Origin of the sequence: Micromonospora sp. NPDC049274 (assembly GCF_040678875.1) — a bacterium.
Classification (GTDB): domain Bacteria; phylum Actinomycetota; class Actinomycetes; order Mycobacteriales; family Micromonosporaceae; genus Micromonospora.
Genome location: NZ_JBFAQS010000012.1, coordinates 46169 through 161511, shown reverse-complemented (window position 1 = coordinate 161511; position 115343 = coordinate 46169). Strand labels below are relative to the sequence as shown.

Here is a 115343-nt window from a genome sequence, read left to right as displayed (position 1 = left end):
CGTCGGGGAATCCGGATCGGCGGTCGAGGCTGCGCATCGCATACCGGCGCTGCGGCCGGACGTGGCGATCCTCGACGCCCGCCTGCCTGACGGCAACGGGATCGACGTCTGCCGGGACGTGCGCGCGATCGACCCCACCATTCACGGGCTGATCCTGACGTCGTACGACGATGACGAGGCGCTCTTCGCGGCCATCATGGCCGGGGCCGCCGGATACGTGTTGAAACAGATTCGTGGTATCGATCTGCTCGACGCGGTGCGCCGGGTCGCCGCCGGGCAGTCGCTGCTCGATCCGGCCGTCACCGCCAGAGTGCTGTCGCGCATCCGCGATGGTGTGGAGGCGCCCGATGAGCTCAAGTCGCTGACCGACCAGGAGCTGAAGATCCTTCGGCACATCGCGCAGGGCATGACGAACAAGGAGATCGCGCAGGAGATGTTCCTGGCCGACAAGACGGTGAAGAATTATGTCTCGAGCGTCCTGACGAAACTCGGCCTCGAGCGGCGCACCCAGGCGGCAGTCCTCGCCACCAACCTGATGCGGGGCAGCTCCCGCTGATCGGACGACACGTGGCAGGCCCCGCAGCGTGTACCTCTCGTCGTCGACCTGCTCTTCGATCCGCGCTGTGCTCGGCAGATGCGACAGCAGCGACAGCAGCGATATCTCCAGCGGTGCCAGGCCGGCCGGTAGCCATTTCGATACGGTGGCGCTAGTCATGGCAGTTCCTCTCGCGGCCGGCATTGCCGGCCTCGACCGGGCGTGAGTGGCCGTGTCTCCAGGATCGCGGAGGGCAGCAGGTGCCCGAAGTGCCGAAAGACCTGGTAGGACCGGGACTCCGGGAGGAGCTGGAGGAACTGGCGGAGCGGTCAGCTCTTGAGGGGCACGTCCCACACCAGCATGGCGCCATGGGGGTGAACGTCGGTGACGACGAAGGTGCCGCCGCGCTCCTCCGCGCGGCTGCGGAGATTGCCGAGCCCATTGCCGCCCGCCGCTGCGCCGATGCCGACGCCGTCATCGGCCACCCGCAAGATGAGTCGACCTGCGTCAACCGCGACAGCGATCGTGACAGTTGTCGCGCGCGCGTGTTGGACGATGTTCGACAGCGCTTCCCCCAGGACCGCGATCAGGTCGGCGCGCAGCGTATCTGGGACCGCGAGGTCAACAGCCCCGGTGATGGTCAGGTGCGGTCGGAAACCCAAGCTCTTCGTCGCCTCGTCGGCGGCCGCTGTCAGCGCGGCGCGCACCGATCCGAGGGCCGGCTTGTGCAGGCCGAAGATGGCGTTGCGAATGTCGCGGATGGTCGCGTCGAGTTCGTCGATGGACTGGTCCACGCGCTCCCGGACGTCTGTGGGTTCGGCTCGGCGCGTCAGCCCCTGCAGGCCGAGACCGGTGGCGAACAACCGCTGGATCACCACGTCGTGCAGGTCCCGTGCGATGCGCTCCCGATCGGCCAGCACCACCATCATCTCGCGTTCCTCCTGCGCCCGTGCCCGCTCGACGGCGAGGGCAGCCTGGGAGGCGAACGTGGTGATCATGTTGATGTCCGAATCACTGTCGAAGCCCACGCTGCTCGTCGGCAGGATCACCACGAGCACCCCCTGCACAGCTCCGGTCATCGCCAACGGCGCCAGCAGCGCCGGTCCTGTCGGCAACGAGGCGGGCCAGACCGCAGCGACGTCCAGATTGTCGATCAGGACATGGCCGCCAGCGGCAATGATCTGCTCGAACGGCGTACCGTCGAGCGGGATCGACGCCCGGTCCAGCGCCGCGTTCGGCGGCGCGGTGACCTCGACACGCAGCTCACCGGTCGTCTCGTTGTGCAGCAGGATCGCGACGAGCGCGGCATCGGCGACCTCGCGGGCGTGGTCCACCACCAGCCGCAGCACATCGCTGCGATCGACCTGGCCGACGAGGGTGTCGGTGATCTCCGCGGTCGCCTGGAGCCAGCGCTGGCGCCGGCCCGCCGCCGCGTAGAGCCGGGCGTTGTCGAGAGCGATCCCGGCGGCTGCGGCGAGGGCGATGACAATCTCCTCGTCGGCGTCGCTGAACTCGGCGGCACCGCGTTTCTCGGTCAGGTAGAGGTTGCCGTACAGCTGGTCGCGGATGCGCACCGGAACCCCGAGAAAGGAGCGCATCACCGGATGGCCGGGCGGGAAGCCCAGCGAACGGGGATGGCGGCTGATGTCCTGCAACCGGATCGGCATGGGCTCGTCGATGAGCAGACCCAGTACGCCACGGCCGGTGGGAAGGTCACCGATATGGTCTCGCTCGGTGACGGTCATTCCGTCGGTGATGAACTCGACGAGACTGCGGTCAGGTCCGATGACGCCCAGGGCACCGTAACGGGCGCCCGCCACCTGACAGGCCGCCACGACGATCCGCGACAGGGTGCTCCGCAGATCGAGATCGCTGCCGATGCCGACGACGGCCTGCAGCAGCGGCGACAACCGCTCCCGGCCCGCCATTCAAGCCACGGACCCGATGGAACTCCGGCGAGGTGCAGCGGCGATGCTTTGCGACCGGGCTACCGCGCCTTCGACGAACATCAATAACGCTAGATTCGGCACAATCAGGGCTTCGGGGGCGATTCGCGCCTGCTGATGGGGCCATCGGTGCGGTGCCGACGCTGCGGCCCCGTCCAGAACGGCGGCCTTCGCTGACCCGCCCCGTCCGCTCACCCTCCTCACATTAGCCCTGTCGACAGCCGGAACGGGTTTGGATCCGGTGGGCGGCGCCCGACGCGTCGGGCGCCGTCGGCGGCGGCATCGGCGGTCGGGCTGGTGTCGCCCCCGTTCGCGGACTGATCTATGCCGGCCCGTGCACGCCGTCAGCGTTGCACCATCGTCCGGCATCGATTCGGCCGGAGGTTCGGGCAGTTCGTCCGCCGGGCCCGGCAGAAGGAGGCCCGCGCCGTCGGGCACCGGTTCACGCGGGTCGAGGGGCGGATATTGTTCGGGGTCGAGATCCGGTCCAGCCAGCAGGCGAGTTTCCGTCGTATCCAGGACCGCCGCTCGTCGGGCCCGGAGCTGGGCGGCCCACCCCTCGCCTCAGGCGAGTGGGAGCACTGGTTCGTTGGCTGCCTGCCACCTCGGACAGTGCCCGTCGGCGGCGGCCAGAGCCCACTCGCCACGATGAGGGTGGCACGGGTCGCGCCATGAGGCCGACGCCGGTTCGGTCGCCGCTCCGGCTGTCGCGAAGCCAGGATGGCCCTCACAGATGTTCTGGTCGATTAGATCGACGGCCCGAAGATCTTGCGCCGTAGGGCGGGGATCAGCGCGCTAGCACGGAGAAGCACACGGAACGCGGTCCGGTTCGCTGGCGTGGCGAGAGCGGCGTTGGTGGCGTTTCGGGTGGAGAGGGCCAGGGCCTGGTTGGCGTAGTGCCGCATCGCGGTTTCGTAGACACCGATGCCGCTTACCGGGTCGATGCCGGCGTTGAGGGTTCGGCGGAGGTGGTCGGCATCGCGCAGGGCGGTGTTGGCGCCGATGCCTGCCATGGGTGTCATGTTGTGAATGGCGTCGCCGAGGAGTGTGACTCGCGAGGGTGCCCACGCGGGGAGCTGGGGCATGGTCCGTAGCGGCACTGTGGTGATGGTCGCGGCGTCCGTGGCGTCGACCAGGGTCCGTAGCGGTGCTGCCCAGTCGTGGACGCGCTCGGCGACGAGTCGCTTGAGCTGGATTCCGTCGAGGTCCTTCATTCCCTGCGGGTACGAGTTCTCCGATCCGGCCCAGGCCCAGACGACGTACTCGGCGGCGCCGTTGCTGACGTCGGTGTTGTCGGGATCGCCAGTGGGCCAGGTGGAGAGGAACATCCACCCGTTGCGGGCGGGGACGACGTTGTTGATGCCGCCATCGGTGAGGTCAGCCGGCAGGGCGGCGGCGACGGTGCCTGCCAGGGGGACGCGACCGGCGATGTTGATGATGCCGAGTTCCTGACGTTGCAGGCCAGGAAGACGCTGGTGGCGTACCCGGGAGTTGCTGCCGTCGGCGCCGACCAGGATGTCGCCGTCGGCGTGGGAGCCGTCGGCGAAGAACGCCCGGACGCCGTCGCTGCGCAGTTCGTAGTGGGTGAACTTCTTGCCCCAGTGCACGAGAGGTTCCGCGTCGTCGGTGCGGGTGTTGTGCAGGAGGGCTTCGTGGAGCTTGCCGCGGCTGATCGCGCGGCGTTTGGTGATCGGGTCGGTGGTGTCTTCGGGGAACCTCTTGTCGATGCTGGCCAGGACGCCGCTGCGGGGGTCGTGGAATCGGACGATCAGCGGTACGGGAGTCCCGGCCGCGTCGACCATCTTCCAGTTCTCAGCGGGGAGGCAGGCGTGCAGAGCGCGCAGGCCGTCGGCGTTGAGGTGGATCCCGTAGCTGGCCGGTTGCTGTGCACGGTGCGCCGACCGTTCGAAAACTCGGGCGTCGATTCCCGCGCTTCGTAGTCCGTGCAGGAGAGTCAGGCCGCCGAGGCCCGCGCCGATGATGAGAACGCGCATGAGGTGCTGCCTTTCGTGCCAGCGAGCTGGCGGTAGGTCCCGCCGGCCGACACCGGGCGCCCCGAGACGGTCGGTGAGCTGCCGGAGTATCAGGCCGGTGGGTTCACGGGGGCGACCATCGCGCGCAGGAGCCGCTGGAGTTGCTGGGCCTGTGCGGCAGTGAGGGGTGCCGTTGCGGCCGAGGCTGCGGGTTCGGCAGCCTGGTGCGCTTGGGCGAAGACCTCACGGCCGTGCTCGGTCAGGGTGACGGCCCGCAGCCGCCGATCGCCGGGTACCAGCTGGCGTGACGCGAGATCGAGTCGTTCGAGGTCGTCGACGATCCGGACGATCGAGGCTTTGTCGTGGTTTGTGTGCGCGACGAGGTCACGTTGGCTGAGCGGCCCCGAGGCGTGCAGCCGCATCATCACCATCAGGTGGCGCCGCTCGATGCCGAACGGCGCCAAAGCAGCGTCCATCGCCGCCGCTACGCGGTCGTGCGCTCGACGCAGCAGTAGCCCGATCGCAAAGGGCGACCCCTCCTCCGGGTTTTCCGGAGTGCCGGACGTAGCTGACTGGTCGGCGAAAACTGATTCATTAGGCACACCTGAACACTATCTCACGTGACACTGGTTTGCAAGAAACCGTTTCACGTGTAACTATTTTGGCCATGAGCAACCAACGAGCCACCCTCACGATCGGCGATCGAATGCCCGAGCACGACACCAGCCGCAACCTCGAACCACGACCCCGATCTGGCCCGCAGCAGGGCCGCCACCAGGGACCGGAGTCGGGGTGGGCGGCGATCAGGCAAACCTGGAGTGACCCTGAGCGCTGGGTCGGGATCCTCGTGGCCGCGGCCCCGGGCCTGGTGTTCGTGGCTGTGAACCTCGCGGCCTCCCTGTACCCGGCGATCACCGCCGCTGCCGTGACCGCTCTCGCCGGCCTGGGCTACCGGCTGGCGCGCCGACAGTCGCCGAGATCGGCACTGATCGGCATCCTGGCGGTGGCGGTGTGTGCGGTGGTCGCCGCGGTCACCGGCGAAGCGCGGGGCTTCTTCCTAGTCCCAACTCTGATCCCGTTCGCCGTGATCATGGCCTGCCTGGCCACCATCATCGCCCGCCGCCCGTTGACCGGACTGCTGCTCAACCGGGTCACCGGCGGCCCGCACGACTGGTACCGCAACGCCGCGCTGCGCCGCGTCCACCTGACCGCCACCAGTACGGCGATCGGTATCAACGTCATCAACGCCACCGTGCAGGTGATCTTCTACGACCGGGGCGACACCATCGTGCTCGCCGTCGCCCACGCGGCCACGGGACCGGTCTTCGCCACCCTCGTCGCGGTCACGATCGTCGCCGTCCGCAAGACCATGGCGGCTCAGCGATGACCGCCCCCACCGAGCGCCCGGCCGGTCGACCAGAGAATCCGGCAGCCGCGAGCGGCGAGCTGACCGTGACGAGCGTCTTCACCGTGACCGAACAACACCAGGACCAGCTGTACGCGCTGCTGACCGCCAACGGCCACGACGTCCTGGAGCGCACGCCCGGATTCCTCGGCTCGACACTGAGCCGATCCGACGACGGGCGACATGTCATCCACCACGCACGCTGGCGCGACGACGCCGCCCTGGCGGCAATGCTGGCCAGCCCTGGCGGCCGTTCCAGCATGGCGGCTTCTCGTCTGCTCGCCGACGTGCAGGTCATCCGTTCCCACCACACCCTGGCATTCGACGCATCGTGACGACCATGCGGACCACACCATCCCCGGAGTCCCACCTGCCTCCTCTAAACGGGCTCGCACCGGGCGGTCGCGTGCTCACGGCCAGCACGCCCTCTAACGTCCGTACGGCACCCGGGCCAGCTCGGTGGAACGCCGCCTAGCACGCGGAGTGCGGAAGATCCCGACACCACAAGGTGCTGTTTCCGGGAGCCGCTACAGCAGATCCAGCACCGTCTCCGTCCGTGTAGCCAGTACCAAATCCATGGCGCCTTCGACGCGGACACTGACCACTGCTACCGGGCGACTGCGCCAGCCGGACTACCCGCGTGGGCGTGCCTGCCAGCGGGTACTCGAACCAGCCCTCGACTGCATCGTCGCTGGTGCCATCGAGTGCGCCGATCAGTGCCGCCTCGTCCAGGTCGTCGTACGCATAACCGACCTAGGCACTGATCGGCCGAAGCAACCGAACGACGTGTTCCTCGGCAACCCATCCCTCGACCTGCGCCACGTCGTCGCGAACTGCCCTGTCCTCCGCGCCGACGGGCTGGGCGGGAGACGTCAGCGCGTCGTCGCGGGCACCGGCAGGTCGGGTAGCGGCGGGGCGTCCGCGAACTCGTCAGTCAGGCTGATCTGCCACCCTACGAGCGCCGGCGCCGCCAGCCGGCCGACGTTCCAGGCGGCGATGCCGACAGCGATGACGAGCGACACCGCTGCGGCGACCAGCAGCCACTGCCGCGGTGACAACCGGTGGCCCGAGCGCTCAGGGCGGTGCAGGTCGTCCGGACGCAACGCCCACAACGGGGGCCCGTTCAAAGCCACGACAGCACCTCCTGCGCAACGGCTGCGGCTGACTCGACCATTGCGGCGTCGGCGGTGTCGTACGCCTCGTAGGCGACGACCACCCCGTAGGTGCCGAGACACGTCGAGAAGTTGATGCGCCGTCCCGTCGCGGGGTCACCCGCCAAGAAGTAGACGGCGCTGTCCCCGAGCGCCAGAGGATGATTCCGTCCGTTGACGACCGTCTGCAATCCGTCCCGGTCCACGCAACGAGGGCCGCGGCCCTCGTGCCGCCCGAAACGCCCGAGTGACACCCACAGGTAGGTGGCTCTGATGTGCGTGCTCTTGACCAGACAGTAGTTCGAGCGCATGCCGGGGGCGTTCTGCTCTCCGACCTGTGGGGGACCGTGCGCGGGCACGAGGCGGTCGAACACCTCCGTCCGGACGAGCGGGCAGACCGCCGGAGGCGCAGGCGGGTCCACCGTCACGTTCCGCCAGCCCTGCCACGCGCCGACCGCCGCCGCGAACAGGACGCAGACGGCCAGAGCCACGACGCGTACCCACCGTCGCGACCGCATATCCGCAGTGTGACCGTGCCTGGCAAGCCTTGCAGGAGCATGACGACGCGGGGCGGCGTCATGCTGAAACGACTGACCGGTTCGACACTTGCCCCGGCGTTGACCAGCAAACCGGCGGTTTCCATCCGGCCGCTGCGGTTCATCGCTCGCCACTTTCAGCCACGTCGGAAAGCGCGCCGAGACGCAGCCGCGCTGCTACATGGTCGACGAACCAGGCGAAGAAGTTGCTGGTCGGGCCGGGGCGTGCGCGGACCGCGTTGCGCCAATCCGGCTGGTCGAGTACTGCGAGGTAATGCTGCACGATGCGGTCCCGCTGCTCGGCAGTGCAGCCGCACCGCTTCGGAGGCTTGGCCGTCAGATAGTTGGCGATGATCGCGGCATCGACGTATCGGTCCGCTGTCGGCGGCTGCTGGGCGAGGTGAGCAGCATGCGCGGCCAGCACGGCAGCTGCCGGCGGGTAGTGCTCGAGAGTCATGCCCATGCCATCGCAGTCGGCCATGATCCTCAGGAGCCGGCCGGTGTGATCGATCAGCTCCTCGTCGGCATCGGTGCTGGTGATCGCTTCGTGCAGGTGCGCTGTGGTGGCAACCTTGCCGGCGAAGTAGCCGTTGAGGTAGTCGCCGTCGCAGGCGTGGCGCAGTAACCATGCCCGGGAGTTGGAGGCGGCTTGTCGGCATAGCGCCTCGACGACGTAGACCCGGCCCCAGCCCGCGATGCGCTCGGCGAGCCATTGCAGCGCTTCGGCACCTCCACGGCGGCGCTGCAACGCCTCGGCGGCCAACGGCCCGAAATGGTCGGACAGCAGACCGATGGTTTGGATAAGCGGGATGTCCTCCTCGGCCCGATCGGCGGCCAGCAGCGCGAGCCCGACTGTGGCGGCATTGCGGTCGTTGCTGTGCCGCACCAACCACCGGCCGGTCTGCCGCATGCGCTGCCGATCCGCGCGCAGCGCCGCGGCAACGATGTGGTCGTTGCGGTGGATCGGGACGTAGACATCGCGGAAGGCGTCGACAAGTTCACTCGCCTGCGCGTCAGGCTCGTTGAAGTGCCTGTCGAGGATGACAGCGACATCGGCCCCGTAGAGTCGTCGATCCATCGCACGCTGGTATGACGGCCGCGAGCGGTGACGGTGATGGTCGGGATACGGTTCACCGTCGCGAGGCAGAGCACCGTCAGGATGTTGCTGATGGAGACGCAGAGCGTGCTCGAACAGGGCGATCTGGGGTCCGGGCAGTCCAGGCTCGGTCATCGCGCTCACCGGGGGACGGAGGACTCAATTCCTTCGATCATGGCCGCGATGATCCCACCTTCGCGAACCCTGCACCAAGCTGGCCCGCCTACTCGACTAGGACCGGACTGTATGGACTCAACCGGTGCGATCAGCACCGCCGACGCGCTCGGCCATCTCGTCGCTGAGCACGGTCAGCCAACCGTAGTTGCGCAGCACCTCGCCTGGACGCTTGCGGTAGTCCGCCGAGGAACTGCTGAGCGCAGCCTCCAGCGGCGTGTCAGTCAGCGAACCTCGTACTGCGACGGCGACCGCCACCGGGGCGGCCAGGTCCGCCGCATCGCGGACGGTCGCGAGGAGTGCTCGCGCGCCGCCGGGATCATTGGCCGCCGCGTCGTCGATGGTGCTGACGAGATCGATGTGGCCCTCGTCGCTGACCGCACTCACGAGGTAACTCGGTTGTTTCAAGCGTCCCTGCTCGTCCCTCGTACGCGCCTAGAAGGATGCCGCGTCCGCGATCTCGCCGAGGCGACGCAGCAATTTGTCCCAAGACCCCGGCGAATAGGTCTCTACCGGGGTCACTTACGCCCCCGCCAGCACGAAGGCGACGGCGTCAGCGCAGGTTGCAGCTGCTCCCTGAGCTTGTTGCGCATACAGGGGCCCCACCACTCGCGTCCCCACGCGAGAGGAGTTGATCTATCGTGGATCTCCACGAGAAGCGGTGTCCGAGGGGCGAACGACCCATCGCCCCACCGCCGTTGACGCTCAGCGCAACTCTGAAGCTCGCGCAAGCCTAACTGCGCTGGTGATCTCTTCAGTCGCGGCGAAGAGGTCACCAGCCTGAAGGGCCCGCTCCGGACGTTGCTCGATGCGACGGCAGGCACCCGGCTTCAGAAGGACCGACAATGAGGGCACCGGCCTCGGGCAGCTTGGTCAGCAAGCCGTCTCAACCAGAATCGCCCTCGACGCGGGTGGCACCATCGAAGAATGCCTACGCAGCTCCTCGAGCGCCGGTCTGCGCTGACCACGCTGCGGGCCGCCGTCGACGCCGCGCTGGGCGGCGCCGGGTCGGTGGCGCTGCTCACCGGTGAGGCGGGGATCGGCAAGACGAGCGTGGTGCGTCAACTGCTCGCCGAGGTCGATCCGGCGGTGCGGACACTCTCCGGCGGCTGCGACGATCTGATCGCCCCTGCTCCTCTGGCGCCGTTGCGCGAGGCGGTGGCGAATCACGGGGGCCCTCTGGCGGCCGCCCTGGCCGAGCCGCACCCACCGACCGCGCCGAGCGCCGTGGCCAGGGCGTACCCGTTGGTGGCTGTGCTGCCCGCGATGCTGGCCGAGCTGCGCGGCGCCCCCGCGACGCTCCTCGTGGTGGAGGACATCCACTGGGCGGATGAGGCGACCATCGACGTGTTGGTCTACACCTCCCGGCGCATAGGGCCGCTGCCGGCCGTCCTGCTGTTGACCATGCGGGACGACGTGGACGATGCGCACCCCGTGCACCGCCTGCTGGGATCGTTGACCGCGGCGCCGGTGGTCCGAGTCCCGCTGGCCCCGCTGTCCGCGGCCGCGGTGGCCCGAATGGCGGCCGGCACCGGCCACGACGGCGCGGCGCTGCACGCCCTGACCGGCGGCAACCCGTTCTTCGTCAGTGAGTCGTTGGCGTCCGACGGCTCGGCCGCCTCGGGGGCGGTGCGCGACGCGGTCCGCGCCCGGTGCCGCCGCCTCGCACCCGCCTGTCAGGAGGCGTTGGCGCAGCTCTGCGTGGTCCCGCGGGCGGTCGGGGTGGACCTGGCCGCCGTCCTGCTCGGGCCGCAGGCGTTGGCCGCGCTGGCCGAGGCGGAGCAGAACGGGGTGATCGAGGTACGGTCGGACGGTCTGGCCTTCCGACACGAGTTGGCCCGACGGGCGATCGAGGCCGACCTGCCTGAGCTGCGTCGACGGCTGCTGCACCGCCGGGTGCTGGCGGCGTTGCGGGCCGAGTCGTCGCCGGACCGGGGGCGCCTGGTGCACCACGCGGTCGCCGGGGACGATCCGGCGACAGTGGTCGCGGTCGGCCCGAGCGCGGCCCGAGCCGCGGCGGCGGCGGGCTCGCACCGGGAAGCACTGGTGCTCCTCGAGTCGGTGCTGCCCTACCGCGACCGGCTGGGTGGCGCGGAGAGCGCCGCACTGTTGGACGAGTACGGCTGGGAGCTCTACAACGCGCACCGGTTCCACGAGGCGGTGCGGGCCGGCGAGCAGGCCGCCCGGGAGTACGCCGCGCTCGGCGACGAGCCGGCCCGGGGGCGCTGCCTGATCCGCGTCTCCCGGCACCAGTTCATGGCCGGCGAGACCGACGCCGCTGAGCGGACCGCGGGTGAGGCCGTGCGGATCCTCGACAGGGGGGCCGACGACGCGGCGGCGGCGCACGCGCTCCTCTATCAGGGCGCGATCCTGGCGTTGACCGCCGACTTCGCGCGGGCGGTCACCGCCCTGGAGTCGGCGCGCAAGCGGGCCGGTCGGGCCGGGCGCACCGACCTGGACACGCTGTGCCTCAACTATCTCGGCATCGCCCGGATCGAGGTGGGTGACGCCGGTGGGCTGGCCATGCTGCGCCAGAGCGTGGACACGGCCCGCGAGGACGGCCTGCTGGAGTATGTCGCGCGCGGCTACACCAACCTCGGCGAGATGCTCTTCCGGATGGGTGCCCTGGTCGAGGCGGCCGGGTGCGTGCGCGCCGGGCTGGCCTTCGCCGAGGAGCACGGCTTCTGGTCGCACGCCTACAACCTGCGGGTGCACCAGCTGCTGGTCGAACTGCGTCGCGGCGGCTGGGACCGCGCCGAGCCCGGGCTGCGTGCGCTGGCGCAGCGCCAGACCGATCCGGACATGCTGTACGTCTACAGCGTCCCCTGGTACGCCCGGCTACGCGCCCGTCGGGGTGACCCGGCCGCCGCGCCGCTGCTGGCGCAGGCGTGGGATAGGGCTCGTCGCGGCCGGCTGTTGCTGGGCACGGCGTACGCCGGCCTCGCCTACCTGGAGTGGGCCTGGCTCACCAACGACAGTCGGCGCGCGGAGGAGGTCGCCGCCGAGCTGCTGCCCCGCCTCGCGCACCCGGGTGCCGCGCCGTTCCGGGCCGAGGCGGTGCGGTACCTGGCCCGCCTCAGCGTCATCGTCGACCCGGTCAGCAGCCCAGTGACCGATGCGGCGGGCGTGCAGGCGTCCGATCTGGTGGTGACCCGGGCCTATGCGGCAGGTGTCCGTGGTGACTGGGCCACCGCGGCGGAATTGTGGTCGAGCCATGGCGACCCGTACGAGCAGGCTCTGGAGCTGGCCGAATCCCCGGACGCAGACACGGTGGCCGGGGCTCTGCGGACGCTCGACGGGCTCGGCGCGGCGGCGGCGGCCGATCTGGTCCGGGGCCGGCTGCGTCATCGAGGTGCCCGGGTCCCGCGTGGGGCGCGCCGCGGCACCCGGGCCAACCCGGCCCACCTCACCGAGCGGCAACTGCTGGTGCTCAGCCAGCTCAGCGCTGGCCGGACCAACGCGGAGATCGCCGCCGACCTGGTGCTGTCGGTGCGTACCGTGGACCACCACGTCGCGGCGATCTTCGACAAGCTGGGGGTGCGTACCCGGCAGGAGGCCGCGGCGGCCGCCCGCGCTCGGGGCATCGGCCCGGCTAGCGCCACGCCCGAGGCGCCACATCGGCCGGCGTGAGCACCCGGCTCAGGGTGCCGGCGACGAAGTCACCGACGTAGGCCACGCCGGTGACCGGGTCGACGGCCACCGAGCACGGCGCGGTGCCCAGCTTGACCGCCACCCGCAGGGCCCGGGAGCGGCCGTCCACCATGAGCAGACCGGCTGAGGTCGCGACGTAGCCGATGCCGGTCCCCGGTCGGGTGGCCACCGCCCGCCCACCGCCGGGCACCGGCAGCACCGCGCCGGCCGGCACCGGTCGGGTCCCGCCGTCGGTGGGGAAATCGCCCTGGTCGAGCACCACGACCGAGGGGTGGGTGGTGTTGCCGCCGAGACAGGACACGAAGATCAATCCGGCCGGTACGTCGACCGCCACGTCGACCGGTTGCAGCAGCACATCCTCCAGGTCGATCGTGCCGGTGACCGCGTGCCGGCCGTCCGCGCGCCGGGTGATCACCGAGATGGCTGCCGTCTGCGGTACGCCGGCGCGGTAGGTCCGGGCAACGTAGACGCGTGCCGCGGCGCTGTCCACCGCGGCGGCGATGATCCCGGCGAAGCCGTCCTCGTCCCCCACCACGTCGAGGTCGCTGAGGTCGGTCGGGGCGAGCACCCGCACGTGCATGTCGACTCCCACTGGCGGCGCGCCGCCCTGGTGCACCACGTAGAGCCGCTGGGCGGCCGCGTCGAGCGCCACGTCGACCACGCCCAGCCCGATCGTCCTGCTGATCCCCGCTTGTGGCAGGCCTGCGGCCACCTCGAAGCGCTGCACGGAGAAGTCGTGGTGGCCACCGTTGACCACGAATCCGTGGTTGCCCTGCGGCTGCACGGTGAGCGCGCGCGGCCCGTGCCCCACGGTGGCCGTCCGCGCCTGGGTCAGGGCCAGGTCCCAACTGCTCAGGGTGCCGTCCTCGTCCGGCTGGTCGGAAGGTGAGTGGGTGGCGAAGACCCGTCCGCCGGCGCCGTCGCGGGACACCGCCACCGCCGCGACCGCGCCGGGACCACCCAGCGACACCGTCGTCACCAGCGGTACTGCCGGCACCGGTGGCGGTACGTGCACGATCGCCTCCCGCCGGACGCCGGCCAGGCTGGCCGAGATGTCGATCGGCTGCGGACCGGTGGGCGCCAGCACGTCGATCGAGAACTCAGCCGTGGAAGCTCCCGCGACGACGTCGACTCCACCGGGGACCTTGATCAGATCGGGCCGGCTGCTGTGCAGCGTGACCCGCTTGCCACCGGCCGGTGCCGGGCCGGTGAGCAGCACCCGGCCGGTGGCCTGGGCGCCGACGAAGAGCCCGGTGCGGGCATGCTCCACCCGTTTGAGCGACACCGAGTCGAAGGTCTCCATCGCCTCGTACTGAATGTTGACGTCGACCTGCTGCAAACCGGTGAACGGAACGGTCACCGAGTCGTAGGCAAGCGTCCAGCCGCCGGTGAGGCCACGCCCGTACAGACTGAACAGGTGCTCCTGACCGGCGACGGCTGCGGTGTCGCCGGTCCACACCTGGGTGGCCGGTTCGAAGCGCAGCACCAGCTCCTGGGTGGCCGGCGTACCGGTCAGGTCGTGTACGCCGAGATCGAGGTCGCGCTGTTGGGAGAAGCCCGCGTGCGTGATCGTCATCGGCAGGCTGTTGTCGTTGCCGGCCATCCCCCGCAGGTTGACGGTCACCCCCACCACCTTCAACTCGGCCAGCCCGGGCGGCAGCGTGGCCAGCGGCAGGTCGAACCACAGCGACTTGGCGTTGACGAACCGGTTGATCGCCGCGGTGTGCGTGTTGACGGAGAACGCGTTGTGGATCACCTGGGTGCCGTCCTGGACCACGAGTGACCGCCCCTTGGCCCGGTGCCTGTCGCGCTCGGCCACCGGGTCCCGGGTGAAGATGGCGTTCATCATCAGGTCGTAGGCGCCCACGGGGAAGTCGGGCGCGATCTTCTCGTCCAGGTCCAGATCCAGGTCCGGGTAGGCCAGCGCCGCGGTCTGTCCCGAGATGCTGCCGGGGTTGCCGCGGTCCAGGATGTAGAGCTTCAACGCCCGCTGGGCCCGTTGGCTCCAGTGGTCCAGTGCGTCGAAGAGGCAGACCAGGCCGCGCAGCAGTCGGGACACCTGCGACTTGGCCGGCCGGTCGTCGGTGTCCACCGAGTCCAGGTCCCTGATCGCCTCGCGGGCGCGCCGTTTGAGGTCGGCGACGGCAGCCGTCGTGCCGGCGATCTGCCGCAGCCGCAGTGTCGCCAGCCGCCAGCTGTGGCAGGCCTCGGTCATCTCGATCAGCAGGTTCCGCAGGGGTTCGTCACCCTGGGCGGCGCGCAGGTCGGCGGCGACCCGGCGCAGGTTCACGACCCGCCCGGAGCCGGGGGTGCCGAGCTGGGCCCACTGACCGTGCGCGGCCAGGCCCACACCGCCAGCGGCCAGCTGGATGGTGGGGGGCCGCGCGGCGAGGTAGGGGCCGCCGGCCGCGGTGGCGGCGTCGACAAGCAGGGTGGTGTCCGCCGGCAACAGCAGCCCCGCGGCGCCCTGCGGCTGGGTGGGATCGGGTGCGCCGAGCACCTGGGCGATCGTCGTGGCCAGGTCGGATCCGGAGACAGCGCCGGAGCCGTACGAGATCAGCGCCTCGGCGGCGGTCAGGTCGCCGAGCCGTTCCTGGACGCGCAGCACACTCTGGCCGATCAGCTGCCCGCAGGCCTGCTGGGCCTGCTCGGCGGCTGCCCGTCGGCGCCGGGCGCTCTCCCCGATGGTCTCCTCCAACGGCCCCTGGTCGCCCAGCAGAGCGGTCAACTGGGTGCGGATCGCCTCCCGGGCCCGCAGCAGCCGTTGCTGGTCGCCGGCGAGCAGCAGCGGGCCGTCGCCGGGCGCGAACAGCGCGGCCCGGAGGGTGTCCGCCGCCGCTCGCCACTGCCCGGCGTAGAAGTCGACCGCCGGCACCAGGTCCAGCTCCAGGTCGCGCTCCACGCCGATCTCGGTGCGGTGATCGGCCATGAGGGCACGCAGCTGTGGTGCCATGCTGCCCGGGCGAAGGTGCTCGGCGGCTGCGTACTCCCGTTCGGCCTCGGTCAGGTTGCCGGAGCGGAACTCGTACCACGCCTGTTTGCCGCGCTGTTCGGCCCAGCGGTCGCCACCACGGCCGGAGAGCAGCGGGCGTAGCTTCTCGTCGTACTGCGCGGGGGTGCGGGCCAGCACCTCGGCGGCGCGGGTGGCGCCCCCGCCACCCGGCTCCCCCAGCGGCCCCGGTTGCCCCTGGTTCTCCGGGTCGTTCGGAATACCTGGCCCACCCGGTCCACCCGCGCCGCCCGCACCACCGGGGCCGCCGACTCCGGTGAAGGTGTTGGTGCCGGAGGCCTCGACGAAGAAGACGTGCACCGGGCCTCCGGCTCCGCCGGGGCCGCCCGGACCACCACGCAGACCGGGATTTCCGCTGGTCGGCAGCGGGGGCGGTGGCGGCAGCGGCAGCGCGGTGGTCCGCGAGACGCCCGGGTCGTTTACCGGTGGGCCGGGCGCGCCTGTCACACCCGTGCCGCCCTGCTGCCCGGTGCTGGTGGCGGAGACGCCCGTCAGCCTGCGGGCATGGATCACCAACTGGCGGCCGGCGAGACCCTCCTCGCCCTGCGCCGCGGTGCCGGGTACCTCCATCGCCAGCGAGGGCTTACCGGCCGGGCCTTCGCCGACCACCTCGTCACCGACGACGAAGACGTCGCGGAAGCCGCGGATCACCGCGCCGAGCAGCACCACCCGGCGGCCGATGAAGACCAGCGCTCGACCACCGCTGGCGGGCGAGGGCGGCAGAGCGTCGACGAACGCCTGATCGATGCGGATCTCGTCGCGGATGTGCAGTCCGAAGACGTCCACTGTGCTCAGCTCTCCTCGGTCGCGGCGGTGGTGGCCGGCAGGTTGGGATCGATCACCGCGCGGTCGAAGACCTCGGTGTAGACCGTCCGCAGGGCTTCGCCCGGACCGGTGACCGCCCAGCCGCGCTGGCGCTCCTGCACCACGACCCGGCCGGCGCGCAACTCGCGCATGAGCTGATCCGGTGGCGCCTCGGTGGCCACCCACTCCAGGCGCATCGCGGCGATGCCACCGGCCGGTGCGGGCAGGGTGGTGACCCGCCAGCCGTCACCGGGTGTGCCGGTGGTGCCCTCCTGCGCCCGGACGCCGACATCGGAGCCGATGTCGGAGCTGGCCAGGAAGGGGTCCGGCATCCGGCGCTCGTGCCGCATGGTGAACTCGCTCGCGGCGGTGGGCTTGCCGAAGACGTTGACCCGTACTCCGGTGGTCCCGAACTTCTTCACCCTGATCTGCCGGTGCGGGGGCAGCTGGACCAGGTCGGTGGTGACCACCCGGGAAATCGCGCGGCCGGGCAGTGAGTGCGGCTGGAAGCGCACCAGTCCCAGCCGCAGGAACGGCCACACCGCGAGATCGACGTCCACGTCGATGTCGGCGAACCACAGGTCCCGCTCGGCGTCGAAGTGCACCGGGTGCCCTATGACGGTGACCTGCCGGGCGCCCGCGGCCGGGTCCAGCAGCGTGACGGTGCTCGTGACCTGACCCGGTGCGTCGAAGTCGTCGGCGACGAGGTGCTGCTGGTCGCCGAGGCCGATCTCCTCGATCGGGTCGCTCCCCCAGCGCGTGACCAGGCCGGACAGCGCCCGGCCCTCCTCGACGTCACCGTCGGCCGGGTTGGCGAAGAGCACCACGCCGAGCATTTCGCCCTCGCCGGTGCGGTTCCAGCGGCGGTTGAGCCACACCCGCACACCCATCGTCTCCCGGGTGCTGGTCCACTCGCCGAACTCCGTGCCCCTGGTGATGCGGAACGACGGCACCACCGAGTGCACGTCCGGTGGTGGCGGCACGGCCCGGTTCGGCACGTGCACCAGCATCGGGGCGCCCTCGCGCAGTTGACTCTGATCACCGTCCGGCACGGGAGGGAAGTACTCCCGGAACCGGGTGGACCCGACGGGTCGGTAGGTGACCGCCCGGTGCCGGGTGTCGCCGAAGAACTGCGACGCGGTCAGCGTCGCCGGTCCACCGGTGCGTTCCAGGTCGGTGGGGGCGAGCGTGGCGGTGCGCGACTGCGGCTCGACGCTGCCGGTGCCGGCGTCCACCGCCTCGAGCCAGGACGCCGCCAGGTGCACCCGGCCGGTGGTCGGCCGGTGCGCCTGCACCTGCGCGGTGACGGTGACGTGCCCGGTCGGGCCGGTCGCGGTGACCGTGGGCGGCCCGACCAGGGCCGGCGCCACCAGCGGTTTCTGCACCGCGTGCACCACGGTGACCGGTTGCCGGGAGGACAGGCCCAGCACCTGACCGTCGAGGACGTCCTGCGGGTCGGCGGCGCCGACGGCGAGGTGGTCCAGGCGGTCGGGGTGGAGCGTGCTGGACAGCTCGAAGGTCTGCTCCACGCCGGGGGGAACCTCGACGATCAGCACCGATCGGCCACCGGACTTCTTCACCGAGACCTGCACCAGGCTGGAGCCGGCCCCCACCGGACGGACCACCAGCTTCGCCGGCGGCAGATCCGGCCAGCTGCCCCCGTACCCCGTGGTCACCACGGGCGACGCACCCGGCACGCCTCCGATGGCCACGCCCGCGACGGCCGGGTCCGGCAGGTAGGGCAGCAGGGCGGCCGGAGCGTCGATCACCACGTAGGCGCCGTTGGGCAGCGCCCGACCGCGCGGCACCGGCAGAGTGCCCTTGACCGTCCTGGTCGGGTCGCTGGTGACCACCTGGAGGCCCGGTTGGGGCACCATCGCGCCGCCCGGGCCGGGCACCATCGGATCGAGGAACGAGCCCTCCTCCCGACGGGCGACGGCGAACATCCGCTCGCGGACCTCCGGGGTGGCCTGTGGTCCGAAGGCCGCGTCGAACATGGCGTGCCGCTCGGCCAGCATCTGCGGGCCGTCCGGTGCGGCGACGTGCCGCTCGCAGGTGCCCAGCAGGGTGCCGTCGCCGTCGCTGCGCACCACGAGCCGGAGCAGCGACTCGCCCTCGGTGAAGCGCCTGGTCGGCACCAGGGTGGGCGAGCCGGCCGCCTCGTGGCGGAGGTAGCGCACCGTGGGCAGCACCTGGGTGGGATCGCAGACGTCCGGGTCGATCGCGGTGCCGGCGATGTCCACCGCCCGGGCCCGGAGCTGGTAACCGCGTCCGTAGCGCAGCCGCGGTAGCGTGCCCGGCGCGGTGGTGACGTCCGCGCGCAGCGGATAGCCGGGCGCGAGGACGCTGTCGATCTCCTCCACCTCCGGGCTGCCGCGGCCGTCGCCGCCCACCTTCGGGCCCGGCTTGCCGACCGACAGGCCCCAGCCGTCCCACCCGGCGATCTCCTCACCGACGACGAGCCGGACGACGCCGAACTCGTCATCCTGCTGTGCGGCGACCACCGCCTCGGTGCGGCCCTCGTCGTCGGCGTCGATGGTCACCGCACCCACCGTGTAGCGCACCCGGCGGCGCATGAGCGACCGGAACGGCCCGCCGTCGGTGGCCACGTCCACCCGGTAGCCGGTGGTCACGTCGTCGGCGAACAGCACGGCGGGGGCCTGCGCGCCGGCCGAGGCGATCGCGTCGGTGCGGCTGGTGGCGTGGCTGACCACCGCCTCGGCACGGGCCTGCTGGCCGAGGGTCAAACCGACGTCGCGGCGCACCGGCAGTCGGGCCGGCAGCGGCTCACCGGAACGCGCCGACGCGGTCGACGCCGCCGCCAGCTGACCGCTCAGGCTGGCCACGTCCACACTTGTCAGCACGTAGGTGGCAGCCGGGTTACGCAGGTTGAGCACCCCGCCGACGATCTCGGCGCGGGCGTCCGGCTCGGTGGCCATGGTGAACCGTCGCGCGGTCGGGTCGCTGACCACCGCGCTGAAGGGCTGGGAGCGGGGCACCGGGCCGTTCAGCGGCTGGCCGGCCGCGTCCACCACCCGGACGGTGCGCGCGCCGTCGAACGGCGCCATCTCGAGATCAACGCGGAGACCCAGCGGTACGGAGAGCGCGGGGTGCGCCATCAGCAGGGTGCAGACCTGGTGGAAGTCCGCCTGGGTGACCGAGTTGACCCCGGTCAGCGGCCCACCGGCGGCCCGCCCGCCCGGCCCGGGTGCCCGGCGGGGACCGCCCGCGCGGCGTAGCCACCGGGCGTAGGCGGCGATCGGCAGCGCCATCGCCAGGTCCTCGTGGCCCTCCTGGCGCAGCCGCCGAACCGCGGTGGCCAGCGTCGCGTTCGACGTCGCCGCCGGGGCGAGCAGGGCGGCGCCGGCCTCCCGGCCCATCGCCCGCGCCACCCGGGGATCACTGTCCACGGTGGCCAGTGCGGCGATCGCCCGTCGGACGACGTGGTCGGCGCCCAGCGATTCGGTGGCGCTGGTGCCGTTGACGCTGGCGTACATCTGCTCCAGAGCCGTCGCGGTGGCCGCGAAGGCCGGTCCCGGTCGGGCGGCTCCCAACGCACGACGCCCACCAGCCTTGGTGAGCACCCTGGTGGCCGGGCCGAAGAGCGCCGTCCACAGCGGCGACGACGCCGGCTCACTGCGCCGGGTCAGTGGCTGCGGCTCACCGCCACCGGCGTCGGCCAGGAAGAGTGGCCCGAGGGCGTTGACCACCGCCGGCCAGTCCGCCAGCGGCGTACCGCCGATCGTGGTGATGCCCTGGCCGCGCGGGGCGGCGACCAGGCTGAGCTGCGCCTTGCCGTCGGCGAAGCCGGCCGGCAGAACGGTCCAGAGCACGCTGTACGTCATCGTCTACTCCTGTGCGAACGCGGCGCAGTAGGTGTCCCACGGGCGCGGCCCGGGCCGCCCGGTCGGCGCCATCAGCTGGGCGAAGGTCGGATCGGCGCTGGGGCCGGCGAAGCGGCGCTCCATCGGCACCACCACCGATTCGCTGAAGAACAGCACCTTGATCTCCACGGCGATCTCGGCGTAGCCGTACAGCTCGTTGGAGTCGAGGTCGTAGTCGAGGGTGAGCGTCAGGGTGATCGAGACGCTGATGATGCTCAGGACCTCGACCTCGCCGCGGATGCGGAAGTAGCCGCCGATCCGGGCGATGTCCTTACTGGCGTCGATGTCGAAGAGCACACCGCCCATCGCCTCCACCGACCCGCGCGCCACGAACAGGTCTACCGAGAGCGAGGCGCCGAACTCCAGGGCACCGACCAACTTGATCAAGCCGGTGGTGGCCACGCCGATGGCGAGGTGCCCACCCCCGCCGAGCGCGGCGATGGTCAGCCGGAACGGGTTGTCCGGGGTGGAAAAGCCAAGATCGAAGGAGAGCGGGTACGGGTCGCCGGTGAAGTTCAGTTCGGCGCCGGCGGAGATGGCGATGTTCTCCAGCGCGAAGACGCCTATCGCCAGCGACGGCACCGGAAAGCTGAAGCCGGACCGCACCCCGGTCGGGGTCACGGTCAGCGCCGGCGGGTCGGAGAAACCCTCCTGGTCGATCACCTCGGCCAGGGTGGCGATGAAGGCGAGCACCTGGCCGTAGCGCAGCGCGCCCAGCTTGATGTCGACGTCGGGCTTGCCGGCGTCCCTGCTGGTGAACCGGATACTCCTGATCGGCACGCTGAGCAGCGGCACGGTGTCGAAGGCCGGCGTCGTGGTGGAGTGGATCTGCAACTCCACCTGCTCGACCAGGCACTCGCTTGTGGACCGGGTCTCCAGCCGGGCGGTGTCCACCTCGGTGGTCTGGGTGATCCTCAGGAGGGCCTTGTTGGCGTCACCGGGGTTCTTCCGCAGCGGCCGTAACACCACGAAGCCCTGGTGGAAGCGGGCCTGCGGCTTGTCGCCGAAGAGCTTGGTGTCCCAGGTCATCACCTGCGAGGCGACGCCGTCGACCAGGTCGCTGACCATCTTGTAGGCCTTGCCCAGCTCCCGGACGATGCCCTCGTCGGTGGGCAGCAGATCCTTGATCCTGGCCAGACCCAGCAGCTTGTCGGCGTCCTTGAGGAACGACAGGTCCATCGCCCCGGCTGCCAGGGTGGTCAGGTCCGCGCCCGCCAGCGCCCCGAACTGCCGGGAGATCGCCGAGGTGCTCAGGGTGAGGGCGGCCAGCCCACCGGTGGCCTCCTGCGCCAGGCCGACCGCGGGCGATTCGCCGATCAGCTTCAGGAAGACCTGCCCCTGGGCGTTCGCCCCGTCGAAGAGCGCCTGGGTGTACGGCGCGGCGTACTGCAGCACCGCCTCCTTCGCCCCCGGCGCGTAGCGGTCCAGCGCGGCGATGCGCCCGACGATCTGTTGGGCGACCGGCAGCCCGGTGGCGGCATCCAGCGCCAGGTCGACCTTGCGGGTGAGCACCGTCGTGGCCTGCTCCGGGGTAGGCACTTCCAGGTCGGCCGCCGACCCGGTCGCCGACCGGGTCGCCGCCGACGCGGGCTCCGGCATCGGGGCGACGGCCATCGGCTGTCCGCCGGTCTGGATGGTCCGGAAGACGTTCTCGGGCACCTGCGCCCCGCCGCCGAGGGTGTTCCACAACGCCCGGGCCTGCGCATCGGAGGCGGTGCCGGGCACGAAGAGCAGCGGCAGCGCGAAGGGCACCGGGCTGCCCTCGTGGTCGTAGCCGACCAGCTGATAGGCGAACGGTGTGGCGGCGTCCAACCGCAGCACCCGCGAGCCGGTCATCCCACCGGGCGGCTGGACGGCTTCCAGCGGCGGGGTCACAGTGGTGACGACGTCGACGCGGGTGAACGGCCAGCGCCGATGGGCGTCGCCACCCACGTCGGCCACCGCCGTGGCGGGCGGCACGAACGGCATCTGCGGGTCGGTGACCAGGATGGTCGCCGCAGTGCGCAGCGCGGCGACCCGAGTGCTGCCGCTCTCGAAGCGCCGAACCGTCTCCTCGGTGAAGATCGCCCGGTGGCCGAACGGGTAGAGCCGGCCCACCACGACGATCCGTTGGGCCTGGTCGCGGCCCATCGACGTGTCGTGGCGCCACTGCGCGACAGTGGCGGCGATCTGCTCGGGCGTGGAGCCCGGCGGCGGGTCGGGCCAGTCACCACGCACGCGCAGCCAGCCGCCGAGGCTGCTCAGCGCGAGCCGCTGCACGGTGGCCGGCGCGATGGTGCGCGACTGTTCGGAGATCTCGACGCCCAGGTCGGCCCTGAGGGTGTTCTTGAGCCGCGCGTCGTTGACGTCGTCGGCCCACCCCGGCTGCGGCGCGCTGCTCTGCGGGGTGTGGGTGAAACGCGCGGCCAGCGGCACTTCGGCGCTGGCCGAGAAGTCCACCGAGGTGACCTCCAGCCGGGTGCTCCACAGGGCGGTGCGGCCGGCGTTCACCCGGGCCGCGGCGGCGTGCCGCAGCCGGACGTGGCCACCGGGCGACTGGAGGTTGAGCAGGTAGGGCAGGCGGAACTGCGACGCCTGCGGAAAGCCCGGCGGCGGGACAGCCACCAACGAGGCGTCGGCGGCGCGGGCGCTGGACGTACCGCCGGATCGTGGTGGGCTGACGGCGGCCCGGCGGGCCGCGCGGTCCTGGCGCCGGTCCGCCGCCGCGGCCGGGTCCGTCGGCCGGCCGACCTGCCCGGCCATCGCGGCCGCGACCAGGTGGTACGCCGAGGTGGCCGGCCGGGGTGGCCGGGCGTCGAGCGGGTCGACCGCGCCGCCCTGTTCACCGGGGACGATCTCCAGCCGGGAGATCGCGGCCAGGATGCCGGCGACGGACAGGTCGATCGGGCCGTCCGACGGGCGCACCACGAGCACCACGTCGCTGGGTGGCGTGAAGATGGGCTTGGTCTGCACCAGTCGCGGGCTGGCGCCCCGGGCGGCGTTCTCCAGGAGTTGCTGCGGGGGGAACTGCACCCACAGGTGCCCCTGGGCAGCGCCGACAACCAGCTTGAGGTCGTAACCGTTAGGTGCGCCGGGGCGCAGCTGCGGCTGCAGGTTGCTGACCGACACCTGCAACACGAGCTGGTCCTCGGCCCGGGTGAGGGCGAACGACGGCGAAAAGGCCATGCGTCCACCCTTGCCTCCACCGCCCGCGACGACATCGGTAGCCGCTGCCCATATCTCGTCGGATTGCTACCTACGTTGCGAGTGCCTTCCGCCAATCCGCTACGGCCACCGGGGTGGTCTCTTCGGCTGCGTGGGCGGGGCGCCCGGTCGCACCATTGGGGTGGCTCGGCGGGGGCAGCGGTTGGCGGCGTAGGCGCTTCAGTCGGATCCGGCCAGCGCCGTGCATGTGCGCGGTGGCCGGACTGACGCCGAAGGGGTCGGGCGAGCATCTGCGGACGAATTCGTCGCGAGGCGCTAACGGATGGTGAAGGTCAGCGGGTTCGAGATGCCGACGCCGCCGTGGGAATCGTGGACCCGCACGGTGAAGGTGGACGACGTGCCGGCCGACAGGGCCGTCTGGAACTGGTAGCGCTGTCCGCTGTTGGTCGGCGTCACGGCCAGCCGGGTTGCGCCGAGGTAAAGCTCCACCCGGCTGACGAGGTCCCCGGGGTCGGTGTCGGCGACGTCGGCGACCAGCGTGACGGTCGTCGGCTCGAGGAAGTAGGTCTGCCCGCCGGGGGTGCTCAACGCCACCGCCGGCGGGTGGTTGGTGCCGGTGGACGCCGGCGTCACCACCGTGACCAGCAACGGCGGCGCAGCGCCAGGCAGCGACTGGTCGGTGCCGGCCGAGACGGACAGCACGAAGGTGGTGCTGGTGCCGGGCTCGCCGATCGGTGGTGTCCACAGCGCCTCGTACCGGTCGCCGGTCGTCCTCACCCCCTGGGCCGCCGTGACGCCGTCCACCCGGAACGACACCGAGGTGATGCTGTGTCCGCCTCCCACGGTCGCGGTCGCCGCCAGCGGGACGGTTCCCGGCGTGGTGTACACCGCGCCGGCGGTCGGGCTGAGCCAGGTGACGATCGCCGGGTAGTCAGCGACCGGCGGTGTGGTCGTCCGGGTCGGCGTCACGCTGGGCAGGACGCCGCCGATGCACGTGACGCCGTTGAGCGTGAACGACGCCGGTATGGGGTTGCTGCCCGACCAGGCGCCAACGAACCCGATGTTCGCGGAGCCATTGGTGCCCAGGGTCGCGTTCCAGCCCAGATTGGTCGCGCTGACCTGCTGGCCCGCCTGGGCCCAGGTGGCGCTCCAGGTTTGCGTGAGCCGCTGGTCGACTGCAGGGAACGCGAACCGCAGCGTCCACCCGTTGACGAGGTCACCCAGGTTGGTGACCACGATGTCGGCGTGGAAGCCACCGGTCCACTGGCTGGTGACGACGTAGTTCACCCGACACCCGGCCGCCGCGTTCGCCGCACTGGCGTGTGAGATCGCGGCCATCATCGCGACCATGGCAACAACGATGGCGGCCACAGCAGTCAACGACTTCCGCATGGCACACCTCGCCGTAGATAGTTGGACGTCTATGAATATGTCGACTGTCCTGCTGCTCCGCCTCCCTGTCAAGGCACGCACGGCAGTCCTGCCGCCGGCAGGACAACGGACAGCCCGCCCATGGCTGATCGGTAGCGGCCACAGCGCCGAGCAGGCAGAAGAGCGGATAGCGCAGCTTCCCGCCTGGACCGCGACTGACCGCCAGGTCCTGGACGACTTCGCGTCAAAGAACGCAACGAAGTGGGCAGCCAAGTCCCGGAACAAACAACGCCCGACGAGGTCCTTCTCGACGTTGACGACGTCGCGCTCGGTCACACCGGTGTCATGCGCTGGAACCCGCGGGACAAGTGGGTCATCTCCAAAGGGATCACCCACCCACCGATCATCGATGAGACCACCTTCGAACAGGCGCAGACACTGCTCGCACGACACCGGTTGGGCCTGGACATCCCGCAAAGACAACACCGCGCCCGCAACCCGTACGTCTTCCGCGGCCTGATCTACTGCGCCGCCTGCAACCGGCGCATGCAGGGCCAGTACAACCACGGCGCCGCCTACTACCGCTGCCGCTTCCTCCCAGGAATACGCCCTCGCCAACGACCTCGACCATCCCCGCAACGTCTACCTCCGCGAGGAAACCCTCACCGACCCACTCAACACCTGGCTCGCCACCGCGTTCGACCCCGACCACATCGATAACACGGTCACCACGATGGGAGACGCCCACCTTGGCGACCACCCATCCCCCGCCATTACCGCCGCCCGCGCGACCATCACCGAGTGCGACGCGAAACCTCAGCGCTACCGGGCGGCTCTGGACGCGGGAGCCGATCCCTCGACCGTCAGCAAATGGATGGACCAGACACAAGCCGAACGGATTCGAGCAGAGAGCGAGCTGCACGGAGGGACCTCCGCCGCACCACGCCAGATGACCCAGGCAGAGATCACCACGCTGGTCCAAACCCTCGGGAACATCGTCACCGTGCTCCGCGATGCGGACCCTACGGACAAAGCCGAGGTCTGTCGTCAGCTCGGTCTGCGGCTGACGTACCACCCGTAAGCGCAAACGGTGCACGCTGAAACCGATCTCAGCGCGCACCGTGGGCCTATGGGTCGTGTCCGAGGGGCGACACGACCCATTGCCCCACCCCCGATGACGCTCAGCGCAACTCTGAAGCTCACGCAAGCCTAGCTGTGGTGGTGACCTCTTCGCGCACGCCGAGGAGGTCACCGAGCAGAGAGCCCTACTCCCCTCGGCCGTCGTTGCTCTCCATACTGCGACCATCTATAGCTGGCAGGGGTCGCGCATGTTCAGCGGCAGATCCGGACGCACCGGCGGCCACGTCGGGACGCTCAGCGTAGATTGGCCACGTGCTGGAGGCGTGGGGGCTGACCCTGACCACGGACATCGCGCGCCAAGTGAGGCAATGGCGGGCTGAAGGCTATACATGGCGGGCCATCGCTGCCTGCGCCGACGACGCGTGGGGCACCGACTCCCACGGCAACCAACTGTTCGGCGAAGACCTGTGCCTGGAGAGTGCGCGGCTGCTCGGCGAGAATCCGAACGCCGACCCCTGGAACTGATCGCCCGTCCGTCTTCGCGGCTTCTTCGCGGCGCGGCCTGACGGCAGCATGCGCCCTTGCGCCTGGCAGCGGCGGCGGACCCGGCCGCCGCTGCAGGCCGACGTTCGGGACTGTGGTCGGCCGGCATGTTGCGTCCACAGCACGACAGCTTCGATGCCGGACCACGGCGCCACCGCAAGTGACCACAAGCGCGTCCAGCAATGGCCGCTCCGCGCCTGGTAACCCGTCGGCTACAGGGTCACCGCGACAGCCGAAGACGATGTCGACCTCGAGGCCTACATGCCCCGCAGAAGGTCACCCGCGATGTGATGGCCGTTACAGCGGATGCACCGACTCGTCGCTGTCGACGGCGGTGGCGGCCCAGGAGGCGAGAAGAGCCAGCGCCTGGGCGGTCGGTGAGGCCGGCTCGGCGGCGTAGATGGTCAGGGTGAGGTCCGGCTCGGCGCGCAGGTCCATGCTCTCGTACGCCAGGGTGAGCTCGCCGACGACGTGGTGGTGGAACTTCTTGGTGCCGGTGCCGTGGGTGCGCACGTTGTGGGCGCCCCAGCGGCGGCGGAAGTCGTCGCTGCGGGTGGACAACTCGCCGACCAGGTCGTGTAGGCCCTTGTCGTGTGGGTCCTTGCCGGCTGCGGTGCGCAGGTTCGCGACGGTCATGTCGGCGGCAAGGTTCCAGTCGGGGTAGAAGCGGCGGGCGGCGCTGTCGAGGAAGGTGAACCGGCCGAAGTTGGGCACGTTCGCCGGGTCGGTGCAGACGTCGCTGTACATGGCTCGGCCGAGGTGGTTGGCGGCGAGCAGATCCTGCCGGTTGTTGACCAGAATCGCCGGAGTGGTGATGGCGTCGAGCGACCATTGCAGGCTGGGCCGGACCGTCCACTGCTTCGGTCGGCGGCTCGGCCGCAGCAACGCGTTGCTGCCGTTCGCCTCCTGTGCGAGGCGGAGCAGGTGAGTCCGTTCGGCGTCGTCGAGTCGCAACGCACGGGCGATCGCGTCCAGCACGCTGGCGGAGACACCGGCAAGCTGACCGCGTTCGAGTTTGGCGTAGTACTCGACGCTCATCCCGGCCAGCGCGGCGACTTCGCTGCGCCGTAGCCCTGGTACCCGGCGCTGCCCCGCGGTCGGGATCCCGGCCTGCTCCGGGGTGATCTTGGCGCGGCGGGTGGTGAGGAACTCGCGTACTTCGACTCGGTTGTCCACGACTTCGACGATACGACGGGCCGCGGGGAGGTGCGATGTACTGCTGGTACACCCATTGTCAGGGCCTTTTTCGGGCGCGGCCTGCGAGATCTGCTTGATGCATGACCGCGGTATCAACCACCCGGATGGACGAAATGTCCCCGCTCACGTCCGCCACCGAAGCCAGCGTCGTTCCCGACCCGGTACGCCGCCAGGCTCGGATCACCTCCGCCCTGGTCGCGACCGTGATCCTCCTGACCGCGATCGCCCCGCTGGCGACCGACATGTACGTGCCAGCGTTCCCCCGCGTCGCCGGGGACCTGTCCGCGTCCGCGACGCAGGTGCAGCTCACCCTGACCACGTTCTTCGTCGGGATGGCGTTGGGCCAGTTGATCGGCGGGCCGGTCTCCGACCAGCTGGGCCGGCGCCGGCCGTTGATCGCCGCGATCGTGATGATGAGCGTTGCCTCGGTCGTCTGTGCTCTCGCCCCGTCCATCGGCGTGATGATGGTCGCCCGGCTGGTGCAGGGCTTCAGTGGCGGCTGGGCGATGGTGATCGGCCGGGCGGTGATCGTCGACCTGGCGGCCGGCGCGCGGCTGGTTCGCCTGCTGAACGTGATCGCCGGTGTCGGCGGCGTCGCCCCGATCGCCGGTCCGCTGCTGGGCGCGGTCATCCTGCAGATGTCGCACTGGCGGGTGTCGTTCTGGGTCGTCGCGGCCCTGGGTGTGGTGATGACGCTGGCGGTGCTGCTCGCCGTGCCGGAGTCGCTGCCGTTCGATCGCCGCCACGGCGGTGGCCTGCGGGCGTTCGCCGTTGCCGGGCGGCGGGTCCTCGCTCAGCGCCGTTACGTCGGGTACCTGCTGGTCAGCGGTTCAGCGATGGGTGCGCTGTTTGCGTATGTCGCCACCTCCGCGTTCGTGTTGCAATCGATGAATGGAATGTCGCCCATCGCGTACTCGGTCGACTTCGCCGTCAATGCCGGCGGCATGACGGTGGCGGCGCTGATCGCCGCACGGCTGGCCGGGCGGGTCGCCACCCGCAAGGTCATTCTCGTCGGGCAGGTCGCGGCCCTCGCCGCGGGTGTGGTGATGCTCGTCGGCGCGCTGTGGCTCGGCACACCGATGCTGCTCGCGGTGGTCTGCTTCTTCGTGCTGATGAGCGCCCAAGGCCTCATCGGCCCCAACGGCGGCGCGCTCGCCTCTGCGGAGGTGCCCGAGCATCCCGGGACCGGTTCGGCGATTCTCGGGTTCGTCCAGTGGGTCGCCGCCGGGATCATCGCCCCGATCGCCGGGCTCGGCGGCGAGCACACCGCTGTGCCGATGGCACTGCTCATGGTCGCCGGCGCGGCGCTCTCGATGATCGGCCTGCTCGTGCTGGCCCGCGCGTAAAAGACGGCGGCGGCGGGCGCCGCAACAACAGGTAACGGCGTCCTGCACCACAGCGCGCCCTGAACTCCAGGGCCGTACCGGACTCTTCCTTGCCCGCCTGATCGGCTGGAGCAGCGCCCCCGCTTGTGTAAGGGGTACTGGCAGTACACCCATTGGCAGAGACTCGCAGCGCCGCCGCACCTGTGGTGAGGTGCAGGTAGGTCAGCATCACGTCACCGGAGGACATCATCTTCACCGTCAACGCCATCGCCGCGCCTTCTGCCACCGAACCGCTCGTGCGGACCACTATCGAGCGGCGGGACCTGGGCCCGCGCGATGTTCTCATCGAAATCCGCTACGCCGGCATCTGCCACTCCGACATCCACACCGTGCGCGGCGACTGGGGCAGCGTTCCATACCCGCTCACCGTTGGCCACGAAATCGTCGGCCGAATCACCGAGGTCGGCGCCGACGTCACCCGCCACGCCGTCGGCGACCGCGCTGGTGTGGGCTGCATGGTCAACTCGTGTCGCGAGTGCGAGAACTGCCGCATCGGAAACGAGCAGTACTGCCTCAAGGGCAACACCCAGACGTACGCGGGCGTCGACCGGGACGGCACCGTGACCCAGGGCGGGTACTCGACCCACGTCGTCGTGGACGAGGACTTCGTGCTGCGGGTGCCGGAAAGCATCCCGTACGAGGCGGCCGCACCGATGCTGTGCGCGGGCATCACCACCTATTCTCCGTTGGCGCACTGGAACGCTGGCCCCGGCAAGAAGGTCGCCGTGGTGGGCCTCGGTGGTCTGGGCCACATGGCTGTCAAGATCGCCGCGGCGATGGGCGCTGAGGTGACCGTGCTGTCGCAGACGCTGGGCAAGAAGGACGACGGCCTGCGCTTCGGCGCCGAGCACTACTACGCCACCAAGGACCCGGCGACGTTCGAGGCGCTCAAGAACAGCTTCGACCTGATCATCAACACGGTCAGCGCACCCATCGACATGGCCAGCTACCTCGGTCTGCTGCGTCTGGACGGCACGCTTGTCAGCGTGGGCGCCCCGCCGGAGCCGCTGCCGGTGCCGGTGTTCGCGTTGTTCGGAAATCGACGCTCGTTCGCCGGCTCCAGCATCGGCAGCATCGCCGAGACGCAGGAGATGCTGGACTTCTGCGCCGAGCGCGGCATCGCTCCCGAGGTCGAAGTCATCGGCGCCGAGGCCGTCAACGACGCGTACGAGCGGGTCCTCGCCTCGGACGTGCGCTACCGGTTCGTCATCGACATCGACACCCTGCGCTGACCTTCTCTGTTGTGCGCCAGGGCCCGTCGAACGGCGGACCCTGGCGCAGTCAGGCCGGGGCGACCGGTAGACAGCATCGATCGCGTAAATATGACCTTCTTGAATTGGCAGTGAAGGTCAGGGTCTCTCCGAGGTCCCATCGCGCACGCCGACGTCCCGAACACCGTCACGTACGTCGTGGTGCTGCAACGAGGCGAGACGGTCTCGACGGTCCGGTTGCCCGATCCGGGCAGCCAGGCCGTGGTGGATGAGATCGCGGCGAGGGCGGTGGCCCGCCTTGGCTGAACGGAAGGGTCGGCAGCTGCCGCGCCGCTGGGTCGTCTCCGCGGTCACCATGTCTCTGGCCGGTGTCGCGACGGCCGCCTTCGGTGCTCGCGACGGTGACGGAGCCCGCCCAGCGCACGGTCCTTTCCCTGCCGGTCCGATCCCCACCACGCCGGCCATCGACCGGATCGCCCAGGCGAGAACGCGAATCAAGGCCTACGTGCAGCGGTACGACGGCCACCTGGCGGTCGCGGCGCTGGACCGACAAGGAACGGCTGCGGTGACCGTCGGCGCCAAACGGTTCGAGACCGCCAGCATCGTCAAGGTCAACATCCTCGCGGCCCTTCTGCTGCGCCAGAACCCGCCGGGCAGGGCCCTGCGCGCCGACACCCGACGGTTGGCCGAGGCCATGATCGTGTCCAGTGACAACGATGCGGCGGTGGCCCTGTGGCAGCGGATCGGAGGCTCGCGCGGCCTCGCCTCCGCGAACCGCGCGCTCGGTCTGCGAGAGACCCGGCCCAGCTCGCACTGGGGATCACCACGACCACGGCTGCCGACCAGCTCCGTCTGCTGACCGCGCTGAGAAAGATCCGCGCAGGTCAACCTGCGCGGATCATGATCAATATGTGGTGATGATGTGTCCGAGGGGGACTCGAACTCTTGCACGTATCATCTGTGCTCCATTACGGGTGCACATGCTTATAGATTACGGCACGGCCAGCTTTGACTCGACCTCGCGCGCTCATTACCGTGCGTGAGCATGAATCAAAGCTGGGACGCGTAGTGTCCAAGCTTGCCAGCCAGCCGGCTCGGTTATCGACCGACCGAAATGACCGTGCAGGCATCAAGCTGGAGCCCACCGCTTGGGTCCTGGTGAGTTTCAGTCGGTCGGCGTTGACGGCAACCCGTACCGCTCGCGTTCTTCGGTAGTGAGCGCACGAGGTTCACCGCCCTCGTCGAATTCCGAATTTCACCACAACCGCGCGCAGCGCCAGAGCATCCAATGCCGATCAGCGCGATGCAACGCGGTGCTCCTGCACGCGCGGATCTGCGCTCGCACCGCCTCGGCGAGGGTCTGGGTCCGGATGAGTCGCCCGACCGCCGCGGTGTCGGAGCTGCGGTAGACAGTCATGGCGACGTCATAAGCCCCGACGAGCAGGCTGGCATACCAGGCCAGGGCGGGCATCGAGGCCACCCGCACCTGCTTCACGCAGAGCATCACTCCACTTGACCCTGCGCACTCTGATCGATACTTTCCGTGCATGACTCAACATACGTTGCCCCTGAGTAGAGGGGACCTCGATCGGGCCTCGGGCAGCATCCGCTCATGGCTCCCCCGCGCATCAGCCCTGAAGCGTCACAGCGAATGCAGTGGCAAATCCCCTCTGGACGCCGATCGGTGCCGGGAGCGTCCGCCACGGGAGGTCGCTACCCTTGGCCCACTGTGACGTCTGTTGTCTGCGTCTGAAGCTCACGAAGATCAAGACTTTGCCGAGGCATTACGGTGAAGAGACGTACGGCTTGTTCAGCTACGGCGCCCAGAAGGAATGCAATGCCTCGGGAACGACTCGTCACACTGCGGATCGTGATATCCCAAGACAGTGCAGGCGTCCACGCAGCCGTCAGAACTGTCCATCCTGCCGTCGCACGTCCCTGACGCTGAACAGGAACGGCAGATTCCCGAAGCACCTCTCCCCCGACGGCACCAACCGTTCCATGTCCGAGGCGAACAACCGCAGATAGGATTCTGAGCAAGCGCCACGCTTTACGGTCACGTTTCACGCGCTTTTGGCGGACACCTGAGGATCCTGCTTAGAGGCCTGAGCCATCGGAAGTGATCACATTGACCGCCGCGCTGCATGGGGGATCCGAATCATCCGAAAAGTTCGCGGATAACTCCCATTGCTCGTGGCGAGATCGCTTCGTCGGGGTAAAAGTCGCTGCACAGACGTTTAGCGTCGTCCACCGTCGTTACCTTGGCCAGCGCCGCCAGGGCGCGAAGGTCGTCCACGTCGCGGGTTCGCGCCGCGAGCGCTTTCATCGCGAAGATGTGCTCTGGAGAGGCGGCCATCACGCGCAGGCCAGGATGGTCGAAGACTCGCCGCTTGCCAGGGTCGTCCTTGCCGGATACATACACGCTGGCCTGCTCGTTGAGCCACCACGGCGGTAGGCCCAGTTCGTCGGCCACTGCACGCGCCTCATCGAGGACGACTCCGTGCGGGACGAACATCGCGTCGACGTCCCTGGTAACCCGTTTCGCGTCGTAGGCGAGCGCCATCGCGGCACCACCCACGATGAATATGTCAGCGACGACTCCGCGCCGGACAAGCCGGTCGCCCAGGTGAGCGAAAGCGCGTTCAAGTTCCGCGCGCCCCATGAGGACGCCGTCTGATCCGCTCACGCCGCGGCCAGGTCGTGAACGGAGAGGTACACACCGTGCTTCCGGAATGCAGCCGGGGCCCATGCCAGGGCGTCGGCCCGGTGGATGGCCAGTTCGGCCGGGAACCATGCCCGGCGCAGAACACGTGCGTCGACCCATGCGGGCGGGGCAAGATCTGCCTGAGCTAGCAGGTGCTCCGCGAGCGCGGCAAGCAGCGCGTCCCACCGTGGGTCTCCGGTTAGCCCGGGCTCATCTCGTAACAGGTCGACCCTGGTTTCGGCGGGTTCCCAGCGGTACTCCTCCAGAAACTCCCATACGAGTTTCCAGCGAGTCTGGTCGGTGTCCGCGGATGCCAGATGGGTGGCCAACCTGGCCAGACTCATCGGTTCGTAGCTGGTACCCATCGGGCAAGCCTCACCTTCGAGCCGACGGCTTCATCCGTTGCAGACTATCGCGGCGCCGGCCGCGAACACCGCAGAGGTGAGGTGGCGACGGGTGCCCGATTTTGGGCCGCGCCCCTGCTCGGACCGTTCACTCATGCTGCGCGCACGGCATCACCCTTGTGATCTTGGCTGCAAGCAGCGCAGTCTATGACGTTGCTGTCAACTAACAGAGGGTGCATGCGAGCGTGACTCTCAGTCAGGATGCGATCGAGAAGACTACGAAGCTGATTGATTTTCTCGTGGATGTGACAGCCGCAGTCGAACGGGATCCGGTTTGCGACATCTTGGAGGATCTCGACCTACCAGATCTCCTTGTCTGGCTCGATGCCCTGCCGCAGGGTGTCCAGTGGGTAGCCAGCCCCGCCGACGATGTGATCATTCGTTTACGCCCGGCCCGGGCGCCAGCGGAGCCGGCGCCACCGGAGTTGCTGCACGAGTGGCTTGACATGAAGTCCCTGCGTAAAGCAGGTGGTCCCGCGCCGCGCCTGTTGAGCGGCCCGCCTCAGGACGAGGACGGTCGCGCAGGGCCGCCCGGTCGGATTGTGCGTGCCTTCGACGCCTGGTCCGAACAGTGGCAGGCCTGGTCCGACGAGACACAGCGCGTACACGCGGTCCGGCGGCTATACGAGCAACTTGAGCGCGCTGCCAAGCTGTTGGAGCAGCAAAACGACGAGTACGAGCTCATTCTCGGGATTGGCCTGCTCCGGTGGACGGCCCCGGACGGCACGCGTTTCCGTCGCCACCTTGCGACCGAAAGTGTCGTGGCGCGGCTGGATCGAGCCACGGCTGAGGTATCGGTGTCGATGGGGACTGGAAGCCGCCGGACCGAGGACCGGGAACTTCTCGGCGACCAGGAGTTGTTCCGCAGCGAGCGTGGAAGACCTCACCGTCAGGCGATCGTCGACGGCAACCGGCCATGGCTGGAGCTGCTGCGCCCGATCGTGGAGCTGCTGGAGGAATGTCTCGACACCGACGTGCATACCGAAGCCCCACCGATCGTGATGGAAGACGAGCTGCCGAGCGCACCGACGGTTAGTCTCTCGCCGGCGCTGGTGGTACGTCGGCGCAGTCGGGTACTGCTGACCGAGACCTACCAGCACATCGGTCAGGCGGTGCGCCAACCTGACACGCAAGTGCCCGTCGCGCTTGCCCAACTGGTGGTGGACACCGAGCCCGAGGATCGCAAGCAGTGGCTCAAGCATCAGGGCGCTGCCAGCGGCGACGTCCTCGGCAGCGACCCGCTGTTTCCGCTGCCCACCAACGATGAGCAGATGCACGTCATCGAGCTGCTTCGCTCGGAAACGGGTGTCGTAGTTCAGGGGCCTCCCGGGACCGGCAAGACGCACACGATCGCCAATCTGGTGTCGGCGCTGCTGGCTCGCGGTCAGCGGGTGCTCGTCACCAGCCAGAAGGATCAGGCGCTGCGTGAGCTTCGCGCGAAGGTACCGGCGTCGTTGCGTGACCTGTGCGTGTTGATGACCGATGGTAGGAACGCCGCCATCGAGGTCGGCTCGGGTCTAGACGCGCTGTCGGACCTGACGGCGGGCACGGACAAAGAAGAGTTGTGCAAGCTGGTGGAGGTGCTTCGCGGCGAACGGCATGAGCTGAGGTCTCGGTCCGCCGGCCTAAACCAGCGTATTCGCCAACTCCGCGAGGTCGAGTTCATCGCGCACGAGCCGGTCGCCTCCTGGTTCAGCATGGAGCTGTATCGCGGGTCGCTGGGTCAGATTGCGCGTCAGGTCAAGGGCAACGCAGGACGGTGCGACTGGATACCGGCCGCGGCCCCCGACCCGCCTGACACGCCGCCCCTGACTGCTGCCGATGCTGTCGAGCTGGTGCGCCTGCTCCGGTCGACCAACCCGATCCGTAATGCGCGGCTCACTCAGACGATTCCCGACCTGGCGGAGCTGCCCACGCCGGCGGCGCTCGCCGAGGCGTTCACCGCCGAACTCGACGCCGCGACCGCGGTGGAGCAACACACCACTGTGTGGGCGCCCCGCCTGGCGGCCGCCGGCGAAAGCCTGCTGAACAACCTGGACCTACTCGGGCAACGACTCACCGCCCTCATCGACCGACTCGGCCTCGACTCTGACATGGCATCGCCTTCCTGGGTGACCCGTGCCATCAGCGATCACTTCGTGGGAAGGCGGCAGTCCCTGTGGGCCGAGTAATCCCGCCGGCGTCGTCCTATGTCCGCTCAGCATGGGCGTTGACATCGGCGGCCTTCGCGTCTGCATCGTGATGGTCCCAAGATGGCCTGCCCCCGCGTTTGAGGGTCTCTCGCGCTGGGCGCTGCAGGTGCTGACGCCCCACTCGCCGCGCATGAGCCGCACCACGGGCGGTGCCGCCTCCGCGAGACTCGCGGAGGCGGCACCGCCGATCGGGTGGTGGCACGGATCAGCTGCGGGTGGACCAGCGCTGGTTCTGTTGCCCGTTGCAGGCCCAGAGGAGGAGCTTGGTGCCGTTGGCGGTCCCGGCGCCGCTGGCGTCGAGGCAGAGCCCGGACTGGACGCCCGTGATGGTGCCGTTGGAGTTGATGTTCCATTGTTGGTTGGTGCCACCGTGGCAGTCCCAGATGATGGCCTGGGTGCCGTTGGTGGTGCCCTGGCCGCTGGCGTCGAGGCACTTGTTGCCCAACACCTGCAGTTGCTTGCCGGCCGTGTGGGTCCAGCGTTGGGCGGTGTTGCCGACGCAGTCCCAGAGTTGGACCTGGGTGCCGTTGGTGGTGGTGCCGTTCGGCACGTCGACGCAGCGGTTGGATTGGCCGCCGACGAGTTGGACGCCCTGTGTCGGGTTACCGCCACCGGACGGCGCGTACGCGGCAGCGGCGATGTTCGCCTGTACCGCGTCCTCGGTCGCCGCGGTCGGGTAGCCGGAGGTCATCACGCCTTCGTAGAAGGTGCCGCGGGCGGTGTTGCTGTTGTCGCCGCCGATGCCGAGGAGGATGGCGCCTTCCTTCTTCATTGGGTGGTAGCCGTTGGGGCGGCGCCCGTCGAAGTAGGTCGTCAGCCCGCCGGACTGCGCGTTGCCGCCGCGGACCGCCCAGTGGTTCGGCTCACCCTTGACGATGGCCGTCACGAAGCGGTGGCTGATGGGCGCCATGGGGTTGTACCGCGCGTTCACCCCGGAGAACAGTCCCCATTCCATGTCCATCATGATCCAGGGGCCGTTGCCGTCGCCGTAGCCCCACACTTTGTTGTTGCCGAAGTAGATGGTCTCCATGATGCCGATGTCGTCGGCCATGGCGTTCGTCTGCGCGTTGCCGTAGTCGAAGCAGCACCCGTTGTTGTAGTGCGTGCCGTCGAGGACGGCGTAGATGCCTTCGGGCTGGTCGCCGGTCGCGATGCCGTTTGTGTTGTTGTTGCGGTAGCCGGTGCCGGGAGCGATGTAGACGCCGTACGCCTTCTGGCCGCCGATCGTGATCGGGGCCGCCTTCGCGTCGGCAAGGTTGTCCGACCCGCCAGGGCCGGGGCCCGGCACGCCGCCACCCATGGCCTGGGTGAGGCGGTTGTTGCGGCCGGTCTGGTCGTAGATGATCGTGATGACGCAGTTGGTGTTGGTGCAGAACGTGTCCTGCGTGGCGGCGTCGGCGTAGCCGCCCGCACTCAGCACGCCGACGTCGCGGGTGGTGTTGTCCGACGAGCGGCGAACCTGGTAAAGCGGGCCGTTGTACGCGCCGTACAGCGCGCGGGTGGTGCTGTGCGCGGCCACGCACGGGGTGCCCCCCGAGGCGTAGATGTCGCACGGTCCCGTGCCGGCGGCACGGGCGACACCCGGCGCGTCCGAGACCACGTAGATACTGGCGCCGACAGCGAGAACCAGCATGGTCCCCGTCGCGGCGAGCAGACGACTCAGTCGTCTCTTCACATTCATCGGATCCTCTCGGCGGTGTGGTGGAGCGTGGTGGTGGCGGGTTGAGCCTGTGCTGCCGAACCGATCCAGTTCGATACGGTTGGTGCCGTGGGCGGCGGTGGTTCGAGCCTCGCTACCAACCCAGACCGACGTCACACGTCATACCTGTTTACATTAATGCCCGTCCATTCGTCGCGCTACCGGGCGCGGGCCGTCGCATCCGACCCGGTCGACGCCCCGCTGGCCGGGGAACTTGCTGACTCGGGGCTTGGGTTTCCGGACGGATATGCTCGGCAGGGAAGAGGGTGCGTGCCCGTTTCGGGGCAAGAATCGATTCGAGGGCGCGGCATGAACATCGGGGAGATCGCCCGCTGGGCGGGGGTGTCCCGCAGCACCGTCTCCTACGTTCTGAGCGGGAAACGGACTGTGTCGGAGGGGACCCGGCAGCGGATCCAGGCGGTCATCGCCGAACTGGACTACCGACCGAACGCCAGCGCCCGCGCGCTCAAGGAGGGACGCACCCGCACCCTCGGGCTGGTGATCCCCCCGGCCAGCCAGCGGTTGACCGACATGCAGTTGGGCTTCGTCGCCAGCGTCGTCGAGGCGGCCGCACGCCACGACCTCGACGTGCTGCTGTCCCCGTCCGGGGGCGACCACGACCGGTCGTTCGAGCCGGCCGGCGTGACGCGCCGGTCATCGAGTTCAGCGGCCTCGTTTGTGACGCGGATCGGTGGCGTTCGACCTGATCACGTTTACCGGATCGGCGGCTCGACAGGCTGCACCGAAGGCCGTGGGCGCCCTCGCTGTTCGACGGCCAATGGGTGTGGCTGACCGGTAAGAGCTGCCAGGGCGGTAGCGACGGCTTGGAGGTCAGCCTTGATGTAGGTGGTGGTGGCGGGTCCCTGGCGGTCGGTATGTCCGGCGTAGGCGCGGGCCACACCGTAGCCGAAGTGGCGTTCGACCCAGGTCAGGGTGGTGTGGCGCAGCCAATGCGCGGTGATTCCCTGGGCGGCGACCCACGGTGGCTGTCGGCCGATGCGTCTCCACAGCAGGTCGTAGCGCCGATAGGTGGCGGGTTGGCCGTTGCGATAGCGCAGCAGCGCATCGGTCGGTGCGACGGCGCCGCGGGCTCGGGCGTGATCGTTTAGTCGGCCGGCGAGCATCGGTGTGATGGGCTGCCAACGTTGCGTGCCGCCCTTCTCGCGCATCCGGATGAGCGCATGGTCGGTGTCCAGGTCGGTCAGGCGCAGCGCGAGGGCGCCGCCGCGTCGACAGGCTGTTTCGGTGTGCAGGCGCAGCAGTAGGGCGTCGAGCACGATGTCGTGGCCGCCGGTGCGGGCGGCGGCGTTGATGTCGGACAGTTCGTCGGGGGTGAGGGCACGGCGAGTGTTGGGCAGCCGGCGAGGTTTGCGGACCTTGTGGGCGGGGCTGTCCATGATGCTCAGGTAGCCGTCGGCGATGGCGCGGTTGTAGAAGGCGCGGGCTGCGGCGATGAGATGCTCACCGGCGTGCCGACCATGGCGCGAGTTGCGGCGAGGGCGGGCGCCTGCGGCGGCCTGTCGCATGAGGGCTTCGATGTCGCTGGCCCGCACTGCGTCAATGCGCCGATCGCCGTAGGCGGCGGCCATTCGTCGCCACGAGCTGCCGTAGGTGCGTCGGGTGGCCGGGCTCGCCGCCGCGACAACAGCAGGAAGGTACTCGGCGACTGTCGGCACGACGGTCCGGTTACTGTCGGTGAGGTCGGCGGCAGTAACGTCCAGGTGCTTCAGCAGCGCCCGGGCGGTGGCGACACGATCGGGATCCGTGGTCATGAGGGCTCTCCGAGGATGCGGGCGTGCAGGTCGGCCAGGACCGCCGCGATGGTGTTTGAGGGGTGCGCGACAATGCGGTTCTGGCGGGGCAGGGCAGCCAGAAGCACGGGTTCGCCGGGAGCGATGCCGCACAGGTGTCGGGCGGCGGCCGGTAGGGGCAGTTCCTCGCGGGCGCCCACTTCGTGCGCGCCTTCGGCGGCCGGGGTGATCAGGATTGCGCCGGTCACGACGTCGACGTGCAGGGTGAGGCCCGGTGTCCAGCCCAACGCCCGCAGCAGTGCACGAGCGGTGACGCGGCCGGCGGCGTCGGGGCGCGCCACGTCGAACAGCAGGCGGCCACCGCCACTGGGGGCGGCGGGCGTGGGCAATGTCGGCAGCGGTGCCGGCTCCGGTACCGCGACGGGCAGCGGGGTTGGCACGAGGGCCTCGACGAGCTGCTCGTCGGGCTGGCGGGGACGCGGGCGGCCTGAACTCACCTGGGCCCCCGCCAGAGCGGACACAGCGGTGTCAGCGCAGCGGGAGGCCACTCCCGGCGTTCAAATGCACGTATGCCACGTACCGGTTCGCGTCCCCACGCGAGGGAAGTTGATCTCGCGTGGATATCCACGAGAAGTGGTGTCCGAGGGGGGACGTGAACACCGCTTCGTCGCAGACGTGCACCAGATTGGGTGCACATGCTCATAGGTTAGGGTACGGCCAGGGCTGGCTCAAGACTGCCCGCAATAACCTTGCGTAAGTGTACAAGCAGCAGGTTTAGCTCAATCACCCGCAGCCTTTCTGATGACTTCGACAGGCCAGCACGAGAGATGTAGGCGGGTTGCCGACAACAGACGACCGAGGGTTCTTGCAACAGTTCTTTACGATGTAGCTACTAGTGTTTGCTGCAATGCGAGCGGTAGACGCTGCTGCGTCCGTGACCGTTGTGCAAGTTTGGCTAGGTTCCGATACCAAAGCGAACTGATATCAGCCGTAGAGGTGCCAAGTAGTGCCGCGAGACGCGATTCGAGGAATGCGGTGTCGCCTGGGAGTTTCGCCTTGGTGGATCTGCGGCTACTTGGAAAGTCTGTTTCGGGTAGGATTCGGTCCGGCGGTATGAGGTTGAGGCGTTCATCGGTCATCGCGCCGTTGACGGAGAAGTAGCAGCCAATCGCGGATGCTCGTTTGATCTCATTGGCGGTGCCGTTGAACCAGTGAAGGATTGCGCCGGGATGTGGCTGTCGTTCGAGGGCGAGGACAAGCTCGGCGGTCCGGCCAGTGCTGTGCAGCGAGATGAGCACGGGCTGCTGGTGGCAGCCCTCAAGGATCTTGGCGAGGGCCGTCTGTTGCGGCGCAAGGGCGGTCGCCGTGTCCAGTCCGACCTCGCCGATGAGTACGTGTTGTTCCGTCGCGGCATGGATATCTTCAGCGGTGATTGCTTGCAGGGAGGATTTGATGCCGGGGTGGGCGCCGTATCCCCAGATGATGGTGTCGTCGTCGCGTCGGGCTGCGGCTCGGGCCTCGGCGGGGCTGCGGGTCATGGCGAAGATGAAGGCGCCGCCGAGGGCTGTGATCTGCGCGTGAGTGACGTCCGGAGCGATGTGGGCGTGACAGTCAAGCCGGGGTGGGTTGAGGGCTTGGGACACGTCGAAGCTCCTTGAGTCCACGGTTACAGATGTCCATGACTAGGTCGAAGTTGGTGCCTGGCGGCCACATGCCGGAGGCGAGGACGCGGTATTCGTCGAAGCCGGCTGCGCTTGTGTACTGCCACGCGGCGATGTCGTGACGACGGTAGCGGATGAACTTTGTGCGCGAGGTCGGCGGTAGGACGTCCATAAGGTAGACCGTCTGATCGCGTCGTCGGCCCCCGATGAATGCGGCACGACGCACGAGGCAAGCGATGCACAGGCCGCAGTTGAGGTTCGCGTTTCCGCCTTTGAGTCGTCCGGCGTTGGGCTTCGCACAGGACAGCGTTGCAGCGGCGAGCGCGGCGTCCTCGTCGTTGCGCGGACGAAGCGCGGTTGCGACCAGTTGCCCTTTGGTTATGTCCGCATAGGGATTTGTCACCTGGATGTCGGTGAGGCGCAGTTCGGTGAGCAGGTTGCCGAGCTGATGGAAGGTCCACGGGTGGGTGGAGCGGGTGGTGAGCGGGCCCCCGCGCGATGGTTCGAGTGGGGGGTTGATGCTGGTAAAGCCGTTTTCAGGCATGACGACGCGGTGCGCATGTCGGCCTGTGGCGACAGCGACGCCCAGTGCCATGAAGAGTAGGGAGCGCGTGCGAGGTGTGGGTTCCTTGATGGCGGTGGTCGGCCGGAGCGCTAGTCGCAGGTATTCGGTGCCGGTACGCCGTTGGTGCAGTGCCTGTTCAACTCGGTGTTGGGCGTGGCGTACGGCGTTGGAGGTGTCGCGGTGGCCGAGGTACAGCGCGGTCTGTGGCTCTCTGATTTGCAGCAGCGCACCGCAAAGGGAGTCCAGGCCGCCCGACAGGAGGTTGACAATATCGGCAGGCGGGAGTGTCTGGGGCAGGCGACGGGCGGGTGCTTGAGCCGGCAACACCTGCAGGTGCCAGGTATCTCCGGTAAGCCAGTGGAGTAGGTCCACCGCTAGGTCCAGCGCTGGCTGCGTCCACGCGTCCGGGTCTTCGACGTGGACCGCTATGGCGAGTTCGCGACGTAGCAGTAGGTTCGACCTGCGGGTTGTGCGGTCTGCCAGGTATGCCGCAGTGACGACACGTAGCAGGTCGCGGGTAACGTCATCGGTGTCACCGAGTTCGGCCAAGTCCCACCCGACGGCGGCCTCCATCGTCGGACTGGTGCCAGCGACGTGCGGCCATTCAATTACCGTCGGTGAATTGATCTTTGGCTTGGTGCCCTCGGGTATCAGCTCGATAGTCCTCATGCGCCACCCTTCATCCCCAAGACCCGGAATGCCTTGGCGGCGAGCCCGGAGGCGAAGTCGACTAGGCTCTGGACGGTTCTCTTGGCCTTCGGCACGATGCCGCGGGCGGATATGACTGAATGCAAATATTTTTTGGCGCGTTCTTCGATTTGCTGAGCTCGTTGCGGCGTGGTGATGTTCTCCCGCCGCTGCGACGTCAACTCCACCAGCACCTGCTCGTAGGCGAGATTCTCAATGAACATCTCGACTCGACCATCGAGATCGACCTCCTCCTTGGACTTCATCAGCTCTGCCATCGTCCGTATGGTGGCCGCCTTGAGCGCCACTTCATCGGGATGGCTGGGGGCTCCCAGGATCGTGTCAGCGATGTAGGCGCACTGTGCTCGGGTGCCCTGTAGTGAGCGTAGATGATTGAGATCAAGACCGATTTCGCGAAGTGTCGCCGCATCACCGCTCCGCAGGGCTTGCGCACCGGCGATAGCCGTGGCCCCGCGCCCGACTTGCCTGCCGAGGTTACGACCGCCGCCGCCAGCACCGGTGCTGGAGCTGGACGACCCAGATCCCGTAGAACTGGGCCGGGACGGTAAGAGGGACCCAACCGAACCGGGCGAACCCTGCGACGACCCGGTAGCGAGAGCCTTGAGCAACGAGTTGACGAACTTTTCGACCTGTGGTGACGTCGGCGGTGGCGACGATGGTGTGGACATGTCCGAGTAGGAATCGTGCACCGCATCCCATGAGTTGGAGCCGCTGCCGCCGTAGGCGCCTGACGTGCCCATGGTCAGCTGTTTTCTTCCAACGCTTCAAGTGCGGCGCGCACGACATCTTCATCGCCGCCTGTCATTCCGACAAGGGCATGGATGACAGCCGGAAGGCCAGCCAGGTACGCGACGTGGTGCACCTGCATCGTATGGAGAACAGCAGGTGCGGTTAGGGCGGTGGTCACGGGCTCCACCAACCGCGGTACCTGATCGGAAATTTGCTGAAGGGCCTTGATGAGCGGTTCCGGCTCGTTGGTGCGGGCAAGTTGATCGCAAAGGCCTTGAACCACGATGTCCTGATCGTCGTCGGGTAGTGCCACCACTTGCGTAACGGCAGCGTTGCGGGTTGCGTCGGAGGGGTGCGCGAGCAGTTCAATCAGTTCGAGCTGCTCAGCGCTGATCGCCCCGCCGAAGCGCACGTCGCTCTTCAGCGTCGCTGCGACGCTCAGATAGCGGTCAATGGCGTCGGCGTCGTCTTTCAGCGACGGAGGATGAGCGGCCCACTCTCTCGTGTCGGATTTGACGCCTTCGGGGGCCTTAGCACCATCAATCTTTTGTGCCCAGTCTTCCCATGCGTCGATGAACCCCTGCCGCTCGCTTTTTGTCTGCTTCGCCAGCGCCTGAAACGCTTCATCGTGGCGTAGCTCCAGCAAATACAGCTTCGTCAGCAGCTCAAGTGGCAGTTCCGCGCCGGCGAGGGACGCCAAGTGCTCACGCACCGCCAGCGCGTTAAGGAACCGTTTGATCGATCGAGGACTGCGCCATATGTCCGCTGCAAGGCCACGCGCGATGCTCGCTGCAAGCGTCAGCGTCGCCACGGTGGGTTCGCTGTCCGATTGGCCTGGAAGTACATAGGGTGCCTTACCCTCCACCCGCCGCTTGCGGGAGAGGGCGACGATCTCTTTGTACCGGCCGCCGGTCGCGGAACCCGAGTTGCACAGCAGCAACGCGATATAGGCTTCAGCCTGCTCGATCGACAGCATGGGCAGCGTGACCGGGAGTTGCACGATCTTCTCCGTGTAGACCTTCGCGAAGCCCCCACGAGCGGCTCCGCTCAGCTCGACGTCGACCGCATCCCGGATCAAGTTCTGGTCTGCGGCGATCACAAACGCCATCTTCTTGACTGACAGGAAGAGCTTGATCGACTCCAGCGTCGCCATGATCGTCGGCGGCAGGCAGCGGTCCAGGTCATCCACTAGCACGACGACCCTCGCCAGACCATCCATCGAATCCATGAGGGCTTGGAACTGCTCCCGGAATCCCGCCATGCCCTGTTGGACCTGATCGGCTTCGCCAGTCCTCGCTTCCGGCGTCAAGGCATCAACGAGGTCAGTAATCCCGGGCGACATGGTGACCGCGCTGGTGATCAGAACCTTTGCCACGCGCCCCCACGCGATCCGCTTGCGTAGCTCGTTCAGCTTCTCCAGGACAATCTTTGACTTGGCTGTCTCTTCTACTGGCAGCTGACTCTGCAACGTGTCGAGGACCTGGGCGATCAGAGTGCCACGCATGTCCTCGGCGTTCTCGAACTCCCATGGATCGATTCGAACCACGAGAACGTGCCCGAGCGCAGAAAGATCCTTCGCGATGAGGTTAAGCGCTGTCGACTTACCACCACCCCAGGCGCTGTGAATTCCGACAGTGACCGGGTCTAGACCTCCCGAGCCCACAATGCGCGCGACGACGTCGGCGATGGCATCAAAACCGAGAAGATCTTCGTCGGCGGGGTTGTCATCGAACAGGCGAGCCTCGCTAACAGTCTGTTTTGCCACAGCTACTCCAAGTCAACGCTCGTCCCTGAGTGGCTGCGCACTCTACCGTGAAGCGCCGACCAAAGGCGTGCTGCAGCGACCGAGGGTCGACTAGCCGACATTTCGAAAACCTGATGATTCATTGTTCCAATCGAACGGCTAGCTCCCACGACCCTCTAGGGGCAGCCGCGTGCTACACATGTCCCATTTCTAAACCACCAAAGGTGCGTCAGAACGCGCGTGACCATAGCGGAAGGCAACGACAAACACAGAGCGACTGGGCAGCACACGGCGACCATGATTGCGAGCGGTGCCCGAAGCCTCAACTGGTCCCCTGGAGGGCGAAATTGGCTGCCTTACGCATGTCGATTCGTCGTTGCGTTGGCGTCCACGTCAGTGACGGCGCTCGTGAACTTCGGGGCCGCTTGGAAGTGCGCCCGGCGGGCTGCACGGCGAAACGCACCCAGCACGGCTGGTCCGGCGAGGGTGACGAGGACGGCCGTGGTGACTGCCCGTCCGGTGTCCCAGCCCAGCGAGGTGACGCTGAAGAAGGTCAGGTACCGGTGGAGTTGTTCCAGCATGGGCAGACCGGGCTGGTAGGCGATTGAGCTGGTCGGGTCGAGCGAGAACGGCCAGAAGGACAGGTTGAGCATGAAGCCGAAGAAGTATCCGCTGACGGCGGCGTAGGCGGCGAGCAGGACGATCTCGGCCCGTCCCCGTACCCGGGGTAGCAGGCCGGCGAACATGCCGACCCAGGCACAACCGAACATCTGGTACGGCATCCACGGCCCCACTCCCCCGGTGAGCAGGGCGGAGGCGAACAGCGAGGTGCAGCCGAGCGCGAAGCCGAAGCCGGGCCCGAAGACCCGGCCGGCGAGCACGAGGATGAAGAAGACCGTCTCGATGCCCGCCGTGCCGGCGCCGAGTGGCCGCAGGGCCGCGTTGATCGCGGACAGCACGCCCAGCATGGCGAGCGCCTTGGCGTCGATCCTGCCGTCGGCGATCTCGGCGAAGATGACGGCGAGGACGAGGAGCAGCAGCACGCCGAACATCAGCGGTGGGGTCTGGGTGGAGCCGAAGGTGCCCGGCGCGACGACGAACGGCCAGAGGAACGCGACGAAGCCCAGGAACGACGCCATGGTGATCGCGAGCACGGCGCGCAGAGGCACGCGGACCGCGACGTTCGGTGTCGTCATGCGGGCACCGCCGGATCGTCGAGGGCGGCGGCGACCTGCCCGACCGTCAGGTAGGGCAGCGGCGCGAGGATCTTCGCGACCTGCGGGGCGAACGTGGGCGACGCGGTGAGCACGGTCGGGACGGGGCCGTCGGCGATGATCTCGCCGTCGGCCATGACCACGACCCGGTCGGCGGTGGTGGTGGCGAACTCGACGTCGTGGGTGGCCACGACGACGGCGCGGCCCTGTGCGGCGAGGTCGTCGAGGGTACGGGTCAGCGCAGCTTTCGCCTGGTAGTCCAGGCCACGGGTGGGTTCGTCGAGGAGTAGCACGCCGGGGGTGACGGCGAGTTGGATGGCGAGGACCAGGGCGAGTTGCTGCCCGGCGGACAGGTCCCGGGGGTGATTGTCGCCGTCGATGCCGGCGGCGATGGCGTCGAGGAGACGCCGGGCGGTGCCCGGTTCGGCGCCGTCGCGGTCGGCCTGGTCGAGTTCGGCGTCGACGGTGTCGAGGTAGAGCAGGTCGGTGGCGGTCTGAGGGACGAGGCCGACGAGTCGGCGGGCTTGGCTGGCACTGACCTGTCCCGGATCGAGGGTGCCGTGTGACGGATCAGGGACGGCGATGCTGCCGCCATCTCGGCGGCCCGAGCCTTGCAGGGCCCAGAGCAGCGATGACTTGCCGGATCCGTTGCGGCCCATGAGCGCGGTGATCTCACCGCGGACCAGTGTCAGGTCGACGCCGCGGACGGCGACGACCGGTCCGTGGCGGACGATCACGCCGGCCGCGGTCAGGGCGTTGCGGGCGTCGGCGTGGGAGTGTCGGTGTGGTCGCGGCGGTGTCGGGGGTAACCGGTCGCGTAGGGCGGCCGCGTGCCGGCGGGCGTCGCGCACGGACAGGGGTAGCGGTGACCAGCCGGCCAGGCGTCCGAGTGCGACCACGGGTGGCGCGACGGTGGTGCCGGCGATGAGGATGGCCGGGTCGCCGTGGCGGACGGTGCCGTCGCGGGTGACGTGAATGAGCCGGTCGGCGTACGGCAGGACGCGTTCCAGGCGGTGCTCGGCCAGCACGACGGTGACGCCGAGGTCGTGGACCAGTCGGGTGATGGTGGCGAGGACGTCGTCCGCGCCGGTCGGGTCGAGCGCGGACGTCGGTTCGTCGAGGATCAGGACCCGTGGGTGGGCGGTGAGCGCCGCGCCGATCGCGACGCGTTGCTGCTGGCCGCCGGAGAGTTCGTGCAGGCCTCGGTGTCGCAGGTCGGCGAGGCCGAGCAGGTCGAGGGTCTCCTCCACCCGGGTCCGCATGACCGCCGGGTCGAGGGCGAGCTGCTCCATCCCGTACGCCAGTTCCTCCTCGACGGTGTCGGTGACGAACCCGGCGACCGGGTCCTGCCCGACCACGCCGACCAGGTCGGCGAACTCGCGGGGTGGGTGGTGGGCGGTGTCCCGGCCGGCGACGCGGACGCTGCCCTGCAGGGTGCCGCCGGTGAAGTGCGGTACGAGGCCGTTGATCGCGCCGAGCAGTGTCGACTTTCCCGCGCCGGTGTGTCCGACGACCAGGCACAGCTCCCCCTCGTCGATGTCGAGGTCGACGTCGCGCAGTGTGGGGCGGGACGCCCCGTCGTAGGTGATGCTGACGCGCTCGAAGCGGATCATGACGGTGCTCCTGCGGTGTCGGCGGCGCGGCGTCGCACAGGTTCGGGCTCCGGGCGGTGGGGGCGCGGGGGTGTCGGTGCGGCGATCGCGGCGAGGGCGGCGACGAGGATCGCGGCGGCCGGTAGGGCGGGCAGGCTGGGCCAGTGCAGCGGATAGAGGCTCGGGTTGACCGCGGCGGGGTCGTAGCCGGTGCCGGCACTGAGCACGACAGCAGTGACGACGCCGCAGCCAGCGACCGTCCACTCCGGCCACTGCCACGGGTCGGGCCGGTACCGGCTGCGGGAGACGCGACGCCCTCCGAGCGCCATCCCGGCGACACAGAGCAGCACACCACCGCCGAGGCCACCGAGCCCGACCGGGCGGGGCACGCGCGGGTCGAGCAGGCCGTAGACGCCGACGCACAGGCCGGCCATGCCGGTGAGCATGAGGACCCCGGTGAGCCGCCGCGAGCCCGGCGTAGCCGTGCCAACTCGGCCGTAGCCGCGGGAGTCCATGGCGGCGGCCAGGCGCAGCGACCGGTCCAGGGCGTCGTGCAGGACCGGCATCAGGATGGCCCGTGCGGCGCCGAGGCCCTTGGCCCGGCCGGCGCGCAGCCGGCGGGCACGGGCCACCCGTTGGACGCTCTCCACGAGTTGCGGTGCGACGCTCAGCGAGACGGTGACGGCGACACCCAGCTCGTACAGCGCGCCGGGAAGGACCCGCAGGGCACGCTTGGGATTGGCGAGACTGTTGGCGGCACCGATGCAGCACAGCAGGCAGGCCAACCGGAGCCCGTCGACGGCGGCGGACAGGGTCGCCTCCAGGGACACCGGACCGCCGATTTGGATGCCGGCGTACCACTCGGGGGTGGGCAGGTGCGGTAGCTGGAACAGGATGTGGTCGTCGGGGGTGATGCCGGAGGCGAAGACCGTCCGGAACACCACCCGGATCGCGATGATGATCAGGGCGAGGTAGAGGTAGTAGCGGAACGCCCGCGCCCAGGGCGCGTCCGTGCGGCGGGCGCTGACGACGAGGCCGAGCACCGCGAAGATGAGCAGCAGCAACAGCGGGTTGCTGGTGCGGCTCGCGGCGGTGGCCAGGGCAAGCGCCCACAGCCACCAGGCCACCGGATGCAGGGAGCGCGGCAGCCGGGCTACCGCGAGGCGGTGGAGTAGGCCGACACGGATGGGGCGCATCGGGTCAGGTGCGGCGGCGGCGCCAGCCGACGACACCGCCGGCGAGGGCGAGCAGGGCCAGCAGCCCGACGGTGATCAGCGCCGGCAGCGCCGAGCCGGTGCCCTGGCGGGCCGCCGTCGCGGTGGGCGCCGCGTCGAGGATGCGTGGTCCGTCCGTGGTGGCGCTCGACGAAGCGGACGGGACCACCGGTGCCGGAGGTGTCAGCACGGTGGACGACGGCGTCGGCACGCCGATGACCGGGGCCGATGTCGGCGCTCCCGGCGGCGGGAGGCCGGGTGGAGGGTTGCCGCCTCCGGGATTGCCCACCACTGGGGGGTTGCCAGCACCCGGTGCGTTCCCGCCGCCGGGCTGGGCCGGGCTGGGTACGGCGGGGGGCGGAGCGGCGGGGGCCGTGCCGGTCGGCTTGCTGTTGTGGGCTCGGACGCTGTCCGGGGTGAACCGGGGCCGCCCCTCGGTGCCCCCGATGTCGGTCGCCCCGAAGATCCACAGATCGACGCTGCCGCGCTTGGGCTTGTAGCTCATCGCGCCGAGTTGACTGTAGACCCAGCTGTTCTGCCCCGGGTCGGCGTGCCAGTACGACCAGTACGCGCTGGCCGGCGGGGTGAGAGCACACCTCTCGTCCGCCGCTGTGGGGTACTGGGTGCCGCCCTGGTGGCCGGCGTAGCCGATCCGGCAGATGAACGCCGGCCCGTCGTGCTGCGTCCCGGTGGTACGCCAACCACCCTGATTGAGCAGCTGGTAACCAGTGGTCGGGGTGGTGCCGCAGGAGCGCAGGAGCGGCCCACCCCACTTGCTGAAGTCGACGGCAAGGATCACCCCGGACGACGTGGTGCACTGCCCGATCGGCAGCGGGTCGGCCAGCGCCGGCGCGGGCGTCACCACCAGCGCGGCGACGATCGTCAGCGCCACGATCGAACGGCCCCACCTGCGCGCCGTCACGACAGACCGCCGGTGCTGGAGACCGCGCGACGGCGTGCGGAGACCCGCAGCAGGATGCCCGCGACGACGAGCACCAGCGCCAGCAGGGTGATCGTGACAATCGACCAGCCGGTGCGGGGCAGGTTGCCCGACGAGTGCCCACCGTTGCCGGCCGACGGCGCAGACACACTGGGGGCCGCCGACGGGGACGACGAATGGCTCGCGGTCGGTGTCGGGGTCGGGGTAGCCGTCGGGGTGCCGGACGGGTCCGGGCCCGGCAGTTCGTGCACATCCCGGCTGAGGGCGGCGAACGAGATGCCTGTCGCGCCTCCGACGACCTGGGTGGACGCGCGCACGTCCGAGCCGGCCTGGCCTCCGGCGGCGACGGTGAAGCCACCGTCGTCGTTCTGCTGGCCGGCCAGGAACGACAGCGCCTTGTCGACCTGTCGGGCGTAGGTGTCGCCGCGCAGGGTGAGGCCCTGGACCGCGAGCGCCGTGGAGTTGGTGGAGTCGCCGGCCGCACCGGGGAACCCGCCATGCTCCTTCTGCTCCGAGGCGATCCAGGTGAGCGCCTTGTCGACGGCGTCGACCGCGGCCGGGTCGTCGGTCAGCGGCGCGAGAGCCATCGCGGCCATCGCGGTGCTGTCGACGTCCTTGTCGCCGTCGGCCGCCGGGATGAGGCTGGGGAACGACCCGTCGGCGCGCTGGAGGCCCCTGAGGAAGTCGATCGGTTTGGCGGCGGCCTCGCCCTGTCCGGCGCGGCGCTGGGCGATGATGCCGAGCGACTGCCCGAACACCGAGGTGGCGTACCGGTAGTTGCCGGGTCCGGCGCAGCCAGCCGGTTCGTCGATCTTGGTGCAGGTCACGTCGGCGAGCGCGGCGATCAGGTCGTGGCCGCCGAAGGACCGTGGGTCGTAGCCGGTGACCTGGGCGAGGAGGGCGACCTTGCCGATCGCGCCGCCAGCGGCGTAGTCGGTGCCGATGCCGAGCCACGTGTCGACGGTGAATCCACTGTCGCCGACCGCGCCGCCGCCGCGCAAAAACTCGACGATCGCCCGCAGCCTGGCGTCGTCCCCGCCGGTGGCAGCCAGGGCGTACGCACCGTCGATGCTCAATCCGAAGTCCGGGAAGCCGGGGAACGACTCGTAGTACCTGCCGTCGATCAGATTGGTCGGCGCGACGAGGTAGGACACGCCTTTGACCAGGTCGGGTCGCGGCCCGGCCGGCGGCGGCGTTTCACCCAGGGTTGCCAGGTTCTTTCCGGCCAGCGCGAGCGCCGCGGCGGCCGTGGCGGCCAGGTCCGCGTCTGGGTTGCTTGAGTCGGGGTTGAGCCCACCGCCGGTGACGATCCGAGCGACCAACAGGCCGGTGGCGGTGGCGGCCCGGTCGGCGACACCCAGCACGGCGAGGGCCTGCGCGGCGTACCCGGTGGAGTAGGTGTCGGTGACCCCCGCGCCGGTGTACGGCTGGTAACCGCCGTCGGGCTCCTGTGCGCCGGTCAGGAACGCCTTGGCCGAACCCACAGCGCCGTCCTGACCGCCGAGCGTGCGCAGCGCCAGGACGGCGAGCGTCGTGGCGGCGAGGTCCGGGTCGCAGAACTCGCCCGGGGCGAGCCACAGGCCACCGAAGGCCCCGGTCGCGCACTGTTGTTCGGTCAGTCGGGCGACAGTCGCGGCGGGCGGGGTGACGCCGGCCCGCTTGACCGCGAGCAGCGCGGTCGCGTGGGTCAGCGGTCCGGTCGATCCGGCGAAGTCACCGGCAGCGGCGCAGCCGGCATCGACGTCGGTCGCGGTGCACACCCGGTCGGTGAGCGTGGCGATCAGGTCCCGGTCGCCGAACGCGCGGGGGTCGCCGCCGGTGATCGTGGCCAGGAGCGCGAGGTTGGCGACGTTGGCGGTGTGCGGTGCGGCGGTGTCGCCGTTCGGGAAGATCGCGGCGTCGACGTGTGCCCGGAGGTAGTCGACGATCTTCGTGAGGGTCCGGTCCTGACCGCCCGTCCCGGCCAGGGCGGTAGCGACGGCGATCGTCCGGTAGTAGTCGACCCCGCCGTTGTCGATGTGATCGCCGTCGGTGAGCTGCCCCACCAGGTAACCCGCGACAGCCTTCACCTGGGCCTCCGTCGGCCGCACGGGAGCGGGCGTCCCGGTCGGCGTCGGAGTTGGAGTCGCGGTCGGGGTCGGAGTCGAGCCGGTCGCGCGCACTGATGCCGGGGTGAAGCTCGGCGCCCCGGTGGAGCCACCGATGTCGGTGCCGCCGAACACCCAGGCCTCGACCTCACCTGGGCCCGGTCGCTGCGACATCGCGCCGAGTGGGCTGTAGGTCCAGTGGTCCTGCCCGGCGGGGGCGATCCAGTAGGACCAGTAGGCCGACGCAGGCGGCGTCAACTGGCACGCCTCGTCGGCCGGTGTCGGGTGTTCGGCACCGGACGCAAAATCGGGCGATCCGATCCGGCAGATGAACCCGGGCCCGTCGTGGGCGGTGCCGGTCGTGGTGAAGCCCGCCTCGTGCAGCAGGTCCAGGCCCGTGGTCGGGGTGGCATCGCAGCCCCGCAGCAGCGGCCCACCCCACGCGCCAAAGTCGACAGCCACGATCGCGCCCTGGGTCGAGGTGCAGGATTCCAGCGGATCGGCGAGCGCCACACGGGTCGGCACCACCAGCGCCACCGCGCCAAGCGCCACCGTGGCGACCAACGCCAACCACGGCGCGGACATCCGCGACGTTCGACTGACCAGTGGGGACATGGCGACTCTCTCAGGGGTAGCGGCGCAGGCGCGGACGCGGACCCCGAGGACAAGTCCCGGAAACCTGGCTCCGCGCCGTGTACCTCGACGGCGCTGCGGTGCACTATCCAGCCAGGTAATCCGACTCGTCCCGATTGGGACCTACGGCTGCGGGCCAGCGCCGGACTTTGACCGGCTTCCCCTGACTGCTGGATCGCAGCCATCGGACCACAACCGCGACCACCCCGTCAACGCGAGGACGTGTCATGTACCTAACAGCGCGCGGTAAGGGTTTCCTCCCATACGGTGACCGCGTCATCGCGTGGGGGAACCCGGTGGGAATCCGGGGCTGACGCGCAACGGTGAGGACGGTTGGCCGTCCCGAGCCCGACTACCCGCGTGGTGACGCAGCACCTGCGGTATCCGTCCCACGCGTCCTGCGGCCGGCCCGCCCCGCTCCGCCGGCTCAGTTGTCGGGCTCCGGGTCGAGGCAGTCGTGCCCCCGTACCCCAAGGAGACCTGATGTCCTCGCGCCTTTCCTCCGGCAGTCGCCGGAGACGTCTCGCGACCACCCCCGCCGTCGCGCTCATCGCCACCGGCCTCGCGGTCGTGGCCGGTGCCGCACCGGCCGCCGCGACCTCGACGGCGGCGCAGATCGCCACCGCCAAGACCAACGGCGTCGCCTACCTGCGCACCCTCCAGGCCGCCGACGGCAGCTACGCCAGCGGTGGACTGTCGAACGAGTGGGCGTTCAGCGCGTTCGCCCCGGCCGGTGTCGCGGCTGTGGACGTCTACCCCTCCGGCGACACGACAAAGAACGCCCGCACCGTCTACCGCAACCAGCTCTCGGCCGCGTCCTGGCCGAGCAGCACGCCGGTGGTCACCGACTACGAGCGTGGGGTGCTGAACGCCTACGCCGCCGGCATCGACCCCGCCCGGGTCTCCTCCACCCGTAACCTGATCGCCGACACCATCGCCTACTGGCAGACCGGCTCGGCCGGTTACTACGGCCCGCCGGCCAACTTCAACGGCACCGTCTTCGGCACTCTCGCCCTGGCCGGTGCGAAGAGCCAGTCCGGCGCCGCCCGCGTACCGCAGGCCCTGCTCAACCTGTCGATCACCCGGATCCGCAACAATCAGCACAACGACGGCGGCTGGACCTTCACCCAGGCCGAGGGCAACCCCACCCAACTCGCCACCGCCAGTGACATCGACATGACCGGCGCGGCCATGGCCGCCCTCTGCGCCGCCGGCGTCCCCAACACCGACACCGACATCGTCCAGGCGAAGAACTTCCTCAAGGGCAAGCTGGTCAACGCCTCGGGCGCGTTCAGCTCAATGTTCGGCGTCAACACCGACTCCAACGCCTGGGCCGTCTCCGGGCTCAACGCCTGCGGCATCCCGAGCCAGGGCACCGACTTCACCACCACCGCCGGCAAGACCCCGATCGACTTCTTGCGGGCCCAGCAGTTGACCGGCGGCGGGTTCAAGTACCTGCCCACCAACACCACCCCGTCGGCGTACGCCTCCATCGACGCGGTACGTGCCCTGGCCGGCGCGGGCTACACCGCCGCTCCCCCGACCCCGATCACCGCCGGCGCTCCCACCTGGGTCGCGGCAAGCGGATTCACCGCCGGCACCGCCACCCGGCTCGCCGTGATCATCGACAACGGCAGCGGCAGCATCACGCCGTGCGCGGTCACGCTGACGCCGACCGCCGCCACCACCACCCTCGGCGCCGTGCTGGACGCCGCCATCGGCGCGGCCGTTCCGAGCGGCTGCGTCACGGCGGTCAACCCGACCAGCGGCACCGGCACCATCACCTCGATCAACGGCCTGGCCAACAGCGGCTCCTCCACCTGGAAGGTGTCCCGGGACGGCGGCACCCCGACCACCACGACCCGCGGCACGACAGTGACCGTCGGCGACACCATCTACCTGCGCTACGGCGTCTGATCAACCCCGTCGCCTTGACGTGACCAGCGGCAGCGGGCGAGCCGGCCGCTGGTTACGTCAACGTCGGCCCGGCTACCCGCACGAATCGTCGACAGGCTCGGCAGTGCGAGGACGCACCCCTGAGTCTTGGGCTGGTGCTTCGTGTTCGGCGGTACCGGCGAGGCGGCCCTCCAGGCGGGCGAGGCGATGCCGGGCATCGTGCAGTTGCTGGCGAAGCTGGTGCGCCTGGGCTTCGCTCGCGCCGAGCTGCCGACGGCAGGCATCAAGGCGGTGGAAATCCGCGACGGCAAGGACAGCCACCTCCCGGCCATCGATCGTCATGACCAGGTGGTCAATCTTTCTGCGCATGGGCCGTCTCCCGACGGGCGATGGGGAAGCTGCAGCGGCCCCGCGGGGCCCCGCAGATCTGCGGGGCCCCACGGACGGTCAAGCTGGTGGCGACTGGGCGGTGTCGGCCAGCAACAGGGACAGCTCCCGGACCAGGTCGTCCATCGACTGACCGCTCTGCGCCTTGACCAGGCCCAGCGCGAGATCAGCCAACAGGTAGAAGCCGAGGGTACGGGCCTGCTCGGAGCTGAACGCCGACATCAACTCCTCGGCACCGGCGAGGTCACCGCGGTGTTTGGCCGCGATGACCCCGGCGGCGCGTTGGACGATCTCGGCCGCCTCGGGGGTGTACCCGCTCACGCCGGGTCAGATCTTCGGGGTCGCGGCGCGGGCGGCGTCGAAGCGGGCGGTGACGTCGGTCCAGTTGACCAGGTTCCACAGCCGGTCCACGTAGTCCGGGCGCACGTTGCGGTACTGCAGGTAGTAGGCGTGCTCCCAGGCGTCGAACACCAGGACCGGGGTGGAGCCCTGCCCGACGTTGCCGTGGTGGTCGTAGACCTGCTCCACGATCAGCCGCTGACTCAGCGGCTCCCACGCCAGGACACCCCAGCCGGAACCCTGCACACCCTTCGTCGCCGCCGACAGCTGCCCGGCGAAGCCGTCGAAGGAGCCGAAGTGCTCGTCGATCGCGGCCGCCAGCTCACCGTCGGGGCGGTCGCCGCCGTCCGGGGACAGGTTGTTCCAGAAGATCGAGTGCAGCACGTGCCCGGACAGGTTGAACGCGAACGTCTTCTCCAACCCGACCAGCGTCGCGTAGTCGCCCTTGTCGCGGGCCTCGGCGAGCCGGTCGAGGCCGTCGTTGGCGCCCTTGACGTACGCGGCGTGGTGCTTGTCGTGGTGCAGCTCCAGGATCTCGCCCGACATGGCGGGTTCGAGTGCCCCGTAGTCGTAGGGCAGGTCCGGCAGTTTGTACACGGCCATGAATACTCCCTCTCAGTGCTGCCTCAACTTTGCTGTTGCCATTATCTTGCAACAAGGGCCCGATTGTCGTTAGGGGGACGGGATTGATCACAGAAACCTCGGACCGTCTCGCTCCGGCACTAGGCCGGCTGCGCCAACAAGGGCTGCGTCTCACGCTGGCACGACGGGCGGTGCTCACTGCCCTCGTGAACACGCCGCCCGACAAGCCGCACCTGAGTGCCGCCCAGGTTCACGAACGGGTCTGCGCCAACGGCCTGCCGGTCGACCTGACGACGGTGCACCGCGTCCTGATTCACCTGACCGAGCTGGGTGAGCTGCACACGGTGCCGGTCGGTGGCGCTATGACCTACGGGTTCGCCGACCACCCGCATCACCACGCGGTTTGCACTCTCTGCGAACGGGTGCGCCAACTCCCGCCCGATGCCGCACTCACCGCCGTACAGGCAGCAGACGCGGTCGGCTTCACCGCCGATCTGGAAGGACGTTCCGGCGGCGTGGTCGTCTATGGACGATGCACCTCGTGCTGAGCAGACGTGCCGGCCGGGGTGCATCGCTTAGTCCGCAGACCGCAGCAGTTCCCGCACACCGTCAACGACCTGGTGCGGCCGTACGCCTGGCTGGCCGCCCTGCGCGAGGCTGGCGTTGCCGCCGCCGCGTCCGCCGAGGGCCGTCTTGACGAGGTGTACGGCCGACGTGCCACTATCGGCCGCCGCGTCGTTGACCCCACCACCAGTCGCGTAGTGCCGTTCGACCCGGCGGCGACCACCACGACCCCGGAACGCTCCCGCGGTAACTCTCGCCGAATGAGCTCGGCGAGTTGGCGGGGGTCAGCATCGGTGGGGTCGGCGCTGGTCGCGTATACGGTTCCGGCGATATCCTCGGCCCTGCCGGCCAGGGTGCGGGCCTGTTCCCGGGTGAGCTGGAGTTTGAGTTGCTCGGCCCGGCGCTCAGCCACCTTGGCCCGTGTGACCAGCGCGACGATCCGCCAGCCAGTTCCTCCCGTGACGCGCGGAGCTGGTCGGCGAGTAGCGGAACGCCTCGATCCCGGTGACGGCCTCGACCCGTCGTGCACCTCGGCGACACCGTCGACGCCGCCGGTGAGGCATTCGACAAGGTCGCACGGCTGCTCGGCCTGCCCTACTCCGGCGGGCCCGCCATCTACCGGGTCGCCCGCGACGGCAATCCGAACGCCATCAAATTTCCCCGCCCGATGACCGGCCCGCAGGACCCGCCCACCGGTTCTCGTTCTCCGGACTCAAGACCGCCGTCGCCCGCTGGGTCGAACAACACCAGGACGGGCCGGTACCCGTCGCCGACGTCGCCGGCTCGTTCCAGGAGGCCGTCGCCGACACCCTCACCCGCAAGGCCCTCGCCGCCTGCCGCGACCATCAAGGTCGACGCCTTGCTCCTCGTCGGCGGCGTCGCCGCCAACAGCCGGGTACGCGCCCTCGCCGAACAACGCTGCGCCAACGCCGGCATCCACCCGCGGGTTCCCTCACCGGGGCTCTGCACCGACAACGGCGCCATGATCGCGGCAGTCGGGGACCTCCTCGTCCGCGCCGACGTCCCGCCCGACCGGCTCGATCTCAGCCCCGACCCGTCCGCTGTGCTGCGCGGCGCGCTGCTACATGGTCCCGGCGACGGGCGTCAGGCGGCCGGTGCGAGTGGCACGTTCGTGTAGATCGTGATGCCCTTGCCAGTCCCCAACCTCTGCCACCCGACAGCATCGTAGAAAGCCGTCGTACCGGGGATCGTCGGCACGGTGAGCAGCCATGCGGGGCGGTCACCGACCAGAGTGTCGAGTAGTCGCCGACCGAGACCACCGCGGCGGGCATTCGGCGCGACAGCAAGCTCGCCCACCTCGAACCGGCCGGACAACCCGGCGATGGCACTGGAACCCAGAACCGAGCGCACCTGGCCGTAGGAGCGGTCGCGGGGGAACGGGGTCGCAGTGGTGTAGCCCAACGCGAACCCGGTCACACTGTTGCCTGCGTGAGCGAGCGCACCAACGAATCCGGGTTTCTCGGTCCAATCGGCGAGCCGATCCGCGAGGCCCCAGGCCCGTTCGAGCGGTTCGTTCCACGGCGGCACACAGAAGACCGCCGCGTAGATCGCCATCAGCTCGCCGCTGGCCGCGAGCACAGCCCTGCCGTTGACGAGCCGGACCGTGCTCATACCGCCGCCTGACGGTGCGGAGTGGAGAGGACCTGGACGCTCACCATGCTGCGGTCCATCGACTTGACCCGAGCATCGTGCCGACCATGCACCGTTTCTGGCAACGGCGGGCAGCCGGACGACCGGCTGGGATCGAGACGACCGTCGGATCGTAGACATTGACGGTGGCACCACGAGTGGTGACACTGTGCGTCACAACTTGATACCTGTGTGCTGATGGGGGAAGTCCGGTCAAAATCCGGCGCTGGCCCGCAACGGTAGGCGGCGACACACGTAGTGACGCCGCGAGCCCGAATACCCGTCCGCACACGTCAGGACCATCCCCAACCCGTCGTGGCCCACGGGTCGGAGCCACCCGACCGGAGTCGGGTCGTCTCGGACCATCGGAGCCCGGAAAGGCGCCGTTTCATGGTCAACCGCCCCCTCCGGCACCGCGCCCGCGTCCTCGTGACCGCCGCGCTCGCCGCCCTCACGCTGACTCTGACTGTCACACCGCCAGCCGCGTCAGCATCACCGCCCACCCTCAACAGGGTCGACGCCGCAGCCGGGTGGCTCGCCCGCCAGGCAGTAGACGGTGAACGCTTCGAAGTCACCTTCGACGGCGTCGCCTACCCCGACCAAGGACTCACCCTCGACGCGGTGTTCGCCTTCGCCGCGGCGAAGGTAGCCGATACGACTGCGGCCAACGCCGTGTCGTGGCTCGCCCAACCCGCCGTACTCACCGGCTACATCGGAGACGGCACCGAGGCGTACGCGGGCGCGACAGCGAAACTCGCCCTCGGCGCCCAGGTCCGGGGTCTCAACCCGGCGGCGTTCGGCGGAGTCGACCTGCTCGCCCGCCTCAACGGCCTGCTGACACCGTCGGGTCGATACTCCGACCGTTCGGCGTTCGGCGACTACAGCAACGCGTTCACCCAGTCCTTCGCGGTGCTGGCGTTGGACCGCGCCGGGGGCGCACCACCGGCGGCGGTGACGTTCCTGGCCGCGAGCCGGTGCGCCGACGGCGGTTTCCCGCTGCTCTTCGGGCAGGCGACCTGCGTCAGCGACGTCGACGCGACAGCGATGGCCGTGCAGGCTCTGCTCGCGGCGGACCGGCCACTCGTCGCGGCCTCGGCGGCGCAGTGGCTTGTTTCCGTGCAGAACAGCGACGGCTCGTTCTCCACCAACGGCGTGCCCAACGCGAACAGCACCGGACTCGCCGCCCAGGCGCTGTCCGCCGCCGGGCGATCGCTGCCGTGGCTGCGCGCTCGCCAGCATCTGATCAGCCTGCAGGTGAACTGCACGGGGGCATCCGCCAATCGTGGTGCCATCGCGTACACCTCGGGTGGGTTCGACGCGAGCACCGCTGTTCGGGCGACCGCGCAGGCCGTACCCGGCATGGCGGGCACCGGGTACGCGACCCTGTCGGCCGCCGGCGCCCAGCTGACCGCGCCCGTCCTGGCGTGTGCGCCGTGGTGACCGCCCCGCGGGTGACGGCTCGCCGACGGATCGCGCTACTCTTCGCGGCCGTTGTCGCCGGCGCCGGCCTGGTCGCGGTCGATCCGATCCCCCGCGCCGCACACGCAGCAGCGTGTGCGCCGGGGGCGGGCGTCACTGTGGTGGTCGACCTCACTGCCTTCGGCCTGGGGGTGCAGACCGGCTGCCGGCTCGGGGACCCGCCGACCGGCCTCGCCGCGTTGCAGGGGGCCGGCTTCGCCGTCACCGGTACGCAACGGTGGGGGCTGGCTTTCGTCTGCCGCATCAACGGTTACCCCCTCCCCGCCGCCGAACCGTGTGTCAACACGCCGCCCGCCAGCGCGTACTGGTCGTACTGGCACGCCGTACCCGGCGGCACCTGGTCCTACAGCACCCTCGGGGCCAGCAGCTACAACCCCGCGCAGGGCACTGTCGAGGGATGGCGCTTCGGCTCCGGGCAGGCGCCGTCCATCTCCCCGCCGTAGCGGGCCTCGGCCGGGAGTCCGGGCACCCGGATTCCCGGCCGGCCCGGTGGCGGGCGGACGACAGGGAAACCTACCGATGACTGCGGCCCTGAGGATCAGCTCGCAGGCCGTACGATGGTCGGCAGTGCTGGTTCGCCGCACCGTCATGGTGTGGCGTCGTAAGAGGGAACCCGGTGCGAGACCGGGACTGCCCCGCAGCGGTGAGTGGGAACGACAGCCGTCATACGCACTGGACGCGTGAGCGTCTGGGAAGCGACGGCCAGTAGGAGACCGAGTCATGTCGGTCGCGCCCGCGAGTCCGAAGACCTGCCCGCACCGCGTACGCGTCCGCGTGCGCCGCCACCGGCCTCTCGGGAGGGCCTGGGCGAGGCCCGGTCGTCGGCCGGTGCCCTGCCGTTTCTTCCCGTGTGGTCGGTGGTCGACCTCGAGGGAAGGACACCCGTCTCGTGACCACATCGTTCGGGCTGAGCACCGTGCTCGGCTATCCCCGCATCGGTCCGCACCGGGAACTCAAGCACGCCGTCGAGTCCTACTGGGCGGGCCGGATCGACGCGAACGCCCTTCAAGAGACTGCCGCCGGCCTCCGCGCCGACGTGTGGCGCGCACTGCGCGACGCCGGCCTGGACGCGATCCCGTCGAACACGTTCTCCTTCTACGACCAGGTACTCGACACCACGGTCCTGGTCGACGCGATCCCCGACCGGTTCCGCCGCCTCGGCCTCGGTGACCTGGGCACCTACTTCGCCATGGCGCGCGGCACCGAGCGCGAGCCGGCTCTGGAGCTGACGAAGTGGTTCGACACCAACTACCACTACCTGGTGCCGGAGGTCGGCCCGGACACACCGTTCACCGCTCGACCCGACAAGGCGGTACGGGAGTACGCCGAAGCAAAGGCGCTCGGCGTCACCACCAGGCCGGTGCTGGTCGGACCGGCGACCTACCTCCTGCTGTCGAAGGCCACCGAGGACGCGCCGGAGGGCTTCCGACCGTTCGACCGGCTCGATGACCTCGTCGCGGTCTACGCCGACATCCTCGGCACTCTGGCCGACGCCGGGGTCGCCTGGGTCCAGCTCGACGAGCCCGCGTACGCCGCCGACCGAACCTCGGACGAGATCGCCGCGCTACGCGCCGCGTATCGCCGGCTCGGCGGTGTGGAACACCGGCCACTGTTGTTCGTCGCGTCGTACTTCGGTGACCTCGGAGACGCGCTGCCGGCGTTGCTGGGCACACCGGTCGAGGCGGTGGGCATCGACCTCGTTGCCGGGCCGGGCAACCTGAAAAGGCTCGCCGCCGCTGGGCCGCTGCGGAACAAGACGATCGTCGCGGGGCTGGTCGACGGGCGCAACATCTGGCGTACGGACCTGCGCGCCGCCACTGCGGCCGGTGCGGTGCTGACCGGGCTGGCCGATCACGTCGCGGTGTCGACGTCGTGCTCGTTGCTGCACGTGCCGGTGGACCTGGCCGCCGAACCCGACCTCGACGTCGACCTGCGTGCCCGGCTGGCGTTCGCCCGGCAGAAGGTCGACGAGGTCGTCGCTCTCGGTCGCGCCCTGCGCGACGGCGTCGGCGTGCTTCCCTCTCCCCCACCCGCCGCACCGGCAGCCTGGCGAAACGACGCGGTCCGCGCCCGCCTGGACGCGCTGCGGCCCGAACACGTACGCCGGGGACCCTACGAAGAGCGAGCCGCCAAGCAGCAGGCCCGACTGGGCCTCCCGCCGATGCCCACCACCACCATCGGGTCGTTCCCACAGACCTCTGAGCTGCGGCAGGCTCGGGCGGCGCACCGGGCCGGGCGGCTCGACGGCGCCGGTTACGCCGAGCGGATGCGCGCCGAGGTCGCGCACGTCATCGCCGTGCAGGAACGTCTCGGGCTGGACGTGCTGGTGCACGGCGAGCCGGAGCGCAACGACATGGTGCAGTACTTCGGCGAACAGCTCGACGGGTTCGCCGCCACCGTCAACGGCTGGGTGCAGTCGTACGGCTCCCGCTGCGTGCGCCCCCCGATCATCTACGGCGACGTCACCCGGACCGGCCCGATGACCGTCGCCTGGTCCACCTACGCGCAGTCGCTGACGAACCGACCGGTCAAGGGCATGCTCACCGGACCGGTGACGATCCTGGCCTGGTCGTTCGTCCGCACCGACCAACCCCTCGCCGACACCGCCAACCAGGTCGCCCTCGCACTACGCGACGAGGCCCGCGATCTGGAGGCCGCCGGCATCCGCATCATCCAGGTCGACGAACCCGCGCTGCGGGAGACACTGCCGCTGCGCCGGGCCGAACAGCGCGCCTACCTGGACTGGGCTGTCCGGGCGTTCCGGCTCGCCACCAGCGGGGTCGCCGACGCCACCCAGATCCACACCCACCTGTGCTACTCCGAGTTCGGCGAGGTCCTGCCCGCGATCGACGCCCTCGACGCCGACGTCACCAGCATCGAGGCGTCCCGGTCGAAGATGGAGATCCTCGACGATCTGCGCACCACCGGCTACCACCGGGGAGTTGGCCCCGGCGTGTACGACATCCACTCCCCCCGCGTACCGGAACAGGCGGAGGTCACCGACGCGCTACGCCGCGCCGTCGCCGCGGTGCCCGCCGACCGGCTCTGGGTCAACCCCGACTGCGGCCTGAAGACCCGCGGCTACCCGGAGGTCGAACAGGCCCTGACCCGTCTGGTCAGCGGCGCCGCCGAGATCCGCAGCACTCTTACCTGAGCGCGCGGTGGGGCGGCGGCACGCCGCCCCACCGCGGCGTGCGACAACGCGCATCCGATGCCCGTGTCGGCCAGGCGGGTCAACCCGCGTCGACGGAAACCCGCCGAGCGCGGGCATCCGGGCGGTCGGCGAGGATGGCGGCGAGGATCTCCGCGCCGTCGACGACCCTGGGACCGGGGCGGTTGAAGTAGGCGGGTCCGTCGACCACCCACACCTGCCCCTGACGAACCGCGGGCAGGTCGGCCCAACCGGGTTGCCCGGCCGCCACGGACAGCTCGCCGATGGTCCGTTCGGGCGTAAAGCCACACGGCCCGAACACCACCACGTCCGGGGCCAGGTCGGCGACCACCGACCACAGGTGTGGGGTGCTGTGCGCCCCCGGACCGCGAAGCAACGACCGGCCGCCCGCGAAGGCGATCTGCTCGGGCACCCAGTGCCCGCCCGGCATCAGAGGGTCGAGCCACTCGACGAACAGCACCGTCGGCGCGTCGGGCGACGGGCCGGGCAGCGCGGCGAGTCGACGCTCGGCGTCCGCCCGGATCTGCGCCGCCCTGCCCCCGGTGTCGGTCAACGAGGCCACGGCGTCGACCGTGTCCAGGATCCCGTTGATCGTCCTCGCCTCCAGGGACACCACCCTGGTATCGAGATCGATAAGCCGCACCGCGTCGTTGACCCGCGCATAGGAGACCGCGCACACGTCGCACAGGTCCTGGGTCAGAATAAGATCCGGCTTCACGTCCTCCAGCATCGTGACATCGAGCTGGTACAACGACGACCCTCGGTGCGGGTCGCCGGCGATCGCCGCCGAGATCTCCCGACTCGTCAACGCCTCGGGCAGAGACGTCCCCGTCACCACCGGCACACCGGCCAGGTTCCCCGGCGGCCAGTCACACTCGTGCGTGCGGCCGACCAGATGCCCGGTCAGGCCGAGCATGGCCACGATGTCCGTGGCCGCCGGCAGCAGGGAGACGATGCGCACGCCCGCCTGCCTACCAGGCATGACCACGCCACGTCCACTTCGCGAGCCGGACCACGGCGACGGTCACCGGGCCTCGCTACGACCCGAGCGCGAGGCGTACCCCGAGCGCGACGAACGCCGCCGCGCAGATCCTGTTGAGGCGCAGCGAGAAGCGACCGTCAGTCATGCGAGCGCCGAGTCGCCCGGCACCATCGCCCAGAGCGATGTCGACGGCGAGTTGCACCACGACGAAGACCGCACCGAGAAGCACCAGTTGGGCGGTGGCATTGCCCCGTGCCGGGTCGACGAACTGAGGCAGGAACGCCACGCTGAACAGGATCATCTTGGGATTGAGGAGATTGGTCACTAGTCCACGCAGGAAGGCCCGCGCCGAGCCGCCACCCTGCTCCGGCTCATGTCCGGGCCGGGCGTGACCATGAGGACGACGATCGCGGCGAGGTAGCCGGCCAGCGTCGCAACGGAGAGTCCGGGCACGATTCAGCCCTCCTCGGCGCCGTCGAGCAGCGCCCGCCGCAGGGCCAGCCGATGCTCGCGGCGGATCTCGGCCTCCCGGTAGCGACGCCGGTCCCCGTCGGTCTCCGGCAGCAGCGGCGGAACCGTACGCGGCTGTCCGTCGTCGTCGATGGCGACCATGACCAGGTGGGCGGTGGCCACGTCAGTAGGCGGCACCGCCCGGTCCCACCGGTCGGCGGTCACCTTGACGGCCACCTCCATCGAGCTGCGGCCGGCCCAGGTGATCCGGGCGTCGACGTGCACGACGTCGCCGACCCGCACTGCGCGCAGGAACGCCGTCTCGTCGATCGCGGCGGTGACCGCCGGCCCGTCGGAGTGCCGGGCGGCGACCACTCCGGCAACCGAGTCGATGAGGTTGAGGATGCGGCCACCGTGGACCGTACCCATCAGGTTGGTGTGGTGCTGGTCCATGATCTGCGACAGGGTCAGGTGCGACGCCGACGGCGCTCGGCCGGCGATCGTGGCGGTGTCGTGCACAGCGGTAGTCCGTCCCTCGGGAAACCACACCACCGGAACACGGACACACACTGACGAGGACACACCGGCGCAGATCGCACACGGCACGTCACCCGCTCAGCCCACCCGCGAGGCCGACGGCAGCGCACACGGTCGTGTGCGCAGCACTGGCAGGTCTTCGGACTCGCGGGCCCGACCGGCTGCGCCGGTCCCCTACTGGCCGTCGCTTCCCAGGCCACTGGCCCAGTGCTCATGACGGCGGTCGTTCCCACTCACCGCTGCGGGGCAGCCCCGGATTCCCACCGGGTTCCCTCTTACGACGCCCAACCACCTCGTGACCGGGCGAACCAGCGCCGCCCGAAGCATAGCCCGTGTAGATGACTTGCTCAGATGCCGGGATCCCCGGCCATCAACGGATGGAACCACTCGACGATCAACCTGGGAGGGTAGGAGGGCTAAGCCCATCCGCACGAGCCGGACACCCTGTCCGCCTGCCGCAGGCTTACACGAACAACACTCATACCTCCCCGCAAGCATCTCCCGATCGTGGAGGTCCTATGGCGACGAGGACAATGACAGAACGGGGACGGAGCACTCTTTCGTCCTGGGCCGCCGGGCAGCGGAAGCTACGGCCACAACGGTTCACTCCGGCTGCGGATGGGCTGCGCTTCGCGTTCTATGGACGGATGTCCACCGTCGGCTTTCAGGATCGGGCGTCGTCGTGCCGGTGGCAGCGCAACTACGCCGAAGACCTGGTCGCCGGTCATGGCCGGATCGTGCTGGAGTTCTTCGACGAGGGCGTCTCCCGCCGCGTGCCCTGGCCGGACCGGCCGCAGGCGTCACGGCTGCTCGACGCCATGACTGATTCGACACGCGGGTTCGACGCGGTCGTCGTTGGGGAGTACGAACGCGCCTTCCACGGCCAACAGCTTGAACAGTTGACCCCTACCCTCGTTCGGCACGGCGTGCAGCTGTGGCTGCCGGAAACCTATGGGCCGGTGGACTTCAACAACCCGCGACAGATCGCGCTGCTGGACCTGCTGGGTGTGCACTCCCAGCGGGAGGTGTCCCGAGCCCGGCATCGCACGACCGCGGCCATGCGCGCTCAGGCAGAGTTGCAGGGCCGACACCTTGGCGGCCGGCCACCCTACGGCTACCAGCTCGCCGACGCCGGCCCTCATCCGAACCGCGCCCACGCCGCCTGGGGACGGCGCCTGCACCGCTTGGAGCCCGACTCTGCCACCGCACCCCACGTCCGGTGGATCTTCGAGCAGCGGCTCGCCGCCCGGAGCGTGGCCAGCATCGCCCGCGCCCTCAACGACAACGGCGTCCCGTGCCCGTCCGGCGCCGACCCAGCGCGTAACCCCCACCGCAGCGGCCGCCAATGGATGCTCACCACCGTCGCGGCGATCCTGGCCAACCCCCGCTACACCGGGCGGCAGGTCTGGAACCGTCAACGCACCGACCGTGATGCCCTCCCTGAACAGGGAACCTTCGACCGACACCACGAGATCCAACGGTGGAGCGCCTCCACCGACTGGGTCATCTCCCGCGAGATCGCGCACCCTCCGCTGGTCAGCGAAGAACACTTCATCGCCGTCCAGGCAATCCACACCGCACCGACCCCCGCCGACGGCATCCTCCGCCGCTACGTGTTGGCCGGAGTGATCTGCTGCGGCGTGTGCGGCCGAATCATGGACTCCCACTGGATACACAGCCGACCCGGCTACCGATGCCGCCACGGACACACGAGCACCCGCACCAGGACCTCCGCCCAACCGAAGATCCTCTACATCCGGGAAGACCACCTGCTCGACCGCATCCGACACGACAAAGGGCTACACCGTCGCCACCCCGCACTGCGCAGCCCCGACCCGGAAAAACTCGCCAACTACATACGCACCAACAACATGATCATTGTGGGTGACCACCACGCCTGGACCATCGAAGCCGAGACCGCGATCTACCCGCTCACCCCGGCGGGGAGCCTCCTCGCTACGACAGCAGAAATCCCCGCCCAACGGGACGGGGATCGCTCGAAACGCGGATAAGAATCACGCTTCGTGTGGAAATAACGTGTCCGAGGGGGGACTTGAACCCCCTCGTCCAGCATCCATGCACCAGATAGGTGCTCATGCATTCAATCTACCAGCCAGGCCATCGACCGGCGGCCCCGACGCCGGGACTACATCCGAGAGGCCAGGTAGGCCTGAGTCTCGGGATCTGCGGAGTACAGGATTACCCCTCGCATGCCCCGGCTCATCAGTACCCGGTAGGTGTTGCGGATGAAGCGGTCGGCGGCTTCGTCGCCTACGGCGCGACCGGCGAGGAATAACGGGTCCTTCGACTCTGAACGGCGGGTAACCAGCCGACCATCGCGGGCAACAAGGTCGGGGCCGATGATGACGCCGGACCAGTCGTAGTCGAAGCCCTGGACGGTGTAGACGGAGCCGATCTGACCGAAGCCGTTGGGGTCGGTTGCCCAGAAGGCGGAACCCGGGGCGCCGGCAACGCTGCGCTCACTCTTAACGATCCAGGGCCGTGCCCATCCGCCGATCTGCACGTCTGGCACAAGCGAGCCGTCAGGTTGCGGGTCGCTCCACGGCCAGCAGTAGCCGGCCGATATCCCCGCCGACTCACCAGCGGCATGCTTGTCGGCGAGCATCGCCTCCATCTCTTCCGGCGAGTCAGCCATACGCAGGTCGAAGCGTCCGTCCCCGACCCAGTTCATCGGCGTGCCGTCGTCGATGCCGAGCAAAGCCTTGGTCCATTGCTCGTAGGCGCTGCTGCCGCTGTAGCGGAACTGGTCATTCAAGAAGACAAACTCGATCTCCAGGCCGCGCTGCCCGGCGTGATGGGTGATGAGCGGCAAGCTGCCCGGTCCACCAGGCCTCCCGACTAGGTCCTCGTCGAGGAGGAAGACCGGTACCCGAGCAGCTTCGATGAGCTCGTCAATCTGCGGCCTTGCGCGGCCACGCCCGATTTGCGCCGCCTCTCGGTTCAGGGAGATTGCCCGAATACCATGGGCCTCATCACAGACCAGCACGTCGAGTTCGTCGCGTTGAGCGTCCGTGAAGCTGCTGAAGTAACGAAACAGGCTCTGCACCCGCAAATCTCCCTTAGCGACATCACGGCGCAATGTCTCGGTGAACGGCCTCGCCCCGGTGGCGTGCATGACCGAAAGACCCCTCCGGGCCAGCTCGCCAAGCAGAGACAGCCCGATAGCGCTCTTCCCCGTACTTGTTCCACCGGAGACCACCACCACCGTCTTGTGATTGGCGGTACGGGAACGATCTACCGCTCGTAACACCAGCTCGTATGCCAGGCGCTGTTCATCCAGCAGCCTGAAGTGGGATCGCTCCTGCAGCTCCCGCCCGGCGAATTCAAGCAAGTTCCTGCTAGGACGTACAGCGCTCGTCAACAGGCGGTCGGCTGCACCAGCGCCGGAGGCGGGCGCAAGATTCGCGCGTAGATAGTTGAGAAACTGCCTACTTCGTTGGCTAGTGAAGACTGAACCTTGGCCGGCATCGCGGCGGGTGAGTAGCTCACTGACGTCTTTATCAAGTGCACCGTACAGGTAGGCGGCACCCCGAATTGACCTATGCCCGTTTTCGAACGCGCCGAGAACGTCATTCAGATATTCGCAGTAGGCGTCAACCTGCACGCCCGGATGCAGACGCGGTGCTTTCACGCCCCCGACCGTCACCAGAGAGTCAGACCCAGGTGAGGACTCCGCATGCGTCCACGCCTTCAGCTCGACAACCACGTATGAGTCGTCGCCGGTTTCCGGGTGCTCCCCGGCAAGCACCAGGTCGACACGTCTGGTGGTCAGTGGCAGCTGGAAACCCATGATCATTGAGACGGCGCCAAGGCCACCCACTACAAGATCGTCAACCAATGACGCAGATCGGCGCATTGCCGAACGGATCTTGGCCGCCAATACGGGGTCTGAGTCGGGGTGGGGGGGACCGGTGACTGCCTCAGGCAGTGCGTTCTTGGCGATGAGTTGCTGCAGCTCGGAGACAGTCAGGGTAAACGTGACGTCAGCGAGAGCTAGGTCAGGACTGACGGGCAACGAATCACCTGCTCGGTTCATGGTGGCACTTGCACCGCCGCCTAGGCCGGAGGGGCGGCGCGGAAGTGCGCCACCCGAACCTTCCTGTAAACCTCCCAGAAGGAGCGTGGAAGCCGCCGCGTTTGCCAGACCGAAGCGCGACTTGGTCAACGCCACCAACACCTCATCCGGCGGCTCCGGACGATCCCGACGCCGACCGGAGGCTACCCACTCGTTCCAGGCGACAAGCCACGAGAGTGCTCGAGCATCCGAGAAGAGGATGATGCGCCGAAGGCAAGCGCTCAGCGCCCCACGATGCTCTGGACGGGATGGGGTCCGCTGGACCCCCCCACGGATCCGCAGCCGGCCACTGGACAGGACTTCGACACCAGGAGTAGTCCGCAGCGCCTCATTAAGCCGATCCCAGGAACACCGCAGCTGCACCTGCGCATCCGCCTGATTGGGCAAGGTCAACGTGACGACGTTGCGCGCCGAGGTCACCATGAAGGCCTCGCCCTCCCCGCCGCCTGTGGTCATGCCCGGGGCGCAGAGCATGGCGGCAAACTGCTCGACCGCGTTGACCGGAACTGTGACGTGAAGCGCCGACGACAGCGGTCGTACGGCCTGCACCGGCAGCGGAAGGCACTGTCCCGCGACGTCCGCCGATAGGAGACGCGAGGCAAGGAGAAGCTGATTCATAACAGCCGACTCCACGGCTGCTTGAGAAAAGCTATGAGCATCAGGCAGCAATACCTCTCCCGCCGGCATCGCCGCTACGAGAGTCTGTGCCTGTTGGTAGGTCTCCCCGGTATAGCGGGTCCGGACGCGCGCGAGGTCCTTGATCTGATGGCGGGTCATCGAGCACGTCGGCCGCTCGCACCACCAACAGCGTCGCGACTCCAAGCCCGCAACTCGCAAAGGAGGCGGACAGCCAGGTCACCGTGCGACTGGGGCCTCACCGCCACAAACAGCAAGATCGGTGCGATACACAGCGCTACAAGCATGATGGGGATGTGGGCGATCGCGACGATCAGCGGTCGCACCACCGTGGCCGGTAGAGCCGCAAGGTCGATTGAGGGCACGCTCGTCTCCCGGTCCGTTGCCCGGCCAACGGCAGTCGAGATGACGCACCTACAGGGACCAAACTGAACTACGCGGAGGGTGCCTCACCCCTCAGTCGCCCTCGCTGAACCTCAGCCGGGAGGCCCATGACGACTCGGTCACCGTAGTTGACCAAGTGAAGAGTAGCGGGTCCTGTCAAACCAGATCCGTAGGCGCCGCCCAGGCCCTCACCGAGCTGCTCGCGGACCATCGGGACTGACCATCGCTACATGTTCGTCAACGCAGCAAAGCGCCCGTCGCCACCCTCCGGCCGCAGTCCCCGGCGGTGCCTCGACAGGGCTCACCGCGCTGCCGCTTACGGTGCGGCGCTGTTGCGTCGGTTGCCCGGCAGCGCTCTAACCACTCCGGGTAGCAGCGGATGCGACTCGCCTGTAAGCGCTACCAGAGCCTCAGCGACCTCGTAGACGTCTGCTCGCACGTAGGTGCTCGTCGTGCCTGCATCGGACCTGCCGTTGTGACCCGCAAACGCTCGGGCTACGGCATAGCCGAAGCTCCGCTCCACCCAGGTCAAAGTCGTATGGCGTAGCCAGTGGGTACTGACTTGCTGGGTAGCCACCCAGGGCAGGTGCCTACCGACGCGCTGCCAGAGATGGTCGTGGCGTCTGCTCGTGATCGGCCGACCATTGCGGTACCGGAGCAGCCGCTCGGTCGGATCGCCACAACCTCGGTCATCGGAATACTGTGCAAGTTGCCTGGCCAGCGTCGGCGAGATCGGCTGCCACCGTACGGTCTCGCCCTTCTCGTGCAGCCGAACCATGCACTGCTCCGTGTCGAGGTCCGCACGCCTGAGTGCGAGGCCCCCACCCCTCCTACAGGCGGTCTCGATGTGTAGGCGCAGTACGAGGGTGTCGAGCTCAGGATCGTTTCCGGTGGTAGCCGCGACCTCGTTGATCGAGGCAAGCTGGGCCTCGGACAGGGCTCGCCTGGTGCTGGCTAGGCGTCGCGGCTTCGGCACCCGCTTGGCCGGGTTGGCGGACTCGGCGATGAGACCGTCGGCTTCGGCGTAGCTGTAGATGCACCTGAGCGAGGAGATGAGGTGCTCGGCGGCTGTCCGCCCACCGCGCGAGTTCCGTCGTACTACCAGTTGTTCCTTCATCCGCTCGGCAAGCTGCCTGATCTCCAGAGGGCTCGGCTCGTCCAGGCGCCTGCTGCCCCAGACCTCTCGCACCCGCTTCCAGTAGGTGCCGTAGACCCGCCCGGTACCCGCTGTTACGGCTTCAGCAACGCGGTCGATGTACTCGTCGAAGGTGGGAACGACTCGAGGCACGCTGGGCGCGGTCAGGAGCTGCTCCGGCGTTACTCCTAGTCGAGCCAGGAGAAGGCGGGCCGCCGCCAGGTCGTCGTCGCTGCTGAAGGTCGTGCCCATCACGGAGCCTCGTGCTCGCCGAGATGTTGCGTGACCATCAGCTCCACGGCACTCATGGTGTACGCCACCAACATGCCGCGGTCCGGATACGCCATTACCAGAAGACGGTGACCTGTTCCGAGGCCGCAGCTCCGCCGCACCGATGGTGGGAGGACCAGGTGGCCTTGCCGGTTGATCGACCACTGGCCGTCATGCCGTGCAGTCGCCGTGATCGCGCTGGCCCTACCGGTGACATCGACCGCGCGGCCGACGAACCATCCGAGAGCCTGGAGTGGCCTGCGGTCAGCCAGGCGACCGCTGGCATCGACTGATGTCACCGCGCAGAATGCCGACTGGGGTTTGACGTTCCGCATAAGGTGCGGGAGCGGCAATCCGCGGCCAAAACGACCGTCGGGGCGCTCGTAGCGAACGGCGCGCCCCTGACCACCTTCGCGTGCGTCCCCTGCCGATCCGGCTACCTCACGCTTTCCATGCAACACGCGATCACCTCCCCGTGAGCAGCTCCAGCAGATGTCTGGTGTGGGCATCCCGTGCTGTGATCAGCATCGGCACTCCCCGACGTCAGCTCTGACCATGCCGCCGCACGGTTACCGTGCCGCTGCCTGTATGAGCGGCTCAAGGCCGGGAGCGGCAACGCCTCGCCGCCGGGATCGAAATGACCGAGGATCGCCGCGACCGCGTCGAGGCAGCCCGAGTCGTGGCAGAACTTCGACACCAGCGGGCGTCGGTGCGCGCAAGGGAGAGGCGTGTCCAGCACGCTTCCGTGACCTATTGATGCGAGCGCAGACCCGCTACCGTGATGCCATCGGGGATCATCGTTGGGGGGATTGGTGCGGCCGAGTCGACGTCCACCCATCGCCCTCCAACTGTCACTGCTCATCATCGCCGTCCTCCTGGAGATCGCGGCCAACTTCTTCGCTAACGCCGACACGTCACCGCTGACAGCCGGGATCCGTCAGGCCGCCGGTCCGGCGCTGATCGTCCTGCTGGTGGTGCTAATCGTCGGGAACGGCTTGGTGCTGTGGTGGCAGGCGCCTCGCAGTCCGCGGCCGATGTGGCGGTCGGACCGCAGCCCCTATCCCGGGCTCTCCGCCTTCACCGAGCAGGACGCGTCGGTGTTCTTCGGCAGAGATGAGCAGGTCACTGACCTGGTGCGGCGGATGCACGAGCTGGGGCTGGACGCGTCCGCCCGGTTCGTCTGCGTTACCGGCGCCTCAGGCAGCGGCAAGTCATCCCTGGTCCACGCCGGCATCGTTCCCCGGCTGCGAGAGGGACGTTGGCAGGTGTTGCCAGCGCTCACGCCGGCGGGCGAGCCGCTCGGTGTGCTCGCGGACCTGGCGGTCACGCTGGGCGCAGCCGACCGAGCCTCCGCGCTGCGGGAGGTGCGGTCCCGCCCGGACAGCCTCGCCCGCCACCTGACGACCTGGCGGGCTCGTAAGGGACATCGGCACGGGCGCGTCCTGCTGATCCTCGACCAGCTCGAGGAACTGGTAACACTATCCAGTGCCGCCGAACAGGCCACGTTCCTGGAGCAGATCGCGACGGCGCTCGACGCCGACCGGAGGCTCTGGGTTGTCGCGACGCTCCGTGTCGAGTTCCTCGCCGACCTTCTCGCCGGGCCCCGCCCGGAGCTCTTCGCGAGCCCGGTTGCGCTGGGCACCATGCGGCCGGCGGACCTCGTCGCGGTCGTGGAGCAGCCCGCCCAGCTCGTCGGATTGCGCTTCGAGGACGGGCTCGTCAACCAGATCGTCGCTGACACCGCCACACCGGACGCGTTGCCACTGCTGGCGTACCTGCTCCAGGAGCTGCACCGGGCAGCTGGCCCGGGCCAGGCGGCTACCCGCCAGGCGTACCAGGCACTCGGTGGTGTCGCGGGGGCGCTGGGCCGCCAGGCCGACAGCGTCATGGCGGACGTGCGGCGCGAGAGCAGCACTGAGGACGTACTGGCTACCCTGCTCCTTCTGGTAGCGATGGAGGGCGCCGAGCCGACCCGACGCAGGGTGCCGCTGCGGGACCTGTCTGACATTCAGCGTCGGGTGATCGGCGTCTTCACCGATGCTCGGCTGCTGACCATCGACGTGACCGACGGTGAGCCGTACGCGCAGGTCGCACACGAAGCGTTGTTCCGCCGGTGGGCGCCGCTGCGCCAGCAGGTGGAAGCACGGGCGGAGCAACTTCGTCGGCGTACCGAGCTGGAGCGGTGGGCAGCGGACTGGGTCCACGCCGGGCGCAGCGCCGACTACCTGCTCACCGGGGAGCGACTTGAGTTAGCCGGGCAGTGGCTGGAAGCGATGGAGTCCGCCGGCCAGGACAGCCCCGCCGCCCACGCCCTGGTGAACGCATCCCGCAGCCGGGACACCGCGTTCCTGCACCGGGTGTCCGAGACGATCGGGCAGTTCGCGCTCGGCAACGTCGACCGCTATCCGGAGCTCGCGGTGCTACTGGCCTCGGCCGCCCTGCAGGAGTGTCCACCAACGCCGATCGCCCGCCGGGCCCTGATGGCAGCGCTGGCGTTCAGCCACACCGAGGCGGTGCTCGCCGGGCACACCGACGCCGTCCGCGGAGTCGCCTGGTCACCTGACGGCACCCATCTCGTCACCGCGTCCAGGGACGGCACCGCACGGATCTGGCACGCGGACACCGGCACCGTCGTGCGGGTACTGAGTGGGCACACCGGCATGGTGGACGCCGTCGACTGGTCACCCGACGCTACCCGCCTCGCTACCGCCTCCCGCGACGGCACGGTCCGGGTGTGGGACGCCGCAACGGCGGCAACGGTCGCGGTGCTGCCCTGCGCAGACGTGGCACGGGGCGTCACCTGGTCCCCCGACGGATCCCGGCTCGCCGGATCGAGCCGGGACCGGACAGTCCAGGTTTGGGACACCACCACCTGGCAGCTGACCGCCTGCCTGCTCGGCCACGAAGGAGACGTGTGGGGCCTGCGGTTCGCCCCCGACTCCCGCCGGCTGGCATCCGCCTCCCACGACCGGTCCGTCATCGTCTGGAACCTCACCACGGCCAAAGCGGAGCGGAGGCTAACGGGGCATGGTGACTTCGTCGAGGCCGTCGCCTGGTCCCCCGACGGGAACCAGCTCGTCACCGGATCCGGCGACCAGACCGTACGGATCTGGGACGTGACCACCGGTGAGACCCGACACGTCATCGGCGGACAGGGATCACCCGTCTGGTCGGTCGCCTGGTCCCCCGACGGTCGCACCGTCCTGTTCGCCAGCGGCGACGGCAGCGTCCGCGCCTGGGACGTCCACCGGCTGCGGGAGATGGCTGAGCTGCGGGGGCACTCCCAGGTCACCTGGTCCGTCGCTCTGTCCCCTGACGGACGACGAGCAGTCAGTGGCTCTGGCGACGGCACCGCCCGTCTGTGGACGATCCAGCCGCGCGGCGCCGAACGGCGCCTACTCGCCGGACACGACGGACCGGTCACCGCTCTTGCTCTGGACCGGACAGCGAAGATCGTCACCGGCGGCGCCGACGGCACTGTCCGAATCTGGCAGGCGGACGGCACGGCTGACGTGATCGCTCTGCCTGAGCCGGTCTTGGCGGTCGCCTGTTCGCCGACAGCCGACCTGATCGCCGTGGCCGTGCGCAACGGATCGATCCACCTGATCGGCACCGACAGCGACGTGCAGATCGGGGATGAGGCGGAGTCGCTGGCCTGGTCACCGGACGGGTCCCGGCTGGCAGCAGGCTGCAAAGACAATTCCGTACGAGTGTGGGACGTCCGCACGAGCAGTTCTGCCGGCGTTCTGCGCGGACACGCCGACTGGGTGGGCACGCTCGCCTGGTCACCGAGCGGTCGATACCTCGCCTCCGGCTCCGACGACCGAACCGTCCGGGTCTGGGACATCGAACACCCCGGCGAGAGCACGGTTCACTCCGGGCATCAGAACTATGTGGACGGGCTCAGCTGGGCACCCGACGAGCGCCGGCTTGCCACCTGCTCCGCCGACTGGACGGTCCGCGTCTGGGACCTCACGGGAACCGACCAGCCACGGGTAATGACCGGCCACGACAAGCGCGTCCGCTCGGTGGCCTGGGCACCGGACGGCCGACGCCTCGCGTCCTGCTCAGACGACCGCACCGTACGGATCTGGGCCAGCGCGGACGATGACCACAGCGAGGTGGTCGGCGTTCACCGCGACGCTGTGACCAGCCTGGCGTGGCTGCCGGACGGGCGGCAGATCGTGACTGGCTCAGTGGATGGCACTGCCCGTGCGTGGGCGGACGCCGTCGACTTGAATGAGCTGACCACAGCAGCACGCTCACGGGCTTTCCGTGCGCTCACGAAAGACGAACGGCAGGCCCATCTACTACCTGGCACCGCGGACTCATAGCGTCTGCTCGACCTCGCGGGTCTCCTCGCCCACCAGGTAATCGTCCGGGTCCAAGCCGAGCGTCTTGCGTCGTTCCGACGCCCAGTACGCGGCGTTGGCCTCCTCGAACGACTCAGGGCCCTCGTGGGAGATCACCCAGATGTGCTGATTCCGCGCGGGGTCCTTCCACGACCCATGGATCTCGAAGCCAAGATCACGGCGCAGCGGGACGACCAGCCGCTGCCATCTGTCCACCCACTCATCCAGCAGCCCAGCCCGGACCGTGTACGTACGGATCTGCACAGTCCTTGCCATACCCGCCACCTCATTCGTGCCGTGATCCCAGGGCCTTACGCCATCGACCCTAGCCGAAGCCGTGGAACCAAGCCGGCCACAGCATCCACACTTCACGACGTCGGGCAGCCGCAGCGAGCCACGCCATTCCCGAAGCATCCGCCATCCTGTCTGCCATCGACCCGCCCCCCCGGGGAGCGGGCCGCCCGGCCCACCACCACCCGTGGACCTCGACGGCTCGTACGGACGCTGGCGGGCCGGGCGGCGGTCTGCTCGGCTTGCCCGGGTCGTTGGCAGACAGGATGGCCTACCGCCACCAACCTCGGAGCCGGCGCCCGCGGACGGCCCCCGACCATCCAGGAGCCGGAGCGCCCCCGCCGGAGGCGCAATGACCGCAAGCCACGCGTCGCGCAAGATTGTTGATCTTCATGGTGCAGAGAAGGCGTGTCAGCCGCCGTTGGGTCGGAACTCGCCGTCGTTGGGTGACGGCGCCCCCGCCGTTGGGCTGACCCGGCTCGCACCAGGTGTCCCGGTTTCCCGGAAGGCCTGCCGCGATCATTTTCGGACTCGGCCCAGCGACGACCGCGTGCCGTCAACGTGCGGATAACGCTGGTCGATGCCGAGATTCAGCGCAACACGCCGTCCGTGCCGTCGTCGTCCGCGCCCCATACGTCGTCGTCTTCCCTGAGCCAGGTGCCGTGTTGGGCCTCTTCGTCGCCGTCGGCGGCCCCGCTGTTCGTCCCAGTCAAGCCGCCCCGCACGCCACCGCCGCCCGCCCGGGCGCCCTTGCTGCCGGACCCACCCGGGCCGCCCGCGCCGACCATGCCAGGCGCCATCGCCGCACCGCCCCTGCTGGACGGACCATTGGCACCGCGCCCAGCACCACCGGTACCAGCCGCGCCACCCATCATCGGCGACATGCCGAGGCTGACCGGGCGGCCCAGGGAACCACCCCCCGGAATGGGGGCACCGGCCCCGCCCGGGCCTGCCGTGCCACCAAGGCCGCCGCCCCCGGCGCCCGGACCGGTAGCGCTAGGCGGGCCCCCGCCGGCGCCGAACCCGGAGTTCACGCCGGTGAGGGCACCCGTACCTGCGCCTGCGCCGGCTAAGCCGCTGCTGTACTCGCCGGCCAGAGCGCCGTCACCGAGGTCGCTGCCGACGCCCGAGGGCTTGCCGCTGCCGCTTACGGCGTTGCCGTCGTAGCCGCCAGAGCCGGAAGATAGGTCAGGGTGGGCACCCGAGCCGACGACTGCCCCGCCGGAGCTGACGTGCCCGGCTCCCAGAGAAGGTTCATCACCGAGACCGCCGGTTGAGGGCCCTCCGCCGAGGCCGGCTGCGTTACCGGCACCGCCAGTGCCTGGCAGACCTTCGAGGTCCACGCCGCTCGGGCCGCCGTCTGTGTACCGTTCCAGCACAGCGCCTCCGGGGGTCTCCCGCTCCCGGGCTGCGTAGTCGTCGCTGACCTGTCCGTAGGCTTTGCGCGCGTCCTCGGTGTTGTTGTTGAAGAATTCGCCGATCCGGTCGTTGAGCTGGCCGAGCTTCTCCATCGGCCAACTACCCGCGAAGTCGGCCCGGATGCTCGCCTCGAACAGCCCCGTCTCGATGACAATGGCACCGTTACGGGCCGCCGCCAGATCACCCACGCACCCCTGCGGAACCGGCATCGCATTCTGCGCACGCTCCAGATCCTGCGCGGCGGTTTGCAGGACGGTCACGATGCTCTGCTGACCGCTGCCCGACTCCCGGGCACCGTCAACGATCGTCTCGGCCTGCTTGGTCAGCCCTTCCATATGCGTGCGGAACGCGTCATACGCCGGGCCCCTCCAGCTCTCGCCGAGGTCGTGGATGTCGGCGTCCACCAGCCGTTTGACCTCCTCGACGTTGCCCAGCAGCGCCTGCCAGCCCAACGCGGCGCTGGCGATGTCGGTCGGCCGGCCTGCGACCAGCACCTGCCGCGCCATGTCCTCCCAGCTCGGAGCGCTCACATCAGACTCCTTCCGCGCTGGCGCCCGGACCGGGGCCGCCGGCCTTCAAGGTCCGCTGCATCTGCTGCGCTGACATCTTGTTCGCGTCCTCGGCGGTGTCGTACTGACGCTTGACCTCACGCAACGCATCGGCCGCGCGGTACATATCGTCGGAGAGATTCGTCAGCGACTCCGAGGTCGTCCGATGCAGACCATGGTGAGCAGCGGCCAGGCTCAGCCCTTTGGGAAAACCGCCCAGCGCGCCTCCGGGACTGGCCAGCGCCGCTTCGCCGCCGAGCAGGTCCTTGATCTCCTCCATGTCGACGGCGAGCCGGCGCAGATAGTTTGCGTGCCGCTCGATGTTGTCAGCGGCCGCTTCCAGACGGTCTGCCTCCCACTCGGTGACGTCGCGCTGCCCGGGCCCGTCCACGAGCTGCGACGGCGCCGATCCTGCGTCGGCGCGGACGTCGTCCTGACGGAACCCCACGGCCGGCCCGTGCGCAGCCACCGTGGCAATGGGACGCAACGGGCTGCCCGCCGGCATCGCGTCGGCGACGCCGGGCGGCACCCGCATCCAGCCCTCCACCTGCGGTGGACTCTTGCCCTCGTCGCTCATCTCCGTCCTCCCCGTTGATCGGTCGGTGGTGTGTCAGCGCTGGTGCGGGCCGCCCAAGCCCGGGGGCGGCGCGGTCCGATGCTGCCCCGATCCACCGGCCTGCCCCGGTAGGGACGAGGGTGGACGGTACGGCGGCAGGGGCGGAGTTGGATGAGGATGCTGCGCAGAATCCGGCCCCAGGGGCGGCGAACTTCCCGGCGGGCCGTACCCGGGCGGCGGGACGGCCGGGTGCCCGTACCCGGGCGGCGGGAAGCCTGGCCCACCCACCAGCGCTCTGCCCGGTTCGGGTCCGACTGGCGGCGCGGTGCGGCGGCGCCGGCGGCGGGCGACGACTACGGCCAGCACCACCGCGCCGATGACGACGGCCAGGCACAGTACGCCCGCGACGATGATGCCGGTCTTGTTCTTGACCTTGATGGCGACAGCCGGCCCTTCGGTCTGCGCGCCTTTCGGGGAGGTCGTCGCTCCATCAGGCTGCGCGCCGGCCGCCAGCAGCGGGTTGCCGTCCACGGCTGGCACCGGCCGCTGCAGCGCGGCAAGCGCGTCCACCGCGCCGAAGCCGAACTCCGGATCCCGACCCGGCACCCCCACGTCCCGGGCCGTCCGGATCAAACGATTGATCACGTTCGCCGCGTCCAGGTCCGGGTAGCGTGACCGCACCAGCGCGACCACCCCGGCCATGATGGCGGTCGCCTGACTAGTGCCCGAGGCAACCGCGTAACCGTTGTCCTGCACCGCCGTCGGCACGGGAGCGATGATGTCATCGCCCGGAGCCGCGAGGACCACCTCAGGGCCGGCGACCGAGGCGCGGGCGACGCCTCCCGATCGGGTTGTCGCATTGACCGCAATCACGCCGGGTGTGTTGGCCGGAGAGCTGACCGTCCGACCGCCCGCGCCGGTCGCCGCGACGAGCACGACGTTCTTGCCCAGGGCGTACTGGACCGCCTCAACGATCCGGATGCTGGCGCGCTGCTCGAAGCCGATGGACAGGCTGATCACGCCAGCGCCGGCATCGGCGGCCCAACGGATGTCCCGCGCCACCTCACCGTCGTAGCCGTTGCCCTCGCTGCCACTCAGCGCGATCGGCAGGACCTTCGCCTCCGGCGCGATCCCCAGCTGCCGGTTCCGGTCGCCGCCCCGCCCGACGATCAGGCCGGCCATCGACGTGCCGTGCCCCTCCTCCTTGTCCCGGTCGACCCAGCCTTGCGGAGATTCCGGCGGGGCAGCACCGGGGCGGCCGGCCAGTTGGCCCGCGAGCGCCGGGTGCGTCGCGTCGACCCCGCTGTCGATGACGGCGACCGTCACCCCACGCCCCTTGGTGATCTCATGGGCCCGGGGGATCTGCAGCGCATCGAGATACCACTGCAGGCCGCGTACCGTGTCGGCCGCCGACGCTGGAGCTGGCACGCCCACCACTCCCGACCCGACCACCGCGCCGACCATCGACACGGCGACGGCGAACTTCAGCACCGATCGGCGACCCTTACCCGTACGCACCGCACTCCCCGAACCTCGTCGACTCATTACGCGTTGCGGCTCTGGTCCGGCTCGAGCCGGACCAGAGCCGCACGTCTGATTTTCTCAGCCTCGCACCTTGGTTGGCCTTGCTCATCTCGATGGAGACGTCGTTGCACGGCCAGCACCGACGGCGCCGCCGATCTCATTCAAATCTTGCCGACGTCCTGGACGACGGGGCAGTCGCTGCTTGGATCTCAAACACCAGGTTCCGCCCTTTCCGTCCCTTGTGGCGGTGGATCCGCGAAGCGTCCTCCACCGCATGGCCGCCAACAACCCGGCGGCGTTGCAGGTGAGACGCTAGCGCAACGCGTCAAGATCCCGCCACCCTGTGTGACCAGGTGAGCCGGCGCGACACCTCGTGCAGGTAATCCGACCGTCGCCGTCCACGCCAGACTCGTCGGCAACCCGCCGCGCGGTTCGCCACCACAGCGGGGCCGGAGGTTGGCCAACCGTTGGTCAACGGTTGGGTGGTGCTGTGATCCGATTCAGCGCTGACCGTCCGGGATCAGCGACAGGTGATCTCCCGTTCGAAGTGGGCGCGCAGCGTGTCGTAGCTGACCCGCCCGTCGTCGGTGTCGAAGGAGAGCGCCGTCAGCGGAGTGTCGGCCGGGAACTGGGCCACCTGCTCGGGCAGGGCGACCGCGTCGGAGTACGACCGCCCGTCCGCCGTTTCCACCGCAACCGATAGCGTGCGGTCGAACTGTGCGGGCGGTGCCTGCCGAACGGTGCCGAAGCCGGCCCCGAGGACGATCAACCCATCGCGGGTGTCCGCACCGGCCGGACCCGTTGCGACCAGGTCCGCCGCCTCCCAGAGCAGCACCGAGTTGCCGCTCTTCTTCGCCGGTGGAACTGTGTGCACCTGTATCGTCCGCACGGTGTCGCCGGGACAGATCGGGGTGTAGACGGCCAGCCGGTCACCGAGGCGCACGAACCCAATCTGGTAGTCCGGGCGCCGCGGGTGCTGGCAGGCGACGCCCAGCTGGCTGAGGCAGAGCAGCAGCCCCGCCAGCAGACAGAGCCGACGCCGTCCGCGTTTCAGCATTGGCTGTACGACTTCCCCTTGGCGTCGGCCGCGACCTCGTACCGCTTCTGGCACGGGTCGTTGGCCACCCAAACATTTTCCAGGGTGTACATGTAGCCGAAGACGTAGCGTACTTCTTCCACTGGGCCACGTGTTCCTTCTCACGGGTGACCGTTTCGGCCGAGACCGGTCCCGGATCGTCGGTGAGGAAGGTGGTGCCACCGCGCTGGGAAAGCGGACCTCCGCCGCCCCGGCAAACCCGCAGCCCGCCCTGCGTCGTGCAGTTACCGCCGCTTATCGCCGCGACCCCTGCGACGAACGGGCCAGTCGCAACGTAGCGACAGCCAGCAACATCTGCAGCGCTTGACGCGCAATCAAGAGCAAAACTGCCGCTCCATCTAGGACGCAGATGAAGCGGCAGGTCAGAGCGTTGCACAGCGAGCACGTCAACGGCCAACCACCCACGCCGTTACCGCCAACAAAGATCATCCGTTACCGAATGTTGCCGCCGCAACCTGAGAAGATCTTCATCTCCCCAGGTCAATCAGTCGGGACGGCCGGATTCGAACCGACGACCCCTTGACCCCCAGTTTCACAACGATTCTGTCACGCCATGCCAGAACCGATTGATACGTCCTCCAATGCGGACAGAACCACGCCCCTTAGTGATACCCCCTGCCGGCCCATGTCAGCCACTCCCCAGCCTCGACGCTCGATCCGTTACCGGAGGTGTTACGGCCGTCAGTCAAGAGTCCGCTCTGACGTTGGGTCCAGGCAGCTCTGTGATGGACCGCATTTTCTGCAAAGCTTCCTAGGACAACATCGCCACTGCTGGCCGCCGAGTGGCCACAATGAGCGTCCAGTCCCCTATCTAGCAGGAGCCAGCCCTCTAGGACTTCCCGTCCCGCCTTCCATCGACCCAAACCAGCGAGCGGGCCGTTGCTCACTCCGCTGCAGCGCGAACCCGACCACTCTCTTACGGTTGCAGACCCCGTGGCGGTCTGCTCGGCTTGCCGGATGGATGACCGGCTGGACGACTCCTCCATGACGATCATGGAAACGGCGGCCGCACCTGTCCGACCTGAACTCGGGGCGCCTCCACCGACGGCTCCGTATCCGCCGCAGAGGCAGAGCCTCGACGCGCTGGCGTGGAGCGATTCCGTCACTCACCTAGCGTTTCCGGGCCCACTGACTTCGCCTAGTCGGTCGCGAGCGCGTGACCTCACCTCTGCTGAGCCGGTAAGTAGCAGTGTTAGTTGTCGTTCCACTGAGCCTCACCAACTACGCTGTAGCCGAACTCGCTTTGCCCTCCACATACCTCCTTAGACCGGCCGGAACCGAGACCGAGTGGGATGATCTTGCGGAACCTAGTGAACAAAAACCGCGAAGTCGATCTCTAACGCCGCAGGTCAAGAAGTCTGCTCCCCGCGCACGCGGGGGTGATCCTTTTTGCAAGGGTATTCGACGTCGGCAGTTTCCCTGCTCCCCGCGCACGCGGGGGTGATCCCCTCCACCATCGACAGAGCCATGATCAGGCGACCTGCTCCCCGCGCACGCGGGGGTGATCCCGATAGGGTGCCGTGACCAAACTCCCCAGCGGCCTGCTCCCCGCGCACGCGGGGGTGATCCGAAGGCGACTCGGGGCGTGTCTGGGAAGTCCTGCTGCTCCCCGCGCACGCGGGGGTGATCCGGTTGCTAAGGCGGTATCGTCGTGACCACATTCCTGCTCCCCGCGCACGCGGGGGTGATCCGTACAGTGCGAGCTTACGGACGAAGCCGGTAGCCTGCTCCCCGCGCACGCGGGGGTGATCCGTCTGTCGCCGCCGCTACTCCTGTCGATTCTCGCTGCTCCCCGCGCACGCGGGGGTGATCCCCGAGAGTGGTCGAATTGCAACCCTGAGTTAGCCTGCTCCCCGCGCACGCGGGGGTGATCCGGCAGGCTTGCCCCCTCGTTGAGCTGCGGGTTTCTGCTCCCCGCGCACGCGGGGGTGATCCCGCGACGGTCAAACTCACATCAGGCTTCAAGCCCTGCTCCCCGCGCACGCGGGGGTGATCCAACACGGGTCGATTTAAGGAGGCCGTGGGCGAACTGCTCCCCGCGCACGCGGGGGTGATCCCCGGTCGGGCGCGTATGCGCGCGGCGCTGCGCCCTGCTCCCCGCGCACGCGGGGGTGATCCCGCGACGGCGAGGGCGGTCGGGTCAAGGTGGTGCTGCTCCCCGCGCACGCGGGGGTGATCCCTAATGGACAGTCACGTTATCGAGCTACGCGGACTGCTCCCCGCGCACGCGGGGGTGATCCCCAATCGATTCTCGATCGAGCCGGCAAACGGGACTGCTCCCCGCGCACGCGGGGGTGATCCGGCGTCGCCGCCCACATCGACGGATGCCGAGTACTGCTCCCCGCGCACGCGGGGGTGATCCCGTGCCGGCGCCCGTACTGCCGCCGCGGCCGCGCTGCTCCCCGCGCACGCGGGGGTGATCCGTGGATCGCGTAGTTCGGGACGACCGTGGCGCCCTGCTCCCCGCGCACGCGGGGGTGATCCGGAGTACAGCGCCAGCAACGGTTTCAAGCCGACCTGCTCCCCGCGCACGCGGGGGTGATCCGTACATGAACTGGGAGCCAGAGAGGGACAACGGCTGCTCCCCGCGCACGCGGGGGTGATCCCGCGGGCATCACCGCGCCGGCCACCTCCGCCCTCTGCTCCCCGCGCACGCGGGGGTGATCCGTTGGCGCAGCGGGCCGGAATCAACTCCGGGACCTGCTCCCCGCGCACGCGGGGGTGATCCGGCGATGAACGCCCCGGCCGCCTTCACGGTGGCCTGCTCCCCGCGCACGCGGGGGTGATCCGCGGCGCCCGGTGTCGTACTCGGTCACGGCTTCCTGCTCCCCGCGCACGCGGGGGTGATCCGCTGCGGCAGGCGTACTACGACATGAAGCGCACCTGCTCCCCGCGCACGCGGGGGTGATCCCGAGCTCGCCAAGCGACTGCAGGGGTAGCCGGGCTGCTCCCCGCGCACGCGGGGGTGATCCGTCCAATGGACCGAAGCGGTTATCAACAAGTACCTGCTCCCCGCGCACGCGGGGGTGATCCGAACCGTTGTACTGGCACGCGAGCGTCGTCGACCTGCTCCCCGCGCACGCGGGGGTGATCCCCGATACTCATGGACACGTCCTCTAGGGATTCCCTGCTCCCCGCGCACGCGGGGGTGATCCGTCGGCGAACCGCTCCGGGGTGGTCCCGGCGCCCTGCTCCCCGCGCACGCGGGGATGATCCCGCCTCGCGGATCCCGTTGAACATGCCGCGGGCCTGCTCCCCGCGCACGCGGGGGTGATCCTTCCCCACACCTGGGGAACCCACACCGGCGCAGCTGCTCCCCGCGCACGCGGGGGTGATCCGGATGCGGTCGCCCGGATGCACCGTGAGGGCCACTGCTCCCCGCGCACGCGGGAGTGATCCCTGGATGCCTTTCGTCCACAACCAGTGCGTGACCTGCTCCCCGCGCACGCGGGGGTGATCCGGTGTCGAGCCGGGTCATCGCGACGGCGGTGTTCTGCTCCCCGCGCACGCGGGGGTGATCCTCTGCGGCGTGTCGGAAAGGCAGAACGCCGGCCCTGCTCCCCGCGCACGCGGGGGTGATCCGGAGTCGCGCGGGTCGTGGGTCCGGTACGAGAACTGCTCCCCGCGCACGCGGGGGTGATCCCTGATCCGCGATACCCCGCCGTCCGTCTCGTACCTGCTCCCCGCGCACGCGGGGGTGATCCCAAGCGTCACGAGCAGCTCGTGACGAAACTGATCTGCTCCCCGCGCACGCGGGGGTGATCCGGCGAAGGAGCTGCGCCGCGCCCGTGAGCTGTTCTGCTCCCCGCGCACGCGGGGGTGATCCGGTTCATTGAGAGGCAGATAGGGTGAGGGGTAGCTGCTCCCCGCGCACGCGGGGGTGATCCTCCCGCACACCATCAGGGGCATCGCCGTGGTTGCTGCTCCCCGCGCACGCGGGGGTGATCCCTCGATCCCCCGGGAGTGCCGGAGGCCCCACGGCTGCTCCCCGCGCACGCGGGGGTGATCCGGACGGCGCGGTCTCCAAGCTCGGCGCCCTGGTCTGCTCCCCGCGCACGCGGGGGTGATCCCAGGGCCGCCAGCGGAGCGGCGCCCTGCTCCCCGCGCACGCGGGGGTGATCCGAACGGCTGCGCCAGCAGGCCGTCCGCCTCGATCTGCTCCCCGCGCACGCGGGGGTGATCCCCCAGCGAGTCGTCCCCACCGGCCTCGGCGCGGCTGCTCCCCGCGCACGCGGGGGTGATCCCCGCTCCCGGGCGAAGCCCTCCGCTGACATCGTCTGCTCCCCGCGCACGCGGGGGTGATCCGCATGATCGCCCTCGTCACCGAGAACGGTAGTCCTGCTCCCCGCGCACGCGGGGGTGATCCTCGACGTGGCGACGCTGGCGGGCCGCCGCCGGCCTGCTCCCCGCGCACGCGGGGGTGATCCCCGGAACAACTGGTTCCGGGTCGCAAAAGTCGGCTGCTCCCCGCGCACGCGGGGGTGATCCTCGGCCACGGCTGCGCGGAACGCCTCGTTCGTGCTGCTCCCCGCGCACGCGGGGGTGATCCGGAGCGACTGGCGACGGGCCGCAGGATGGTGGCCTGCTCCCCGCGCACGCGGGGTGATCCCGTGCTTACCGTCGATACCGCGCTCAACCAGCCCTGCTCCCCGCGCACGCGGGGGTGATCCCAGCACCAGGCGCACCCATCGGACATCGCGCCCCTGCTCCCCGCGCACGCGGGGGTGATCCCACGTGGGCAGGGGTGCCGGTCGACTGGTGGGCCTGCTCCCCGCGCACGCGGGGGTGATCCCGGGTCCGGGCAGATCGTGGAGACCCTGACCAGCTGCTCCCCGCGCACGCGGGGGTGATCCGGTGCGGAGAGTGTGCGGGCCGTGGGTGAAGTCCTGCTCCCCGCGCACGCGGGGGTGATCCCGTCAAGCTGCGGCGCGCGCGGCCCTCGCCTGCCTGCTCCCCGCGCACGCGGGGGTGATCACTCGCCGCGCAGGCGGGCGATGTCACCGGCGATCTGCTCCCCGCGCACGCGGGGGTGATCCCCCCGAACGGACGGCCCAAGGTCTTCTTCCAGGCTGCTCCCCGCGCACGCGGGGGTGATCCGACCTTCGCCGCGTTCCGCTCGGACGGCCGGCGCTGCTCCCCGCGCACGCGGGGGTGATCCAGCGCGCGGAGGCCAACGAGCGCGCGGCGCGGACTGCTCCCCGCGCACGCGGGGGTGATCCCGTCGTCGAGCCCTTGTCGATCGAGGAAACGTCCTGCTCCCCGCGCACGCGGGGGTGATCCCATGGGCTTCACGTCCGACAGTGGCCGGACGAACTGCTCCCCGCGCACGCGGGGGTGATCCCAGTTCGCAAAAGAGCCGGAGCCCCGTCCCATCCTGCTCCCCGCGCACGCGGGGGTGATCCCCGTCGGCGTCGGGGGTCTCCGCGTCCCAGCTCCTGCTCCCCGCGCACGCGGGGGTGATCCGTGGTACGTCACTCTCAAGCGGCCCGCACTCCTCTGCTCCCCGCGCACGCGGGGGTGATCCCGCAGGCATCACGTACTTTTCGAGGAACCCACCCTGCTCCCCGCGCACGCGGGGTGATCCCGTCGGCGGCCTCACGCCACTGGTCGACCTCCGCTGCTCCCCGCGCACGCGGGGGTGATCCGGGTGGGACCCCGGGCAACGGATCCTGGTCATCCTGCTCCCCGCGCACGCGGGGGTGATCCCCGGTCGCGTCGCGCAGGACGAAGATCAGGTTCCTGCTCCCCGCGCACGCGGGGGTGATCCTAGAGAAGTGACGAAACTACGGTCACTTCGTCACTGCTCCCCGCGCACGCGGGGGTGATCCCGACGTCGAGGTGAAGCGCACCGGCGGCGGATCCTGCTCCCCGCGCACGCGGGGGTGATCCGGCCTACCGCTACGGCATCACCTCATGGCTTGACTGCTCCCCGCGCACGCGGGGGTGATCCCCCGTCCTCGACGTCACCTACGGGCGGGAGTCCCTGCTCCCCGCGCACGCGGGGGTGATCCGCCGGGACGGATCGGGGCTTCGGCGTGGAGGATCTGCTCCCCGCGCACGCGGGGGTGATCCCGGGTCTTCGAGTCGCCGCGCAGCAGGCCCTCGCTGCTCCCCGCGCACGCGGGGGTGATCCTCCTCCGGCTGGCCCTCCGGCCTGCTCCCCGCGCACGCGGGGGTGATCCCTCCGCCCGGACCGTCGGCCCGCTGCTGCTCGTCTGCTCCCCGCGCACGCGGGGGTGATCCCACGTCGGCGTGAATGCCGATCAGGGGGTCTGCCTGCTCCCGCGCACGCGGGGGTGATCCCGCGACCGGACCATTGTCGGAAGCGATCACGAGCTGCTCCCCGCGCACGCGGGGGTGATCCCGACGACGCGCGTTTCTCCAGTTCACCCAGCACCTGCTCCCCGCGCACGCGGGCGTGATCCCCACCACGCGACCGCGCCGCTGTACGTGGTGTCCTGCTCCCCGCGTACGCGGGGGTGATCCCATGCTCGGTGGTCTCGGTCCGGACCGGCGTAACTGCTCCCCGCGCACGCGGGGGTGATCCCCCGACCGCCCACCGGCCCGCGTAGGGAGACACTGCTCCCCGCGCACGCGAGGGTGATCCCTCGGCGGTCAGGTCACCGCGCAGGCAGACCGCCTGCTCCCCGCGCACGCGGGGGTGATCCGGACCGGCCGCCATCCCCCCGAACGTCCCTCACTGCTCCCCGCGCACGCGGGGGTGATCCTCCAGGTCCGTCCAGCCCGGGTATGACTGCTCCCCACGCACGCGGGGGTATCCCAGGAAGCAGAGACGTTGGCGACTCACCCCGCCCTGCTCCCCGCGCACGCGGGGGTGATCCCTCCATCCAGCCCATCAGCGACGGTCGGCGGCCTGCTCCCCGCGCACGCGGGGATGATCCTCCACCAACTGCTGCCGGTTGCGTTCCTGCTCCCCGCGTACGTGGGGGTGATCCGGGCCGCCGCGCGTTGGAGCTGCGCTACTCCGTCTGCTCCCCGCGCACGCCGGGGTGATCCTAGGGTGTGCAGCTGCGCCCGGTCGGCGAACTCCTGCTCCCCGCGCACGCGGGGGTGATCCCTTGCAGCCGTCGGCGGTGGCCGCGCCGGGTGCCTGCTCCTCGCGCACTCGGGTGTCAAAGCCGGCTGAACTTTTCAGGCGGAGCCGACAGCGGGGGTGATCCCTTCAGGCCGCAGTTACGAGGGCAGGACGAGGGCTGCTCCCCGCGCACGCGGGGGGTGATCCGTTGTTAAGAACGTCGATGAGCTCGTGAAGGCCCTGCTCCCCGCGCACGCGGGGGTGATCCCGTCTCGGTCGCCAGTTCTATCCACACAGGAAAATGCTCACCGCGCGCGCGGGGGTGATCCCCCGGTTATCCCTCCGGCTCTGGCTGCCGTTCCCTGCTCCCCGCGCACGGGGCTGATCCTCGCCTTAACCAGTAGCGCCAGGTCCGACACGGCTGCTCCCCGGGCACACTCGGATGTGACCGCACTGCATGTACGCCCGCTCCCCTGCAGGCGGCGGTGGTCGTCCTCAGCAGCCATGCCGAGCACCGGCAGACCAGTCAGCAGGCATATAGGGATGACCCGAACTTGCGCCTGGCTGGGCTAACAATCCCTACCCACCGTAAAGATTGGGGATTCCCAGCAACCGGTTGAGGCCAGGCTCGACCGTTCGCCCTCGACCGTAATCATCAGCAACAGCTGATCACCCCAGGTACGGCACCAATCGCCCTTGCCGGTCCAGCTCCTACGCCGGACGCCCACGCTTTCCAAACCGGCGGCGCCTTGCTGCCTTGCTCCAACCGCCGGGTATCGCTGGGTTGACAGTCGGGTCAACAGGACGACGCATCAGGATCACCCCGTCCAGATCCACGGGCACCCAGTGATGGTCGTGGGCCACGAACGAAAGCCGCTGTTCACCGGGAGTTTGATAGACCATCAGAGCTCGACCTACGCCTGCCATCTCGGTCACCCGAGTCCACAACCTGTCCCGCACGCGGGTGCTGATATGTCCTACGTACACACCCGCGGTTAGCTCCAACAGCCACTGCGTCAAATGTCCCCTCAGCCCGGGCGGACACGCGGTGAGGATGATGACGGTCATCAGAAGTCGACCTCACCCATGTCGGCGTAGTTGCGGCCGGCAGTGAGTTCGATGCCGCTGTCGTCCCAGAGGCGGAGGGAATCCTCGTCCTCAATCTCACCGCCTGGTTGCGGCTGAAGGAGCAACATTCGGATGTCGCGGACACAGCGCGCGAGGATCGCGCCGTCGTGAACACGGTCGCGTACGGCTCGTCGGGTGTCGGCGCCGATATCAGTCGAGCCGCCGGCCACGACATCGAAGGCGACAGGGATGGTGATCTCCGCCTTGTACAGGTCAGCGATGTCGTAAACGAAGGCACGCTCATGCCCGGTGTGCACGAATCCGAGCCCGGGCGCCGCCCCGAGCGCGACGATGACGGCGTGCACGATGCCGTACAGGCAGGCGTGCGCCGCTGACAACGCCTGGTTGATGGGGTCGCCGCTGGCGAAGTCGGCCTGGTCATAGTCACGATGGCTCCAGGCGACGCCACTTCGCTGGGAGTGTTCGCGATAGGTCCGGCGGACTCGCGCGCCTTCCTTGCCACGTAGTTGCTGCATCGTGAGGTCGACGGTGCTCTCACCTGGGAAGCGCATCGCGTACATGGTGCGGGCGACGGCGAGCCGCCGATCACGGTGGCTGACCGCAGCAGCCTGCGCAAGGAGCAGCCGGCTGGAGGCGGCAAGTGAGCGACCGTGTGCGTAGTAGCGCACGCCCCGCTCGCCGACCCAGATAGCGGTGGCGCCGTGGTCGGCGAGCAGGGCGATGGCCTGGTGAGTGATGCTGGTTCCAGGTCCGAGCAGCAGTACGCCCACTGAGGCGGCCGGGATGTGCACCACGCCCCGGTCATCGGTGGCGGTGATGGCGTTGCTATCTCTGTGGATCACGCTACGTTCGAGGTAGAGAAAGCTGATCCGGTCCTCGGCGCGGGTCAGGTCGGCGATTTCGGCTGGCGGTACACCTGGGATCTTCATTGATCAGACCGGCATCAGCTGGTGGGGGCCAGTGTGAGAAGTCCGCAGCCGTATGCCTTCGCATGCCCGATTCCGCTGGTTAGCGTTCGACGGAAGGCATCCGCATCGGTGATCTGGAGGATGCCATCGTAGGTGACGGTGGTCAGGGTGACGGTCCCCATGCCACGCTTGAACGTGAGCGTCTGGCGGCGATGCAACCGCAGGTTCGGGCGTCCATCCTGCTGCTGTGCCAGGGCAAACCCGTTGCGAGGGGCGCGGCTTGTCAGCCATTCCACCTGCGCGTCTTCGCGCAGGAAGCCGAAGCGTTGCGTCTCCTTCGACTCACTGGTCTTGCGCCCACTGTGGGTCGGGTTGGCGGTCAGCCGAAACGCCCAGTCCTGGCCGACGGTCAGCGAGCAGAGCAGTCCGTCATAGTCGCGTGTCACCCACGCCTCGGTGGTGGGCCAGCCGGCCTGCTCGACGAGGTGGGTGAGGTCGGGTCGGCCCGGGCTCACGACATAGAGGTGAACGGTCGCGGGAGCCGACGTGTCGAGCCGCCACAACGTGCGGGCGCCGTCCCGCTCGTGATCTTCCGGGTTGGCAAAGGCCGAGCGGACCGCAGCGTGCATGGCATGCGGCGATGACAGCAGCTTCCGTGCGCCTCGGCGCGCCGGGTTGATCTGAAATCGGGTGAGGAACAACTTCAGCCTCCCAGCAGGCTTAACGGGTCATGCTCGGTAACGCCAGTCCGATCCGCGCGCTCGTTGGTGACGTCTACGTGCCGGCGCAGAATCGACCGCCATGTGTGCTGTCGATGCGCCGGATCAAAGCTGACCGGCTCGTCGGGCACGGTCTCGGTAACCGGCTCACCGGGTCGGGCGTCCCTGATGATCTCCAGTCGGACCGTGCGGGCGGCCTTGCGGCGGTACCAGTCCGCGGCGAGCCAGGGCCACGAGGTCAGTGCGTTGTCTAGGGTCTCTTCGTGGACGCCAAGGCTGATCGGCCCGACCGGTGGGCATGAGCGGCGTCCGAGGTAGAGGGGGAACTGTGGCCGGCTCAGTGCCTCCGCCAGGCCGTGTAGCAGCTCACTCTCCCCGCTGACGGCGGCGAGGAAGGCCGCGTCTGACAGGTAGAAGCGGTAGGTCAGTGGCGCGCTGAGACGGCCGTCGAGAGAACGGGCGGTCTGGAAGTCCCGCAGAATTTGCCCCGGCTGGTCGAGCCGTACTCCGAACTCCAGACCGAGCAGGTCAGTGAGCGGCTCGGTGCGTCGTACACCTTTGGCCGCGGCGAGCAGCCCGATGACGCCGCTCTTGGTCGGCGCGACCTCGGTACCTCGGCGGGCGAAGCGGCTAGACGAGCCCCACGATTGCAGGGGGCCAGCCAGCCTGAGCAGCAGGACGCTCATGCCGGCTGGCCGAGCGTTACGGCGACGTGCTCTCCCACCCCGTTGACCAGTTCGCTGAAGCTGACCGCTTTGCCGAGGTCGGCGAGCACAGTGGTCTTTTCACCGACCTGGGTGACCCAGCTGGCAATCGGCCGCTCGCCGAAGGCGTTCTCGACTGCCGTGGTGTGCTTGGCCAGGGCTGCAGCGGCCAGTTCGACGCGGCCGGCGGCGTTCGTCTCACGGATGGGCGTTTCGAACGCACCGACGAGATTGATCGGTTGCGAGTCGCGCAGCCTCACCAGCACCGCGTCGGGCAGCGTCCGGTGGGCGAACGTGTTCTGCTTCCCCGACGGCATGCTGCGCGCGAACGCGACCAGGAATGCCTCGACGGCTGCACGCGTGGCTTCCGCGTCGCCAAGGGTACGGTGCAGAGCGTCGACATCGACTGTGGCGTACCGGTACAGGGTGGAAGAGTTGAACTCGACCGTGCCGATCATTCCGGCGCCGGTCTCGGCGGCATCGGCCTTCCGGTCGTCCACCGCCGTGAAGTAGTCGAACTCGTTGTCGACGGTGTGCACGCTGATGGCATGGGAGACCTGGCAGGCAGCGTCGACGTTGATGTCCGTCATGTCAGCCATCATTCGTCCGAACATGGCAATGTCGATCGAGTGGTTCGTGTTGGCCAACGCCTTGAACCGGGCCTTGTCCAGCGCAGTGCCGGTGCGTGCGGCTTCCAGCGCGGCGGCGGCAAGGTTGTCCAGCTGCTGGTGGCTGAGGAAGAGCAAGTAGCCGGACTCGACGTCCTTGACCTCGCCCTTCTTCTTCTCAGCCTTGGCGAGACCGGAAGCGACGAACACCTCGGCGGCCAGTGCCGACGCGGTCTCGTCGGACTGGCTCGGGTCGAGGGCCTTGATCCGTGTCGCGAGCGACTCCCCTACGCGCTTGGTTCGCTCGCCGAGCTGGGAGCGGTCGAGTAAGTCGGCGAACGCGAGCCGGACGGCTCGCTTCCAGGCCTGGCTGGATACGCGTGCGCGCCGTACGCCGCCATAGACGGCGGTCTTGGGTGAGCCGGTGTCGTCGCGGTTGAGGTTGCTGGGCGGCACCGTCTGCAGGGCGTAGACGTCAATGATGGTGCGGCTCATGATGGGTCCTCCTCGGAGGTCTCGGTAGCGAGGATCTGAACGTCCGTGCTCGGCTGGCTGCGGAACGACTCCCGGCCCCAGATGGCTTGGATCTGGGCACGACCGCCAGGCCGGCGAAGGGTGTGAAGGTCATCGGCGAGCAGGCCGTAGTCGACCGGGACCTGGTGCTCACGCAGCATGGTGGTCAGGCTGCGGAGGTGGTAAATGCTCTCGTGGTAGGTGCTGGCGGTGCCGAGCGCGGCGAAGCGGCGGCGCACCCCCTCTGGGCCGTTGGACTTGCGGACGAGGTCAGCCATGGCGAGGCCCAGACCGCGTCCGTTCACGTGCATCCGTTCCCGGCGTGACTGTTGGTGCAGCGCGTAGAGGGTCACTGCGTCGTGTACCGCGTGCTCGGTGTCGGCCGCCTCTGCATCGTCGGCCGGCCGGTAGCCCAGCAGGTGCTCCGGCACCTGCAGGTACCGCTCCAAGGTGAAATCGAAGCCCGGAGCTCGGCCGATTCCGCGTCGTAGCCGGGCCAGGGCGCTGACCGCCTCCGGTTGCGATGCGTCGCTGAGCAGTCGCGCCTGCAGGCTTCCCACCGTGCGGGCGACGTGCTCACCGAGGTCCTTGCGGCGCCGGACCCACGGTTTACGTGCCAGCGCAGGTGAGGGATCAGTCTCCACCACGGTCATGCTGGTTCCTCCTGCCGTTGTTGCGGAGTCGCGGCCGCCATGGGCAGCGCCTTGGCCAAGCCGACGCGGAACCACGCCTCGGCCTGCGAGCTGGAGTAGTGAACTTCTCTGCCGTTTCGGTCGACGCCCGCGCGGCCGATCCAGGCCGCGGGACCGGTTGCGGCGACCAGTTCGTCACCGAGCCGAAGGATGGCCCGGCGTACCAACCGCTGCCACGAGGCACGCTCGGTCAGCGGGTCACTGTCCGGACCGAGGCGCGCCAGCCAGTCGCGAAAGTCCTGGTCCAGCCGGGCGTAGGCCTGCTCCGCGGCCCGTTCGGCGTCGCCGCTGTCGGTGTCCCGGCTACCGGCGGCCTTGGCCAAGTTGTCAGCGAGCCGACGAAGCACCTTCACCGCGCTCTCGGCGTCGGCTGCGGCGTCCACGGCTGCCGTACGCAGCTCAGAGTTCTCGACCAGCAGCAGCACATTCATGGTCAGCGCGTCGCTGAACACCTCGTCGACGACTGCCTGTTGGGTGCCGTAGGTGACGCTGGTGGCCCGCGGACGAACCCGAAAGTCCGACCCGACCACCCCGGTGACAGTCAGTCGAGCCAGCCACTGCACCACCATCGGCGAAAGCCGCTGTGGCGGTTCGGCACCAGGTGCTGGTGGCGCCGGGAGCAGTGTCTGCAGACCGCGCCACAGTGCCCGGCTGTGGTCATGCGGCCGAGGCAGGTAGATCGGGGTCCGCTTCTGCTCGCGCTCGCGGGGCCCGCTGCGTCCCCACACACTCATTGGTTCCAGCAGGTGCCGATCCTGCCAGTCAAGCCGGTCCCCGATGGCGATCATGGCGCCGGTGATGCCACCGGCATCACCGAAAAGCCGGACGCGGCGCGACTGCCAGGTGTACAGACTGAGCAGTCCGTAGGGGCCGCGGGTCGCATCGCTCTCTTCGGAGGCAGTCTGCGGCTCGCGCTCCCACACTGGCAGGTCTCGATCGTCGCCGTTCTGCCAGCCAGGGGCGACCGGCACCAGGTTGAGCAGCAATGTTTCCCGCAGAGTCGCACCCTCAAGGTGGACGCCACCCAACGCCCCGACCGACCCCACGCCGATCGGATAGCCTCGCCCGCCCTTGACCCGAGGGTCTCCGACGGCACCCGTCTTGATGCCAGACGGGTCGTACGCCTGGCAGTGCACCAACCAGCGGGCCGCCTCTGCAGGCGAAATCGACTTCATCCCATCCCCCGCACGCGTGGTCAGGAATGGAATGCCATTGGGCACGTCAGCAATGAGCCGCTCCAGCCCGAACGTGTTGTTCTTGGCCGCCCGCAGGTCTGCGACCTGGTAAAACGGCTGTTCCGGGTGCAGCAGGTCGAAGCGGGCACGGAACGTTCCGAGGTAGTCGGCGACATCCGCGACCGGCAGTTGCGGGGCATGCCACAGTGCCCGCCAAGCGCCGTCGCCAGGCGGGCCGCCCGTCGTTCGGTGCAGGACAGCGAGCGCGAGTCGCAGGATCGCGAAGGACTGCGTGGGTAGTTCGCAAGCGATCATGCGGACGTCCCCGGCCTGTTCGAAGAGGCCGAGCAGCGACACTTCGCGACGCTGTCCTGCAGCGTCCAACACCGGGATCCACGCGTCATCCACGAGCGAGAATCCTGCTGACTTCGGTGAGCCTGTCACCGGCATCACCTCCTTTGCGGTCGATGTGGATCTAGGCATCGGCGCGTTCGACACGCAGCCCGTCCTCCGGGTCGTATTGCAGGTTGAAGCCAGCGACCGTGGCTGTCCCGTCCGCGTTCAGGACCAGCACGAGTTCACCTGCCAGCCAGTGACTGTCCTGCCAGGCGCTGACGTCGGTGCGCCGTTCCAACTCGGCGATGACCTCATCGATCACGTCCGGGGCGGTCATGGCCCGAGGCAGCGGCAGGGTGCAGCGCGCGATCAACCGGGGCAGTGGCCAGCGCGGGGCGCCCGTGGTCGGTATCGGCACTGCTCCGCCATCGATCCAAGGGGGCAAGACCAAACTGTCCGGCGTCCGTACCAGCAGCAGGACCTCGAGAGTCTCGCCGTCGGTGTCGCGGACGTAGCCTTGCGCTGCGCGGTCGTCGGCACCTGCGACGCCGCCGGAGAGCCAGCTGATCAGGGGCACCCCCGGCTCGCCCACGCTGGCGAGGCGGAAGCCATCCGCCTTCATCTCCTTGGCGGCGATCTCGTCTCGCTGCTTCGCTTCTGCCTCAGCCATCGCCGGTTGCCACGACGGTGGTCCGACTAGCTCGCTACCGTAAGCGGACTGGGTGAGTGGCGCGATATCCGATGGGATTCGTAGCGGGGCGCCGTCCAGGTGTGGCAGCAGCACTGCGGCGCTGCGCAGGAGCATCGCCAGTTGGTAGACGCGACGCGAGCCGACGACCGGCTGCGGCGGTTCGGTGCTCCAATCCGCACCAGTAACCCAGCACTCCGGTGTGCCGAGCCGAGCAGGGCGACCGTCGCGGGGGTGGCGGTGTAGCCGGCCGATGCGCTGCAGCACCAGGTCGATCGGGGCCAGGTCGGTGACGAGCAGGTCGAAGTCGATGTCAAGGGACTGCTCGGCAACCTGGCTCGCCACCACTACGTGACGGTGGGGGCGGTTTCTGTTGCCCGGCGGCCCGAAGGTGTCGCGCAGCCAGCGATCTTTTGCGGCGCGGTCGACGGCCATGAACCGGGAATGCGCGACCGATACAGGTGTCTCTGGCCCGAGCACCGCCCGAAGTGCAGTCGCGGTCTCCTGGACTCGTGCCACGGTATTGCGGACCACGAGCACGCAACCCCCGTCGGTCAGCCGTTCCCGCAACAGCTCCCCCAACGCAGGAAGATCGTCGTCGAGACGACGCAATTTCACTTCGACGCCGCGCCCGGAGTCGGAGCAGCTGGTGGCTACGGCACCCCGGTCGGTACTGGAGACCGCGACCAGGGGATATCGCAGGTCGGTTCGGAGGGCGGCGTATGGGTCAACCTTCCTCTTGCCGCGGTCGCGCCAGGTGAGTGCGGGCAAGGGTCCGAGGCGGCCGTTGTCGTACGCCGCCATGAGCTCGGCCCGCCGGTGGGCCGGAAGTGTCGCGGAGAGGACGACGACCGGGGCGCCGTACGCGCCCAGCCACTCCAGCGCCCGGTCCAGGAATCGCCCCATGAAGACGTCGTAAGCGTGCGCCTCGTCGATGACCACGACCTTGCCGGCGAGACCAAGGTGGCGTAGCACCAGGTGTTTGCTGCGCAGCGCCGCGAAGAGCAGCTGGTCGATGGTGCCCACCACGAAGCTGGACAGCAGGGTCCGTTTCGATCCAGCGAGCCAACGGTGTACGCCGATGGCCGCGCCGCCGGTGTCCTCGGCGATGCCGCTCGGAAGGGACGTCAGCCGCAGCCGGTCGTACTCGGGGTTGAGGGCCGCCTTGCCGTGCGCCAGCCGTACGTCGCGGTCACCTCGACCGACCTGGGCATCGGGTAGCCGGCGCAGCCAGGAGAGCATCCGGGCGAACATGGCATCGCTGGTAGCGCGGGTAGGCAGGGCAAGGTAGCAGCCGGCTGCGCCGGTACGTCGCGCCAAGATCTCGACCGCCGCCAGCGCTGCCTCTGTCTTGCCCTCCCCCATCGCCGCCTCGACGATCATCATCCCGGGTGCAGGCATGGACGAGGCCAGTTCGGCGACCGTGCGCTGGACCGGGCGGGGCGCCGCGCCGGCGGGTAGCTCGAATCGCGCGTCGAACAGCTCGTCAACACTCGCTGGCGCTGCGGCCGGCAGCCACGGCACGGGCAGGTCCAGCAACTCCCAACCGGCCGTGAGTCGGTCGTCATCCGCACTGGCCAGAACGTATGGGAAGAGTTCCTCGTTGCTCGCGATCCAGTCGGCGATGATGACCAGGCCGGTGAGGGCAGCCTGCACGGGCTGCGACAGCGGCACGCTACTCCAGGCGACAAGCCGGCCTGCTGCACCAGACCGCTCGGCCATCCAGGTCAGGATCTCGTCCTGCACCTGCTGCCATGCCTGATCACCGAGCAGGTATGGGCGTACCTGCGCGTCACGAAGGCCCTCATCGGTCGGCGGGGTGCCGTGGTGGCCACCGACGACGACTGCGTACGGGTGCGGATCCATCCAGTCGCGCTGCTGGAGCCAGTCGGCCAAAATGAGGTGGCCAACGGTGGCGTGGGGGGCGTACTTGCGATCGGCACGAATCAGGTCCCGGTCGTATCCGAGCCCATGGTCACGCATCCGCTCGGCCAACGCGTACGCCTGGCAGGCGAAGGCCGGGGTGGCCTTGCCGATGTCGTGTACCCCGGCGATCCAGACGGCCAAGGTGCGGGCGTCTGCGTCGCCGCCGGGCAGTTCGTCGGCGATACATCGACGAACCGCCGGGCTCAACCAGTGATCCCACAGCCGTCCGGCTACGTCGGCAGTGTCAGCCAAGTGGCGCCACAGTGGCAGCCACCCGACCGGCGAGATACCCGTACGGTCGGTCTTACCCCAGGCGGACCGAGCCGCGTCTCCGAGCTTCGGAGTTACGACATCGGTGCGGGTGCTCATCGGACCGCCGGCAGCAGGGCGCTGGGTGTGCCGCTGTGCGATAGGTAGAGCACGTCACGAGCGCGGGTCAGCGCGACGAACAGGAGGCACCGCTCTCGCTGCAGATCCTGCTTGTGACCGTGCGGATCTTCCGTCGCCGCTGTCAACGCATGTGGTGCCGGCAGCACCCCTGCATCCAGCCCGACAACGGCAAGGCATTGGAATTCCAAGCCTTTCATGCGATGCATGGTGGCGACATGCACCCCGTCGACGCCTCGTTGGTCGTCGGCGACGGGGATGTGGGCGTTGCTCAAGGTCTTGCTGATGGCCTTGACGAGCTGCCCCGTGCGGACGGCTACGCCGATCGCGTGCGGCTCTACGTCCTGCTCCAGCCAGGTCCCGACTCGCTCGATGAGCGCTTCGAACTCGCTGTCGCGGTCGTCGCAGGCTACGACCTTTGGTACGCCGCCGCGCGTCAGCGAGCGGTAGCCCTGCAGCGTGTCGCCCTCACCGTCTAGACCGACGGCGGCGTCGCCACTCAGGACCTTCACTGATAGGTCCAGAATTTCGTGGGTCGTGCGGTAGTTGACAGTGAGCCGGCGGGTTCGGCCACGCACTTCGATGCCGAGCTGCGCGAGTGACACGTGGTTGTCGTAGATGCGCTGGTACGGATCTGCGAGCAGGAACATGTCGTTCGGTCCGGGCGCGACGAGTGCGCGCAGCAAGCGCCACTGCGCGGGGTGGAGATCCTGCCCTTCGTCAACGATGACGTGTCGGTACGGGGGCGGGGCCTGCCGCGCGATCGTGGCCGCGTCGTCAGCGAGCTGGGTGTGCGTGCTCATCCGCCGCTTCGTCAGGTCCTGCCTTACCGCTTCGATCGCGCTCCACACCTGCTCGCGTTGGCTCGCGCGGAGCCCTTCGCCGCGGCCCTTGCGTGGGGCGTCGCGGTAGGCCTCAAGGGTGGTCAACTGCTGGGCCAGCACCACCTGCTCCCACTCTCGCCTGAGGAAGGCGGCGCTGAAGGTCCTGACTTGGCCGGTCCGACTCAGGTAGGTGGGACCAGCCTTCGCTGTCGCTTCCCACAATCGATCCGTGACTTCGCCGTCGGCGACCGTGATCTTCCGGCCGCTTCGAGCAGCAATCTCGTAAGCCAGCTTGTCGACACTGACCACATCGATACGCGCCCGGACCGTTGGATCGGCGGTGAGTCGGTACAGCTGCCTGCCTAAGGAGTCCGCGAGCGCGCGGGTAAACGTGGTCGGCAGCACCCTGCCGCCGCCCTCGGGCAAACGCTCGGCGAGAAAGACCGCCCGATGCAGGCCGGTGACTGTCTTGCCGGTCCCGGCACTGCCGGTGACCAGGGCGGGACCACTGTAGGTCTCCCGGTAGGCCACGTCGCGTTGGGTCGGGTGCAGGAACGTCCGCCAGACATCGAAGGGGTGGGCGAGAATGGCGGCCAGCTCCACCGGCCCAGAGACGAAGGCGATCCGCTCCGGAGTGCGATGCGCTGCGGCCAGGAGATCATCAGTGTCCACGCCCGACACGATCCGGTCAGCGAGCTCCGCCCACACCTCTGTCACGGTCAGGCCACTGGCCAGCCCACGCAGGACGTCGAGCTGCACGTCAGGCAAGCGCCCGCCAAGACTCTCTAGCTGCTGGTCGGTGGCGATGATGCGCAGCAGTGGTACCAAATCTTCGTCCACGCCGAGTCGGAGAAAATCGGCGGAGGAGACGCGGTCGAACAGTCCGCCACCGGGCGATGCCGACGGTTCAGCCCGGCTGAACTCCTCAATACCTACCTGGTCCCGCATCTCCAACACGCCGAGTGCCTGGTTGACGGTGAATCGGCGACTCACCGCGAAGGCGATGGCATCGTCGTGCGGCAGGACGTTGAGCAGAGCGTATTTCTGTTCGCCAAGGGCAAGCACAACACCTCGGTAGAACTGGTCGATGCGGATGGTGCGGATGTTCGGGTCTCGTGCGCCGGTCAGCTTCTCCAAGTGCAGGCCAGCATGGGTGTGCTCGGCGAACCTACTGATGGCCGAGAGCACGGCGTGTTGCACCCGCCGCTGCAGCCTGGCGTAGGCGGGAAGGAAACCCCGCTCGATGGCCAACTCAGCCACACCACTCACCTTCCTCGTTGCCCCGGTTCGACCCGAGCGGCACCAACCACGGCATCACCGTGTGCGCCCAGGGCTAGTGCAGTCGCAGGCCCAGTAGAGCACCTTGTGAACACAGCTTGCAAGAGTTTTGTCGTTCCTAATATTCACCAGATCGGTCCGCGACTGGCCGCGTTGGTGTCCAAGGGGAGGACGCCAGGCCCGATATGCTGGGCCTCGTGGCGGCGGGCGCGATCCTCAAGGACCGGTACAGGCTGGGTCGGTTCCCGCTGGCGCACAAGGGAATGGGCGAGGTTTGGGTAGGACAGGACACCCTGCTCGATCGTCCGGTGATCGTGAAGTTCGTCAACGCCGCCACGCCGAACATCGACGTGGTACGACGATTCCGCCGTGAGGTCCTGCTAACCGCCCGCCTCGATCACCCCGGCGTGCCCGCCATCTACGACGTTGGCGAGCAAGACGGCCGCCCGTACGCCATCCTGCAGCAGATCCACGGAATCGCTCTGAATGATCTCGTTGCAGAGCAAGGTCCACTCTCGATCGGTTGGGTGGCTGCCATCGGGGCTCAGATCAGCTGCGTCCTGCTCGCTGCTCGACAGATCGGCCTGGTGCACAGGGACATCAAGCCGAGCAACGTCATGCTGGACAAGAGCGGGGCCGTAAAGGTGCTCGACTTCGGACTGGCTACCATGCCTGATGACGACCGCTACTCGCGGATCACCCAGAGCGATCAGAGTCTCGGCACGGTGGGCTACATGGCGCCCGAACAGATCCTCGGCGAGCCCACCGACCACCGCACCGACCTGTACGGCCTCGGAGCCACTCTCTTCGACCTGCTCACCGCACACCCACCATTCGATGGGGTCACCACCACAACCACGTTGCGACATCAGCTGGACGACCTACCTCCTCGCCCGACCCACATGCGGTCGGAGACCCCCGCCGTACTCGATGACCTGGTCTACGCGTTGCTGGCGACCCGTCCGCAGGACCGACCAGCCACGGCCACCGAGGTCTACGCGGTACTGGCTCCACTCGCCCAGGACCTGGTGCCGATTCCGGGGTTGCTTGACGACCCCTCCGGGGCCGTACGGGCCTATGCCGCGATAGTCGGGCGAGCACCAGTCCAGTCTCGGCTCCTGGCGGCGGCGCCGTCTGAGCAGACCGAGCTCGACGTTGAACGGACCGCCGAGCAGGCGAATCAGTTGCTCGCCGCTGGTGAGTTCCGTGCTGCCGCACGACAGTGGCGGCGGCTCGCCGAACATCAGACAGAGCGGCGGGGCGCCGATGATCCTCTGGTCTTCGAGTTCCGACTGCGTGCGGCCCGCGCGCACGTACCACTTGGCGAGCACGACCGCGCCTTACGCCAGCTCAACCTGCTGCTTCAGGACCGCATCCACGCGGACGGACCCGGGCACGCCGCTGTGCTGGACCTCCAGCAGGAGATTGAACAACTCAGCAAGCAACAGCCCGCTCCCCGACAGTCTTCGCGACGCGAGGCAAAGTCGGATCGCTAAACCCCCGAGGTAGTAGTGCCGCCTTCTGCTCGGGAAAACGGGCACCGCGGTAGTGGAAGTTCAGGGCGCAGTTCTGCCCACGCGTTTCGGTGGTCAAGGCGCGTCGAGCCAGGCGCGAGTACATGTTGCCGTGCTTCAACCATGCCGCCTCCTCGCCGTGTCGGTCGAAGCCGCGACCGCTCGCGGCATGACCGAAGACATCGTGGACCGCACGGAACATGTCGTTTTCGCTGTCACTGAGGTACGGGTGCGGGTTGCTACTGGCCGCGCTGGCCCAGACCTTCAACCGGCGATGCCACACGTCTTCGACCATCGATCCGACGTCCGTGTACGGGTCCTCGTCAACGATCCGCACCGACAGACCGAGACCACCGAAATCGGCCCGGCCCACTAGGAAGTGGTACTGCTGCACGGTCTCCCGACAAAACGCGGCGTACGAAGCGTAGGCGCGCACATCCCGGACGGGCGCGGCCATGTACGCCTCCGCAATTGCCACGCCGACGACCGGGTCAAGGCGCACTCGCTCGTACGCATTCGGGAGAGTGGTATCCGCGGAACCAGAGCAATACTGCCGTGCACCGTCGTGCACGTAGGTAACCGGCGGAAAGGTCGGGGACGGGGTAGTCAGCAGCGCGGGCGCGAGCAAGGGTGTTCATGGTCCTCCTTCGATAGTCGGGGTGGCGGGTCAGATCAGGTCAGCGAGCGTCCACGCCCACTTGCGTTTCACGCACCTTCGGGCTCTGGCTGGGCTTCGTGTGCTGCTCGCCGCGCAGCATCTCGCCGAGCACACGGATCTCCGACGCTCGACGGTTCTGGTACAGCTTCGCGAACTTTCCGATGGTGGTGCTGTGCCCACGACGCGGCATGGAGCCCTCCAGGGTGAGTCGTGAATCGAGCCATTGACAAGGTAGCGCCTGTGAACACGATGCACAACGCCCATGCCGATGGTAGCGTTCACGCGTGACTCAAGAGCCGAGGACGGCCCCCAGCGACGCCACTCTGACCGCCAGCGGCATCGCACGGCTGGCCAACGTCGGCCGGGCTGCGGTGAGTAATTGGCGTCGCCGCTACGCCGACTTCCCAGTACCCGTGGGCGGCACTCCGACCAGCCCATCCTTTGACGCACGTGAGGTTGAGAGCTGGCTCCGTCGACACGGCCGGCTACATGAGGCCGGCGCTGAGCAGTGGGCCTGGCGACACATCGAGAGCTACCAGCCTGCTGCGCGGATCAGTGATGCGCTCAGCATCGCCGGCGCCTACCTGCTCATCCGCTCCGATCGACCCGAGGCCGCGGCCGACAGCCTGCCTACACCCCGGAAACTCCTCACGCACCTGCGCGCGATCGACTCCGACCTGGCCGACCTAGTCGACGATGTGCTGCCAAAGCAATGGACACCGCAGCTCACCACGCTGTTGAGCGCCGTCGACCAACTCAGCCAAGAAGGCGAGCCGGAGGCCGCCTTCGAATATCTGCACAGCCAATACGTCGCCTCGGCTCACTCGCTGTCTGGTCTCGCTGGCACACCAGACGGCGTCGCTGACGTGCTGCTGAACCTCGCCGGCGCCGGAGCCAGCACGTTCGACTTCACCAGCGGCACCGGATCAATCCTGCGGATGGCCGCCGACCGGGCACTGCTGGACGCCGCCGTCACCCGGTGCTACGCACAGGAGATCAACCCTCAGTACGCCCTGATCACGCTGCTACGGCTCTGGTTCGTACACCTGCGCGCAAAACGCTCCGGACACGCAGCACATCCGCCCGTCGTCCACATCGGCGACAGCCTGCTCGCCGACGCCATGCCCGACCTACGGGCCGACGTCGTCGTGGCTAACTTCCCGTTCGGCATCCACGATTGGGGCCACGATCGCCTGGCCTACGACCCCCGCTGGACCTACGGCCTGCCACCGCGCACCGAGCCCGAACTCGCCTGGGTGCAGCATGCCCTGGCTCACCTCTCCCCCACCGGTACCGCCGTTGTTCTCATGCCCCCGGCAGCCGCTCTGCGCCCAGCTGGCCGTCGTGTCCGCGCTGAACTCGTCCGCCACGGAGCGCTCCAAGCGGTCATCGCGCTACCCGCCGGCCTAATGCCACCGACCGGCATCGGACTGCACATCTGGGTGCTCAGACTGCCCGACCTGGGCCAGCCACAGGCTGGAGCCCTACTCGTTGTCGATACCACGACCGCGCCAACCACTGGGGCGATCGCCGACGTCGCAGGGACCGCCTGGCGCGCCTATCTGTCTGACCATTACGCCGAAGAGCCCGGCGTCCACCGCGCCGTACCCGCAATCGAGGTGCTCGATGACCAGGTCGACCTCACACCACAGCGCTACCTGCCACGATCCAATGAACTCGCCACCAATCCGGCAGAGATCATCGCCAGGATCAGCGACTTCGGCCGACTACTTGAACAGGTACGACTCAGCCTGCCAGCGGTGCAAGAGATCGACGCAGCAGCACTCGGACTGGCCCCCCAGGCTGACATCGCTGACCTGATTCGGTCGGGCAGCATGTCCATACAACGCGCGGTTTCCCGTAGTCGATCAACCCACACCCTCGACAGCGGCCTGGTGCTGACTGGAGCCGACGTTCTGGCCGGCGACCCGGCCACCGGCACTGCGGCCCGGGCCCCCGGCGACAGCGCCGGACCGGAAGTACAAGCCGGCGACATCCTCGTCCCAGTCATCGGACGCAAAATCAGCGCCCGAGTAGCCACCCCAGAACAAGTTGGTTCCGAGCTCGGAACCGGCGTACAGCTGCTTCGCGTCGACTCGTCCCGATTCGATCCTTGGTTTGTAGCTGGCGTCATCTCCCGCACAGACAACCTGCGTCTCGCCGGTCGCTCGTCCAGCACCGGCAGCGGAGCCCTGCGCATCGACATTAAGCGGCTCGCCATCCCGGTACTGCCAGTAGACCGGCAGCAAGCGTACGGGCGCGCCTTTCGCCAGCTTGTTGAGTTTCGGACCCGACTCGATCGAGCCGCAGAGACCGGGGCTGCGCTGGCCCGCGAGATCGGCGACAGCCTAACCGTCGGCGCCCTCGGCCCCCCGTCCTGATCAGACGGTCTCCATACGGCCCAGGCGTCCGGGGTCTCAGCCACGGATCTCACCACCGCTTGATAGACGCTGGCGGGTGGTCTCACCTCCTCCCGGCCCCTCAAGGCAGCCTTGAGCGTTGCTTAGTCGGTTACTGGAGTCTCAGCGACTACGCTGCAGCAGGGGTCGTTAGCCTCGAGATAATTACTCGCTGGACCTGCGACTGCGTGCGACGATCTTGCGAACCCTAGTGAATAAAAACAGCGGAGTCGATCTATAACGCCGCAGGTCAAGAAGTCTGCTCCCCGCGCACGCGGGGGTGATCCAGAACAGCAACTCGTGATCCGGGAGCGGATCGTCTGCTCCCCGCGCACGCGGGGGTGATCCGGCGAGCACGCGCTGCTGCGCCGGGTTTTGTCACTGCTCCCCGCGCACGCGGGGGTGATCCCTGGGCAACGTGTGGCCGAAATACCTGGCCGCCCTGCTCCCCGCGCACGCGGGGGTGATCCGCTGGCGGCCGCGACCAGCCAGGACCCGGGCACCTGCTCCCCGCGCACGCGGGGGTGATCCCCCGGACGGCGGGTGGGGGCTGCCCGCCCCGTACTGCTCCCCGCGCACGCGGGGGTGATCCCCTCAGCCACAGGTCCTCATCGCCGCGCAGGATCTGCTCCCCGCGCACGCGGGGGTGATCCCTGCGCGCACTGTCCGACACCGAAAAGGAAAGCCTGCTCCCCGCGCACGCGGGGGTGATCCCTCAATGCGTTCGTCGCACTCGGTGCGGCAACCCTGCTCCCCGCGCACGCGGGGGTGATCCCTCAACCGATTCGTAGATCTGGCTGGCCTCGAACTGCTCCCCGCGCACGCGGGGGTGATCCCATGCCCTGCCGGTCCGCCACGGTGCCGCCGGACTGCTCCCCGCGCACGCGGGGGTGATCCCTTGATCTCCTGGCCCTTGCCCATGAGGTCCGCCTGCTCCCCGCGCACGCGGGGGTGATCCGGCGGAGACGCTGCAGGGCCGGGCGCGGGCCTGCCTGCTCCCCGCGCACGCGGGGGTGATCCTGCCCACCCCGCACAACCATCCGCACGGCCTGACTGCTCCCCGCGCACGCGGGGGTGATCCTTCGCCGCCCTGCTTGTCGACGATGCTGCGGGTCTGCTCCCCGCACACGCGGGGGTGATCCCACACGGGGGCCCGCGTTGACCACCGCCCGCAGCTGCTCCCCGCGCACGCGGGGGTGATCCAGAGTGGGCCGGCTGGGCGCTCAAGAAAGGTTCCTGCTCCCCGCGCACGCGGGGGTGATCCAGCGGCGATGGAGCTCGGGTTGAAGGCTGTCCCCTGCTCCCCGCGCACGCGGGGGTGATCCCCTCGCTGGAGGCGGCGGGAAGCCGTGGCGCCTCTGCTCCCCGCGCATGCGGGGGTGATCCTCCGAAGCACTCGATCCTGCCGTACAAACAAGGGCTGCTCCCCGCGCACGCGGGGGTGATCCCTCCTGCCACAGCGAAGCCCGGTAGACCGTGGCCTGCTCCCCGCGCACGCGGGGGTGATCCCTCCCCTTCCCACGAACCAGAAAGAGAGATCGACTGCTCCCCGCGCACGCGGGGGTGATCCCCAGATGTCGACCGAGGCGAAGGCCAAGAAGATCTGCTCCCCGCGCACGCGGGGGTGATCCCACGGCCAGGCAGGTCACGCCGAGCGCGAGACGCTGCTCCCCGCGCATGCGGGGGGTGATCCCACGTCTCCACCGGCGGAACCATGGACAAGGTTCTGCTCCCCGCGCACGCGGGGGTGATCCCGACCGGTTGGACACGAAGACGTCCGCGCAGGTCTGCTCCCCGCGCACGCGGGGGTGATCCGTTCGACCCGGCCACGGCGCGGCCGGCGACGACCTGCTCCCCGCGCACGCGGGGGTGATCCGTTCGACCCGGCCACGGCGCGGCCGGCGACGACCTGCTCCCCGCGCACGCGGGGGTGATCCCAGGGCCAGAATGCGGTGGCTCATTCCCCACCCCTGCTCCCCGCGCACGCGGGGGTGATCCCTTGAAGACTGCCGAGATTACCTCAGTTCTCTACTGCTCCCCGCGCACGCGGGGGTGATCCGAAGGTGCCACCAGCGAACTCGGACGGCTTGGCCTGCTCCCCGCGCACGCGGGGGTGATCCGGCCGTGGGAGGAATGGTCAAATGAGCGCAGGACTGCTCCCCGCGCACGCGGGGGGATCCCACCGGCCACATGGTCGAGGCCGATCAACGGTTCTGCTCCCCGCGCACGCGGGGGTGATCCCTTCGCGGGCTCGGGCACCCGGCCGTCGATGGCCTGCTCTCCGCGCACGCGGGGGTGATCCCAGCGCTGCGCGCTCGGTGGCGTCCATGTCGTCCTGCTCCCCGCGCACGCAGGGGTGATCCCCGTGCCGATCGGCCGGACGCTGGCTCCTTCGCTGCTCCCCGCGCACGCGGGGGGTGGTCCGCCGGGACTCGACCCGGAGCACGCTCGGCCGATTTGCTCCCCGCGCACGCGGGGGTGATCCTCGGCCCGGCACCACTCATCTCGGCGACGGCTGCTGTTCCCCGCGCACGCACGCGGGGGTGATCCACGGGTCTACGACGTGTCGCGGGTCCGCTGCAACTGCTCCCCGCGCATGCGGAGGTGATCCGTCAGCCGTTTTCGGCGCCTGGTGGAGCCGACCCGCTCCCGCGCACGCGGGGATGATCCTGCCTTGTAGCCCCAGATGCCGACGTCGACCCACTGCTCCTCGCGCACGCGGGGGTCATCCGAACTGCCCGGCCACCTCGGATGGCTCTCACCTCTGCTCCCGCGCCCGCGACGATCCCGCCCGTTCTATATCGGTGTCGGAACGCCGGCCTGTGCCTGCCGGAGGCGGAGCCATTTGCGGTACCGGCCCCTCCCCTCAGCGCGGCAACACGGTCCGCCATCGCGCAGGTCGAAGGTGTCGCCATCGGTTAGGCGTACCTGCAAGGAACTGCCCATAGGTTCGACGAGTCCTCTAAGTTCGATCCGTCGTTCGCGTTGACACCGTTGAATGACGAAGGCCGCGCTAAACAACCAGCCGCGCACGACGGGCCAGAAGCACCCAGCATCCTGTCTGCCATCGACCCGCCCTTTGGGGAGCAGGCCGGCGCCTGGCCCGCCACGGCCCGCGAACCCCGACGCCTCGTTCGTACGCTGGTGGGCCGGGCGGCGGCCTGCTCGGCTTGCCCGGGTCGATGGCGGACAGGATGTCCTAACCTGCAGCCACCCACTGAGCCGGCGGCCGCGGGCGGCCCCCAGCCATCCTGGAGCCGGAGCGCCCCCGCCGGAGGCGCTGTAGCCCCAGCCCGCGCGGCGACCGAAACGCCGGCACGAACGCCTGGTGGTCCTGGTTAGGGAAGAACATCCTCGAAAGTGTTACCGCAAGTCGCGGGTAGGCGCCTTGCTGGGGAGTCTTGGCGTCACGGCCGGTGCAGGCATCGGTGATGCCTGCACTCCGTGGGCCGGGCTGAGCACGGTGCATCCGGCGATCAAGTCACCGACGCTCTTCACTACCTGATTGGACGGGGATAACCCGCAAGCCCGACAGCAGGTCGCCACTGGGATTCACAGTCGAGCGACGCGAGCAGGGCGATCGCTAGCAGGATTGATCTGCGGCCGTCGCTTTAGGGGGATACGTCGTTGAAGATGGCTTCTTTGGCTGCCCGGGCGAGGGTGGCTTGGGCGCTCGCGCGGACTCCGAGGCGGTTCAGGTGGAAGATCACATGTAACGCGATGATGGCGCGGATTCCTCGTGTGAGCTCGCCCGACTCACGGAGGGCGCCCAGTGCCGTCCCGGTGACTGCGAAGGCGCTCAACCAGTCGCTCGCGATGCCGCCAGCGCGAGGTGAGCCGAGCAGGAGGCGACGGACGTCAGCGGTGAGATCGGTCCGCGCTTGGAGGTCCTGGGTGAATGCCGGGCTCGCCACTTCGCGACGCTGGTCAGCGATCTTGGCCCAGACGTCGCCTTGCTCGTTGATGTCGAGGCCGGCGGCGCGCATGAGCGCAGTACACAGGACAAGTGCGTGTTCCCGTCGGTCGTCGGGGTTGTCGCTGAGGTACTCCAACAGGTGTCGGCTGTCGTGATGGAACAGAGCGTGGGCGGCGCTCATGCTGGCGGCGCCGCCGAAGGCATGGATCTCTGGTTCGTAGATGTCGGTGGTCCAGTTGACGGTCTCGGTGAGCAGTAGGTGCAACTGGTCGCCGGAGGGCGTGGCTGGGAGATAGCGGATCCGCCACGGGCCCTTGCGGATGAACCACCACGAGGTGATGAGGCCCTCGGCCTCGGCGGCGGGTAGCACGCGGGAGAGGTGTTCAACAGCTTGCCTCTCCCGTTGTCTGGAGTCGGTGCCGGGGTAGGCGACGTTCACCTGCCTCCAGGAGTTCTGTTCCATGAGTGCCGTCCGGTCGATGTAGGCGGGTTAGCAGAGGAGCAGGCAGGCGTCCCACGAGGTCTTCGTGGTTCCGGTCGCGGCCAAGGCGGCGCCGGAATTCCCGTCGAGGAAGCCCCCGGGTTCGTCGGTCGCCTCTGGCGCCTGCTGGTGGAGCCGCTGCGGTGGCCCGAGGGGTATGGGTGTCAGGGCGTCGGCGGCGATGCGGCGTGCGGTCGTGAGGAGTCCGGCCGTTCCGTGGCACAGGCCGCGGTCGGTGAGTTGACGGATCTGGGCGGGGTCGTTCAGGCAGGCGACGATCGCGCTCTCGGCGAGGTGACGACGTCTGGTGTCGCCATGGGCAATCGCGGTGAGTTGCTGGGCGCGGGCGATGCCGGGGGTGCCGTAGCACCAGGACGGCCGGAGCGGCCCGCACTGGCTTGGGTCGCCGCGACGGAGGTCGTCGAGTGTGATGGTTTGTGGCCACCACGGTCCGGTATTGGTGTGGCGTTGCCAGGTGTCGAGCCACCGGCAGATGCGGCTGATTGCCTGGGCGTGTCCGTCGACGGTGATGCCATCGCGGAGGGTGAGCGCCAGGAGTGCGAGTGGGCCGGTGATGCCGTGGGCGATGCCGTGGTTGCTGTGGCCTCCGGCGGGTGCCGGCTCAGCGCGGTGGGGCCCGTGTGGGCACCACCAGCCGGGGAGCTCGCCGATGGGTTCGGTGAGTCGTACGAGATAGGTCAGCACCTCGCGGAGTAGGTCGAGGTCCCCGATGCGGCGCAGGACGACGCCGAGGCCGGTCAGACCGCGGATGAGGTCAAATTCGGAGTACGCGGGCTGTTGCCGTTGGTCGATCCGGCGGTGCGCGGCGTGCAGCCGGCGGCGGGTCACCGTGGCAGTCCCGGCGGCGGCGACGGCTCGGGCTCGGCGAAGTGCGGGTTGGTCGGACGCGGCGAGGACGAATGCGAGCGCAGGTACGCCGTAGTAGAGGCTGGCGTTGTCGGTAGCGCTGACACCGCCTGCGGTTGCCAGCTCGAGCGCGGCGTACGCCGCATTCCACCTGCCGGTTTCAAGGTGCCAGAGGGCGATGCCGACTGCCCCGTCGGCGAGGGACTGTCCTGCGGTCATGACGCACCGCGGATGAGGGTGCTGTGGGCGACGGCGCGGGCGAGGCGGAGACAATGCCGTTCGGATGCGAGGTCGACGCCGATCATGCGGGCGTGGTGTAGATGGAGCAGGTCGGCCAGCACTTGGTCCGGTTCGAGGCCGTCTCGGTCGACGAGGGTCCGGTACGCGGTCAGCGCCGCGGTGAGCGCCGCTGTCAGGTCGTCGTCGTGTTGGGGTCGGCGGGCGTGGCTGATCTGGGTGGGGTCCAGGCGTGGGCCGCTCCGGTGCGCGACGTGCTCGGCCATCCAGCGTGGGCCGTCGCCCGTGAAGCCGTGAGCGATGGTGATCATGCTGGCGGCGGTGGTGCCGTGCCGATCACCAGTGAGTTGCGCGAGGACAACGCGGGAGTCGGCGGCGAACACAGCTTCGGCTGCGGCGAGGGTGGACCCGGCGCCGTGGCGTGTCTCAGGCCGATAGGTGGCCAGGCCGTAGTCAGCCAGGAGGCCTTGCTCGTCGAGCCGCTCAGCCCATGCGGCAACGTCGCGGGCAACGTCGGCGAACTGGTTGGCGTTAACGAGTGGGATGCGCAGCCGCAGGTGGGGTTCCGGGTCGGGGTAGCGCAGGAACCACCAGTCGGTCGGTAACGCGTCGGGTCGATTAGCCAGGTCGGCGAGGATGTGCTCGGTTCGGCCAGTGAGGCGGGCGTCCAGCCAGAGCGATTTGCCGGGGCGGTGCTCCACAGCGCTGGCGGGCCGCGCCGGTCGAGGCGGCAGCTCGTCGTGCTGCGGGGTGCGGGTCAGTGTGAGCAGGAGTTCCGCGGGCCTGCCGTCGATCCAGCCGGCCGGTCCTGGTGCCTCGGTAAGTGTGGCGTGTCTGTGCCGGTCGAGGTGGCTACGCAGCAGCGCCAGGTGGGCGGTGTCGTCCAGGTCGAGGCGTAGTCCAGCGTCACCGCTGCCAAGGAGTACGTCTGCGGGTAGCCGGTGCTGTTCTCGCTGCCGCTGCCAGGCCGCCCGCCAATCGTTCCACGACGCGCGACGCCCGGGTAGTGCGGCCGCCGTGATGACCCAGCGGGCCGGGTGCAGAATCGACCGGCCTCGTCGTACGCGTGGCAGGAACGGCATGCTGCGGCAACGGCCCCAGTCGAACGGGACACACGGCGCCGTCCACGCGATGGGCATCTCCGTCAGGAACCGGATGAGCGGCTGCTGGAGCGTCGGTAGCAGCAGGCAGTTGAGCAGCATCGGCTCGACCGGCCGTCCTGTCGTGCGCGACACGAGCCAGAGCCGCTGACCGTCAGCTGTGACGGTCAGGTCTTCGAGCGTCCACTGCGGGTCGAGGTGGAAGTCGCCTACAGGTAGGACGGGCAGCTGCTTGGGAGCACGGGCGAGAGCGGCCAGCCGGCTACCCAGTGGAGGGCCGGAGATCTGTACCGCGTCCGCGCCGGGCAGGGTCGTCGGCAGATGGGTGTAGACGTCCGAGAACAGCGCGAGCTCCGACGGGTTGAGCAGATGCAAAAAGCGGCCCACTGCTGCTCCTGCGTGGCGGGCACCGCTGATGGCCGTCAGCGTGAAGTCGCCTCGGTCGAGGTCCCGGAGTGTAGCTGCGGCGAGAGTGAACTGAAGTTCGGTGTGTGGGACCGGAGGTCGATCGTCGTCGCCGCGCAGCTGGTCGATCAGCTTGGCGTCGAGCATCACTTCGGCACAGTCGTGCAGGGCCGCGCGCTGTGCCAGTTCCATGAGGACGGTTTCGCGGGCGGGCAGTCCCGCCGGATCGCGGCGCAGCGAGCCGCGGTAGCCGGCGGGAAAGCCCAGGACCCGCAGAACATCACGCAACGGCACGGCCGCGCCCGGACCCCAGCGTTCGATGAACGCGGAATGGTAGGCGACCCAGCCCGGTAAGCGCGGCGCCACGCTGACGAGCGCTGCTGCGGCTTCGCACGCCTCCCTGACCACGGCCGGCGGCAGCGTCACAGAGCAGTCGACGCGTAGGTCGACCTGGACACGCTCTCCGGGGTCGGGCAGGTCGATGTGCTGGCTGAGGTGGGCGGCGGGGTCAGTGGCGGTCACTGGAGGGCGGATCTCGGACACGAGGACGCCGGCGGCAACGAGTGCGGCCAAGAGCCGTTCGGTATTGGTGGCGCCGTCTGGCTGGTCGGTGTTCGTCAGATCGACCACTCGGGCCGTCAGGTCGGCGAACGCGATTGGCGAGGTGGCGAGTTGCACCGCCACACGTATCGGATCGGTGAGGTCGATTTCTACATCGCTGATCCGGTCACCGTCGCTGTGGCCGCAGGGCACCACCCACGTCCCGCCGCGCGAATACCCGAGCGGGTTGGTCGCGACCGTGACCGCGCGGAGCGCTCGCAGGTCTCGTTCCGCACGGGCTGTGTGATCGGCGATGAACCGGCCGTCGGGGCGCTTCACCTCCCTGTGGGCGGCACCCCAGCGGGCTGCCGCACGGGGTCCGACCTGCACGGGAGCGATTCCGGCGAATCGGCCGAACGGCGTCGCCCGTGTCGTCCACCTCAGGAGGTATCGAACTGTCGCCTCCACCGCTCGGCGCAGTCGCGGCCCGGTCACGGCTTCGTCGGTGAGTACGCGGGCGATCTGGTCGGTCAGCTGTGGCGCGGCGTGGGTAACGGCGGCGGCGAACCCTGGCAGTGCCCACGCCTGGTGTAGCCAATCTCGCCATTGTTCTGGCTGCTCGGTCGTCAGGTCGGGCCACGTTGGAAGGGTCAGATCGAAAGGGTAGGACGCTGCCCTGATCATCGCTGCGCCCGTCGCTTGGAACATCGCGTGCTCCTAGAACCGGCTACCTAAGAAAATTTGGGGCGGGGCCCGACCTCGTGGAGGCCGGGCCCCGCCACACGGCGGCTGTTAGCCGCCGGTGCAGGCGCTCGACCCGGTGTTACCGGAGCCGCAGCCGTCGTCGGTGGCAGTCGCGTACGCGCTCAGTGCCGGGCCGGCGTCGACCAGCCGGAGGTTGAGCTCGCCCTCCACGAATTCCTGGCCAACCTCGTACTCGTCGAGCTCCATCAGGGCTCCCTTCCATCAGTGGTGAAGGCCAGGACGATGCGGCTATGCCGCTTGTCCAAGGCCGTCCCGGCCGGCAAGTCGCCGTCGGGGGTCTGCGCGGGCAGAACGTGCAGCGCCGGCGCGGGACAGCCGGCGTTCACCCAGTCCCGCATGTGCTCGACCATTCGCCCCGCCGCAGCAGCTGCCGCGGAAGCGTCAGGGCCATGGGCGTACGCGCCCAGATCGAACGCGTCGCCGGTCCACCGCAGCTCCGACCGGTAGGCGAGGGTGCCGTCGTGCAGGACAGCGGGGGTCCCGAACCGCCACGACGGCGCGACCACGCCGGACGAGATGGCCGCGTCCTGTGCGGTCAGCACCACGAACTCCTGACCCGCGGCGGCGATGCGGGTCGCGAGCCACAGGTCCAGATCCGCCAGCACCGTGGGGGGAGGCAGGCTCACACCGGCCCACGCCTCCTGCCTGGGCGTAACGAGCAGCCCCTCAAGGCCCTGGGAGGCAAGGCTCTGTCCCTCATCGAGCCGCAGGTGGACCCCGTCGGCCACGTCGACGTACTGCACGTCGTACGCTCCGTCGCCCTGTACCGGCACGAACCCGCACTGACGCTCACTCACGCTGACCAGGCCGACACCGGCACGGCGTAGCGCCCACGATCGAGTCATCCCGAACGTGCGCAGCGGCACCACCAGGACACCGCTGTCGGTGAGCTGCTCGCACCACGCCGGCGGGATGTCCCACGCTCCGGCGGTGACGATGATCAGGTCGTAGCGACGGCCAGGATCGACCGGATGCTCGGCATCGGCGCACACGACCTTGACATCGTCGTAACCCGCAGCCTTGAGGCACGCGACTGCCCGATCCGTCACTTCAGAGTCGATGTCCACCGTGGTCACGGAACCGGCAGCGCCAACGAGTTCCCGCAGCAGCGAGGCGTTGTAGCCGCCGCTACCGATCTCCAGCACGTGGCGGCCCTTCAGACCGCCCAACGCGTCAGCCGCTTGGCCGAGCATCTCCGCGATGAGGAAGGGCGCCGACACCGAGCTGATGTTCTCTTCACCGCGCCGCTTCGTGATGACCGCCCTGTTCTCGTACGCCTCCTGAGGAGGAAGGCCCGGCGTGAACAGCTCTCGAGGTACTGTCCGCATCGCCGCCTCCACCTCAGGCCGCAAGGTCAAGCCCTTGTCGACATGATCATCAGCCAGTTGATCGACCATCGCCCGGCGCAGGCTCTCGCTGTCTATCGTTTCGACGCTCATGAACGTCCCCTCCGACGAATTCGAGCCGCCATGGCTCGCGGCGGCACAGTGCTTGCAACGAAGGACCTGCGCGGGAGCACCCGAGCCGGTCGCGCTTTCAGCCGATGGCCGAAAGGTGAGCGACCCAGGGAATCCCATAGTTCAGGCATCCGACGCCATCACTCCGTACGCCCAGACTCCCTCGGCGCGCAACGACCGGGAATGCCGACTTGCGGTCCGACCTTGAGTGCCGACCTTCGGTCCGACGTGACGCTGAGCTGCCTAAACCTTGTGGCACGAGATTCCCCCGCCGCCCTTCACAGTGCCGGGCCGAGCGCAGGCGTGTACGCGTCGGGGGCAGATGGTGAGCAGCGTGACGGTGGAGATTTGCAGATGTGGGTCTACCGAAACTGGCGATTCCTTGCACTCGCCTGCGCAGCCGGGTGCAGCCGCCGGCATTGCAGTGGTGGATCGACGGCGTTTGGGGGCCGTCTATCTTTGGCCAGGCCAGGAGTAATGCGTCAGCGAGGCGGTGGCCAACAGGGCGGTGGGGGTGACCACGACGCTGTCGCTGGCCACCCTGGCGGCGGCGCTGCTCGGGTAGGTCCGTCAGCCGGCTCGCCCAACAGCCATGGTGAGTCACGCCGACCATGGCGCTGGCGGCCAGGTCAGCAGCTCAGATCATCGTCTGATGATGCGGCGGGCGATCTCAATGCCGTACTGACCGTGAGAGTGCACGGACGGCTGGTGCGCCATGCCAGCGGCACTCCGTGCACCCGATCTTGGGCAGGTACCGCGTGTGGATATGACCAGTTGAGGGTTCCAGTTAAGCGGTGTCGGGCGCCGCCTCGTCGGCGCGTGGTGACCTGGGTGGTGTCAGTGTGGGGTGCTGATTGACGGCGCTTCTTTGTAGGGCGGTCAAGGTGTATGCCGCCGCCTCTCGGCGTGCGGTGAACGCCTGCGGTTCCGTGGCTGCAAGTTCGTCGAAGTACCCCACCCCCTCGGCGACTGCATCGAGGATCTGCTCCGACGTCTCTCCGAGAATGCGCGCTACGTAGCCGACGTTCCACAGGGACGTGGCGAGGTCGGGGAGGTAGGCGTCGCGGTTGCCGGCGGCCAGCTCGCGGTAGAGGTCGATGGCTTCCTGGCTGGCGGCCAGCGCCTTGTCCCTCCGGCCCGCCTGCGCCAACCGAAGAGCGTGGTTGTTCAGCGACGTGGCGAGGTCGGGGAGGTGGGCGTCGCGGTTGCCGGCGGCCAGCTCGCGGTAGAGGTCGACGGCTTCCTGGCTGGCGCCCAGCGCCTCAACACGGCGTCCCACCTGCGCCAACGTGGCCGCGTGGTTGTTTACAGACGTGGCGAGGTTGGGCAGGTAGGCGTCGCGGCTGCCGGCGGCCAACTCCCGCCGCAGGTCGACAGCTTCCTGGCTAGCGGCGAGCGCCTCGACACACCGGCCTGCCTGCGCCAACCGAACAGCGTGGTTGTTCACCGACGTCGCGAGGTCAGGGAGGTAGGCGTCGCGGCTGCCGGCGGCCAACTCGCGGTTGAGGTCGACGGCTTCCTGGCTGACGGCCAGCGCCTCGGCATGCCGGCCTGCCTGCGCCAACCGAAGAGCGTGGTTGTTCACCGACATGGCGAGGTCGGGGAGGTGGGCGTCGCGGCTGCCGGCGGCCAACTCGCGGTAGAGGTCGACGGCTTCCTGGCTGACGGCCAGCGCCTCAACACGCCGCCCTACCCCCGCCAATCGGTTCGCGTGGTTATTCACCGACATGGCGAGGTCAGGGAGGTAGGCGTCGCGGCTGCCGGCGGCCAACTCGCGGTAGAGGTCGACGGCTTCCTGGCTGACGGCCAGCGCCTCAACACGCCGCCCTACCCCCGCCAATCG

81 protein-coding genes, 1 pseudogene, 2 CRISPR repeat arrays and 5 riboswitches (1 of these 89 cut by a window edge) are annotated in these 115343 nt (G+C 69.1%); of the genes and pseudogenes, 22 read left to right on the top strand and 60 right to left on the bottom strand.

What is annotated here, in order from left to right:
* A protein-coding gene (locus tag AB0K10_RS22645; protein WP_306270757.1) for a response regulator transcription factor crosses the window boundary here: on the top strand, nt 1-556 show its 3' portion. It extends 86 nt beyond the left edge of the window; 556 of the gene's 642 nt are visible here — the last part of the coding sequence; its start codon lies off the left edge, out of view; the stop codon is at nt 554-556.
* A 308-nt stretch (nt 557-864) separates the two neighbouring features.
* Here AB0K10_RS22645 and AB0K10_RS22640 read toward each other — a convergent pair whose 3' ends face one another.
* The 3 genes from AB0K10_RS22640 to AB0K10_RS22630 form a co-directional block, all read right to left on the bottom strand.
* Entirely contained in the window at nt 865-2463 is a 1599-nt protein-coding gene (locus tag AB0K10_RS22640) for a GAF domain-containing protein (RefSeq protein ID WP_363686414.1), read from the bottom strand.
* A gap of 764 nt (nt 2464-3227) precedes the next feature.
* Nucleotides 3228-4475: an NAD(P)/FAD-dependent oxidoreductase gene (locus AB0K10_RS22635; protein ID WP_363686412.1), complete on the bottom strand. Its 1248-nt coding sequence runs from the start codon at nt 4473-4475 to the stop codon at nt 3228-3230.
* A gap of 89 nt (nt 4476-4564) precedes the next feature.
* The gene (locus AB0K10_RS22630) at nt 4565-4918 is read right to left on the bottom strand and encodes a MarR family transcriptional regulator (RefSeq protein ID WP_363686410.1); all 354 of its coding nucleotides are present in this window, start codon (nt 4916-4918) and stop codon (nt 4565-4567) included.
* A 203-nt stretch (nt 4919-5121) separates the two neighbouring features.
* Between AB0K10_RS22630 and AB0K10_RS22625 the strand changes: the two genes are divergently transcribed.
* Together AB0K10_RS22625 and AB0K10_RS22620 are read left to right on the top strand one after the other, a co-directional pair.
* A complete protein-coding gene (locus AB0K10_RS22625; RefSeq protein ID WP_363686408.1) occupies nt 5122-5841 on the top strand; it encodes a DUF3159 domain-containing protein in 720 nt (239 codons plus the stop codon).
* Nucleotides 5838-6194 carry an antibiotic biosynthesis monooxygenase gene (locus AB0K10_RS22620; protein WP_363686407.1) on the top strand — a complete coding sequence of 119 codons (357 nt, stop codon included), beginning with the start codon at nt 5838-5840 and terminating at the stop codon, nt 6192-6194. Before AB0K10_RS22625 ends, AB0K10_RS22620 begins: the two co-directional genes overlap by 4 nt.
* A 537-nt stretch (nt 6195-6731) precedes the next feature.
* On the opposite strand, the gene AB0K10_RS22615 is transcribed toward AB0K10_RS22620, so the two are convergent.
* The 4 genes from AB0K10_RS22615 to AB0K10_RS22600 form a co-directional block, all read right to left on the bottom strand.
* Nucleotides 6732-6992 carry a hypothetical protein gene (locus AB0K10_RS22615; protein ID WP_363686405.1) on the bottom strand — a complete coding sequence of 87 codons (261 nt, stop codon included), beginning with the start codon at nt 6990-6992 and terminating at the stop codon, nt 6732-6734.
* Entirely contained in the window at nt 6983-7528 is a 546-nt protein-coding gene (locus AB0K10_RS22610; RefSeq protein ID WP_363686403.1) for a hypothetical protein, read from the bottom strand. The genes AB0K10_RS22615 and AB0K10_RS22610 overlap by 10 nt, the downstream gene beginning before the upstream one ends.
* A gap of 139 nt (nt 7529-7667) precedes the next feature.
* A complete protein-coding gene (locus AB0K10_RS22605) occupies nt 7668-8624 on the bottom strand; it encodes a hypothetical protein (RefSeq protein WP_363686401.1) in 957 nt (318 codons plus the stop codon).
* Nucleotides 8625-8894: 270 nt separating this feature from the next.
* Entirely contained in the window at nt 8895-9203 is a 309-nt protein-coding gene (locus AB0K10_RS22600) for a hypothetical protein (RefSeq protein ID WP_363686399.1), read from the bottom strand.
* A gap of 540 nt (nt 9204-9743) precedes the next feature.
* Here AB0K10_RS22600 and AB0K10_RS22595 point away from each other — a divergent pair.
* A complete protein-coding gene (locus AB0K10_RS22595) occupies nt 9744-12446 on the top strand; it encodes an AAA family ATPase (RefSeq protein ID WP_363686397.1) in 2703 nt (900 codons plus the stop codon).
* Here AB0K10_RS22595 and AB0K10_RS22590 read toward each other — a convergent pair.
* The 4 genes from AB0K10_RS22590 to AB0K10_RS22575 form a co-directional block, all read right to left on the bottom strand.
* A complete protein-coding gene (locus AB0K10_RS22590) occupies nt 12409-16263 on the bottom strand; it encodes a hypothetical protein (protein WP_363686395.1) in 3855 nt (1284 codons plus the stop codon). The two genes, AB0K10_RS22595 and AB0K10_RS22590, sit on opposite strands and share 38 nt — an antisense overlap.
* A 5-nt stretch (nt 16264-16268) precedes the next feature.
* Nucleotides 16269-20126 carry a hypothetical protein gene (locus tag AB0K10_RS22585; RefSeq protein WP_363686393.1) on the bottom strand — a complete coding sequence of 1286 codons (3858 nt, stop codon included), beginning with the start codon at nt 20124-20126 and terminating at the stop codon, nt 16269-16271.
* Nucleotides 20127-20129: 3 nt separating this feature from the next.
* On the bottom strand, nt 20130-23330 hold the full coding sequence (locus tag AB0K10_RS22580) for a hypothetical protein (RefSeq protein ID WP_363686391.1): 3201 nt from the start codon (nt 23328-23330) through the stop codon (nt 20130-20132).
* A gap of 294 nt (nt 23331-23624) precedes the next feature.
* Nucleotides 23625-24647 (bottom strand): cellulose binding domain-containing protein, encoded by a 1023-nt coding sequence (locus tag AB0K10_RS22575; protein WP_363686476.1) that lies wholly within the window; start codon nt 24645-24647, stop codon nt 23625-23627.
* A gap of 378 nt (nt 24648-25025) precedes the next feature.
* Between AB0K10_RS22575 and AB0K10_RS22570 the strand changes: the two genes are divergently transcribed.
* The 3 genes from AB0K10_RS22570 to AB0K10_RS22560 all read left to right on the top strand — a co-directional run bounded on the left by AB0K10_RS22570 (nt 25026) and on the right by AB0K10_RS22560 (nt 26285).
* Nucleotides 25026-25400, top strand: coding sequence for a recombinase zinc beta ribbon domain-containing protein (locus AB0K10_RS22570; protein WP_363686474.1), 375 nt, complete (start codon nt 25026-25028; stop codon nt 25398-25400).
* 13 nt (nt 25401-25413) lie between these two features.
* Complete coding sequence (locus AB0K10_RS22565) at nt 25414-25761, top strand: hypothetical protein (RefSeq protein WP_363686389.1); 348 nt, start codon at nt 25414-25416, stop codon at nt 25759-25761.
* Nucleotides 25762-26072: 311 nt separating this feature from the next.
* Nucleotides 26073-26285 (top strand): hypothetical protein, encoded by a 213-nt coding sequence (locus AB0K10_RS22560; RefSeq protein WP_363686387.1) that lies wholly within the window; start codon nt 26073-26075, stop codon nt 26283-26285.
* 315 nt (nt 26286-26600) lie between these two features.
* On the opposite strand, the gene AB0K10_RS22555 is transcribed toward AB0K10_RS22560, so the two are convergent.
* Complete coding sequence (locus tag AB0K10_RS22555) at nt 26601-27479, bottom strand: helix-turn-helix transcriptional regulator (protein ID WP_363686385.1); 879 nt, start codon at nt 27477-27479, stop codon at nt 26601-26603.
* 101 nt (nt 27480-27580) lie between these two features.
* Here AB0K10_RS22555 and AB0K10_RS22550 point away from each other — a divergent pair, with 101 nt between their 5' ends.
* The 3 genes from AB0K10_RS22550 to AB0K10_RS22540 all read left to right on the top strand — a co-directional run bounded on the left by AB0K10_RS22550 (nt 27581) and on the right by AB0K10_RS22540 (nt 30955).
* Nucleotides 27581-28846 (top strand): multidrug effflux MFS transporter, encoded by a 1266-nt coding sequence (locus AB0K10_RS22550; RefSeq protein WP_363686383.1) that lies wholly within the window; start codon nt 27581-27583, stop codon nt 28844-28846.
* Between the two features lie 227 nt (nt 28847-29073).
* Nucleotides 29074-30117: an NAD(P)-dependent alcohol dehydrogenase gene (locus AB0K10_RS22545; protein WP_363686472.1), complete on the top strand. Its 1044-nt coding sequence runs from the start codon at nt 29074-29076 to the stop codon at nt 30115-30117.
* 277 nt (nt 30118-30394) lie between these two features.
* On the top strand, nt 30395-30955 hold the full coding sequence (locus AB0K10_RS22540; protein ID WP_363686381.1) for a hypothetical protein: 561 nt from the start codon (nt 30395-30397) through the stop codon (nt 30953-30955).
* A gap of 396 nt (nt 30956-31351) precedes the next feature.
* Here the strand turns inward: AB0K10_RS22540 and AB0K10_RS22535 are convergent, their stop codons facing one another.
* The 3 genes from AB0K10_RS22535 to AB0K10_RS22525 all read right to left on the bottom strand — a co-directional run bounded on the left by AB0K10_RS22535 (nt 31352) and on the right by AB0K10_RS22525 (nt 33165).
* On the bottom strand, nt 31352-31600 hold the full coding sequence (locus AB0K10_RS22535) for a hypothetical protein (protein ID WP_363686379.1): 249 nt from the start codon (nt 31598-31600) through the stop codon (nt 31352-31354).
* 654 nt (nt 31601-32254) lie between these two features.
* Nucleotides 32255-32758 (bottom strand): DUF6036 family nucleotidyltransferase, encoded by a 504-nt coding sequence (locus AB0K10_RS22530; protein ID WP_363686470.1) that lies wholly within the window; start codon nt 32756-32758, stop codon nt 32255-32257.
* Between the two features lie 20 nt (nt 32759-32778).
* Entirely contained in the window at nt 32779-33165 is a 387-nt protein-coding gene (locus AB0K10_RS22525; protein WP_139586411.1) for a hypothetical protein, read from the bottom strand.
* A gap of 224 nt (nt 33166-33389) precedes the next feature.
* On the opposite strand from AB0K10_RS22525, the gene AB0K10_RS22520 reads away from it, so the two are divergent.
* Nucleotides 33390-35375, top strand: a complete 1986-nt coding sequence (locus tag AB0K10_RS22520) for an AAA domain-containing protein (protein ID WP_363686377.1) — start codon at nt 33390-33392, stop codon at nt 35373-35375.
* A gap of 226 nt (nt 35376-35601) precedes the next feature.
* On the opposite strand, the gene AB0K10_RS22515 is transcribed toward AB0K10_RS22520, so the two are convergent.
* Nucleotides 35602-37077 carry an arabinofuranosidase catalytic domain-containing protein gene (locus tag AB0K10_RS22515; RefSeq protein ID WP_363686375.1) on the bottom strand — a complete coding sequence of 492 codons (1476 nt, stop codon included), beginning with the start codon at nt 37075-37077 and terminating at the stop codon, nt 35602-35604.
* A 327-nt stretch (nt 37078-37404) separates the two neighbouring features.
* Here AB0K10_RS22515 and AB0K10_RS22510 point away from each other — a divergent pair, with 327 nt between their 5' ends.
* Complete coding sequence (locus tag AB0K10_RS22510; RefSeq protein WP_363686373.1) at nt 37405-37887, top strand: LacI family DNA-binding transcriptional regulator; 483 nt, start codon at nt 37405-37407, stop codon at nt 37885-37887.
* On the opposite strand, the gene AB0K10_RS22505 is transcribed toward AB0K10_RS22510, so the two are convergent.
* From AB0K10_RS22505 to AB0K10_RS22455, 11 genes are all read right to left on the bottom strand, one after another.
* A complete protein-coding gene (locus tag AB0K10_RS22505) occupies nt 37809-38867 on the bottom strand; it encodes a site-specific integrase (RefSeq protein ID WP_363686371.1) in 1059 nt (352 codons plus the stop codon). The genes AB0K10_RS22510 and AB0K10_RS22505 overlap by 79 nt on opposite strands.
* Nucleotides 38864-39343, bottom strand: coding sequence for a hypothetical protein (locus tag AB0K10_RS22500; protein ID WP_363686369.1), 480 nt, complete (start codon nt 39341-39343; stop codon nt 38864-38866). Before AB0K10_RS22500 ends, AB0K10_RS22505 begins: the two co-directional genes overlap by 4 nt.
* A gap of 381 nt (nt 39344-39724) precedes the next feature.
* The gene (locus tag AB0K10_RS22495; RefSeq protein WP_363686367.1) at nt 39725-40489 is read right to left on the bottom strand and encodes a TatD family hydrolase; all 765 of its coding nucleotides are present in this window, start codon (nt 40487-40489) and stop codon (nt 39725-39727) included.
* Entirely contained in the window at nt 40458-41741 is a 1284-nt protein-coding gene (locus tag AB0K10_RS22490) for a hypothetical protein (RefSeq protein ID WP_363686365.1), read from the bottom strand. Before AB0K10_RS22490 ends, AB0K10_RS22495 begins: the two co-directional genes overlap by 32 nt.
* Nucleotides 41738-42037, bottom strand: a complete 300-nt coding sequence (locus AB0K10_RS22485) for a hypothetical protein (protein WP_363686363.1) — start codon at nt 42035-42037, stop codon at nt 41738-41740. The genes AB0K10_RS22490 and AB0K10_RS22485 overlap by 4 nt, the downstream gene beginning before the upstream one ends.
* 485 nt (nt 42038-42522) lie before the next feature.
* Complete coding sequence (locus AB0K10_RS22480) at nt 42523-44274, bottom strand: P-loop NTPase fold protein (protein ID WP_363686361.1); 1752 nt, start codon at nt 44272-44274, stop codon at nt 42523-42525.
* Between the two features lie 335 nt (nt 44275-44609).
* A complete protein-coding gene (locus AB0K10_RS22475) occupies nt 44610-45449 on the bottom strand; it encodes an ECF transporter S component (protein ID WP_363686359.1) in 840 nt (279 codons plus the stop codon).
* Entirely contained in the window at nt 45446-47080 is a 1635-nt protein-coding gene (locus AB0K10_RS22470; protein WP_363686357.1) for an ATP-binding cassette domain-containing protein, read from the bottom strand. Before AB0K10_RS22470 ends, AB0K10_RS22475 begins: the two co-directional genes overlap by 4 nt.
* The gene (locus tag AB0K10_RS22465) at nt 47077-48255 is read right to left on the bottom strand and encodes a CbiQ family ECF transporter T component (protein ID WP_363686355.1); all 1179 of its coding nucleotides are present in this window, start codon (nt 48253-48255) and stop codon (nt 47077-47079) included. The genes AB0K10_RS22470 and AB0K10_RS22465 overlap by 4 nt, the downstream gene beginning before the upstream one ends.
* A 4-nt stretch (nt 48256-48259) precedes the next feature.
* Complete coding sequence (locus AB0K10_RS22460; protein ID WP_363686353.1) at nt 48260-49165, bottom strand: hypothetical protein; 906 nt, start codon at nt 49163-49165, stop codon at nt 48260-48262.
* A 26-nt stretch (nt 49166-49191) separates the two neighbouring features.
* Nucleotides 49192-51915: a prenyltransferase/squalene oxidase repeat-containing protein gene (locus tag AB0K10_RS22455; RefSeq protein ID WP_363686351.1), complete on the bottom strand. Its 2724-nt coding sequence runs from the start codon at nt 51913-51915 to the stop codon at nt 49192-49194.
* Between the two features lie 92 nt (nt 51916-52007).
* Nucleotides 52008-52137, bottom strand: a riboswitch (cobalamin riboswitch).
* A gap of 52 nt (nt 52138-52189) precedes the next feature.
* A riboswitch (cobalamin riboswitch) is annotated at nt 52190-52312 on the top strand.
* A gap of 104 nt (nt 52313-52416) precedes the next feature.
* Here AB0K10_RS22455 and AB0K10_RS22450 point away from each other — a divergent pair.
* The gene (locus AB0K10_RS22450) at nt 52417-53850 is read left to right on the top strand and encodes a hypothetical protein (RefSeq protein ID WP_363686349.1); all 1434 of its coding nucleotides are present in this window, start codon (nt 52417-52419) and stop codon (nt 53848-53850) included.
* 72 nt (nt 53851-53922) lie between these two features.
* Here AB0K10_RS22450 and AB0K10_RS22445 read toward each other — a convergent pair whose 3' ends face one another.
* From AB0K10_RS22445 to AB0K10_RS22435, 3 genes are all read right to left on the bottom strand, one after another.
* On the bottom strand, nt 53923-54198 hold the full coding sequence (locus AB0K10_RS22445) for a hypothetical protein (protein ID WP_363686347.1): 276 nt from the start codon (nt 54196-54198) through the stop codon (nt 53923-53925).
* A gap of 78 nt (nt 54199-54276) precedes the next feature.
* On the bottom strand, nt 54277-54537 hold the full coding sequence (locus AB0K10_RS22440; RefSeq protein WP_357235507.1) for a superoxide dismutase: 261 nt from the start codon (nt 54535-54537) through the stop codon (nt 54277-54279).
* 6 nt (nt 54538-54543) lie between these two features.
* Nucleotides 54544-55158, bottom strand: a complete 615-nt coding sequence (locus AB0K10_RS22435) for a superoxide dismutase (RefSeq protein WP_363686345.1) — start codon at nt 55156-55158, stop codon at nt 54544-54546.
* A gap of 29 nt (nt 55159-55187) precedes the next feature.
* Between AB0K10_RS22435 and AB0K10_RS22430 the strand changes: the two genes are divergently transcribed.
* On the top strand, nt 55188-55685 hold the full coding sequence (locus AB0K10_RS22430; protein WP_363686343.1) for a transcriptional repressor: 498 nt from the start codon (nt 55188-55190) through the stop codon (nt 55683-55685).
* 545 nt (nt 55686-56230) lie between these two features.
* A pseudogene (locus AB0K10_RS22425) lies at nt 56231-56839 on the top strand (tRNA (adenosine(37)-N6)-threonylcarbamoyltransferase complex transferase subunit TsaD); the annotation flags it as partial.
* Here AB0K10_RS22425 and AB0K10_RS22420 read toward each other — a convergent pair.
* Entirely contained in the window at nt 56806-57333 is a 528-nt protein-coding gene (locus AB0K10_RS22420) for a GNAT family N-acetyltransferase (RefSeq protein ID WP_363686341.1), read from the bottom strand. The pseudogene AB0K10_RS22425 and the gene AB0K10_RS22420 overlap by 34 nt on opposite strands.
* A gap of 172 nt (nt 57334-57505) precedes the next feature.
* Nucleotides 57506-57654, top strand: a riboswitch (cobalamin riboswitch).
* Between the two features lie 87 nt (nt 57655-57741).
* Here AB0K10_RS22420 and AB0K10_RS22415 point away from each other — a divergent pair.
* From AB0K10_RS22415 to metE, 3 genes are all read left to right on the top strand, one after another.
* Nucleotides 57742-58791 (top strand): prenyltransferase/squalene oxidase repeat-containing protein, encoded by a 1050-nt coding sequence (locus tag AB0K10_RS22415; protein ID WP_363686339.1) that lies wholly within the window; start codon nt 57742-57744, stop codon nt 58789-58791.
* The gene (locus AB0K10_RS22410; RefSeq protein ID WP_363686337.1) at nt 58785-59273 is read left to right on the top strand and encodes a hypothetical protein; all 489 of its coding nucleotides are present in this window, start codon (nt 58785-58787) and stop codon (nt 59271-59273) included. The genes AB0K10_RS22415 and AB0K10_RS22410 overlap by 7 nt, the downstream gene beginning before the upstream one ends.
* 111 nt (nt 59274-59384) lie before the next feature.
* A riboswitch (cobalamin riboswitch) is annotated at nt 59385-59602 on the top strand.
* A 117-nt stretch (nt 59603-59719) separates the two neighbouring features.
* Nucleotides 59720-61984, top strand: coding sequence for a 5-methyltetrahydropteroyltriglutamate--homocysteine S-methyltransferase (gene metE / locus AB0K10_RS22405; protein WP_363686335.1), 2265 nt, complete (start codon nt 59720-59722; stop codon nt 61982-61984).
* Between the two features lie 79 nt (nt 61985-62063).
* Here metE and AB0K10_RS22400 read toward each other — a convergent pair whose 3' ends face one another.
* The 4 genes from AB0K10_RS22400 to AB0K10_RS22385 all read right to left on the bottom strand — a co-directional run bounded on the left by AB0K10_RS22400 (nt 62064) and on the right by AB0K10_RS22385 (nt 63953).
* Nucleotides 62064-62963: an ABC transporter substrate-binding protein gene (locus AB0K10_RS22400; protein WP_363686333.1), complete on the bottom strand. Its 900-nt coding sequence runs from the start codon at nt 62961-62963 to the stop codon at nt 62064-62066.
* 76 nt (nt 62964-63039) lie between these two features.
* Nucleotides 63040-63285: a LysE family transporter gene (locus AB0K10_RS22395; protein ID WP_363686331.1), complete on the bottom strand. Its 246-nt coding sequence runs from the start codon at nt 63283-63285 to the stop codon at nt 63040-63042.
* A gap of 23 nt (nt 63286-63308) precedes the next feature.
* Nucleotides 63309-63437 carry a hypothetical protein gene (locus AB0K10_RS22390; protein WP_363686329.1) on the bottom strand — a complete coding sequence of 43 codons (129 nt, stop codon included), beginning with the start codon at nt 63435-63437 and terminating at the stop codon, nt 63309-63311.
* A 3-nt stretch (nt 63438-63440) separates the two neighbouring features.
* Nucleotides 63441-63953 (bottom strand): acyl-CoA thioesterase, encoded by a 513-nt coding sequence (locus AB0K10_RS22385; protein WP_088988982.1) that lies wholly within the window; start codon nt 63951-63953, stop codon nt 63441-63443.
* A 130-nt stretch (nt 63954-64083) separates the two neighbouring features.
* Nucleotides 64084-64299, bottom strand: a riboswitch (cobalamin riboswitch).
* 10 nt (nt 64300-64309) lie between these two features.
* Here AB0K10_RS22385 and AB0K10_RS22380 point away from each other — a divergent pair.
* Nucleotides 64310-65983 carry a recombinase family protein gene (locus AB0K10_RS22380; RefSeq protein WP_363686327.1) on the top strand — a complete coding sequence of 558 codons (1674 nt, stop codon included), beginning with the start codon at nt 64310-64312 and terminating at the stop codon, nt 65981-65983.
* 134 nt (nt 65984-66117) lie between these two features.
* On the opposite strand, the gene AB0K10_RS22375 is transcribed toward AB0K10_RS22380, so the two are convergent.
* Entirely contained in the window at nt 66118-68754 is a 2637-nt protein-coding gene (locus AB0K10_RS22375; protein ID WP_363686325.1) for a DUF2075 domain-containing protein, read from the bottom strand.
* A 649-nt stretch (nt 68755-69403) separates the two neighbouring features.
* Nucleotides 69404-70474 carry a site-specific integrase gene (locus AB0K10_RS22370; RefSeq protein ID WP_363686323.1) on the bottom strand — a complete coding sequence of 357 codons (1071 nt, stop codon included), beginning with the start codon at nt 70472-70474 and terminating at the stop codon, nt 69404-69406.
* 830 nt (nt 70475-71304) lie between these two features.
* Here AB0K10_RS22370 and AB0K10_RS22365 point away from each other — a divergent pair.
* On the top strand, nt 71305-74826 hold the full coding sequence (locus AB0K10_RS22365; protein WP_363686468.1) for an AAA family ATPase: 3522 nt from the start codon (nt 71305-71307) through the stop codon (nt 74824-74826).
* On the opposite strand, the gene AB0K10_RS22360 is transcribed toward AB0K10_RS22365, so the two are convergent.
* From AB0K10_RS22360 to AB0K10_RS22290, 15 genes are all read right to left on the bottom strand, one after another.
* On the bottom strand, nt 74821-75120 hold the full coding sequence (locus AB0K10_RS22360; protein WP_363686321.1) for an NIPSNAP family containing protein: 300 nt from the start codon (nt 75118-75120) through the stop codon (nt 74821-74823). The genes AB0K10_RS22365 and AB0K10_RS22360 overlap by 6 nt on opposite strands.
* Before the next feature lie 605 nt (nt 75121-75725).
* On the bottom strand, nt 75726-77084 hold the full coding sequence (locus AB0K10_RS22355; protein WP_363686319.1) for a hypothetical protein: 1359 nt from the start codon (nt 77082-77084) through the stop codon (nt 75726-75728).
* 1 nt (nt 77085) lies between these two features.
* Nucleotides 77086-77679 carry a hypothetical protein gene (locus AB0K10_RS22350; RefSeq protein WP_363686317.1) on the bottom strand — a complete coding sequence of 198 codons (594 nt, stop codon included), beginning with the start codon at nt 77677-77679 and terminating at the stop codon, nt 77086-77088.
* A gap of 33 nt (nt 77680-77712) precedes the next feature.
* The gene (locus AB0K10_RS22345; protein ID WP_363686315.1) at nt 77713-79176 is read right to left on the bottom strand and encodes a S8 family serine peptidase; all 1464 of its coding nucleotides are present in this window, start codon (nt 79174-79176) and stop codon (nt 77713-77715) included.
* 526 nt (nt 79177-79702) lie between these two features.
* On the bottom strand, nt 79703-80239 hold the full coding sequence (locus AB0K10_RS22340) for a hypothetical protein (RefSeq protein ID WP_363686313.1): 537 nt from the start codon (nt 80237-80239) through the stop codon (nt 79703-79705).
* The gene (locus tag AB0K10_RS22335) at nt 80233-80361 is read right to left on the bottom strand and encodes a hypothetical protein (protein WP_363686311.1); all 129 of its coding nucleotides are present in this window, start codon (nt 80359-80361) and stop codon (nt 80233-80235) included. Before AB0K10_RS22335 ends, AB0K10_RS22340 begins: the two co-directional genes overlap by 7 nt.
* A gap of 1275 nt (nt 80362-81636) precedes the next feature.
* Nucleotides 81637-87417: direct repeats of the CRISPR family, unit length 28 nt; unit sequence CTGCTCCCCGCGCACGCGGGGGTGATCC.
* Between the two features lie 608 nt (nt 87418-88025).
* On the bottom strand, nt 88026-88382 hold the full coding sequence (gene cas2e / locus AB0K10_RS22330; RefSeq protein ID WP_363686309.1) for a type I-E CRISPR-associated endoribonuclease Cas2e: 357 nt from the start codon (nt 88380-88382) through the stop codon (nt 88026-88028).
* Nucleotides 88382-89332: a type I-E CRISPR-associated endonuclease Cas1e gene (cas1e, locus tag AB0K10_RS22325; RefSeq protein WP_363686307.1), complete on the bottom strand. Its 951-nt coding sequence runs from the start codon at nt 89330-89332 to the stop codon at nt 88382-88384. The genes cas2e and cas1e overlap by 1 nt, the downstream gene beginning before the upstream one ends.
* A 14-nt stretch (nt 89333-89346) precedes the next feature.
* Nucleotides 89347-90012: a type I-E CRISPR-associated protein Cas6/Cse3/CasE gene (cas6e, locus tag AB0K10_RS22320; RefSeq protein ID WP_363686305.1), complete on the bottom strand. Its 666-nt coding sequence runs from the start codon at nt 90010-90012 to the stop codon at nt 89347-89349.
* A 2-nt stretch (nt 90013-90014) separates the two neighbouring features.
* Nucleotides 90015-90716, bottom strand: coding sequence for a type I-E CRISPR-associated protein Cas5/CasD (gene cas5e, locus AB0K10_RS22315; RefSeq protein ID WP_363686303.1), 702 nt, complete (start codon nt 90714-90716; stop codon nt 90015-90017).
* Complete coding sequence (gene cas7e / locus AB0K10_RS22310) at nt 90713-91837, bottom strand: type I-E CRISPR-associated protein Cas7/Cse4/CasC (RefSeq protein WP_363686301.1); 1125 nt, start codon at nt 91835-91837, stop codon at nt 90713-90715. The genes cas5e and cas7e overlap by 4 nt, the downstream gene beginning before the upstream one ends.
* The gene (gene casB, locus AB0K10_RS22305) at nt 91834-92508 is read right to left on the bottom strand and encodes a type I-E CRISPR-associated protein Cse2/CasB (RefSeq protein ID WP_363686299.1); all 675 of its coding nucleotides are present in this window, start codon (nt 92506-92508) and stop codon (nt 91834-91836) included. Before casB ends, cas7e begins: the two co-directional genes overlap by 4 nt.
* Nucleotides 92505-94130, bottom strand: a complete 1626-nt coding sequence (casA, locus tag AB0K10_RS22300) for a type I-E CRISPR-associated protein Cse1/CasA (RefSeq protein ID WP_363686297.1) — start codon at nt 94128-94130, stop codon at nt 92505-92507. The genes casB and casA overlap by 4 nt, the downstream gene beginning before the upstream one ends.
* A gap of 67 nt (nt 94131-94197) precedes the next feature.
* The gene (cas3, locus tag AB0K10_RS22295) at nt 94198-97041 is read right to left on the bottom strand and encodes a CRISPR-associated helicase Cas3' (RefSeq protein ID WP_363686295.1); all 2844 of its coding nucleotides are present in this window, start codon (nt 97039-97041) and stop codon (nt 94198-94200) included.
* The gene (locus AB0K10_RS22290; protein ID WP_363686293.1) at nt 97038-99143 is read right to left on the bottom strand and encodes a UvrD-helicase domain-containing protein; all 2106 of its coding nucleotides are present in this window, start codon (nt 99141-99143) and stop codon (nt 97038-97040) included. Before AB0K10_RS22290 ends, cas3 begins: the two co-directional genes overlap by 4 nt.
* A gap of 215 nt (nt 99144-99358) precedes the next feature.
* Here AB0K10_RS22290 and AB0K10_RS22285 point away from each other — a divergent pair, with 215 nt between their 5' ends.
* A complete protein-coding gene (locus AB0K10_RS22285) occupies nt 99359-100657 on the top strand; it encodes a serine/threonine-protein kinase (protein WP_363686291.1) in 1299 nt (432 codons plus the stop codon).
* Here AB0K10_RS22285 and AB0K10_RS22280 read toward each other — a convergent pair.
* Complete coding sequence (locus AB0K10_RS22280) at nt 100596-101132, bottom strand: hypothetical protein (protein WP_363686289.1); 537 nt, start codon at nt 101130-101132, stop codon at nt 100596-100598. The two genes, AB0K10_RS22285 and AB0K10_RS22280, sit on opposite strands and share 62 nt — an antisense overlap.
* A gap of 220 nt (nt 101133-101352) precedes the next feature.
* Entirely contained in the window at nt 101353-101523 is a 171-nt protein-coding gene (locus AB0K10_RS22275) for a hypothetical protein (protein WP_363686287.1), read from the bottom strand.
* Nucleotides 101524-101617: 94 nt separating this feature from the next.
* Between AB0K10_RS22275 and AB0K10_RS22270 the strand changes: the two genes are divergently transcribed.
* Complete coding sequence (locus AB0K10_RS22270; RefSeq protein ID WP_363686285.1) at nt 101618-103714, top strand: N-6 DNA methylase; 2097 nt, start codon at nt 101618-101620, stop codon at nt 103712-103714.
* Between the two features lie 277 nt (nt 103715-103991).
* A CRISPR array of direct repeats spans nt 103992-106343; the repeat unit is 28 nt; unit sequence CTGCTCCCCGCGCACGCGGGGGTGATCC.
* Between the two features lie 1000 nt (nt 106344-107343).
* Here the strand turns inward: AB0K10_RS22270 and AB0K10_RS22265 are convergent.
* The 6 genes from AB0K10_RS22265 to AB0K10_RS22240 form a co-directional block, all read right to left on the bottom strand.
* On the bottom strand, nt 107344-108111 hold the full coding sequence (locus AB0K10_RS22265) for a thiopeptide-type bacteriocin biosynthesis protein (protein WP_363686283.1): 768 nt from the start codon (nt 108109-108111) through the stop codon (nt 107344-107346).
* 27 nt (nt 108112-108138) lie between these two features.
* Nucleotides 108139-109215 (bottom strand): lanthionine synthetase C family protein, encoded by a 1077-nt coding sequence (locus AB0K10_RS22260; RefSeq protein ID WP_363686281.1) that lies wholly within the window; start codon nt 109213-109215, stop codon nt 108139-108141.
* Nucleotides 109212-111986: a lantibiotic dehydratase gene (locus AB0K10_RS22255; RefSeq protein ID WP_363686279.1), complete on the bottom strand. Its 2775-nt coding sequence runs from the start codon at nt 111984-111986 to the stop codon at nt 109212-109214. Before AB0K10_RS22255 ends, AB0K10_RS22260 begins: the two co-directional genes overlap by 4 nt.
* An 84-nt stretch (nt 111987-112070) precedes the next feature.
* Nucleotides 112071-112229: an FxLD family lanthipeptide gene (locus AB0K10_RS22250; protein ID WP_363686277.1), complete on the bottom strand. Its 159-nt coding sequence runs from the start codon at nt 112227-112229 to the stop codon at nt 112071-112073.
* Complete coding sequence (gene fxlM, locus AB0K10_RS22245; protein ID WP_363686275.1) at nt 112229-113482, bottom strand: methyltransferase, FxLD system; 1254 nt, start codon at nt 113480-113482, stop codon at nt 112229-112231. The genes AB0K10_RS22250 and fxlM overlap by 1 nt, the downstream gene beginning before the upstream one ends.
* A gap of 805 nt (nt 113483-114287) precedes the next feature.
* Nucleotides 114288-115343, bottom strand: a 1056-nt coding sequence (locus tag AB0K10_RS22240) for a tetratricopeptide repeat protein (protein ID WP_363686273.1), incomplete at its 5' end; no start/stop codon positions are given.

What these genes read in the sequence shown, in the direction of transcription:
- AB0K10_RS22640 (WP_363686414.1), bottom strand. Translation starts at nt 2,463, where the DNA reads ATGGCGGGCCGGGAGCGGTTGTCGCCGCTGCTGCAGGCCGTCGTCGGC.
- AB0K10_RS22635 (WP_363686412.1), bottom strand. Translation starts at nt 4,475, where the DNA reads ATGCGCGTTCTCATCATCGGCGCGGGCCTCGGCGGCCTGACTCTCCTG.
- AB0K10_RS22625 (WP_363686408.1), top strand. Translation starts at nt 5,122, where the DNA reads ATGAGCAACCAACGAGCCACCCTCACGATCGGCGATCGAATGCCCGAG.
- AB0K10_RS22620 (WP_363686407.1), top strand. Translation starts at nt 5,838, where the DNA reads ATGACCGCCCCCACCGAGCGCCCGGCCGGTCGACCAGAGAATCCGGCA.
- AB0K10_RS22610 (WP_363686403.1), bottom strand. Translation starts at nt 7,528, where the DNA reads ATGCGGTCGCGACGGTGGGTACGCGTCGTGGCTCTGGCCGTCTGCGTC.
- AB0K10_RS22605 (WP_363686401.1), bottom strand. Translation starts at nt 8,624, where the DNA reads ATGGATCGACGACTCTACGGGGCCGATGTCGCTGTCATCCTCGACAGG.
- AB0K10_RS22595 (WP_363686397.1), top strand. Translation starts at nt 9,744, where the DNA reads ATGCCTACGCAGCTCCTCGAGCGCCGGTCTGCGCTGACCACGCTGCGG.
- AB0K10_RS22585 (WP_363686393.1), bottom strand. Translation starts at nt 20,126, where the DNA reads ATGACGTACAGCGTGCTCTGGACCGTTCTGCCGGCCGGCTTCGCCGAC.
- AB0K10_RS22580 (WP_363686391.1), bottom strand. Translation starts at nt 23,330, where the DNA reads ATGGCCTTTTCGCCGTCGTTCGCCCTCACCCGGGCCGAGGACCAGCTC.
- AB0K10_RS22575 (WP_363686476.1), bottom strand. Translation starts at nt 24,647, where the DNA reads ATGGCCGCGATCTCACACGCCAGTGCGGCGAACGCGGCGGCCGGGTGT.
- AB0K10_RS22570 (WP_363686474.1), top strand. Translation starts at nt 25,026, where the DNA reads ATGCGCTGGAACCCGCGGGACAAGTGGGTCATCTCCAAAGGGATCACC.
- AB0K10_RS22565 (WP_363686389.1), top strand. Translation starts at nt 25,414, where the DNA reads ATGGGAGACGCCCACCTTGGCGACCACCCATCCCCCGCCATTACCGCC.
- AB0K10_RS22550 (WP_363686383.1), top strand. Translation starts at nt 27,581, where the DNA reads ATGACCGCGGTATCAACCACCCGGATGGACGAAATGTCCCCGCTCACG.
- AB0K10_RS22535 (WP_363686379.1), bottom strand. Translation starts at nt 31,600, where the DNA reads ATGCTCTGCGTGAAGCAGGTGCGGGTGGCCTCGATGCCCGCCCTGGCC.
- AB0K10_RS22530 (WP_363686470.1), bottom strand. Translation starts at nt 32,758, where the DNA reads ATGGGGCGCGCGGAACTTGAACGCGCTTTCGCTCACCTGGGCGACCGG.
- AB0K10_RS22525 (WP_139586411.1), bottom strand. Translation starts at nt 33,165, where the DNA reads ATGGGTACCAGCTACGAACCGATGAGTCTGGCCAGGTTGGCCACCCAT.
- AB0K10_RS22515 (WP_363686375.1), bottom strand. Translation starts at nt 37,077, where the DNA reads ATGAATGTGAAGAGACGACTGAGTCGTCTGCTCGCCGCGACGGGGACC.
- AB0K10_RS22510 (WP_363686373.1), top strand. Translation starts at nt 37,405, where the DNA reads ATGAACATCGGGGAGATCGCCCGCTGGGCGGGGGTGTCCCGCAGCACC.
- AB0K10_RS22505 (WP_363686371.1), bottom strand. Translation starts at nt 38,867, where the DNA reads ATGACCACGGATCCCGATCGTGTCGCCACCGCCCGGGCGCTGCTGAAG.
- AB0K10_RS22490 (WP_363686365.1), bottom strand. Translation starts at nt 41,741, where the DNA reads ATGAGGACTATCGAGCTGATACCCGAGGGCACCAAGCCAAAGATCAAT.
- AB0K10_RS22485 (WP_363686363.1), bottom strand. Translation starts at nt 42,037, where the DNA reads ATGGCAGAGCTGATGAAGTCCAAGGAGGAGGTCGATCTCGATGGTCGA.
- AB0K10_RS22475 (WP_363686359.1), bottom strand. Translation starts at nt 45,449, where the DNA reads ATGACGACACCGAACGTCGCGGTCCGCGTGCCTCTGCGCGCCGTGCTC.
- AB0K10_RS22470 (WP_363686357.1), bottom strand. Translation starts at nt 47,080, where the DNA reads ATGATCCGCTTCGAGCGCGTCAGCATCACCTACGACGGGGCGTCCCGC.
- AB0K10_RS22465 (WP_363686355.1), bottom strand. Translation starts at nt 48,255, where the DNA reads ATGCGCCCCATCCGTGTCGGCCTACTCCACCGCCTCGCGGTAGCCCGG.
- AB0K10_RS22455 (WP_363686351.1), bottom strand. Translation starts at nt 51,915, where the DNA reads ATGTCCCCACTGGTCAGTCGAACGTCGCGGATGTCCGCGCCGTGGTTG.
- AB0K10_RS22450 (WP_363686349.1), top strand. Translation starts at nt 52,417, where the DNA reads ATGTCCTCGCGCCTTTCCTCCGGCAGTCGCCGGAGACGTCTCGCGACC.
- AB0K10_RS22445 (WP_363686347.1), bottom strand. Translation starts at nt 54,198, where the DNA reads ATGCGCAGAAAGATTGACCACCTGGTCATGACGATCGATGGCCGGGAG.
- AB0K10_RS22435 (WP_363686345.1), bottom strand. Translation starts at nt 55,158, where the DNA reads ATGGCCGTGTACAAACTGCCGGACCTGCCCTACGACTACGGGGCACTC.
- AB0K10_RS22420 (WP_363686341.1), bottom strand. Translation starts at nt 57,333, where the DNA reads ATGAGCACGGTCCGGCTCGTCAACGGCAGGGCTGTGCTCGCGGCCAGC.
- AB0K10_RS22415 (WP_363686339.1), top strand. Translation starts at nt 57,742, where the DNA reads ATGGTCAACCGCCCCCTCCGGCACCGCGCCCGCGTCCTCGTGACCGCC.
- AB0K10_RS22395 (WP_363686331.1), bottom strand. Translation starts at nt 63,285, where the DNA reads ATGATCCTGTTCAGCGTGGCGTTCCTGCCTCAGTTCGTCGACCCGGCA.
- AB0K10_RS22380 (WP_363686327.1), top strand. Translation starts at nt 64,310, where the DNA reads ATGACTTGCTCAGATGCCGGGATCCCCGGCCATCAACGGATGGAACCA.
- AB0K10_RS22375 (WP_363686325.1), bottom strand. Translation starts at nt 68,754, where the DNA reads ATGCCGGCGGGAGAGGTATTGCTGCCTGATGCTCATAGCTTTTCTCAA.
- AB0K10_RS22370 (WP_363686323.1), bottom strand. Translation starts at nt 70,474, where the DNA reads ATGGGCACGACCTTCAGCAGCGACGACGACCTGGCGGCGGCCCGCCTT.
- AB0K10_RS22360 (WP_363686321.1), bottom strand. Translation starts at nt 75,120, where the DNA reads ATGGCAAGGACTGTGCAGATCCGTACGTACACGGTCCGGGCTGGGCTG.
- AB0K10_RS22350 (WP_363686317.1), bottom strand. Translation starts at nt 77,679, where the DNA reads ATGAGCGACGAGGGCAAGAGTCCACCGCAGGTGGAGGGCTGGATGCGG.
- AB0K10_RS22340 (WP_363686313.1), bottom strand. Translation starts at nt 80,239, where the DNA reads ATGCTGAAACGCGGACGGCGTCGGCTCTGTCTGCTGGCGGGGCTGCTG.
- cas2e (WP_363686309.1), bottom strand. Translation starts at nt 88,382, where the DNA reads ATGACCGTCATCATCCTCACCGCGTGTCCGCCCGGGCTGAGGGGACAT.
- cas1e (WP_363686307.1), bottom strand. Translation starts at nt 89,332, where the DNA reads ATGAAGATCCCAGGTGTACCGCCAGCCGAAATCGCCGACCTGACCCGC.
- cas5e (WP_363686303.1), bottom strand. Translation starts at nt 90,716, where the DNA reads ATGAGCGTCCTGCTGCTCAGGCTGGCTGGCCCCCTGCAATCGTGGGGC.
- cas7e (WP_363686301.1), bottom strand. Translation starts at nt 91,837, where the DNA reads ATGAGCCGCACCATCATTGACGTCTACGCCCTGCAGACGGTGCCGCCC.
- casB (WP_363686299.1), bottom strand. Translation starts at nt 92,508, where the DNA reads ATGACCGTGGTGGAGACTGATCCCTCACCTGCGCTGGCACGTAAACCG.
- cas3 (WP_363686295.1), bottom strand. Translation starts at nt 97,041, where the DNA reads ATGAGCACCCGCACCGATGTCGTAACTCCGAAGCTCGGAGACGCGGCT.
- AB0K10_RS22280 (WP_363686289.1), bottom strand. Translation starts at nt 101,132, where the DNA reads ATGGCCGCGCCCGTCCGGGATGTGCGCGCCTACGCTTCGTACGCCGCG.
- AB0K10_RS22275 (WP_363686287.1), bottom strand. Translation starts at nt 101,523, where the DNA reads ATGCCGCGTCGTGGGCACAGCACCACCATCGGAAAGTTCGCGAAGCTG.
- AB0K10_RS22265 (WP_363686283.1), bottom strand. Translation starts at nt 108,111, where the DNA reads ATGGAACAGAACTCCTGGAGGCAGGTGAACGTCGCCTACCCCGGCACC.
- AB0K10_RS22260 (WP_363686281.1), bottom strand. Translation starts at nt 109,215, where the DNA reads ATGACCGCAGGACAGTCCCTCGCCGACGGGGCAGTCGGCATCGCCCTC.
- AB0K10_RS22255 (WP_363686279.1), bottom strand. Translation starts at nt 111,986, where the DNA reads ATGTTCCAAGCGACGGGCGCAGCGATGATCAGGGCAGCGTCCTACCCT.
- AB0K10_RS22250 (WP_363686277.1), bottom strand. Translation starts at nt 112,229, where the DNA reads ATGGAGCTCGACGAGTACGAGGTTGGCCAGGAATTCGTGGAGGGCGAG.
- fxlM (WP_363686275.1), bottom strand. Translation starts at nt 113,482, where the DNA reads ATGAGCGTCGAAACGATAGACAGCGAGAGCCTGCGCCGGGCGATGGTC.